Origin of the sequence: Cupriavidus sp. USMAHM13 (genome assembly GCF_001854285.1) — a bacterium.
GTDB classification, from domain to species: Bacteria; Pseudomonadota; Gammaproteobacteria; order Burkholderiales; family Burkholderiaceae; genus Cupriavidus; species Cupriavidus malaysiensis.
On the sequence record NZ_CP017751.1, the window covers coordinates 3,963,981 to 4,079,323 of the forward strand.

Annotated in this window: 96 protein-coding genes, 2 tRNA genes and 3 rRNA genes (2 of these 101 cut by a window edge); 35 read left to right on the forward strand and 66 right to left on the reverse strand. The window is 65.1% G+C overall.

The genetic code is table 11. The annotated features are described in order from the left end of the window. The 16 genes from ftsZ to coq7 form a co-directional block, all read right to left on the reverse strand. Nucleotides 1–134, reverse strand: the 5' end (the start) of a protein-coding gene (ftsZ, locus tag BKK81_RS17550) for a cell division protein FtsZ (protein ID WP_071015585.1). It extends 1,054 nt beyond the left edge of the window; the window shows 134 of its 1,188 coding nt (coding positions 1–134); its start codon is at nt 132–134; the stop codon falls past the left edge of the window. Between the two features lie 136 nt (nt 135–270). Beyond that, nucleotides 271–1,503: a cell division protein FtsA gene (gene ftsA / locus BKK81_RS17555; RefSeq protein ID WP_071015587.1), complete on the reverse strand. Its 1,233-nt coding sequence runs from the start codon at nt 1,501–1,503 to the stop codon at nt 271–273. Further along, on the reverse strand, nt 1,500–2,387 hold the full coding sequence (locus tag BKK81_RS17560; RefSeq protein ID WP_071015588.1) for a cell division protein FtsQ/DivIB: 888 nt from the start codon (nt 2,385–2,387) through the stop codon (nt 1,500–1,502). Before BKK81_RS17560 ends, ftsA begins: the two co-directional genes overlap by 4 nt. Nucleotides 2,388–2,529: 142 nt before the next feature. Then, nucleotides 2,530–3,513 (reverse strand): D-alanine--D-alanine ligase, encoded by a 984-nt coding sequence (locus BKK81_RS17565; protein WP_071015590.1) that lies wholly within the window; start codon nt 3,511–3,513, stop codon nt 2,530–2,532. Further along, nucleotides 3,510–4,931, reverse strand: a complete 1,422-nt coding sequence (murC, locus tag BKK81_RS17570; RefSeq protein WP_071015592.1) for a UDP-N-acetylmuramate--L-alanine ligase — start codon at nt 4,929–4,931, stop codon at nt 3,510–3,512. Before murC ends, BKK81_RS17565 begins: the two co-directional genes overlap by 4 nt. 12 nt (nt 4,932–4,943) lie before the next feature. Continuing rightward, the gene (murG, locus tag BKK81_RS17575) at nt 4,944–6,014 is read right to left on the reverse strand and encodes an undecaprenyldiphospho-muramoylpentapeptide beta-N-acetylglucosaminyltransferase (protein WP_071015594.1); all 1,071 of its coding nucleotides are present in this window, start codon (nt 6,012–6,014) and stop codon (nt 4,944–4,946) included. Between the two features lie 222 nt (nt 6,015–6,236). Continuing rightward, on the reverse strand, nt 6,237–7,478 hold the full coding sequence (gene ftsW, locus BKK81_RS17580; protein ID WP_071015596.1) for a putative lipid II flippase FtsW: 1,242 nt from the start codon (nt 7,476–7,478) through the stop codon (nt 6,237–6,239). Then, nucleotides 7,475–8,983: a UDP-N-acetylmuramoyl-L-alanine--D-glutamate ligase gene (gene murD, locus BKK81_RS17585; RefSeq protein ID WP_071015597.1), complete on the reverse strand. Its 1,509-nt coding sequence runs from the start codon at nt 8,981–8,983 to the stop codon at nt 7,475–7,477. The genes ftsW and murD overlap by 4 nt, the downstream gene beginning before the upstream one ends. A 57-nt stretch (nt 8,984–9,040) precedes the next feature. Next, nucleotides 9,041–10,210, reverse strand: coding sequence for a phospho-N-acetylmuramoyl-pentapeptide-transferase (gene mraY / locus BKK81_RS17590; protein WP_071015599.1), 1,170 nt, complete (start codon nt 10,208–10,210; stop codon nt 9,041–9,043). Nucleotides 10,211–10,255: 45 nt separating this feature from the next. Next, nucleotides 10,256–11,683, reverse strand: a complete 1,428-nt coding sequence (locus BKK81_RS17595; protein ID WP_231907939.1) for a UDP-N-acetylmuramoyl-tripeptide--D-alanyl-D-alanine ligase — start codon at nt 11,681–11,683, stop codon at nt 10,256–10,258. Beyond that, nucleotides 11,680–13,233 carry a UDP-N-acetylmuramoyl-L-alanyl-D-glutamate--2,6-diaminopimelate ligase gene (locus BKK81_RS17600; RefSeq protein WP_071015601.1) on the reverse strand — a complete coding sequence of 518 codons (1,554 nt, stop codon included), beginning with the start codon at nt 13,231–13,233 and terminating at the stop codon, nt 11,680–11,682. Before BKK81_RS17600 ends, BKK81_RS17595 begins: the two co-directional genes overlap by 4 nt. Then, nucleotides 13,230–15,050, reverse strand: coding sequence for a peptidoglycan D,D-transpeptidase FtsI family protein (locus BKK81_RS17605; RefSeq protein WP_071015602.1), 1,821 nt, complete (start codon nt 15,048–15,050; stop codon nt 13,230–13,232). The genes BKK81_RS17600 and BKK81_RS17605 overlap by 4 nt, the downstream gene beginning before the upstream one ends. Next, nucleotides 15,047–15,370 (reverse strand): cell division protein FtsL, encoded by a 324-nt coding sequence (gene ftsL, locus BKK81_RS17610; RefSeq protein WP_071015604.1) that lies wholly within the window; start codon nt 15,368–15,370, stop codon nt 15,047–15,049. Before ftsL ends, BKK81_RS17605 begins: the two co-directional genes overlap by 4 nt. Beyond that, complete coding sequence (gene rsmH, locus BKK81_RS17615; protein ID WP_071015606.1) at nt 15,367–16,350, reverse strand: 16S rRNA (cytosine(1402)-N(4))-methyltransferase RsmH; 984 nt, start codon at nt 16,348–16,350, stop codon at nt 15,367–15,369. The genes ftsL and rsmH overlap by 4 nt, the downstream gene beginning before the upstream one ends. 7 nt (nt 16,351–16,357) lie before the next feature. Then, nucleotides 16,358–16,786, reverse strand: coding sequence for a division/cell wall cluster transcriptional repressor MraZ (gene mraZ, locus BKK81_RS17620; RefSeq protein WP_071015608.1), 429 nt, complete (start codon nt 16,784–16,786; stop codon nt 16,358–16,360). A 428-nt stretch (nt 16,787–17,214) separates the two neighbouring features. After that, nucleotides 17,215–17,838, reverse strand: a complete 624-nt coding sequence (gene coq7 / locus BKK81_RS17625) for a 2-polyprenyl-3-methyl-6-methoxy-1,4-benzoquinone monooxygenase (RefSeq protein ID WP_071015610.1) — start codon at nt 17,836–17,838, stop codon at nt 17,215–17,217. A 337-nt stretch (nt 17,839–18,175) separates the two neighbouring features. Here coq7 and BKK81_RS17630 point away from each other — a divergent pair, with 337 nt between their 5' ends. From BKK81_RS17630 to BKK81_RS17640, 3 genes are all read left to right on the forward strand, one after another. Continuing rightward, complete coding sequence (locus BKK81_RS17630) at nt 18,176–19,300, forward strand: porin (protein WP_071015611.1); 1,125 nt, start codon at nt 18,176–18,178, stop codon at nt 19,298–19,300. 165 nt (nt 19,301–19,465) lie between these two features. Next, a complete protein-coding gene (locus tag BKK81_RS17635; RefSeq protein ID WP_071015613.1) occupies nt 19,466–20,470 on the forward strand; it encodes a Bug family tripartite tricarboxylate transporter substrate binding protein in 1,005 nt (334 codons plus the stop codon). An 89-nt stretch (nt 20,471–20,559) separates the two neighbouring features. Further along, nucleotides 20,560–21,063 carry a MarR family winged helix-turn-helix transcriptional regulator gene (locus BKK81_RS17640; protein ID WP_071016595.1) on the forward strand — a complete coding sequence of 168 codons (504 nt, stop codon included), beginning with the start codon at nt 20,560–20,562 and terminating at the stop codon, nt 21,061–21,063. A 54-nt stretch (nt 21,064–21,117) separates the two neighbouring features. On the opposite strand, the gene BKK81_RS17645 is transcribed toward BKK81_RS17640, so the two are convergent. Continuing rightward, a complete protein-coding gene (locus tag BKK81_RS17645) occupies nt 21,118–22,800 on the reverse strand; it encodes a long-chain fatty acid--CoA ligase (RefSeq protein ID WP_071015615.1) in 1,683 nt (560 codons plus the stop codon). Nucleotides 22,801–23,053: 253 nt separating this feature from the next. Continuing rightward, nucleotides 23,054–23,686, reverse strand: coding sequence for a TetR/AcrR family transcriptional regulator (locus tag BKK81_RS17650; protein WP_418235868.1), 633 nt, complete (start codon nt 23,684–23,686; stop codon nt 23,054–23,056). A gap of 192 nt (nt 23,687–23,878) precedes the next feature. Here BKK81_RS17650 and BKK81_RS17655 point away from each other — a divergent pair, with 192 nt between their 5' ends. The 3 genes from BKK81_RS17655 to BKK81_RS17665 all read left to right on the forward strand — a co-directional run bounded on the left by BKK81_RS17655 (nt 23,879) and on the right by BKK81_RS17665 (nt 30,515). Then, nucleotides 23,879–25,642, forward strand: coding sequence for an AMP-binding protein (locus BKK81_RS17655; RefSeq protein ID WP_071015619.1), 1,764 nt, complete (start codon nt 23,879–23,881; stop codon nt 25,640–25,642). Between the two features lie 121 nt (nt 25,643–25,763). Continuing rightward, entirely contained in the window at nt 25,764–29,096 is a 3,333-nt protein-coding gene (locus BKK81_RS17660) for an acetyl-CoA carboxylase family protein (RefSeq protein ID WP_071015621.1), read from the forward strand. 90 nt (nt 29,097–29,186) lie between these two features. Beyond that, the gene (locus BKK81_RS17665; protein ID WP_231907940.1) at nt 29,187–30,515 is read left to right on the forward strand and encodes a branched-chain amino acid ABC transporter substrate-binding protein; all 1,329 of its coding nucleotides are present in this window, start codon (nt 29,187–29,189) and stop codon (nt 30,513–30,515) included. Nucleotides 30,516–30,561: 46 nt separating this feature from the next. Here the strand turns inward: BKK81_RS17665 and BKK81_RS17670 are convergent, their stop codons facing one another. Together BKK81_RS17670 and BKK81_RS17675 are read right to left on the reverse strand one after the other, a co-directional pair. Further along, entirely contained in the window at nt 30,562–31,800 is a 1,239-nt protein-coding gene (locus tag BKK81_RS17670; RefSeq protein ID WP_071015623.1) for an aminopeptidase, read from the reverse strand. Further along, the gene (locus tag BKK81_RS17675; RefSeq protein ID WP_071015624.1) at nt 31,797–33,926 is read right to left on the reverse strand and encodes a molybdopterin-containing oxidoreductase family protein; all 2,130 of its coding nucleotides are present in this window, start codon (nt 33,924–33,926) and stop codon (nt 31,797–31,799) included. The genes BKK81_RS17670 and BKK81_RS17675 overlap by 4 nt, the downstream gene beginning before the upstream one ends. Nucleotides 33,927–34,338: 412 nt before the next feature. On the opposite strand from BKK81_RS17675, the gene BKK81_RS17680 reads away from it, so the two are divergent. Next, nucleotides 34,339–35,547 carry an ABC transporter substrate-binding protein gene (locus tag BKK81_RS17680; RefSeq protein ID WP_071015626.1) on the forward strand — a complete coding sequence of 403 codons (1,209 nt, stop codon included), beginning with the start codon at nt 34,339–34,341 and terminating at the stop codon, nt 35,545–35,547. Between the two features lie 23 nt (nt 35,548–35,570). Here BKK81_RS17680 and BKK81_RS17685 read toward each other — a convergent pair whose 3' ends face one another. From BKK81_RS17685 to BKK81_RS17705, 5 genes are all read right to left on the reverse strand, one after another. After that, the gene (locus tag BKK81_RS17685; protein ID WP_071015628.1) at nt 35,571–36,629 is read right to left on the reverse strand and encodes an ABC transporter ATP-binding protein; all 1,059 of its coding nucleotides are present in this window, start codon (nt 36,627–36,629) and stop codon (nt 35,571–35,573) included. Continuing rightward, nucleotides 36,626–37,624, reverse strand: a complete 999-nt coding sequence (locus tag BKK81_RS17690; RefSeq protein ID WP_071015630.1) for an ABC transporter ATP-binding protein — start codon at nt 37,622–37,624, stop codon at nt 36,626–36,628. Before BKK81_RS17690 ends, BKK81_RS17685 begins: the two co-directional genes overlap by 4 nt. A gap of 19 nt (nt 37,625–37,643) precedes the next feature. Next, nucleotides 37,644–38,576 carry an ABC transporter permease gene (locus BKK81_RS17695; RefSeq protein ID WP_071015631.1) on the reverse strand — a complete coding sequence of 311 codons (933 nt, stop codon included), beginning with the start codon at nt 38,574–38,576 and terminating at the stop codon, nt 37,644–37,646. Nucleotides 38,577–38,579: 3 nt separating this feature from the next. After that, on the reverse strand, nt 38,580–39,557 hold the full coding sequence (locus tag BKK81_RS17700) for an ABC transporter permease (protein WP_071016599.1): 978 nt from the start codon (nt 39,555–39,557) through the stop codon (nt 38,580–38,582). 142 nt (nt 39,558–39,699) lie between these two features. Then, complete coding sequence (locus BKK81_RS17705) at nt 39,700–41,286, reverse strand: ABC transporter substrate-binding protein (protein ID WP_071015633.1); 1,587 nt, start codon at nt 41,284–41,286, stop codon at nt 39,700–39,702. A 285-nt stretch (nt 41,287–41,571) separates the two neighbouring features. Between BKK81_RS17705 and BKK81_RS17710 the strand changes: the two genes are divergently transcribed. Together BKK81_RS17710 and BKK81_RS17715 are read left to right on the forward strand one after the other, a co-directional pair. Continuing rightward, nucleotides 41,572–42,765, forward strand: coding sequence for a M20 aminoacylase family protein (locus BKK81_RS17710; protein WP_071015635.1), 1,194 nt, complete (start codon nt 41,572–41,574; stop codon nt 42,763–42,765). Nucleotides 42,766–42,815: 50 nt separating this feature from the next. Beyond that, on the forward strand, nt 42,816–43,886 hold the full coding sequence (locus tag BKK81_RS17715; RefSeq protein ID WP_083384242.1) for a DUF2891 domain-containing protein: 1,071 nt from the start codon (nt 42,816–42,818) through the stop codon (nt 43,884–43,886). Nucleotides 43,887–43,907: 21 nt separating this feature from the next. Here BKK81_RS17715 and BKK81_RS17720 read toward each other — a convergent pair whose 3' ends face one another. From BKK81_RS17720 to BKK81_RS17760, 9 genes are all read right to left on the reverse strand, one after another. After that, the gene (locus BKK81_RS17720; protein ID WP_071015638.1) at nt 43,908–44,828 is read right to left on the reverse strand and encodes a DUF3047 domain-containing protein; all 921 of its coding nucleotides are present in this window, start codon (nt 44,826–44,828) and stop codon (nt 43,908–43,910) included. A gap of 343 nt (nt 44,829–45,171) precedes the next feature. Next, a 5S ribosomal RNA gene (rrf, locus tag BKK81_RS17725) occupies nt 45,172–45,285 on the reverse strand. Between the two features lie 122 nt (nt 45,286–45,407). Beyond that, nucleotides 45,408–48,286 (reverse strand): 23S ribosomal RNA (locus BKK81_RS17730). 288 nt (nt 48,287–48,574) lie between these two features. Next, a tRNA-Ala gene (locus BKK81_RS17735) sits at nt 48,575–48,650 on the reverse strand. A gap of 10 nt (nt 48,651–48,660) precedes the next feature. Continuing rightward, nucleotides 48,661–48,737: transfer RNA gene (locus BKK81_RS17740), tRNA-Ile, on the reverse strand. Between the two features lie 61 nt (nt 48,738–48,798). Next, nucleotides 48,799–50,330: ribosomal RNA gene (locus tag BKK81_RS17745) — 16S ribosomal RNA — on the reverse strand. The 16S, 23S and 5S rRNA genes sit together here with 2 tRNA genes alongside, the layout of an rRNA operon. 580 nt (nt 50,331–50,910) lie before the next feature. Further along, on the reverse strand, nt 50,911–51,687 hold the full coding sequence (locus tag BKK81_RS17750; protein WP_071015640.1) for an enoyl-CoA hydratase: 777 nt from the start codon (nt 51,685–51,687) through the stop codon (nt 50,911–50,913). 193 nt (nt 51,688–51,880) lie between these two features. After that, nucleotides 51,881–52,468, reverse strand: a complete 588-nt coding sequence (locus BKK81_RS17755; protein ID WP_071015642.1) for a TetR/AcrR family transcriptional regulator — start codon at nt 52,466–52,468, stop codon at nt 51,881–51,883. A 250-nt stretch (nt 52,469–52,718) separates the two neighbouring features. After that, nucleotides 52,719–53,279 (reverse strand): copper resistance protein CopQ, encoded by a 561-nt coding sequence (locus tag BKK81_RS17760; RefSeq protein ID WP_071015644.1) that lies wholly within the window; start codon nt 53,277–53,279, stop codon nt 52,719–52,721. Nucleotides 53,280–54,583: 1,304 nt separating this feature from the next. Here BKK81_RS17760 and BKK81_RS17765 point away from each other — a divergent pair. From BKK81_RS17765 to BKK81_RS17780, 5 genes are all read left to right on the forward strand, one after another. After that, nucleotides 54,584–55,588, forward strand: coding sequence for an AAA family ATPase (locus BKK81_RS17765; protein WP_071015646.1), 1,005 nt, complete (start codon nt 54,584–54,586; stop codon nt 55,586–55,588). A 55-nt stretch (nt 55,589–55,643) separates the two neighbouring features. Beyond that, nucleotides 55,644–57,950: a S8 family peptidase gene (locus tag BKK81_RS17770; protein WP_083384153.1), complete on the forward strand. Its 2,307-nt coding sequence runs from the start codon at nt 55,644–55,646 to the stop codon at nt 57,948–57,950. 575 nt (nt 57,951–58,525) lie between these two features. Continuing rightward, nucleotides 58,526–58,753: a hypothetical protein gene (locus BKK81_RS17775; RefSeq protein ID WP_071015650.1), complete on the forward strand. Its 228-nt coding sequence runs from the start codon at nt 58,526–58,528 to the stop codon at nt 58,751–58,753. A 43-nt stretch (nt 58,754–58,796) separates the two neighbouring features. Then, complete coding sequence (locus tag BKK81_RS34375; protein WP_197523933.1) at nt 58,797–59,078, forward strand: helix-turn-helix domain-containing protein; 282 nt, start codon at nt 58,797–58,799, stop codon at nt 59,076–59,078. Next, nucleotides 59,075–60,046, forward strand: coding sequence for a reverse transcriptase family protein (locus tag BKK81_RS17780; RefSeq protein WP_071015652.1), 972 nt, complete (start codon nt 59,075–59,077; stop codon nt 60,044–60,046). Before BKK81_RS34375 ends, BKK81_RS17780 begins: the two co-directional genes overlap by 4 nt. A gap of 307 nt (nt 60,047–60,353) precedes the next feature. Here BKK81_RS17780 and BKK81_RS17785 read toward each other — a convergent pair whose 3' ends face one another. Further along, nucleotides 60,354–60,551 (reverse strand): H-NS family nucleoid-associated regulatory protein, encoded by a 198-nt coding sequence (locus BKK81_RS17785; protein WP_231907941.1) that lies wholly within the window; start codon nt 60,549–60,551, stop codon nt 60,354–60,356. Nucleotides 60,552–61,056: 505 nt separating this feature from the next. Between BKK81_RS17785 and BKK81_RS17790 the strand changes: the two genes are divergently transcribed. Further along, nucleotides 61,057–61,362 carry a hypothetical protein gene (locus BKK81_RS17790; RefSeq protein ID WP_071015654.1) on the forward strand — a complete coding sequence of 102 codons (306 nt, stop codon included), beginning with the start codon at nt 61,057–61,059 and terminating at the stop codon, nt 61,360–61,362. Nucleotides 61,363–61,830: 468 nt separating this feature from the next. Here BKK81_RS17790 and BKK81_RS35465 read toward each other — a convergent pair whose 3' ends face one another. The 9 genes from BKK81_RS35465 to BKK81_RS34400 form a co-directional block, all read right to left on the reverse strand. Further along, the gene (locus BKK81_RS35465) at nt 61,831–61,968 is read right to left on the reverse strand and encodes a hypothetical protein (RefSeq protein WP_156811316.1); all 138 of its coding nucleotides are present in this window, start codon (nt 61,966–61,968) and stop codon (nt 61,831–61,833) included. Beyond that, nucleotides 61,965–62,513 (reverse strand): HAD domain-containing protein, encoded by a 549-nt coding sequence (locus tag BKK81_RS17795; protein WP_071015655.1) that lies wholly within the window; start codon nt 62,511–62,513, stop codon nt 61,965–61,967. The genes BKK81_RS35465 and BKK81_RS17795 overlap by 4 nt, the downstream gene beginning before the upstream one ends. Before the next feature lie 48 nt (nt 62,514–62,561). Next, nucleotides 62,562–62,909: a hypothetical protein gene (locus tag BKK81_RS35470; protein ID WP_156811318.1), complete on the reverse strand. Its 348-nt coding sequence runs from the start codon at nt 62,907–62,909 to the stop codon at nt 62,562–62,564. 359 nt (nt 62,910–63,268) lie between these two features. Further along, nucleotides 63,269–64,192 (reverse strand): TniQ family protein, encoded by a 924-nt coding sequence (locus BKK81_RS37030; RefSeq protein WP_083384156.1) that lies wholly within the window; start codon nt 64,190–64,192, stop codon nt 63,269–63,271. A gap of 25 nt (nt 64,193–64,217) precedes the next feature. Then, a complete protein-coding gene (locus tag BKK81_RS37035; protein WP_083384157.1) occupies nt 64,218–65,216 on the reverse strand; it encodes a TniQ family protein in 999 nt (332 codons plus the stop codon). A 6-nt stretch (nt 65,217–65,222) separates the two neighbouring features. Continuing rightward, on the reverse strand, nt 65,223–66,323 hold the full coding sequence (locus tag BKK81_RS34390) for a TniB family NTP-binding protein (RefSeq protein ID WP_083384158.1): 1,101 nt from the start codon (nt 66,321–66,323) through the stop codon (nt 65,223–65,225). Then, nucleotides 66,320–68,344 (reverse strand): DDE-type integrase/transposase/recombinase, encoded by a 2,025-nt coding sequence (locus tag BKK81_RS34395; RefSeq protein ID WP_083384159.1) that lies wholly within the window; start codon nt 68,342–68,344, stop codon nt 66,320–66,322. The genes BKK81_RS34390 and BKK81_RS34395 overlap by 4 nt, the downstream gene beginning before the upstream one ends. 108 nt (nt 68,345–68,452) lie before the next feature. Beyond that, on the reverse strand, nt 68,453–69,187 hold the full coding sequence (locus tag BKK81_RS35475) for a TnsA endonuclease N-terminal domain-containing protein (protein ID WP_197523935.1): 735 nt from the start codon (nt 69,185–69,187) through the stop codon (nt 68,453–68,455). 345 nt (nt 69,188–69,532) lie between these two features. Further along, nucleotides 69,533–70,057, reverse strand: coding sequence for a helix-turn-helix domain-containing protein (locus BKK81_RS34400; RefSeq protein ID WP_083384160.1), 525 nt, complete (start codon nt 70,055–70,057; stop codon nt 69,533–69,535). An 886-nt stretch (nt 70,058–70,943) separates the two neighbouring features. Here BKK81_RS34400 and BKK81_RS17805 point away from each other — a divergent pair. Next, nucleotides 70,944–71,261, forward strand: a complete 318-nt coding sequence (locus BKK81_RS17805; RefSeq protein ID WP_071015659.1) for an ArsR/SmtB family transcription factor — start codon at nt 70,944–70,946, stop codon at nt 71,259–71,261. Between the two features lie 67 nt (nt 71,262–71,328). Here BKK81_RS17805 and BKK81_RS17810 read toward each other — a convergent pair whose 3' ends face one another. The 11 genes from BKK81_RS17810 to arsH form a co-directional block, all read right to left on the reverse strand. Further along, on the reverse strand, nt 71,329–72,537 hold the full coding sequence (locus tag BKK81_RS17810) for an MFS transporter (RefSeq protein WP_071015661.1): 1,209 nt from the start codon (nt 72,535–72,537) through the stop codon (nt 71,329–71,331). 121 nt (nt 72,538–72,658) lie between these two features. Continuing rightward, nucleotides 72,659–73,738, reverse strand: coding sequence for an ACR3 family arsenite efflux transporter (arsB, locus tag BKK81_RS17815; RefSeq protein WP_071015663.1), 1,080 nt, complete (start codon nt 73,736–73,738; stop codon nt 72,659–72,661). A 3-nt stretch (nt 73,739–73,741) separates the two neighbouring features. Continuing rightward, nucleotides 73,742–74,236, reverse strand: coding sequence for an arsenate reductase ArsC (locus BKK81_RS17820; RefSeq protein ID WP_071015664.1), 495 nt, complete (start codon nt 74,234–74,236; stop codon nt 73,742–73,744). A gap of 34 nt (nt 74,237–74,270) precedes the next feature. Then, nucleotides 74,271–74,765: an arsenate reductase ArsC gene (locus tag BKK81_RS17825; RefSeq protein ID WP_071015666.1), complete on the reverse strand. Its 495-nt coding sequence runs from the start codon at nt 74,763–74,765 to the stop codon at nt 74,271–74,273. Nucleotides 74,766–74,775: 10 nt separating this feature from the next. Continuing rightward, complete coding sequence (locus BKK81_RS17830) at nt 74,776–75,267, reverse strand: ArsI/CadI family heavy metal resistance metalloenzyme (RefSeq protein ID WP_071015668.1); 492 nt, start codon at nt 75,265–75,267, stop codon at nt 74,776–74,778. A 12-nt stretch (nt 75,268–75,279) separates the two neighbouring features. Further along, complete coding sequence (locus BKK81_RS17835; RefSeq protein WP_071015670.1) at nt 75,280–75,609, reverse strand: ArsR/SmtB family transcription factor; 330 nt, start codon at nt 75,607–75,609, stop codon at nt 75,280–75,282. A 205-nt stretch (nt 75,610–75,814) separates the two neighbouring features. Beyond that, on the reverse strand, nt 75,815–76,615 hold the full coding sequence (locus tag BKK81_RS17840) for a sulfite exporter TauE/SafE family protein (RefSeq protein WP_083384162.1): 801 nt from the start codon (nt 76,613–76,615) through the stop codon (nt 75,815–75,817). Between the two features lie 70 nt (nt 76,616–76,685). After that, nucleotides 76,686–77,060, reverse strand: coding sequence for a winged helix-turn-helix domain-containing protein (locus tag BKK81_RS17845; protein ID WP_231907942.1), 375 nt, complete (start codon nt 77,058–77,060; stop codon nt 76,686–76,688). Nucleotides 77,061–77,176: 116 nt separating this feature from the next. Then, a complete protein-coding gene (locus BKK81_RS17850; protein WP_071015672.1) occupies nt 77,177–79,663 on the reverse strand; it encodes an arsenate reductase (azurin) large subunit in 2,487 nt (828 codons plus the stop codon). 15 nt (nt 79,664–79,678) lie between these two features. Continuing rightward, nucleotides 79,679–80,200, reverse strand: coding sequence for an arsenate reductase (azurin) small subunit (locus BKK81_RS17855; RefSeq protein WP_071015674.1), 522 nt, complete (start codon nt 80,198–80,200; stop codon nt 79,679–79,681). 261 nt (nt 80,201–80,461) lie between these two features. Continuing rightward, on the reverse strand, nt 80,462–81,181 hold the full coding sequence (gene arsH, locus BKK81_RS17860) for an arsenical resistance protein ArsH (RefSeq protein ID WP_071015676.1): 720 nt from the start codon (nt 81,179–81,181) through the stop codon (nt 80,462–80,464). A 66-nt stretch (nt 81,182–81,247) separates the two neighbouring features. Between arsH and arsN2 the strand changes: the two genes are divergently transcribed. Next, nucleotides 81,248–81,685, forward strand: a complete 438-nt coding sequence (gene arsN2 / locus BKK81_RS17865; protein WP_071015677.1) for an arsenic resistance N-acetyltransferase ArsN2 — start codon at nt 81,248–81,250, stop codon at nt 81,683–81,685. Nucleotides 81,686–81,755: 70 nt separating this feature from the next. Here the strand turns inward: arsN2 and BKK81_RS17870 are convergent, their stop codons facing one another. The 3 genes from BKK81_RS17870 to BKK81_RS17880 are packed head-to-tail and all read right to left on the reverse strand — an operon-like array spanning nt 81,756 to nt 83,644. Then, nucleotides 81,756–82,097 (reverse strand): ArsR/SmtB family transcription factor, encoded by a 342-nt coding sequence (locus BKK81_RS17870; RefSeq protein ID WP_071015679.1) that lies wholly within the window; start codon nt 82,095–82,097, stop codon nt 81,756–81,758. Nucleotides 82,098–82,151: 54 nt separating this feature from the next. Beyond that, entirely contained in the window at nt 82,152–82,574 is a 423-nt protein-coding gene (gene arsC, locus BKK81_RS34410) for an arsenate reductase (glutaredoxin) (RefSeq protein ID WP_083384163.1), read from the reverse strand. Continuing rightward, nucleotides 82,571–83,644: an ArsO family NAD(P)H-dependent flavin-containing monooxygenase gene (locus BKK81_RS17880; RefSeq protein ID WP_442873385.1), complete on the reverse strand. Its 1,074-nt coding sequence runs from the start codon at nt 83,642–83,644 to the stop codon at nt 82,571–82,573. The genes arsC and BKK81_RS17880 overlap by 4 nt, the downstream gene beginning before the upstream one ends. 1,715 nt (nt 83,645–85,359) lie before the next feature. Between BKK81_RS17880 and paaG the strand changes: the two genes are divergently transcribed. The 3 genes from paaG (at nt 85,360) to paaK (ending at nt 88,105) form a co-directional block, all read left to right on the forward strand. Then, entirely contained in the window at nt 85,360–86,172 is an 813-nt protein-coding gene (paaG, locus tag BKK81_RS17885) for a 2-(1,2-epoxy-1,2-dihydrophenyl)acetyl-CoA isomerase PaaG (protein ID WP_083384165.1), read from the forward strand. A 128-nt stretch (nt 86,173–86,300) separates the two neighbouring features. Further along, nucleotides 86,301–86,702, forward strand: coding sequence for a hydroxyphenylacetyl-CoA thioesterase PaaI (gene paaI, locus BKK81_RS17890; protein ID WP_071016607.1), 402 nt, complete (start codon nt 86,301–86,303; stop codon nt 86,700–86,702). Nucleotides 86,703–86,800: 98 nt separating this feature from the next. Beyond that, complete coding sequence (paaK, locus tag BKK81_RS17895) at nt 86,801–88,105, forward strand: phenylacetate--CoA ligase PaaK (RefSeq protein ID WP_071015684.1); 1,305 nt, start codon at nt 86,801–86,803, stop codon at nt 88,103–88,105. 16 nt (nt 88,106–88,121) lie between these two features. On the opposite strand, the gene mltA is transcribed toward paaK, so the two are convergent. Then, nucleotides 88,122–89,270: a murein transglycosylase A gene (gene mltA, locus BKK81_RS17900; protein ID WP_071015686.1), complete on the reverse strand. Its 1,149-nt coding sequence runs from the start codon at nt 89,268–89,270 to the stop codon at nt 88,122–88,124. Nucleotides 89,271–89,373: 103 nt separating this feature from the next. Between mltA and BKK81_RS17905 the strand changes: the two genes are divergently transcribed. Next, nucleotides 89,374–89,574: a hypothetical protein gene (locus tag BKK81_RS17905; protein ID WP_071015688.1), complete on the forward strand. Its 201-nt coding sequence runs from the start codon at nt 89,374–89,376 to the stop codon at nt 89,572–89,574. 58 nt (nt 89,575–89,632) lie between these two features. Here the strand turns inward: BKK81_RS17905 and apaG are convergent, their stop codons facing one another. Beyond that, the gene (gene apaG / locus BKK81_RS17910; protein WP_071015691.1) at nt 89,633–90,007 is read right to left on the reverse strand and encodes a Co2+/Mg2+ efflux protein ApaG; all 375 of its coding nucleotides are present in this window, start codon (nt 90,005–90,007) and stop codon (nt 89,633–89,635) included. 162 nt (nt 90,008–90,169) lie between these two features. Here apaG and rpe point away from each other — a divergent pair, with 162 nt between their 5' ends. The 8 genes from rpe (at nt 90,170) to BKK81_RS17950 (ending at nt 97,735) form a co-directional block, all read left to right on the forward strand. Continuing rightward, nucleotides 90,170–90,883: a ribulose-phosphate 3-epimerase gene (rpe, locus tag BKK81_RS17915; RefSeq protein ID WP_071015693.1), complete on the forward strand. Its 714-nt coding sequence runs from the start codon at nt 90,170–90,172 to the stop codon at nt 90,881–90,883. Next, nucleotides 90,880–91,602 carry a phosphoglycolate phosphatase gene (gene gph, locus BKK81_RS17920; RefSeq protein WP_071015695.1) on the forward strand — a complete coding sequence of 241 codons (723 nt, stop codon included), beginning with the start codon at nt 90,880–90,882 and terminating at the stop codon, nt 91,600–91,602. The genes rpe and gph overlap by 4 nt, the downstream gene beginning before the upstream one ends. Before the next feature lie 486 nt (nt 91,603–92,088). Then, nucleotides 92,089–93,615 (forward strand): anthranilate synthase component I, encoded by a 1,527-nt coding sequence (gene trpE / locus BKK81_RS17925; RefSeq protein WP_071015703.1) that lies wholly within the window; start codon nt 92,089–92,091, stop codon nt 93,613–93,615. 26 nt (nt 93,616–93,641) lie between these two features. Continuing rightward, the gene (locus tag BKK81_RS17930) at nt 93,642–94,226 is read left to right on the forward strand and encodes an aminodeoxychorismate/anthranilate synthase component II (RefSeq protein WP_071015704.1); all 585 of its coding nucleotides are present in this window, start codon (nt 93,642–93,644) and stop codon (nt 94,224–94,226) included. A gap of 74 nt (nt 94,227–94,300) precedes the next feature. After that, nucleotides 94,301–95,338, forward strand: a complete 1,038-nt coding sequence (gene trpD, locus BKK81_RS17935) for an anthranilate phosphoribosyltransferase (RefSeq protein ID WP_071016609.1) — start codon at nt 94,301–94,303, stop codon at nt 95,336–95,338. 51 nt (nt 95,339–95,389) lie between these two features. Next, nucleotides 95,390–96,193 (forward strand): indole-3-glycerol phosphate synthase TrpC, encoded by an 804-nt coding sequence (trpC, locus tag BKK81_RS17940; protein WP_071015706.1) that lies wholly within the window; start codon nt 95,390–95,392, stop codon nt 96,191–96,193. A gap of 10 nt (nt 96,194–96,203) precedes the next feature. After that, entirely contained in the window at nt 96,204–96,833 is a 630-nt protein-coding gene (locus BKK81_RS17945; protein ID WP_071015708.1) for a CYTH domain-containing protein, read from the forward strand. A 125-nt stretch (nt 96,834–96,958) separates the two neighbouring features. Next, complete coding sequence (locus BKK81_RS17950) at nt 96,959–97,735, forward strand: uracil-DNA glycosylase (protein WP_071015709.1); 777 nt, start codon at nt 96,959–96,961, stop codon at nt 97,733–97,735. An 83-nt stretch (nt 97,736–97,818) separates the two neighbouring features. Here the strand turns inward: BKK81_RS17950 and BKK81_RS17955 are convergent, their stop codons facing one another. Next, nucleotides 97,819–98,106, reverse strand: coding sequence for an acylphosphatase (locus tag BKK81_RS17955; RefSeq protein ID WP_071015711.1), 288 nt, complete (start codon nt 98,104–98,106; stop codon nt 97,819–97,821). A 278-nt stretch (nt 98,107–98,384) separates the two neighbouring features. On the opposite strand from BKK81_RS17955, the gene BKK81_RS17960 reads away from it, so the two are divergent. Together BKK81_RS17960 and BKK81_RS17965 are read left to right on the forward strand one after the other, a co-directional pair. Continuing rightward, complete coding sequence (locus BKK81_RS17960; protein ID WP_156811322.1) at nt 98,385–100,154, forward strand: ABC transporter permease; 1,770 nt, start codon at nt 98,385–98,387, stop codon at nt 100,152–100,154. After that, complete coding sequence (locus tag BKK81_RS17965) at nt 100,151–101,524, forward strand: ABC transporter ATP-binding protein (RefSeq protein ID WP_231907943.1); 1,374 nt, start codon at nt 100,151–100,153, stop codon at nt 101,522–101,524. Before BKK81_RS17960 ends, BKK81_RS17965 begins: the two co-directional genes overlap by 4 nt. Before the next feature lie 453 nt (nt 101,525–101,977). On the opposite strand, the gene BKK81_RS17970 is transcribed toward BKK81_RS17965, so the two are convergent. The 5 genes from BKK81_RS17970 to BKK81_RS17990 all read right to left on the reverse strand — a co-directional run bounded on the left by BKK81_RS17970 (nt 101,978) and on the right by BKK81_RS17990 (nt 109,555). After that, nucleotides 101,978–104,332: an FUSC family protein gene (locus BKK81_RS17970; protein WP_071015713.1), complete on the reverse strand. Its 2,355-nt coding sequence runs from the start codon at nt 104,330–104,332 to the stop codon at nt 101,978–101,980. Between the two features lie 90 nt (nt 104,333–104,422). Further along, nucleotides 104,423–106,237: a M61 family metallopeptidase gene (locus tag BKK81_RS17975; protein WP_071015715.1), complete on the reverse strand. Its 1,815-nt coding sequence runs from the start codon at nt 106,235–106,237 to the stop codon at nt 104,423–104,425. Between the two features lie 116 nt (nt 106,238–106,353). Further along, nucleotides 106,354–107,355 carry an acrylyl-CoA reductase (NADPH) gene (gene acuI / locus BKK81_RS17980; protein ID WP_071015717.1) on the reverse strand — a complete coding sequence of 334 codons (1,002 nt, stop codon included), beginning with the start codon at nt 107,353–107,355 and terminating at the stop codon, nt 106,354–106,356. 95 nt (nt 107,356–107,450) lie between these two features. Beyond that, nucleotides 107,451–108,200: a DsbC family protein gene (locus BKK81_RS17985; RefSeq protein ID WP_071015718.1), complete on the reverse strand. Its 750-nt coding sequence runs from the start codon at nt 108,198–108,200 to the stop codon at nt 107,451–107,453. A gap of 74 nt (nt 108,201–108,274) precedes the next feature. Continuing rightward, nucleotides 108,275–109,555 (reverse strand): UbiH/UbiF family hydroxylase, encoded by a 1,281-nt coding sequence (locus BKK81_RS17990; protein WP_071015720.1) that lies wholly within the window; start codon nt 109,553–109,555, stop codon nt 108,275–108,277. Between the two features lie 171 nt (nt 109,556–109,726). Between BKK81_RS17990 and ychF the strand changes: the two genes are divergently transcribed. The 4 genes from ychF to BKK81_RS18010 form a co-directional block, all read left to right on the forward strand. Next, entirely contained in the window at nt 109,727–110,818 is a 1,092-nt protein-coding gene (gene ychF / locus BKK81_RS17995) for a redox-regulated ATPase YchF (RefSeq protein WP_071015722.1), read from the forward strand. Between the two features lie 196 nt (nt 110,819–111,014). After that, nucleotides 111,015–112,226 (forward strand): tyrosine-type recombinase/integrase, encoded by a 1,212-nt coding sequence (locus BKK81_RS18000; RefSeq protein WP_071015724.1) that lies wholly within the window; start codon nt 111,015–111,017, stop codon nt 112,224–112,226. 351 nt (nt 112,227–112,577) lie between these two features. Further along, nucleotides 112,578–113,639, forward strand: coding sequence for a Fic family protein (locus BKK81_RS18005; RefSeq protein WP_071015726.1), 1,062 nt, complete (start codon nt 112,578–112,580; stop codon nt 113,637–113,639). Nucleotides 113,640–113,798: 159 nt separating this feature from the next. Beyond that, nucleotides 113,799–115,343, forward strand: partial view of a type I restriction endonuclease subunit R gene (locus tag BKK81_RS18010; RefSeq protein ID WP_197523936.1) — the 5' portion only. It continues 1,221 nt past the right edge of the window; only the first 1,545 of its 2,766 coding nucleotides appear in the window; it begins with the start codon at nt 113,799–113,801; the stop codon falls past the right edge of the window.

Below are 115,343 nucleotides of genomic sequence, written 5' to 3' on the forward strand. Positions count from 1 at the left end.
ATGCAGATGAACTCCACACCCTGCACGCCGCGGTTGATCATGTGCTGCACGGCGTTGCCGCCCGCGCCGCCCACGCCAACCACCTTGATGATGGTGCCGTCCTGCATTTCCGTTTCGATCATGTCAAAGTCCATCACTGCCTCCAAGAAGAATCAGTCCCCAAACGCTGCGGCCTCCCCGCCGCAGCCCTTGGTTCCTGAACAAGAAACCAAAGATTGAAAAGAAAACTTCTACCTTGCGAACCTGTTGCGTACTGCCGGCCGCGGCAACTCAGAAGTTGCCGACGAACCATTCCTTCATGCGGCCCCATACCTGCTTGACCGAGCCGCTCTGCACGGCGACCTTGCGCCCGCGCATGCGCTGCACGCGCCCTTCGAGCAACAGACCCATCACCGTCGAGTAGCGCGGGCTCTTGACCACCTCGTGCAGGTTGCCGCGATACTCGGGCACACCGACACGCACCGGCTTGAGGAAGATGTCCTCGCCCAGCTCGACCATGCCCGGCATCATCGCCGTGCCACCGGTGATCACCACGCCCGACGACAGCAGTTCTTCATAGCCGGACTCGCGCACCACCTGGTGCACCAGGGAATACAGTTCCTCGATGCGCGGCTCGATCACCGCCGCCAGCGCCTGGCGCGACAGCGTGCGCGTGCCGCGGTCGCCGACGCCCGGCACCTCGATCATGTCGTCCGGATCGGCGATCGCCTGCTTGGCGATGCCGTACTGCATCTTGATGTCCTCGGCATCCGGCGTCGGCGTACGCAGCGCCATCGCGATGTCGTTGGTGATCTGGTCGCCGGCGATGGGAATCACCGCGGTGTGGCGGATCGCCCCTTCGCTGAAGATGGCGATATCGGTGGTGCCGCCGCCGATGTCGACCAGCACCACGCCCAGTTCCTTCTCGTCCTCGGTCAGCACCGCCAGGCTGGAAGCCAGCGGCTGCAGGATCAGGTCGTGCACTTCCAGGCCGCAGCGGCGTACGCACTTGACGATGTTCTGCGCCGCACTGACCGCGCCGGTGACGATGTGCACCTTCACTTCCAGGCGGATGCCGCTCATGCCGATCGGCTCGCGCACATCCTCCTGGCCATCGATGATGAATTCCTGGGTCAGGATGTGCAGGATCTGCTGGTCGGTCGGGATGTTGACCGCCTTGGCCGTCTCGATCACCCGGGCCACGTCCGTCTGCGTGACTTCCTTGTCCTTGATCGCCACCATGCCGCTCGAGTTGAAGCTGCGGATATGGCTGCCGGCGATGCCGGTGAAGACCTCGGAGATCTTGCAGTCGGCCATCAGTTCGGCCTCTTCCAGCGCCCGCTGGATCGACTGCACGGTGGCCTCGATGTTGACCACGACCCCCTTCTTCAGCCCCTTGGACTCGGCCTGGCCCATCCCGATCACTTCGTAGCTGCCGTCGGGGCGCAGTTCCGCGACCACCGCCGCCACCTTCGAGGTGCCGATGTCGAGACCGACCAGGAGGTCCTTGTATTCCTTGCTCATCGCGATTTCTCCGCGTTCTTGCTCTTCAGTCGCGTCGTATTGTTGGGGTTGCTGCTATTGGTAGTGCCCGCCTTCGCCGGCGATGCCTTGGCCTTCGCCGCGGCCGCCACCTGGGCATCGGTCAGGAAGCGGATATTGGCGGCACGGATGGCAAAACCGTTGGGATAGCGCAGGTCGGCGTACTCGACCTGCTTGCCCCACTGCCTGGTGACCTCCGGCCACGCCGCCACGAAACGCTTGACGCGCTGCTCCATGGCGGCGCGATCCTCTTCGTTCTGCTCGCGCCCCAGCTCCACCACCATGCCGTTGGAGAGCTTGGCGCGCCAGGCATAGCGGGCGGACAGCGACACCGCGAGCGGCTCGGCCTGCAGCGGCTTGAACCACTCGCGCATGGTCTCCAGCTTCTCGACCACGTCTTCCTCGCTGTCGGTCGGGCCTTCCAGCGCCAGCAGCTGGGCATCCTCCTCTGCCTCGGCCGTGTTGGCCACGAAGACTTCGCCGTAGGTATTGATCAGCCTGCCGCTGTCGGCGCCGCCCCAGGTACCGAGCGCCTCGTGCTCCTCGACCTCGACCGCCAGGCCGTTGGGCCATTCGCGGCGCACGCTGGCGCGGCGCACCCAGGGCACCGACTCGAACACCTGGCGCGCCGCGTTCAGGTCCAGCGTGAAGAAGTTTCCGTTCAGCTTGCCCAGGGCGTTGGTGCGCACGCTGGGCGCGTTGACGTGGCGCAGCACCGCGCCGTCCAGACCGCTCACGTCGACATGGGTGATGGCGAACACCGGCCGCTGGGCCAGCCACAGCAGGCCGGCCGCGAGCGCCATCAGCGCCACCAGCACATAGAGCGTGGAAGCGATCAGGTTGAGCAGGCGTGCGTTGTGCCACATGTCAGGTGTCGGTCAGATTCGGTCAGATTCGGTCAGGTGTTGGTCGGCTGTCGTTGCTCGGTCCGTTTGCGTCGCGCGGCTTCGGTTCCAGTCATATCGGCTTCGTCTGCGCGCCGCCGTCCGCCGGCCGGCGCCCCCTGCCCTACTCGGGCTTCCAGTGTTCGTTCGGTTGCAGGTCCAGCGTCGCCGCGGCCAGCACCTGCATGACGAAGTCCTCGTAGCTGATGCCCGCGGCACGCGCCGCCATCGGCACCAGCGAATGGCCGGTCATGCCCGGCGAGGTGTTCATCTCCAGCAGGAAGGGCTTGCCGTCGGCGCGCAGCATCACGTCGGCACGCGCCCAGCCGCGGCAACCCAGCACGCGGTAGGCATTGACCGCCAGGTCCTGCACTTCGCGCTCGAGCGCCTCCGGCAGGCCCGACGGGCACAGGTATTGGGTATCGTCAGTAAAGTACTTATTTTGATAGTCGTAGTTGGCGCCGGGCGCGACGATGCGGATGACCGGCAGCGCCGCGGCGTCATCGCCCTCCCCTACCAGCGGGCAGGTCAGCTCCGCGCCATCGATGAAGGTCTCGGCGATGACATCGCGGTCGAGCGCCGCCGCCTTCTCGTAGGCCTCGCGCATCTGCGCCGCGTCGGTCACCTTGGTCAGGCCGATCGACGAACCCTCGCGCGCCGGCTTGACGATCAGCGGCAGCCCCAGCTCGGCCACCACGGCGGTGAAGTCGGAGCCGGCCTGCAGCATGGCGAAGCGCGGCGTCGGCAGGCCGTGGGTCATCCACAGCCGCTTGGTGGCCTGCTTGTCCATCGACAAGGCCGAGGCCAGCACGCCGCTGCCCGTATAGGGAATGCCGAGCTGCTCGAGCAGGCCCTGCATGGTGCCGTCCTCGCCGTAACGGCCGTGCAGCGCGATGAAGACGCGGTCGAATCCCGCCGCGGCCAGCTCGGCCACGCCCTGCACGGCCGGATCGAAGGCATGGGCATCCACGCCGCGCGACTGCAACGCCGCCAGCACGCCGCGGCCGGACATCAGCGATACCTCGCGTTCGGCCGAGCGGCCGCCGAACAGCACGCCGACCTTGCCAAGGGAGCGGGGATCGATCTGGGGATGGGCGACGAAGCTCATGCCTGGCCTCCTGCCGGCTGCTGGCGCGATACCACCTGGCCCGGCACGGCGCCGATCGAACCGGCGCCCATGGTGATCACGACATCGCCGGGACGCGCCGCGCCCAGGATGGCGGCCGGCATCTCCTCGATGTGCTCGACGAAGACTGGCTCGACCTTGGCTGCCACGCGCAGCGCGCGGGTCAGGGCGCGCCCGTCGGCCGCCACCACGGGGGCCTCGCCGGCCGCGTAGACTTCGGCCAGCAGCAGCGCGTCGACGCTGCCCAGCACCTTGACGAAGTCCTCGAAGCAGTCGCGCGTGCGCGTATAGCGGTGGGGCTGGAAGGCCAGCACCAGGCGGCGGCCCGGGAAGGCACCGCGTGCCGCCGCCAGGGTCGCCGCCATCTCGACCGGATGGTGGCCGTAGTCGTCGACCAGCGTGAAGGTGCCGGTGCCGTCGGCCGTGGCCACTTCTCCGTAGCGCTGGAAGCGCCGGCCCACGCCGTGGAACTCGCGCAGCGCCTTCACGATGGCGGCGTCAGGCACCTCCAGCTCGGTGGCGATGGCGATCGCGGCCAGCGCGTTCTGCACGTTGTGCAGGCCCGGCAGGTTCAGCACCACCTCGAGCGGTGGCTCGGCATGGCCGTTGAGCTGGCGCAGCACGGTGAAGTGCATCTGCCCGTCGACCGCGCGCGCGTCGACCGCCCGCACCTGCGCATCCTCGGCGAAGCCGTAGCGCACGATGGGCTTGGAGACGAAGGGCAGGATCTCGCGCACATTGGGATCGTCCACGCACAGCACGGCGATGCCATAGAAGGGCAGCCGTTGCGTGAACTCGATGAAAGCCTGCTTCAGGCGCGCGAAGTCATGGCCGTAGGTGGCCATGTGATCGGCATCGATATTGGTGATGACTTCCATCACCGGGAACAGGTTCAGGAAGGAAGCATCGGACTCGTCGGCCTCGGCGACGATGAAGTCGCCGGTGCCCAGGCGCGCGTTGGCGCCGGCCGAATTCAGACGGCCGCCGATGACGAAGGTGGGATCGAGGCCGCCCTCGGCCAGCACCGAGGCGACCAGGCTGGTGGTGGTGGTCTTGCCGTGCGTGCCGGCGATGGCCACGCCCTGCTTCAGGCGCATCAGCTCGGCCAGCATGACGGCGCGCGGCACCACCGGGATGCGGCGCGCGCGCGCGGCGATCACTTCCGGATTGTCGTCGCCCACGGCGGTGGAGATCACCACCGCATTGACGCCGTCGACATTGGCCGCATCATGGCCGTGCATCACCTTGGCGCCGAGCGAACTCAGGCGCTGCGTGGCAGCGTTGCTGCCCATGTCGGAACCGGAGACCTTGTAGCCCAGGTTCAGCAGGACCTCGGCGATGCCGCTCATGCCGGCGCCGCCGATGCCCACGAAGTGAATGTTCTTGACGATATGCTTCATGAATCCATTGCTTCAATGCCTGGCCATGCCGGCGCAGACCTCGGCCACGCGCCGGGTCGCATCCGGCTTGGCCAGGCCGCGCGCCAGGCGCGCCATGTCTTTCAGTTGCGGCCGCTGCAGGCCGGCGAGCGTGCGCGCCAGCCCCTCGGGGTTCAGGTCTTGCTGCTGGACCAGCAGGGCCGCGCCCTGCCGCGAGAGGAATTCCGCGTTGGTGGTCTGGTGGTCGTCCACGGCATGCGGGAACGGTACGAACAGCGCCGCCACGCCCGCCGCCGCGACTTCCGATACGGTCATTGCGCCCGAGCGGCAGATCACCAGGTCTGCCTCGTCGTAGGCTCGTGCCATGTCGTCGATGAAGGGCACGGTCTCGGCCTCGACGCCTGCCGCCGCGTAATTCGCGCGCAGGGTGTCGATCTGCTTGACGCCGGCCTGGTGCGTCACGCGCGGCCGCTCGGCCGCCGGCAGCAGCGCCAGCGCCTTGGGCACCACCTCGTTGAGGGCGGCCGCGCCCAGGCTGCCGCCCACCACCAGCACGCGCAGCGGACCGGTGCGCTGCGCATAGCGCGCCTCGGGTGCCGGCAGGCCGGCCACCTCCGCGCGTACCGGATTGCCGGTCCACTCGGCCCCGGGCAGTGCCCCGGGGAAAGCGCACAGCACACGGTCCGCCACCTTGGCCAGCACCTTGTTGGCCAGGCCGGCAATCGAATTCTGCTCGTGCAGCACCAGCGGCCGGCCGATCAGCGCCGCCATCATGCCCGCGGGGAAGGTGATATAGCCGCCCATGCCCAGCACCACGTCCGGGCGTACCCGGCGCAGCGCACCCAGGCTCTGCCAGAAGGCGCGCAGCAGGTTCAGCGGCAGCAGCAGCTTGGTCACCAGGCCCTTGCCACGCAGGCCGCCGAACTGCACGAACTCCATCGGGATATCGTGCTTCGGCACCAGCGTCGCCTCCATGCCGGTACGGTTGCCCAGCCAGACCACGCGCCAGCCCTGCTCGCGCAGCGTGCGTGCGACCGCCAGCCCGGGGAAGACGTGCCCCCCGGTGCCGCCGGCCATGACCAGGAGGGTGCGCTGCGCGCTCATACCTTCCCTCCGCGCATCGCAACGAGGTTTTGGTTACGGCCGCTGCGCTTAACTTCCTGCTCACGCAGGAAGTTAGCCTCCACCGAAACCGTGTATTGCTGCGCTCCGGTCATACCTTCCCTCCGCGCATCGCAACGAGGTTTTGGCTACGGCCGCTGCGCTTAACTTCCTGCTCACGCAGGAAGTTAGCCTCCACCGAAACCGTGTATTGCCGCGCTCCGGTCATACCTTCCCTCCGCGCATCAATACACGGTTTTCATAATCAATGCGCAGCAGGATCGCGAGCGCCACGCAGTTCATCAGGATGCCCGAGCCGCCGTAGCTGACCAGCGGCAGCGTCAAGCCCTTGGTCGGCAGCAGGCCGAGGTTCACGCCCATATTGATGAAGGTCTGCCAGCCGACCCACACGCCGATGCCCTTGGCCACCAGGCCGGCAAAGGTGCGGTCGAGCTGCAGCGCGGTGCGGCCGATGCCGAAGGCGCGCCGCACCAGCCAGTAGAACAGCACGATCACCACCAGCACGCCGATGAAACCGAATTCCTCGCCGATGACGGCGAGGATGAAGTCTGTGTGGGCTTCGGGCAGGTAGTGCAGCTTCTCGATGCTGCCGCCCAGTCCGACGCCGGCCCATTCGCCGCGCCCGAAGGCGATCAGCGAGTGGGTGAGCTGGTAGGCCTTGCCCAGCGCGTTGCTCTCTTCCCATGGGTTCAGGTAGGCAAAGATCCGCTCGCGCCGCCAGGGTGAAGCCGTGATCAGCAGCGCGAAGGCGCCGATCGCCACGCCGACCAGGCCGGCGAACAGCTTGCCGTTGATCCCGCCCAGGAAAAGGATGGCCATCGCCACCGCGGCCACCACGAGGAAGGCCCCCATGTCCGGCTCCAGCAGCAGCAGCATGCCCACCACGACCACCGCCACTCCCATCGGCAGGAAGCCCTTGGCGACGGTCTGCATCCACTCCTGTTTGCGCACGGTGTAGTTGGCCGCGTACAGCACCACCGCCAGCTTCATCAGCTCGGAGGGCTGGAAGTTCATCACGCCCAGCGGGATCCAGCGACGCGCGCCATTGACGCCCTTGCCGACGTGGGGGATCAGCACCACCACCAGCAGCAGCAGGGCGAGGATGAAGAGCTTGGGCGCGTAGCGGTCCCACACCTTGACCGGGATCTGGAAGGCGACGAGGCCGCACGACAGGCCGATGAACAGCGCGAAGGCGTGGCGGAGCAGGAAGTGGCCCTCGCCGTAGTTGGCATAGCGCGGCGCATCGGGCAGCGCGATCGAGGCCGAGTAGACCATCACCAGGCCGAAGGCGAGCAGCACGATCGACACCCACAGCAGGGGCTGATCGTATTCCATCATGCGCGAGCGCGTCGGCTTGACGCCGGATACCGCGTCACGCAGGCCACCCCAGGCATTGCCGATGGTGGCGCCGATGAAGCCGCTGCGCTTGACCTGCGAATCGCTCATGGCATGATCCCCCGGGACAGGGCGAGTTCCTCCACCGCAGCGCGGAACACCTCGGCGCGGTGCACGTAGTTGCGGAACATGTCGAGGCTGGCACAGGCGGGCGACAGCAGCACGGCGTCGCCCGGCTGGGCCAGGCGCGCGGCCAGCGTGACCGCCTCTTCCAGCGTGCCGGCGTCGACCAGCTGCGCGCCGCTCTCCTCCAGCGCCGCGCGCAATTCACCGGCGGCGCGCCCGATCAGCACCACCGCACGCGCGTACTGCGCGACCGGCGCCGCCAGCGGCGAGAAATCCTGCCCCTTGCCCTCGCCGCCCGCGATCAGCACCACGCGCTTGTCCAGCCCGGACAAGGCGGCCACGGTGGCGCCGACATTGGTGCCCTTGCTGTCGTCGAAGTACTCGACTTCGTCCAGCGTCATCATGTGCTCGACACGATGCGGTTCGCCCTGGTACTCGCGCAGCCCGTGCAGCAGGGCATTGAGCGGCAGGCCGATGGCGCGGCACAGTGCCAGCGCGGCCATCGCATTGGTGGCATTGTGCAGGCCGCGGATCTGCAGCGCGTCCACGGGCATCAGGCGCTTGTGGCGCACCGGCAGCGCCTCCTCCGGCGCGCCCGCGGCGGACTTGCGGCGACGCGGCCTGGACTCCTCGGCCTCGCTGTCGGCCTCCGCCAGCACCAGCCAGGGCATGCCGCCCTCGCGCAGGATGCCGTAGCTGCCGGCCGTCTCGGGCAGGTCGGTGCCGAAGCTGACCGGCACCGAGCCGGGCCGTGCCATCGCCATGGTCACGCGGTCATTGCGGTTCAGCACCTGCACGCAATGTCCCGAGGTGCCGAAGATGCGGGCCTTGGCGGCGGCATAGGCCTCCATGCTGCCGTGCCAGTCGAGGTGGTCCTGCGTCACGTTGAGCACGGTGGCCGCGTGCGGCGCCAGCGTGTGGGTGGTCTCGAGCTGGAAGCTGGAGAGCTCCAGCACCCAGACTTCGGGCAGCGCCCCGGCGGCGATGCAGGCGGCCAGCTTGTCGAGCGCGGAAGGACTGATATTGCCGGCCACGGCCACGCTCTTGCCGGCGCGCTCGGCCAGACGGCCGGTCAGCGCGGTGGTGGTGGTCTTGCCGTTGGTGCCGGTGATGGCGATCACGCTCGGGGTATAGCCGGTGTCGGCCTGCAACTGCACCAGGGCGCGGGCGAACAGCTCGATCTCGCCCCACACCGGGATGCCGCGCGCGCGCGCCGCCGCCAGCAGAGCGGCCGTGCCGGCCTCGTTCGGCGACAGGCCGGGGCTGATCGCCACCAGGCCGATGCCGTCGAGCAGCGTCTCGCCGAAAGCGCCACCGACGAACTCGGCGCCGGTCAGCTCGGCTTGCAGGAAGACAAGGTTGGCGGGCGCCTCGCGCGTGTCGGCCACGCGCACGGCGCAGCCGTGGCGGCCGCACCAGCGCGCCATCGCCAGGCCCGATTCGCCCAGGCCCAGTACCAGCACATGAGGTTGTTGCAACTCGCCGAACACTTTGTTTCCCTGCCTTCGTTCCTGTTGACTACCTGAATTTCCGTCCCGCTGCGCCGCTCAGCGCAGCTTCAGCGAGGACAGCCCGATCAGCACCAGCAGCATGGTGATGATCCAGAAGCGCACGACGACCTGCGTCTCCTTCCAGCCGCTCAGCTCGAAGTGGTGATGCAGCGGTGCCATGCGGAACAAGCGCCGTCCTTCGCCGTAGCGCCGCTTGGTGATCTTGAACCAGGTCACCTGCAGCATCACCGACAGCGTTTCCACCACGAAGATGCCGCCCATCACGAACAGCACGATTTCCTGGCGCACGATCACCGCCACCGTGCCGAGCGCGCCGCCCAGCGCCAGCGCGCCCACGTCGCCCATGAAGACCTGGGCCGGATGGGCGTTGAACCAGAGGAAGGCCAGCCCCGCGCCTGCCATCGCCGAACAGAAGATCAGCAGTTCGCCGGCGCCGGGGATGTGCGGGAACAACAGGTACTTGCTGTACACCGCGCTGCCCATCACGTAGGCGAACACACCCAGCGCGCCGCCGACCAGCACCACCGGCATGATGACCAGCCCGTCGAGGCCGTCGGTCAGGTTGACCGCGTTGCTCGAGCCGACGATCACCAGGTAGGTCAGCACGATGAAGCCGGCCACGCCCAGCGGGTAGCTCACCTCCTTGAAGAAGGGCACGATCAGGTTGGACTTGTACGGCATGTCCAGCGACATCCCACCCTCGACCCAGCCGAGGAACAGGTGCCAGACCTTCACGTTGCTGCTTTCCGAGACCGAGAAGGCCAGGTAGACCGCCGCCACCAGGCCGATCAGGGTCTGCCAGAAGAACTTCTCGCGGCTCGACATGCCACGCGGATCGCGATAGACCACCTTGCGGTAGTCATCGACCCAGCCGATCGCGCCATAGCCCAGCGTGACCAGCATCACTACCCAGATGAAGCGGTTGCCCCAGTCGCACCACAGCAGCGTGGAGATGGCGATCGACAGCAGCACCAGCACGCCGCCCATGGTGGGCGTGCCGGCCTTGACCAGGTGGGTCTGCGGGCCGATCGTGCGCACCGCCTGGCCGATCTTCAGGTCGGTCAGCTTGCGGATCACCCACGGGCCGAGCGCGAGCCCGATCACCAGCGCGGTGAGGTTGGCCATCACCGCGCGGAAGGTCAGATAGTTGAAGACCCGCAGGAAGCCGTAGTCGTCTTGCAGCCACTGGGCCAGAGCCAATAACATCGTGTTTCCGTATTCCTTTCGCCAGCCGCCGGTGGATCCGGCGTCTCACTGTGCGATGGGGGATCCGACCAGCGCATCCACCATCCGTTCCATGCGCATGAAGCGCGATCCTTTCACCAGCACCGCGGCTGCCCGCGTCACCACCCCTTCCTCATCCGCCGCCAGCGCCTGCAGCAGGTCTTCCGCGCGGGCGAAATGGCGTCCACCCGGCCCGAAGGCCTGCACCGCATGGGTCGCCAGTTCGCCCGTCGCCCACAGCGCGCCGATGCCGCGCTCACGCGCAAAGGCGCCGACCTCCGCGTGGAACGGCACGCCCTGGTCGCCGACCTCGCCCATGTCCCCCAGCACCAGCAGGCGCGGGGTGGCGAAGCCGGCCAGCACGTCGATCGCCGCCCGCACCGAGTCCGGATTGGCGTTGTAGCTGTCGTCGATCACCAGTTCGCCGCGCCGGCCATGCTTGACCTGCAGGCGTCCCTTGACCGCGCTGAAGCCGGCCAGGCCACGCTGGATCGCCGCCACTTCAACGCCGGCGGCCAGCGCGCACGCGATCGCGCCAAGCGCGTTGCGGGCGTTGTGCGCGCCGAGCAGCGGCAGGCGCACCTCGAATGCGCCGGCCGGCGAGCGTACCTGCAGGCATTGCACGCCGTCCTCGAGCCGGATCTCCGCGCCGACGTCGGCGCCGGTCGCCAGGCCGAAGCTCAGCACGCGGCGCGCGCCGGCAGCTTCGCGCCAGATCGGCGCATGCGCGCTGCCGCCTTCCGCGTCGTGCGGGATCACGGCGACACCGTCGGCCGGCAGCGCGGCGATGGCTGCGGCATGCTCGCGCGCCACCGCCTCGACGCTGACCATGAATTCCTGGTGCTCGCGCTGGGCGTTGGTGATCACCGCCACCGTGGCCTGGGCGATGCCGGCCAGGTAGACCGTCTCGCCCGGATGGTTCATGCCCAGTTCGAGCACGGCCAGCCGGTGCTGCGCACGCAGGCGCAGCACGGTCAGCGGCAGGCCGATATCGTTGTTCAGGTTGCCGCCGGTAGCCAGGCGCTGCTCGGCGCCGACCGCGGCGGCGAAGATCGCCGCGATCATCTCCTTGACCGTGGTCTTGCCGTTGCTGCCGGTCACCGCCACGGTCGGCAGGTGGAAGCGGCGGCGCCAGCCCGCGGCGAGCGCACCCAGCGCCAGCCGCGTGTCGGGCGCCACGATGGCCGGCACGTCCAGGCCGGGCTCGCGCGCGACCAGCACCGCGGCCACGCCGCGCGCCACCACCTCGGGCAGGAAATCGTGCGCATCGAAACGCTCGCCCTTGAGCGCGACGAAGAGGTCGCCGGGCGCCGCGGTGCGGCTGTCGGTATGGACGCGGGTGAAGGCGCGCGCGGCATCGCCGCGCACGCTGGCGCCGTCGATCCAGGCAGTGGCCTGGGCCAGCGAGCACATCGCTTCGCTGTGTTCGGTACGTTCGGTGTTCATGCTGCTCATGCCGAGACTCCGCGCGCGCCCAGGGTCAGGCGCACATGCTCGCGGTCGGAGAAAGGCCGCTTGCGGCCATTCACTTCCTGGGTGGCCTCATGGCCCTTGCCGGCCACCAGCACCACGTCGGCGGCGCCGGCATGGCGGATGGCGTGGAGGATGGCGGCGGCGCGGTCCTCGATCAGGCGCGCGCGCGCGCGCTCCCGCATGCCGTCGGCAATGGCCTCCAGGATGTCCTGCGGGTCTTCGCTGCGCGGGTTGTCGCTGGTGAGGACCACTTCGTCGGCCAGCCGTTCGGCCACGGCGCCCATCAGCGGACGCTTGATCGGATCGCGGTCGCCACCGCAACCGAACACGCACCAGAGCCGTCCACCGCGTGCCTGCGCCACCGGCCGCAGCGCGGCCAGCGTCTGCTCCAGCGCGTCCGGCGTATGTGCGTAGTCGACCACGGCGAGCGGCCCGTCGTGGCCGCCGAACAGCTCCATGCGCCCCTCGACCGGGGTCAGCCCGCGCAGCGCCGCCAGCGCGGCGTCCCAGGGCACGCCGTTGGCGAGCGCGGCACCCAGCACGGCCAGCAGGTTGCTGACATTGAAGGCGCCGATCATCGACGTCACCACCTCGGCGCTGCCGAAGCTGCCGTCGATGTGGAAACTGGTGCCGCCGGTGGTGGCCTGCACGGCGCTGGCGCGCAGCCATTGGCCGCGCGGGCCGGCAAGGCTGGCGCCGGCCGGGCCGTCGATGCCGTACTCGATCACCTGCGGGGCCGACAGCTTGGCGCCGCCGCCGGCCAGCAGGCGGCGCCCCATGGCGTCGTCGCGGTTGACCACTGCGGTGCGCAGGCCGGGCCACTGGAACAGCAGCGCCTTCGCCGCCTCGTACTCGGCCATGGTGCCGTGGTAGTCGAGATGGTCCTGGGTCAGGTTGGTCAACACCGCCACATCGAAGCAGGTCCCGGCCACGCGCCCCTGCTCGAGGCCGTGCGACGACACTTCCATGGCGACGGCGCGCGCACCGGCTGTGCGCAGCTCGGCCAGGCTGGCCTGCAGTTGCACCGCATCGGGCGTGGTGAAGCCGGTCATCTTCAGGGCACCGGGGAAACCGGTGCCGAGCGTGCCGATTGCCGCGCAGGGGGTGCCGGCCGCCTGCAGCAGCCGGGCCAGCCACTGGCTGCACGAGGTCTTGCCATTGGTGCCGGTGATGCCGGTCACCGCCAGCGGCTGCGCCAGGTTGCCGTACCAGCCGGCGGCAACCGGGCCGGCCAGGCGGTGCAGGCCGTCGACGCCGAGATGGGCGACCGCCTGACCGTGCTGCCAGGCGAAGCCGTCGGCCTCGTAGATCACCGCCGAGGCGCCGGCGGCAATGGCCTGGGCGATATGCGGCCGGCCGTCGGTGGACAGGCGCTGGTTGCCGAGCACGTAGGCGAAGAACACATCGCCCGGCGCCAGGCGGCGCGTGTCGCCGGTCAACCTGGCCGTGGCGGGCGCATGTGCGCGCAGCCAGGCCAGCGCGTTGTCGGCCTCGGCCGCCAGTTCGATGGGAAGCATGGCCTTGCCGCTCATTGGGATCCGCTCCAGGGTTCGCTTTCCTGCACCCCGTCGGTCACCACCAGCTGGCGGATCGGCGAGTCCGGCTGCACGTTCAGCGCGCGCAGCGCGCCGCTGGTCAGCGCGGCGAAGACCGGGCCGGCGACGGCGCCGCCGTAGTGGCTGCCGGCGGACGGCTCGTCCACGCTGACCGCAACGATCACGCGCGGGTTGGACATCGGCGCCAGGCCGGCGAAGGATGCGCGGTACTTGCTGCGGTCATAGCCGCGACCGACGTGCTTGTAGGCCGTGCCGGTCTTGCCGCCGACGCGGTAGCCCATCACCTGCGCCTGCGGCGCGGTGCCGCCCGGCGCCGTCACGGTTTCCAGCATGGCGCGCACCTGGCGCGCCACCTCCGGCGACAGCACGCGCTCGCCGCCCACCGGACCGCTGGTGCGGAAGATCGACAGCGGGATCAGCTCGCCGTCATGGGCAAAGATGGTGTAGGCATGGGCCATCTGCAACAGGGAGACCGACAGGCCGTAGCCGTAGGACATGGTCGCCTGCTCGATCGGGCGCCAGCTCTTCCACGGCCGCACGCGCCCGGCCACCGCGCCGGGGAAGCCGATCTTGGGCGCCTGGCCGAGGCCGACGCTGGTGAACATGTCCCACATCTCCTGCGGCTTGAGCTGCATCGCGATCTTCATCGTGCCGATGTTGCTCGACTTCTGGATCACGCCGGCCACGGTCAGGGCGCCGTAGTTATGGGTGTCGGAGATGGTCGCGCCTTCGTAGGTGAACTTGCCGCTGGTCTGGATCACGGTCGACGGCGTCACGCGGCCGAGCTGCAGGGCCAGGCCGACGGTGATCGGCTTCATCATCGAGCCCGGCTCGAAGGTGTCGGTCAACACGCGGTTGCGCAACTGTTCGCCCGACAGGCGGGTGCGGTCGTTCGGGTTATAGGTAGGCCAGTTGGCCAGCGCCAGGATCTCGCCGGTCTGCGCGTCGAGCACCACGGCGCTGGCGGCCTTGGCCTTGTTGCGCTCGACCACCGCCTTGACCTCGTTGAAGGCCAGGTACTGGATCTTGGCGTCGATGGAGAGCTGCAGGTCGGCGCCGTCGCGCGGCGTCTTCAGGACGCCGACGTCCTCGACCACCCGGCCGAGCCGGTCCTTGATCACCTGGCGCGCGCCGGGCTTGCCCGCCAGCACGGACTCCTGCGACAGCTCGACGCCCTCCTGCCCCTTGTCCTCGACATTGGTGAAGCCGACCACGTGGGCCATCGCCTCGCCCTCGGGATAGAAGCGCTTGTACTCGCGCATCTGGTGGATGCCGTCGATCTTCAGTTCGGCGATCTTGTCCGCCACGTCGGGCTCCACCTGGCGCTTCAGGTAGACGAAGCTCTTGTCCTCGGACAGCTTCTTGCTCAATTCCTTCTCGGACATGCCGAGCAGCTTGGCCAGGCGCTGGATCTTGTCCAGCTCGACCTGCTCCGGCACGTCCTCCGGCACCGCCCAGATGGCCCGCACCGGCAGGCTGGTGGCCAGCACCAGGCCGTTGCGGTCGAGGATCTTGCCGCGCGTGGCCGGCAGCTCGAGCGTGCGCTGGAAACGCTTCTTGCCTTGCGCCTCGTAGAACTGGTTGCCAGGCCCCTGGATCCACAGCGCGCGCGCGGCCAGCGCCACGAAGGCGGCAAACATCAGGAACACGACGAACTTGGAACGCCACATCGGCAGCCTCAGGCCGAGCACCGGACTGGCCGAGAACTGGCCGCTGCGCGGACGCGCGCGGCCGTTGGCACCGTCGGCGCGCGCACGCGCGCCGACGCCCTGGCCGGAACGGGCGATGGTCATGGCCGGCCCTCCGCGCTGCTGGCCGGCGCCGCCGCAACGCCGCTGGCGGGCGCCAGCACGATGCCGGACAGGTACTGGGTACGCCCGGGGGTGACCGGGGACATCTGCAGCTGGCTGCGCGCCGCATCGGCAATGCGCGCGCTCTTGCTGAGCGCGCTCTGCTGGTATTGCAGGCGCGACCAGTCGACGTCGAGCTGCTTCTCCTCGCTCTGCGCCCGCTCGAGTGCAACGAACAGCGTGCGAGCCTGGTGCTGCGCGCCGACCAGGGACAGCGCGCACAGCATCAGGGCCACGAGCAGGAAGAAGGCCAGGCGGTTCACGCGCGCACTCCCGCCGGCGGTAGTTTCTCCGCCACGCGCATCACCGCCGAGCGCGCGCGCGGGTTGTCCGCGACCTCGGCCTCGCTGGGCTTGTAGCGGCCGAGCAGCTTGAGCGTGGGCTGGGGCAGGTCGGCGGCGCGCAGCGGCGCGCGCCGCAGGGCCGGATCGGCGTCCTGCTGGGGGCGGGCGTGCGCCTGCATGAACCGCTTGACGATGCGATCCTCCAGCGAGTGAAAGCTGATCACCACCAGGCGCCCTCCGACCTCCAGCAACTCGTACGCCGCGCTCAGGCCTCTTTCGAGGTCCGCAAGCTCTTGATTGACGTGAATCCGTAGAGCTTGAAAGGTGCGGGTCGCAGGGTCCTGACCCTTCTCGCGAGTCTTGACGGCTTTCGCCACGAGCGCGGCAAGGTCGGATGTAGTGGCAATGGGTCCGCCATCGCCGGGTTCGCTCCGGCGAGCAACAATCGCCTTTGCAATCTGTACAGCAAACCGTTCTTCCCCATAGTCCCGTATCACCCTCGCGATGTCTTTCTCATCCGCCTGCGCCAGCCACTCGGCGGCGGTGATGCCGCGCGTGGTGTCCATGCGCATGTCCAGCGGCCCCTCGAAACGAAAGGAGAATCCCCGTGACGCCTCGTCGATCTGCGGCGAGCTGATGCCGAGGTCGAGCAGCACGCCCGCCACCGGTGCGCGGCCGGACAGGCACGCGCCCATCTCCGCGAAGCTCGCATGCTCAATGGAGAAGCGGGCATCCTGGATGGTGCCCGCTTCTGCGATTGCTGCCGGATCCTTGTCGAAGGCGACCAGGGCGCCGGCTGGTCCGAGCCGGGCCAGCACGGCCCGGCTATGCCCCCCGCGCCCGAAGGTACCGTCCACATAGACGCCATCCGAGCGCCAGAGCAAAGCCTCGACGGCTTCGTCCAGCATCACGGTGCGATGGCGCAGGGCGGTGGTTCCCGGCGTTGCGGTTGGGCTCATGACCTAATCAGAAAGAGAAATTCTTCAATGCTTCCGGCATGCCCTGCGCCATCGCCTGCTGTTCCTTGGCGGCGTATGTCGCGGCATCCCAGACTTCGAAGTGGCTGCCCATGCCGAGCAGCATCACTTCCTTGTCGAGCATGGCGGCACTGCGCAGTTCCGGTGCGATCAGCACGCGGCCTGCGCCGTCCATGTCCACGTCGGCGGCGTTGCCCAGAAAGATGCGCTTCCACCAGTGCGCATCCATCGGCAGCGCCGCAATCCGGCTACGGAAGGTTTCCCATTCGGGACGAGGAAAGAGCAGCAGGCAGCCATCCGGGTGCTTGGTCAGCGTCACCCGGCCCTCGGCCTGTTGTTGCAGCGCCTCGCGATGCCTCGCCGGAATCGACATCCGGCCCTTGGCATCCAGCGACAGCGCCGAAGCTCCCTGAAACAATTTCGCCCCCGAATGTTACCGGCGCCCTTTTCGCCGGCTACCGCCCAAGCTCTCCGGGTTCAGCTTGCAGGAAATGATCCCACAAACCCCTCGATCCCTCACACAAAAATACACTTCCTCACACTATTTCCCACTTTAGAGGAAGCGTTTTGGCGGGTCAAGGCTCGCCGTGCCGCAGCAAACACGGATTTTCTGAATCAGAACAATGACTTAGCGCGCACACTTCACGCACCTTGATGGTGAATTCCTAATGAAATGAAGGTCTTAGGGAGGAATGCGGAGAAACCACCTGAGAACTGCCGAGGGAGAAACTGCGGCTGGCCGGCGGAATCCGGGTCCGCGGGCCGATTGGAAGGATACAACGTTTTGCAATTCACCCCGGCGGGCGTCCTGGCCGGCACGCCCGCAGGGACACCGGCCGGGCGCCGTCAGAGACGGTAGGCGGCCGTGGTCATCACGCGCGAGGCCAGGCGCATGACGGCCCGCACGGGGTCGGGCAGCGGCATGCCGCCCGCCTCCCTGGCGGCGTCGCCATGGCGCACCTCGTCGTCGCGCATCTGTTCGAGGATGGCCCGCGAGCGCGAGTCGGCCGCGGGCAGGCGCTCGAGGTGGCCGCTCAGGTGCTGCTCGACCTGGCGCTCGGTCTCGGCGACGAAGCCGAGGCTGACCCGGTCGCCGGCACGGCCGGCCGCCCAGCCGATGGCGAAGGCGCCCGCATACCAGAGCGGATTCAGCAGGCTGGGCCGCGAACCGAGCTCGCGCAGGCGATCGGCGCACCAGGCGAGGTGGTCTTCCTCTTCGCGCGCCGCGGTATCCATCTGCGTGCGCACCGCCGGCGTGCGCGCGGTCAGCTTCTGCGCCTGGTAGAGGGCCTGGGCACAGACCTCGCCGACATGGTTGATGCGCATCAGGCCGGCCACATGGCGGCGCTCGTCCTCGGACAGGGCCGCGTCGTCCGGCGCCAGGGTATCGGCGGGGTTCGGGCGCGCGGCCCGCGTCACGCCGGCGATCGCTCGCAGCGCGACGTCGAATTCTCGAATCAGGGTGTCCATTGTCGTTGTGCTTGCCGCGGGACCGCCCCACCAGCGTGGGGGATCCAGGCCGTCGTGAGGGCCCGGTCATTCCTCGGGATTACCCGTATTGTAGCGCGTCGCCAGCGCGCGCCGCCTGGCGCGCAGCCCGCACCGGGCCGAGCCCTGTCCCGCCCGGTGCTCCAAAACCCTGAGTTGTGAAAAGCAGACAAGGGAGGGGAGCCTCTACTGGTGAATCAGGGGTTGTTTGTTACATTACTTGGCAACTTCTTACGAAGTTTGTCGTGCCGGCGAGTGGAGAGGAAACAGGAGGTCTCGCCGTATGACACCAATAATTCTTAAATGGAGATCATCGAGCATGAAGAAATCGCTTATCGCGGCAGCGGCGCTGTGCGCATGTGCCGGTGCGGCTCAAGCGCAATCCAGCGTGACCCTGTACGGCGTGGTGGATGCGCCGATCGAGTACGTCAGCAACATGCCGAAGGCCGGCGGCGGCTCGGCGAACCTGTTCCGCATGGCCAGCGGCGGCGGCCTGTCCGGTTCGCGTTGGGGCCTGCGCGGCACGGAAGACCTGGGCGGCGGCAACCAGGCACTGTTCGTGCTGGAAAGCGGTTTCGGCATTGACAACGGCACCAGCCAGCAGGGCAACCGCCTGTTTGGTCGCCAAGCTTTCGTCGGCCTGAACAACAACCAGTTCGGCAAGATCACCCTGGGCCGCCAGTACACCACGATCTTCGACGTGCTCGCCAACTTCTCGCCGACCGGCTACGCCACGATGTGGGAACCGGTGGTGCAGCAACTGGGCCTGAACTTCCGCTCGGACAACACCGCCAAGTACACCGGCACCTTCGGTCCGGTCACGGCCGAGGGCCACTGGTCGTTCGGCAATGGCGCGCTGGGCGCCGGCGAAGCGCCGGGCCAGTTCCGCCGTGACAGCGGCTACGGTCTCGGTGCCTCCTACATCGCCGGCCCGCTCGGCGTCGGCGTGGCCTACGACCAGTACAGCCCGTCGCTCAACGGCGCCGGCGGCGCCACCGGCACGATCCGCAAGGCAGCCGTGGCCGCCAGCTACTCCTTCGGCAGCGCCATCAAGGTCATGGCCGGCTACCGCTGGGGCCAGGCCCAGGCACCCGCTGGCCTGGCATCGGCCCTCTCGCAGTACCGCGACGACTACTACTGGGCTGGTATCAACTACCAGGCAACCGCCGCGCTGGGCCTGACGCTGGGCTACTCTTACGACAACTTCAAGAGCATGGCCACCAGTGCCACCACCTCGGTCAATCCGCCCAATCCCTGGCAAGTGCAGCTGGTTGCGGACTACAACCTGTCCAAGCGCACCGACGTCTACGTGATGGGCGCCTATGCCAAGAACGCCGGCCTGGGCCTGGACAACCTGTCGATCAACTTCGCCAACGGCTATACACCCGCCACGGGCAAGGACAGCATGGTCGGCGTCGCCGTCGGCCTGCGCCACAAGTTCTAACAAGAACCATCGCTTCATCCTGCAAGGCACCTTCGGGTGCCTTTTTTCATGGCGCGGCCGGCAAGGCCACCTAGGGCATCACCGCATCCGCGCCGTGCGCCGGGCTGCCTACAATGCTGTGCATCCACAACCCGGTCCGAAGAGACCGATTCCGGAGACAGACCTATGCGCAGCAGTCGCAGAACCATCCTGGCGGTGATGCTCGGCGCCGTCGCCAGCCTCGCCGGGGTGTCGGGCCCGGCGGCGGCGGCCGACGCCTATCCGAGCAAGCCGATCCGGCTGGTGGTGCCCTTCCCTGCGGGCGGGACCACCGACATCCTGGCGCGCGCGGTGGCGGCCGAGTTGTCCAAGCTGCCAGGCTGGAACGTCGTGGTCGACAACCGCCCCGGCGCGGGCGGCAATATCGGCGCCGACCTGGTGGCCAAGGCACCGCCCGACGGCTACACGCTGCTGATGGGCACCGTCGGCACGCACGGCATCAACCAGTCGCTCTACGGCAAGCTGCCCTTCGACCCGGTCAAGGATTTCGCGCCGATCACCGAGGTGGCCGCCGTACCCAATGTGCTGGTCGTGAACCCGGCTTTCGCGCAGCAGAACCAGATCAACACGGTCAACGACCTGATCGCCTACGCGCGCGCCCATCCCGGCAAGCTGAATATGGCCTCGAGCGGCAACGGTACCTCGATCCACCTGGCCGGCGAGTTGTTCAAGACGCAGACCCATACCTATATGGTGCACTTCCCCTACAAGGGCAGCGGACCGGCGCTGACCGACCTGGCCGGAGGCACCATGCAGCTGATGTTCGACAACCTGCCCTCCTCGATCGCCTTGATCAAGGCGGGCAAGCTCAAGGCGCTGGCGGTGACCAGCGCCAAGCCCTCGGCCGCGCTCCCGGGCGTGGGCACGATCGCGGAGCTGGCCAAGCTGCCGAACTACGAAGCCAGTTCCTGGTTCGGCCTGCTGGCACCGGCAGGCACGCCTCATGAGGTCGTGGTGCGCATCCAGCAGGAGGTGGCCAGGTCGCTGGCCACGCAGGCGATGCGCGACAAGCTGCAGGCCCAGGGCGCCGATCCGGTCGGCAACACGCCCGAGCAGTTCGCCGCCTTCATCCGCGCCGAGCTGGCCAAGTGGTCCAAGGTGGTGAAGGACTCCGGCGCGAAGGTGGATTGACGCGCCTGCGCCGTCGGCGCATATATACTTGAGGCATCAAATAAGCACGCGGCCGCCTGGCGGCCGGCGGTGCCCTCTTGCCGTACAAGATGCCCAATCCTCCCGATATCGAGACAAGCGCCGAACCGGCGCTGGACCTCGAAACCCGTGCCGACGACAGTGGCCATGAGGCGCTGCGCCTGTGGCTGCGCCTGCTGACCTGCACCAACCTGCTGGAAGGGGATATCCGCTCCCGCCTGCGCCAGGAGTTCGCCTGCACGCTGCCGCGCTTCGACCTGATGGCCCAGCTGGACCGCCACCCCGAAGGCTTGAAAATGGGAGAGCTGTCGCGCCGTCTGATGGTGACCGGCGGCAACGTGACCGGCATCACGGACCAGTTGCAGCAGGAGGGGCTGGTCTCGCGCGAAGCGCTGCCCAGCGACCGCCGTGCCTACCTGATCCGGCTGACCCCGGCCGGCCGCACGGCATTCTCGGGCATGGCGCGTGCCCACGAGCAGTGGGTCGAGGAATTGTTCGGCGGGCTGGGCGAATCCGACCGCCGCGCGCTGTTCAAGCTGCTCGGCCGCCTGAAGGCCAGCCTGGCCGCGCCCTGACCCGAGGCCGCGGCTGCAGGCAGCGCCGGCGCGATGCCGGCGCCGACGTACCGGTCAGGCCGCCTGGCGGTTGTCGCGCAACTCGCGGCGCAGGATCTTGCCCACATTGGTCTTGGGCAGCTCGCTGCGGAACTCGACATACTTCGGCCGCTTGTAGCCGGTCAGGCGTTCCTTGCAGAAGGCGATCACGTCCGCTTCGGTCAGCGCCGGATCCTTCTTCACCACGAACAGCTTGACCACCTCGCCGGAGTGCTGGTCCGGCACGCCGACCGCCGCCACTTCCAGCACCCCCGGGCATTCCGCCACCACGCCCTCGACCTCGTTCGGATAGACGTTGAAGCCCGACACCAGGATCATGTCCTTCTTGCGGTCGACGATCTTGGTGTAGCCGCGCTCGTCCATCACGCCGATGTCGCCGGTCTTGAAGAAGCCATCCGGCGTCATGACCTTGGCGGTCTCGTCCGGACGGTTCCAGTAGCCGGCCATCACCTGCGGCCCGCGGATGCAGATCTCGCCGGGCTGGCCCAACGGCAGGTCGCGGCCGTCGTCGTCGCGGATGGCGATATCGGTGGAAGGCAGCGGCAGGCCGATGGTGCCGGAGAAGGCATCGGTGTCGGTCGGGTTGCAGGTGGCCGAGGGCGACGTCTCCGACAGGCCGTAGCCCTCGATGATCGGGCAGCCGGTCTTGGCCAGCCATTGCTTGGCGACCGCCTCCTGCACCGCCATGCCGCCGCCGTTGGCGACGCGCAGGTTGGAGAAGTCGACCTTGCCGATGTCCGGGCTGTTGAGCAGCGCGTTGTACAGCGTGTTGACCGCCGGGAACATGTGGAAGCGGTACTTCTGCAGTTCCTTGACGAAGCCCGGGATGTCGCGCGGATTCGGGATCAGCACGCTCATGCCGCCGCTGCGCATGCCCAGCAGGCAGCAGACCGTCAGCGCGAAGATGTGGTAGAGCGGCAGCGCGGTGATGGTGATCACCTGGTCGATCTGGCCGCCCTTGTTCAGCGCCGGCTGCATCCAGGCCTCCGACTGCAGCACGTTGGAAACGATGTTCCGGTGCAGCAGCGTCGCTCCCTTCGACACGCCGGTGGTCCCCCCCGTGTATTGCAGGAAGGCGACATCGTCCGGGCCGGTCGAGACCGGCTTGCGCTGCATGCGGCTGCCTTCGCGCAGCACGTCGTTGAAGCGGACGCAGTTGGGCAGCTCCCAGGCCGGCACCATCTTCTTGACGTTGCGCACGACGAAATTGACGATGGCGCCCTTGAGGCCGCCGAGCAGGTCGCCCATGCTGGCCACGACGACATGCTTGACCGGCGTGCTGGCCAGCACCTGCTGCAGCGTGGTGGCGAAATTCTCCAGGATGACGATGGCCTCGGCGCCGCTGTCCTTGAGCTGGTGCTCCAGCTCGCGCGGGGTGTACAGCGGATTGACGTTGACCACGACGAAACCTGCGCGCAGCACCGCGGCGAGCACCACGGGGTACTGCAGCACGTTCGGCATCATGATGGCGACGCGCGCGCCGGCGCGCAGGCCGCGCGCCTGCAGCCAGGCGGCGAACTGCGCCGACATCCGGTCCAGTTCGCCATAGGTGATGGCCTTGTCCATGCAGACGAAAGCCTTGCGGTCCGCATAGGCGCGGAAAGACTCTTCCAGCAGCTCGCCGAGCGAGCGGAACTGGCTGGCATCGATCTCGGCGGGCACGCCCGCCGGGTACTGCTTCAGCCAAAACCTTTCCATAGCCACCGTCTCCTGATTTCTGGATTTCTGAATGATCGTTCGATTTTCGGCATGCTAAACGCGCCGCCGGGCTTTAGACAACCAATTAGATGAAGTCCTCTGGAAACGAGGCCCAGCATAGCGTGATTCCCGTGCCATGGGACGCACACTGACTGGGGAATACCCTGATGCGCGCTTGCAATCGGAAGAGGGCCAGCCGTCTTCGCGAAGGCTCCCAGGAAAACGCAGCCTCATCCGGCCCGCGGCACGCGCCTCAGTCGCCGGCCGGCAATACCAGCTTCATCATATTGGTGGCCAGCTCACGCGCCAGCGCCTCGCCGTCGAGGCGGTCCGGATCGTGCCAGGTGTACATGAAGCCGACCACGCTGCCGATGGCGTGCGCGGCCACGCGCGCATCGCCGTAAGCGAACACGCCGGCGCCCTTGCCCTCCTCCAGCAAGGCATAGAGATCCCGGTAGAAGGCGCGCGCCATCTCGCCGAGCCAGGCCACGGTGTCGGGACGCAGGTACTGGTGGTCGCGGAAGCTCAGCGTGGCCGGCACATGGCTGGCGATGCAGCGCCGCGCCATCTCCAGCAGGCAGGCCTCGAGACGCTCGCGCACGGGCAGCGCAGGATCGGCGGTTTCGCGGATCACCGGCAGGCAGGTCTGCGCCGACTCGCGGCAGAGGATGTCGAAGATCTCGTACTTGTCGGTGAAGTAGTAATAGACCGCGGGCTTGGTCACGCCCAGCGCCCGGCACAGGTCGTTCATGGTCATGCCCGGATAGCCCTTGGTGTAGAAGAGCTGGGCCGCGGTATCGAGGATCTGGCGGCGCCGCGCTTCCTGGCGCTCGGCGATGTGCGAACGGGCGGGAGTGGCTTCGGCGAGGGCGGAGGGCTGTGGCATGGACATGTCGGAATTCTCGCACGGCGGCACTCTGCCACCGCGCTGCCGCCGCTCGCCGGCAGCGCCGCGCCCGGCTCCCGCTTGACGACTGGCGGCGATCTCCCTAGCATCTTACCAAGAGGTAAATAAATATACCAAAAGGTAGATGCGCTGCATCGCCGGCGCGTCGCACTCGCGAGGAGACCCGCACCGATGGACCATACCGCCCAGGGGCCGGCCGCGGCCGCCGACGAAGCCGCCTATCTCGACGACCTGCACCAGCGCTGGCAGCGCGCATGGCCTGCCGGCACGCCACGCGAGCCGGTCTACCCGCTGGGGCGCCAGCCGCTCAGCGAGATGCTGCGCCACTGGGGCCGCACGCGGCCCGGACAGCCCGCCGTGCTCTTCTACGGGCACCAGACCACCTACGGCGAACTGGATGCGCTGAGCGACCGCTGTGCCGCGCTGCTGGCCGCGCACGGCATCGGCGCCGGCGACCGCGTGGCGGTGCTGCTGCCGAACTGCCCGCAATTCCACGTGGTCTTCTTCGGCATCCTGAAGCTGGGCGCGGTCTACGTGCCGGTCAGCCCGCTCTCCCAGCGCGCCGAGCTGCTGCACGCCCTGCGCGACAGCACGCCGCGCGCGCTGGTCGCGCTGGACCAGTTGCTGCCGCTGGTGCGCGATGCGCGCGGCGCGCTGGGCGCGGAGGATCCCCTCGCCAGCCTGTTCTACACCAGCTTCGCCGACGTGGTGCCGGCCGCACCGACGCTGCCCCTGCCGCCGATGGCCCAGGCGCCGCGCTGCCCGGCCGAACCGCAGGACCATGCCATCGACCTGCTGCCAGCGCTGGCCGCCTGCCAGGCGCCCGCGCCACAGGCCGCGCCCGCGCTCGACGCCGTGGCCGCGCTTAACTACACCGGCGGCACCACCGGCCTGCCCAAGGGCTGCATCCACACCCAGGGCGACATGGTCGACATGGCGGCAGCCTTCGGCGCGGTCTCGCTGCCGCTCGACGAACAGGCCGTGATGCTCGGCTTCTTTCCCGAGTTCTGGATCGCCGGCGAAAACCTGTGCCTGATCTTCCCGGTCTTCTACGGCACGCCGCTGGTCCTGCTGGCACGCTGGGATGCCGAGACCTTCATGGCCGCGGTCGAACGCTACCGCGTCACCAATGCCTCCATGCTGGTCGACAGCGTGGTGGAGGTGATGGACCACCCGCGCGTATCGCAGTATTCGCTGCGCTCCCTGCGGCACGTGGGCGTGTCGTCCTTCGTCAAGAAGCTCAACCTGGACTACCGGCGCCGCTGGCAGGCACTGACCGGCTCGACCATCGCCGAAACCGCCTGGGGCATGACCGAGACCCAGACCTGCAACACCTTCACGCTGGGCATGCAGGGGGACGATCTCGACCTGCGCTCCCAGCCCATCTTCGTCGGCCTGCCGGTCCCGGGCACCGAGTTCAAGATCTGCGACTTCGACAGCGGCGCACTGCTGCCGCCGGGCACGGAGGGCGAACTGTGCGTGCGCACGCCAACGCTGCTCAAGGGCTACTGGAACAAGCCAGAGGCCACGCGCGAGTCGCTGCGCGGCGGCTGGTTCCACACCGGCGACATCGGCGTGATCGACACGCAGGGCTACCTGCACTACCTGGGCCGGCGCAAGGAGATGCTCAAGGTCAACGGCATGAGCGTGTTCCCGGCCGAGATCGAGGCCCTGCTCGGCCAGCACCCGGCGGTGCTCGGCTCCGCCGTGCTGGGGCGCCCGGACGAAGACCGCGGCCAGCTGCCGATAGCCTTCGTGATGCTCAAGCCCGAAGCCGCCGGCACGCTCGACGAAGCCGCGCTGACCGCCTGGTGCCGCGCCAACATGGCTGTCTACAAGGTGCCGCTGCTGCGCATCGTCGACGCCCTGCCGCTGACCGCCACCGGCAAGGTGCGCAAGCAGGACCTGGCCGACCTCGCGGCCGCGGTGCGCTGACGCCCCGCGGGTCCGAGCCGCGCCGCCGGCCAGGGCACCGGCTACGGCGCACCAACCATCGCCCCCGGGGCCGGCTTCCACCGGCCGCCCACGGGCTCCCGACTCCTCCGACCTCTGCATCATGACCACCCCGAAGCTGCTGATCGCCAACCGCGGCGAGATCGCCATCCGCATCGCCCGCGCCGCGGCCGCGCTGGACATCCCCACCGTCGCCCTCTACAGCGAGGATGACCGCGACGCGCTGCACGTGCGCAAGGCCGACCAGGCCGTGGCCTTGCCGGGCAGCGGCCCGCGCGCCTACCTCGATATTGCCCAGGTGGTGGCCGCGGCGCGCGCCGCCGGCTGCACCCTGGTCCATCCGGGTTACGGCTTCCTGTCGGAGAACGCCGACTTCGCCCAGGCCTGCCTGGATGCCGGGCTCGGCTTCGTCGGCCCCGCGCCGGACGTGCTGCGGCTGTTCGGCGACAAGGCACGCGCCCGCGCGCTGGCCCGCGAGCACGACGTACCGGTGGTGGCAGGAACCACCGGCCCCACCACGCTGGACGGCGCCCGCGCCTTCTTCGCCACGCTGCAGGCCGAGTCGCCCGGCGCCGGCATGATGATCAAGGCGCTCGCCGGGGGCGGCGGGCGTGGCATGCGGGCCGTGCATGACGCGGCGCAGATCGACGAGGCTTACGCGCGCTGCGTCTCGGAAGCCACCGCGGCCTTCGGCAATGGCGCGGTCTACGTCGAGCGCATCGTCGAGGCACCGCGCCACATCGAGGTCCAGGTGGCGGCTGACGCCACCGGTAACGCGATCGCGCTGGGCGAGCGCGAATGCAGCCTGCAGCGGCGCCACCAGAAGCTGGTCGAGATCGCGCCCAGCCCGTCGCTCGATGCGCGCACGCGCGCACGCGTGGCGCAGGCCGCGCTGACGCTGGCGCGCGCGGCGGCCTACCGCGGCATCGGCACCTTCGAGTTCCTGGTGGAGGCGCCGCGCCAGGGACGGCACGAGGCTGCGCTGTGGTTCATGGAGGCCAATCCACGCCTGCAGGTCGAGCACACCGTCACCGAGATGGTCACCGGCGTGGACCTGGTGCAGCTCCAGCTCGCCCTGGCTGGCGATGCCACCCTGGCGCGCCTCGGCCTGGCCACGGCGCCGGCGCCGCGCGGCGTGGCGGTGCAATTGCGCCTGAACGCCGAACAGGTCGACGGCAACGGACAGCTGCGTCCTGCCGCTGGCATGCTGAGCGCCTACGAGCCGCCCAGCGGCCCGGGCGTGCGCGTCGATGGCGCCGGCTTTGCCGGCATGGTGGTCAATCCGCGCTTCGACTCCCTGCTCGCCAAGCTGATCGTGCACGAGCCGGGCGGCGACTATGGCCGCGCGCTCGCCCTCGCCTACCGCGCCCTGTGCGAGTTCCGCATCGAGGGCATCGCCACCAACCGGCGCCTGCTGCAGGAACTGCTGCAGCAGGACGCGGTGCGGGCCAACGCCGTCCACACCCAGTACCTCGACGAGGCCCTGCCCGCGCTGGCCGCCAGGGCCGCGGCGGACGATCCGCATCCCGCCCTGCATGCCCGTGCCGCCGGCGGCATGTACGACACGGCGGCCGCCACCGCCGCCGAACCGCTGCCCGACCATGCCGTCGCCGTGGCCGCGCCGATGGACGGCGCCCTCGCCGCACTGCAGGTCGCCGTCGGCGAGCGCGTGCGGCGCGGGCAATCGCTCGCCGTGATCGAGGCCATGAAGATGGAGCACACGCTCGACGCACCGGCGTCGGGCACCGTGCTGCGCGTGCTCGCGGCGCCCGGCGGCACGGTCCGCGCCGGCGCCCCGGTGCTGTGGCTCGAAGCCGATGGCGACGATGAGACCGGGCACCAGTCGACGCAGCACGAAGCCGCGCCCGACCACATCCGCGCCGACCTGCGCGATGCCCTCGAGCGCATCGCCTTCGGCCTGGACGCGGCGCGGCCGGACGCCGTCGCCAAGCGTCACCGGCAAGGCGGGCGCACCGCGCGCGAGAACATCGAGCAGCTGTGCGACCCGGACTCCTTCATCGAATACGGCGCGCTGGCCATCGCGGCCCAGCGCCAGCGCCGCAGCGTCGACGACCTGGTGCGCGCCACGCCGGCGGACGGCATCGTCACCGGCATCGGCACCGTCAACGCCGGCGCCACCAGTGCAGCCGACACGCGCTGCATGGTACTGGCCTACGACTACACCGTGCTGGCCGGCACCCAGGGCTTCTACGGCCACAAGAAACTGGATCGCATGCTGGCGCTGGCGCGCCAGTGGCGCGTGCCGGTGGTGCTGTTCGCCGAAGGCGGCGGCGGCCGGCCCGGCGACACCGACATGCCGGTGGTGGCCGGCCTCGACTGCACCTCATTCATCCAGTTCGCGCGCTTGTCGGGCCAGGTACCGCTGGTCGGCATCGTGCACGGGCGCTGCTTCGCCGGCAACGCCGCGCTGCTGGGCTGCGCCGACGTCATCATCGCCACGCGCAGCGCCACCATCGGCATGGGCGGTCCCGCCATGATCGAAGGCGGTGGCCTGGGCGTGTACGCACCCGAGGAAGTCGGCCCGGTCGGCGTGCAGGCGCCCAACGGCGTGATCGACGTGCTGGTCGAGGACGAGCGGCAGGCCGTGGAAGCCGCGCGCCGCTACCTGTCCTATTTCCAGGGCGACGCCACGCATTGGGAGGCCGGCGACGCGCGCCGGCTGCGCCATGTGATCCCGGAGAACCGGCTGCGCAGCTACGACATGCGCGCCGTGATCGAGGCGCTGGCCGACACCGGCTCGGTGCTCGAACTGCGCCCCGCCTTCGGCAGCGGCATCCTGACCGCGCTGATCCGCATCGAAGGGCGCGCCTTCGGCTGCATCGCCAACAACCCGCGCCACCTGGGCGGCGCCATCGACGCGGCCGCCGCCGACAAGGCCGCGCGCTTCATGCAGCTGTGCGACGCGCACGGGCTGCCGCTGCTGTCGCTGTGCGACACGCCGGGCTTCATGGTCGGTCCCGAGGCCGAGAAGACCGCCACCGTGCGCCACGTGTCGCGCCTGTTCGTCACCGCGGGCGCGCTGCGCGTGCCGTTCTTCACCGTGGTGCTGCGCAAGGGCTACGGGCTGGGCGCGCAGGCCATGGCCGGCGGCAGCTTCTCCGCGCCGTTCTTCACGGTGGCCTGGCCCAGTGGCGAGTTCGGCGCGATGGGCATCGAAGGCTCGATCCGGCTCGGCTTCCGCAAGGAGCTGGAAGCGGTGGCCGACCCCGATGAGCGCGAGGCACTGTTCGCGCGCATGGTCGATGCGGCCTACCAGCGCGGGCGGGCGCTGAACATGGCCAGCCATCTCGAGATCGACGCGGTGATCGATCCGGCCGACACGCGCCGCTGGCTGCTGCGCGGCCTGGCCTCGGTGCCGGCCGATGCGCTCGGCGCGCGCGCGCCCGAAGCGCGCCGCTTCATCGACACCTGGTAGGCGCGGTTGCCCTCGCCGGGCGCGCGCAACCGCCATGTGACGACAACGAGAAATAACAAGAGACACAACAAGAGAAAGAGGAGACAAGCCATGCGAAACGCAGCGATGCCGGGCCCCGGCGCGCACCACCGGCAAGGCGCGCTACGACGTCCGGCCGGCCTTGCCCGTGCCGCCAGGGCGGCTGCCCTGGCGCTGGTCGCCGCCGCCCCCCTGCCGGCGCTGGCCGACGATGCCGGCGGCGCGCCGATCAAGGTAGCCTTCATCGACCAGCTGTCGGGGCCGCTGGCCAATGTCGGCGAGCTGTTCCAGGCCAACCTGAAGTTCGCGCTCGACGACGCCAACGCCGGCGGCGGCGTGCTCGGCCGCAAGTACGAGCTGCTCAGCTACGACGACAAGCTCTCGGCCCAGGATGCCCTCACCGCCCTGCAGAGCGCGATCGACGCCGGCGCGCGCGCGGTGTTCACCGGCGGCTCCGGCTCCGCCGTGGTGAGCGCCCTGGTGGAGGCCGCCGGCAAGCACAACGAGCGCAATCCGGAGCACCGGATCCTGATCATCAACTATGCGTCGATCGACCCCGACCTGACCGGCGCGCGCTGCAGCTTCTGGCACTTCGCCACCGAGGCCAACACCGCCATGAAGATGCGCGCGCTGGCCGACTTCACGCGCGGCCAGAAGGACATCCACAAGGTCTACCTGATCAACCAGGACTACGCGCACGGACGCATGTGGGCGGCGCTCGGCCAGCAGATGATCGCCACCGCCCGGCCGGACGTGCAGTTCGTCGGCGCGACGCTGCACCCGCTCGGCAAGGTCAAGGACTTCGCTCCCTATGCGGGCAAGGCCAAGGCCAGCGGCGCCGACACCGTCGTCACCGGCAACTGGGGCCAGGACCTGAACCTGCTGATCAAGGCCGCCGGAGAGATCGGCTACGATGCGCGCTACCTGAACCACAGCGGCGGCGGTGCGCCAGGCACCGTGCAAGCGATCGCCCAGGCAAGAATGGGACGCCTGACCTGGGTCGCGGAAGCCTTGCCCAACAGCGACGATCCCGTGCTGGCGCCGCTGGCCGCGCGCGTGCGGCAAACCCCGGCCGGCGAGTATTTCGCGCCGCGCGTGCTGGTCTCCGTGCAATTGCTGAGCGAAGCCATCCGCCGTGCCGGCAGCGACGATCCGACCAAGGTCGCGTTCGCGCTGGAGGGACTGCGCTACGCCTCGCCGCTGGGCGAAGTGATGATGCGCAAGAGCGACCACCAGTTGCTGCTGCCGCAGGTGGTGTCCACGGTGGTACCGGTCGACGGCAAGACTGTGAAAGTGGGCGCGGAGGGCACCCAGTACGGCTTCCGCCAGGACAGCGTGACACCGGCGCGCGCGCTGGACCTGCCCTCGGCCTGCCGCATGAGGCGCCCGGCCGCCGGCTGAGCACAAAGCCGCGCTGCACCGAGTCCTGGCTGGCCGCGCAAGGCCGTCAGCGCGGTTCGGCCGCGGCGCCGTGCATCTCGCCCTTGGCGCTCCCGGCGACCCCGGCAGAAGCAGCGGCCGCACCGCGCGACTCTCCTCCGCCCGGGACCGCCACGTCGGTCCAGCCGGCATCCTCGGCCGCCGGCGGCGCCAGCGCACGCAGCGCGGCCTGCCGCTCGGGCGGCGGCAGGTCGCCGATGCGCCGGGCCTCGGCATAGAAGCGCTCCCAGTCGCCGCCGCAGCGCGCCAGCAGGGCCAGGAAGGCCGGCACCCACTGCTGGTAGGTCGCGACCGCGGCGAACTGCGGGTTGACCAGCGGCCCGGCGAACCAGCGGTCGTAACCGGCATAGCCGCCCCAGCCCGCCTTCAGGCCGGCGTACTGCCGGCGCAGCTCGGCGAGCAGTTCGGCCTTGCGCCGTCGTTTCTCCGCGTCGCTCAGCGGCGAGCGGTAGAGCGCGTCGAGCCGGTTGCGCGCGGCCAGCACCAGCGCCCGGAACTGCTGGCGGCGCTGGTCGAACTGCCGGTAGCTGGCGCGCTGCTCCGGCGTGGCTTCCTGCGCCATCCAGCGTGCCACGCCGGCGGTCTCGACGGCGGTGGCGAAGGACTCGTTGAAGGCCGTGTCGTTGCGCACGTAGACCACCTGGTGGCCGAGTTCGTGGAAGATCAGGCGCGCCAGCTCGCCGGCTGGCTGGTGGACGAAGGTATTGAGCAGCGGGTCGTCGAAGTAGCCCAGCGTGGAGTAGGCGGGAATGCCGGCCACATAGGCTTCCAGGCCCTCGCTGCGCAGTTGCGCCGCGTAGCGCTCGGCATCGGCCTGGTCGTAGTAGCCGCGGTAGGAGATGCAGCCGACCACGGGGAAGCACCAGGTCTTCAGCGTCATCGACAGCTCGGGCGTGGCGAACACGCTCCACACCACGAAGGAACGGTGCAGGTCGGCGTAGCGCCGGTAGCTGCCGTTGTCGGGCAGCTTGAGTTCGCGCGAGGCATAGGCACGGATCTCGCCGGCCAGCGCCAGCCGCTGGGCCAGCCGTACGTCGTTGGCGGCGCGCGCGTCGGCGATGGCGTCGTCCAGCGGCCTGGCCTGCGCCATCACGCTCAGGTGGCCGTTGACCGATTGCGCGTAGTAGCGGACCGTGTCGCAGCCGGACAGTAGCAGCACAGCCACCAGCGCGCCGGCCAGCGCCACACGCGTGGCCACCTTCGGCACCGAGGCTGCGGCAAGCCCGCGTGCCGGCCGTCCCCTCATGGCGCCGCGGCCATCTCCGCCGCCGGGGCGGACACCACGCCATCGGCGCGCTCCACCTCCACCAGGCAGTCATAGAAGACCGGCGCGCGGCCCAGGTCGGTCAGCCGCTGGCTGGTCAGCTCGTTGGCGTTCTTGCCGTCCGCGGCCAGCTTCTTCCACCAGATCGACAGGCCCACCACCAGGCCCCGGCGCGCGCGATCGGTGACGCGGGCGCGCGCCAGCAGGCTGCCGCGATCGTTGAAGGCGCGCACCATCGTGCCGGCCTCGATGCCGCGCGCCGCCGCGTCTTCCGGGTGGATGTCCAGGTGCGGCTCGCCTTCGGTCGCACGCAGGCTGTCGACGTTGACGAAGGTGCTGTTGAGGAAGTTCCGGGCCGGCGGCGAGATCATCGCCAGCGGGTAGCGCGAGGCCAGCTCCGGTGCGGTGGCGGGTGCCTCGTAGGGCGGCACGTAGGCTGGCAGCGGATCGAGGCCGTCGCGTCGCATCGCCTCCGAGTAGAACTCACACTTGCCGGACGCGGTCGGGAAGCCACCGTCGGCGAACGGTGCCGCTGGCAGGTTCAACTTCTGCCAGCCACGTGCTTTCAGGGTCTCCCAGCTGATGCCTTGGGCACGCGGATCGTCGCGCAGGATGGCCTGCGCGGCGATGTCTTCGTCGCTGTCGGTGAAGCAGGCATCGGCGAAGCCCATGCGCTGCGCCAGCCGGCGGAAGATCTCGGTGTTCGGCAGCGCCTCGCCCAGCGGCGCGACTGCGGCATTGTTGGCAAGGAAGTAGGTATGACCGTAGGCCTTGTGCACGTCGACGTGCTCGAGTTGCGTGGTGGCGGGCAGCAGCACGTCGGCATAGTCGGCAGTATCGGTGCGGAAGTGTTCGAGCACCACCGTGAACAGGTCCTCGCGCGCGAAGCCGGCCGCGACCTTGGCCGACTCGGGCGCCACCGCCACCGGATTGCTGTTGTAGACCACCAGCGCCTCGATCTTCGGCCCGCCCGCGCCGTTACCGGTATCCAGCAGTGCGTCGCCGATGGTGGACATATTGACCGTGCGCGGCAGCGCCGGCCAGCCGGGCAGCAGATCCGGGCGCTGCAGCGCCTGGCCGTCGACCGGGAAGAAGCCCGAGGTCGACAGCTGCAGGCCGCCGGCCGGCTGGCGCCAGGCGCCCACCAGAGACGGCAGGCAGGCCACCGCGCGCACCGCCTGGCCGCCGCCGTGGGCGCGCTGCATGCCGTAGTTCAGGCGGATCGCCACCGGCAGGTGCTCGCGCACGGCGAGGCGGCCGTACAGGCCGGCCAGCCATTCGATGTCATCGGCAGCGATGCCGCAGATCTGCGCCGCGCGCGCGGGGGTAAAGGCTTGCGCGCGCTCGCGCAACGCCTCGAAGCCGACGGTGTGGCGTGCGATGTAGTCGTGGTCGAGCAGGTCGTCGCGGATCAGCACATGGATCAGCGCCAGCGCCAGCGCGCCGTCGGTACCCGGCATCGGCGCGATATGGCGGTGGCACTTCTCCGCACTCAGCGAACGGTAGGGATCGATCGCCACCAGCGTAGCGCCGCGCCGCTTGGCTTCCTGCACGCGCGTCCAGAAATGCAGGTTGGAGGCAATCGGATTGCCGCCCCAGATCACGATCAGCTTGGCCTCGGTCACATGCTCGACGTCCATGCCGACGCTGGCGCCATAGGTATAGCGCAGCGCCGTGGCGCCGGCGCTGGCGCAGATGGTGCGGTCCAGCAGCGAGGCGCCCAGCTTGTGGAAGAAACGCGCAGCCATGCTCTCGCCCTGCACCAGGCCCATGGTGCCGGCGTAGCTGTAGGGCAGGATGGCCTGCGCATCGCGCGCGGCGATCTGGCCCAGCCGCGTGGCGATGAGGTCGAGTGCCTCGTCCCAGCCGATCGGCGCGAACTTGCCTTCGCCCTTGCGGCCCACGCGCTTCATCGGCGTCAGCAGCCGGTCCGGGTGGTAGGTGCGCTCGGTGTAGCGCGATACCTTGGTGCACAGCACCCCCTGCGTACCCGGGTGGTCGGGATCGCCCGCCACCTTGACCGCGCGGCCGTCCTCGACGGTGACGAGCAGGGCGCAGGTATCGGGGCAGTCGTGCGGGCAGGCGGCACGGATGATGCGAGTGGCCATGTGATCTCCGGGGCGATGGCGGCACCGTGCGGCGCGTCGCGGCGCCGTCCTTCGGCGTTCGGGTTGTGGGGGAAGTCCGAGCGGCTTCGGCGGGCGGCGCCGGTGGCTGGCGCGGAGCGCGCAGGCGGCGCGGCGGACCAGGGCAGCGGGCGGCGGGTGGAACACGCTCGCGGGAGGCCCGGCCGGGCCTGGCGGACGCCCGCCCGACCGTTCCGGCGCGGGTGCAGCGGCCTGCCCCTGTTGTACGCCGGCGTCGCCGGCCGGCATGCCGCCCGGGGAAGTTTCTCGGCTTCGATTGTATTCGATTATGATGTGCCGGCGCGCCGCGCCCGCCCGGGTGCGGCAGGCTGGGCCAGCACCGGCGCAGAGCGGGCGGCCATGGGTAAAACATCACCGCTTCGACGGGAATACCATGCAATTGCAGATCGGGGTCAAACGCTGGCGCATTGCCGGCCTGCTGGTGGCATGCGCCATCGGCTCGATCGGCGCCGGCGGCTCCTACGCCGCCACCGCCGCCGCCAACCGTAGCAGTGCCGGCAGGGCCGAGGCCGCCGGCGGCGACACCATCTTGCTCGGCCAGTCGGCCGCCCTCAGCGGCCCGACCGCGATGCTGGGCAAGGAGCTGGGCGCGGGGGCCCGCCTCTACTTCGACTACGTCAACCAGCAGGGCGGCATCTACGGCCGCAGGATCGAGCTCAAGTCGCTCGATGACTACAACGAACCCGACACGGCGGCCAAGAACACGCGCGAACTGATCGAGCAGGACCGCGTGCTGGCCCTGTTCGGCTACGTCGATACCGAGCCCAGCCAGGCCGCCTTGCCGCTGGCGACGGAAGCCAAGGTGCCGTTCTTCGCCCCCTTCACCGGGTCGCAGTCCCTGCGCGAGCCCTTCAACCGCTACGCCTTCCACGTGCGCGCCGGCTACAACGAGGAGACCGCGGCCATCGTGCGCCAGATCGAGACCACCGGCCTCAAGCGCGTGGCGGTGGTCTACAACGACGATGCCTACGGCAAGGCCGGCCTGGCCGGCCTGGAACGCGCGCTGAAGACGGCATCGGGGAGCGGCGTGCAGATCGTGGCGCGCGAAGGCGTGGTGCGCAATACCGCCGAGATCGGCGATGCCATGCAGGGCAGCATGAAGGCCAAGCCGGATGCGGTGGTGATGATCAGCGCGTACCGGACCGCCGGCGCCTTCGTCAAGGAAGCGCTGCGGCGCGGCTACAACGGGCAGTTCTACAACGTGTCCTTCGTCGGCACCCAGGCCCTGGCGCAGCAGGTGGGCGCGCAGGGCAGCGGCGTGATCATCTCGCAGGTGATGCCGCACCCGGGCAATGCCACGCTGCCGGTGGTGCGCGAGTACCTGCGGCTGCTGAAGGCGGCAGGCAAGTCGAACGACTACGACTACGCCAGCATCGAGGGCTTCATCGCCGCCAAGGCCATGGTGGAAGGCCTGCGCCGCGCCGGCCGGGAGCCCTCGCGCGAGAAGCTGGTCAGCGCGCTGGAGACCATGCGCAACGTCGACCTCGGCGGCTACATCATCAACTTCACGCAGGACAACCACGTGGGTTCCAAGTTCGTGGAGATGACCATCATCAACTCGCGCGGCCAGGTGATCCGCTGAGCGGTGCCGCACCGGCGGGCGCTCTATGCCTGGTCGTTCAGGTGGCAGGCCGAGAAGCGCAGCGGCGCGATTTCCCGCAGCGCCGGCACTTCTTCGCGGCAACGCGGCATCGCGTACGGGCAGCGCGGGTGGAAATGGCAGCCGCGCGGCGGATTCAGCGGCGACGGGATCTCGCCCTGGATCGCCACAAAGGTCTTCTTGCCCACCTCCAGCCGGGGCGCCTCGGCCAGCAAGGCCTGCGTATAGGGATGGTTGGGCGCGGCGAAGACCGCTTCGGTGGGCGCCGACTCGACCACCCGCCCCAGGTACATGATCACCACGCGGTCGCTGATGTGCTTGACCACGCCGAGGTCATGGCTGATGAACAGGTAGGTCAGGTTCAGTTCCTCGCGCAGGCGCATGAACAGGTTCAGCACCTGTGCCTGGATCGACACGTCCAGCGCGGCCACCGACTCGTCGCACACCAGGAATTCCGGCCGCACCGCCAGGGCGCGCGCGATGCCGATGCGGGCGCGCTGCCCGCCTGAGAACTGGTGCGGGAAACGGCGCAGCACGGTCGGGTCCATGCCCACCCGCACCAGCATGTCCTCCACGTAGGCGCGCTGCCCGCCCCGCTCCACCAGGCCGTGCACCACCGGCGCCTCGCCGATGATGTCGACCACGCGCAGGCGCGGGTTCAGCGAGGCATAGGGATCCTGGAAGATCATCTGGATGGCGAGCTGCTTCTCGCGCCGGCGCTCGGGCGGCAGGCGATCCAGGTCGACGCCCTTCCACAGGCGTTCGCCTTCGCTCAGTGTGTGCAGGCCGACCGCCATGCGTCCGAGCGTCGACTTGCCGCAGCCGGACTCGCCCACCAGGCCCACCACCTCCCCGGGCTGGATGGCCAGGTCGACACGGTCCACCGCGTGCACGATCTCTTCGCGCGCGTGCGCACCGAGCAGGTTGGCTACCTTAGCGGCCACGTCGAGCGACTTGACGAAGCGCTTGGAGACGCCGCGCATCTCCAGCAGGGGTGCGCCCGGCGTGGCGGTAAGAACAGCGGCCGTAGCCGGCGCCGGCCGTGGTGCGGCAGCTGTGCTCATGCGGCCTCCGGTTGCACGACGATGGGGTGGAAGCAGCGCAGGCGGCGGCCGTCGGCCCCCGTCTCCAGCGGCGGTGGCTGCAGGCAGGCCTCGGTGGCAAAGCTGCAGCGGGCGCGGAAGGCGCAGCCCGCCGGCAGGTTCAGCAGCGAAGGCGTCATGCCCGGGATCTGGCGCAGCGGCACGCCGCGCGGATTGCGCGACGGCGCCGAGGCGATCAGCCCGTGCGTGTACGGATGGGCCGGCCGCTCCAGCACCTGGTGCACATCGCCCGCCTCGACGATCTTGCCGGCATACATCACGCAGACCGAGTCGGCCAGCCCGGCCACCACCGACAGGTCATGGGTGATCCAGATCAGCGCCGTGCCCGATTCGCTGCACAGCTTCTGCATCTCATAGAGGATCTGTCCCTGGATGGTGACATCGAGGGCGGTGGTGGGCTCGTCGGCGATGATCAGGTCGGGCTTGTTCAGCAGCGCGATGGCGATCGCCACGCGCTGGCGCATGCCGCCGGAGAACTGGTGCGGATAGGCCAGCAGCCGCTCGTCCGGCGAAGGGATGCCGACCCGCGCCAGCGCATCGCGGGCACGTTCGCGCGCCGCCGCCTTGCCGACCTTCTCGTGTGCCAGCACCGCCTCGATCATCTGGGTATCGATGCGCAGCACCGGGTTGAGCGTCATCATCGGGTCCTGGAAGATCATCGCGATGCGGTTGCCGCGCACGTTGCGCATCTGCTCGGGCGTGAGCTGGCGCAGGTCACGCGTGACGCCGTCGCGGCTGCTCAGTTCGATGCGTCCGCCCACCACGCGTCCGGGCGCGTCGATCAGGCCCATGATCGAGTATCCCGTCATCGACTTGCCCGACCCGGATTCGCCCACCAGGCCCATGATCTCGCCGCGGCCGACCGAGAACGAGACGTCGTCGACCGCGCGCGCCACGCCGGCACGGGTGAAGAACTGCGTTTCGAGGTGCTCGACCAGCAGGGTCGGTTTGTTCATGGACACTCCGGGATCGTCCTCATTGGGTCTGCAGGCGCGGATTGAGCACGTCGCGCAACTGGTCGGCCACCAGGTTCATCGAGACGATGGTGACCAGCAGCGCAATGCCGGGAAAGAAGCTGATCCAGTACTTGCCGGACAGCATGTACTGCTGCCCGTTCGAGATCAGCGAGCCGAGCGAGGGCTGGGTGATGGGCACGCCCAGGCCGAGGAAGGACAGCGTCGCCTCCAGCGTGATGGCGGACGCCACCTGCAGCGCGGCGATCACGATCAGCGGCGGCAGGCAGTTGGGCAGCAGGTGGCGGAACATGATGCGGGCAGGCGACAGGCCCAGGCAGGTGGCAGCCTCGATGTACTCCTTGCGCCGCTCGACCAGCGCCGCGCTGCGCGTGGTGCGGGCGTAGTAGGCCCATTGCACCGCCACCAGCGCGATCACGATGTTGCCGATACCGGGACGCAGGAAGGCCAGCAGGATCAGCGCCAGCAGGATGGGCGGGAACGACAGCTGCAGGTCGGCCACGCGCATGATGAAAGCTTCTGTGCGCCCGCCCAGGAAGCCTGCCAGCAGGCCCAGCGTGGCGCCCAGCAGCAGGGCGATCACCGTGCTGACCAGGCCCACGCCGATGCTGATGCGCAGCCCGTACATCACCGCCGACAGGATATCGCGGCCCTGCTCGTCCGAGCCGAGCAGGAACACCATGCCGTTGCCGGCATGCTCGCCTGGGGCCAGGCGCGCGTCCAGCACATCGAGTGCCGCCAGGTCGTAGGGATCCTGCGGCGCCAGCCACGGCGCCAGCAGCGCCACCAGCACGATCAGGACCAGCACCACCAGGCCGCCCACCGCCAGCTTGCTGGCGAGGAACTGCGCGGCGAAGCGGCGCAGCGGCGTCTGCTCGCGCAGCGCGGCCGGCTGCGGGTCGGGCTTGTCAGCCTGCAGGCTTGCATCGGTCATGGCTCAGCCCTTGTTGTCGGCGATACGCACGCGCGGATCGAGCATGCTGTAGGCGATGTCGACCACCAGGTTGATCAGGATGAACAACGTGACAATCACCATCAGGTAGGCCACGATCACCGGCCGGTCGAGCAGCTGGATGGAATCGATGATCAGCTTGCCCATGCCGGGCCAGGCGAAGATGGATTCGGTCACGATGGCGAAGGCGATGATGGAGCCGAACTGCAGCGCGATCACGGTGACGATGGGAATCAGGATGTTCTTGAGCACATGCACGCCGACGATGCGCGTATTGGACAGTCCCTTGGCGCGCGCGAACTTGACGTAGTCCTGCAGCATGGCCTCCTGCGTGCCGGCGCGCGTCAGCCGGATCACCATGGCGACGTTGAGCAGCGCCAGCGTGACCGCCGGCAGCACCAGGTGACGCAGGCCGTCCACGGTCAGGAAGCTGACCGGCACGCCCAGCAGCGGCACGGTCTCGCCACGGCCGTTGGAGGGCAGCCAGCCGAGCTGCACCGCGAACACCATGATCAGCATCAGCCCCACCCAGAAGGTCGGCAGCGAGAAGCCGAGGATGGACACCGTCATGATGGACTTGCTGGCCAGCCCGTGCGGCCGCAGTCCCGCCCACAGGCCGAGCGGGATGCCGAGCACGATCGCCATCAGGATGGCGGCCACTGCCAGCTCCATGGTGGCCGGCATGCGCTCGAAGATCAGCTTGAGCGCCGGCGTGCCGTGCGCGAACGAGATCCCCAGGTTGCCGTGCAGCGCGTTCTGCAGGAACACCAGGTACTGCTCCCACAGCGGCTTGTCCAGGCCGAGCGCGGCGATGGTGCGCTTGATGTCCTCCTGGTCGGCCTGCGGGTTGATCAGGATGTCGACAGGATTGCCGATGGCAAAGACGCCGAGGAAGACAAGCAGCGACATGACGAAGAGCACGACCACGCTCTGCATCAGGCGGCGGATGATGAAGACCAGCATGATCGGATCGTTCCCCTTGCCCGTGGGCGTCAGTCGCAAGCCGCCCGCGGCGGTCCGGAACACGCTTGCGCGCGCGCCGGCGCCGCCGCGGCCGCTTCTGCGGCGCTAGGCGCCGGCCTGCGGGCCGACCCGGCGCCGGACCTCAAAGCGGGCGGAAGTTGTGCGCATAGGTCCGCTCATCGGTGCGGGGCACGTAGGTGATGCCCTTCTGCGTGGCCCAGGTGGTCACCTGGTGGTGGATGGGGATGATGCCGCCGTCATCGATGGCGATCGCCGTGGCTTCCTGCAGCAGCCTGGAACGCTCCTTGTCGTCCACGGTCGCCAGCGCCTTCTCCAGCACGACGTCCATCTTCGGGTTGCAGTATTCGCCCCAGTTGGTGGTGCCGAAGCCCTTCTTGGAGTCTTCGCAGGCCAGCAGCGCGCGCAGCGGCGAGCTGACTTCACCGGTCTGCGCACCCCAGCCGAGCAGGCCGAAGGAGAACTCATGCTTGATGCCCTTGGCCGAGTAGGTGGCCATCGGCATGGCCTCGACCTTGGTGACGATGCCGACGCGCGTCAGGTTCTGCGCGATGGTCTGCGCGATCTTCTCGTCGTTGACATAGCGGTTGTTGGGCGTATGCAGCGTCACGCCGAAGCCGTTCGGATAGCCGGCCTCGGCCAGCAGCTTCCTGGCGCCTTCCGGATCGTACTTGACCGTCTTGAGATTGGGGTTGTAGCCGAACAGCGTGGGTGGCACCAGGTTGTTGGTCGGCTCCGCCAGGCCCTCCATCAACCGGTCCTTGATGCCTTCACGGTTGATTGCCATGCTGATGGCGCGGCGCACGCGCGCGTCCTTCAGCGGGTTCTTGTCCATCGGCTGCCCGTCCCTTGTGGTGACGTAGGGCGACTTGTCGCGCTTGGCATCGAAGTACAGATAGATCACGCGGTGCGAGATCTTGGAGAAGAACGACAGCTTGGGATCGCTGCGCACCTTGGGCAGGTCGGGCGTGGGCACGTTCTCGATCGCCTGCACATCGCCCGACAGCAGCGCCGCCAGGCGCGTGGCGGGGTTGGGGATGAAGCGCAGCGTGACCTTGTCCCAGGCCGGCCGGGTTCCCCAGTAGTCGGGATTGCGCACCAGCTCGACGCGGTCGTCGCGCGCATAGCTGACGAACTTGAACGGCCCGGTGCCGATCATGCCCTTGCCCTGGGCGAAGTCGTCGGAACTCAGGCCCTGCGTGGCCTTCTTCTGCTCGATGAAGATGGACGTCAGGTCGTTCAGCATCAGCGGATACGGCTGTGCGGTGCGGAGCTGGATGGTGTATTTGTCGATGACTTTCTTGCCGACGATGGCCTTGGTATAGACATCGAACTTGCCGGGACTGTTCTGGATCGTGGCCGGCCGGTCCAGCGACCACACCACGTCCTCGGTGGTCAGCTCGGCGCCGTCGTGGAACTTGACGCCCTTGCGCAGCTTGAATTCCCAGGTATGGTCGTCGACCAGCTTCCACGATTCGGCCAGGCCGGGGATGACACGGCTGTCCGGATCGAGCTTCACCAGGCTGTCGAAGATGTGCTCCGAGACGTTGATGTTGGAGAACAGGTTATAGAAATGCGGATCCATCGAAGTCGGCGGCGAACTCATCGCGAGCTTCAGGTCCGCGGCCTGCGCCGGCGCGGCGCTGCCCAGGCTCATGGCCCAGGCCAGCATCGCTGCGCCGAATACCTTCTTGACGTTGCGAAGGGACATCGTGCGTTCTCCCTGTGGGAAGCCAAGCAGTCTTGGAATGGAGCGTCGCGCGCGCATTGCCGCATTGCCGCAAGCTGGTGCAGGGCGATGGCCCTGCCATGCCGGTGCGACGCTGTCCGGGTACGTCAAGCATTAACTGTTCCAGCTTGCCGCATCGTCCGGCAATGCGGGGAAACCCCCGCGCGGCGCGGCGGCGCGAGCTGCCTGCTTTGGCACTTTCGGAGCCAGCGTCGTATGATCGGGGTATTCCATCGCCTTATCGCTTATCGCCTAAGTACCGGCACCATGAAGCTCATCCCCGAAATCCAGCAGGCCCAGGCCGACATCCGCGCCATCCGGCGCGACATCCACGCGCACCCCGAACTCTGCTTCGAGGAGCAGCGCACGGCCGACGTGGTCGCCCAGCAACTCGCCGCCTGGGGCATCGAGGTACACCGCGGGCTCGGCACCACCGGGCTGGTCGGCGTGATCCGCAACGGCAACAGCCCGCGCACCATCGGCCTGCGCGCCGACATGGATGCGCTGCCGCTGCAGGAGGCCAATGCCTTCGCCCACCGCTCGCAGCACGAAGGCAAGATGCACGCCTGCGGCCACGATGGCCATACCGCCATGCTGCTGGGCGCAGCGCACTACCTGGCGCAGCACCGCAACTTCGACGGTACCGTGCACCTGATCTTCCAGCCTGCCGAGGAAGGCGGCGGCGGCGCGCGCGAAATGATCAAGGACGGCCTGTTCGAGCGCTTCCCCTGCGACGCCGTGTTCGGCATGCACAACTGGCCGGGCATGCCGGCCGGCAGCTTCGGCACGCGCGCAGGCCCGTTGATGGCCTCCAGCAACGAGTTCCGCATCGTCGTCCGCGGCAAGGGCGCGCACGCGGCAATGCCCCACAACGGCAATGACCCGGTCTTCACCGCGGCACAGATCGTCTCGGCGCTGCAAGGCATCATCACGCGCAACAAGCGGCCGATCGACACCGCGGTGATCTCCGTCACGCAGTTCCACGCAGGCGACGCCACCAACATCGTGCCGAACGAGGCCTGGATCGGCGGCACCGTGCGCACCTTCACCGTGCCCGTGCTCGACCTGATCGAGCGCCGCATGCGTGAAGTTTCGGAAGCCGTGGCCGCCGCCTTCGACTGCACCATCGAGTACACCTTCCATCGCAACTACCCGCCCACCATCAACAGTGCGGCGGAGGCGACCTTCGCCATCGAAGTAGCGCGCGAACTGGTCGGGCCCGAGCTGGTCGATGGCGACGTCGAGCCGACCATGGGCGCGGAGGACTTCTCCTTCATGCTCGAGGCCAGGCCCGGCTGCTATCTGTTCATCGGCAATGGCGACGGGGCGCACCGTGAGCATGGCCACGGCATCGGCCCCTGCATGCTGCACAACCCGAGCTACGACTTCAACGACGAGTTGCTGCCGATCGGTTCGACCTTCTTCGTGCGGCTGGTGGAGAAGTGGCTGACTCCGGCCTGAACGCCGCCGATACGCAGGCGGCCGGCGCGGTGCCGGCGCTCGACCACGCCATGGCGGCCCGCTTCGCGCGGGTCGCGCTGGAAAACATCCAGCGGCCCTATCCCTGCAAGGTCGATCACCTGATGACCTCGGCGGACGACCTGGCCCCGCCCGCTGTCCACCACCCGGTGTTCCACGGCAGCTACGACTGGCATTCGAGCGTGCACATGCACTGGCTGCTGGTACGCCTGCTTGCCCTGTTCCCGGACCTGGAGGGCGCCGAATCGATCCGCGAGGCCCTTGACCGTCACCTGCGCCCGGAAGCGCTCGCGGCCGAGCGCGACTACTTCGCACGGCCCTCGGCCGCCACCTTCGAGCGCCCCTATGGCTGGGCCTGGCTGCTGCGCCTGCAGGCGGAGTCGATCGATCTGGCGCAGCGGGACGCCCGCGCGGTGCCCTGGAGCGCCGCATGCGCGCCGCTGGCCGACCTGCTGGCGATGCGACTGATCGATTACATGGCCATCGCCGACTTCCCGGTCCGTACCGGCACGCACTTCAACAGCGCCTTCGCCCTGGTGATGGCACTGGACTACGCCCATGCACTGCCGCACCCTGCCTTGCGCCAGGCCGTGGTTGCACGGGCCCACGGGTGGTTCGGCCGCGACCGGCGCTATCCGGCGCGCTACGAACCCGGCGGTGACGAGTTCCTGTCGGGAGGGCTGGTCGAAGCCGTCCTGATGCGGCAGGTCCTTGACGGATGTGGCTTTGCAGAATGGTGGGAGCAGTTCGCGCCGCCTGCACGCGAACTCGGCCAGTGGCTGATGCCGGTCGCGGTCAGTGATCGCAGCGACCCCAAGCTCAGCCACCTAGACGGGCTGAACCTGTCGCGTGCCTGGTGCTGGGGACGCCTGGAATCCTCGCTGCCGGCCGATCTGGTGCCGCTGGCGCGGCAGGCACGCCTTGACCATCTGGCCGCCGGACTGCCGCACGCAGCGGCCGGCGACTATGCCGGCACGCACTGGCTGGCCTCCTTCGCCACGCTGGCGATGAGCGAGGGCAGCCAGGCCGCAGCTACGTCAGCTACGTCAGCTACGTCAGCTACGTCAGCTACGTCAGCTACGTCAGCTACGTCAGCTACGTAAGCAGCGCAAGCGGCAGCCGGCTCAATCCAGCAGGATGTCGCCATACCAGGACTCGGCTCGTGTCCTGGTGTTGTCCGTGTCGGTCATGATGCCGACCGCGATCACCCGCCCAGGCTCCTGGCCGAAGGCCTTGCGGTAATCGGCACGCAGGTCGCGCTCGTGGCAGCGCCACTCTCCCGTGTGGGCAAGCCCTGAATCGGCTACGATCATGCGCACACGGTCGGTATGCGGATTTGGCAGGATCGAGCCCGCCGGGCGACGGCCGGCCCAGATATACATCAGGGTCGCATACGGCATCTCGCGCCCGGTGGTCAGCCGCGCCATTTCATACATCAACTGGTCCTTCAACGACAGGTTGCCCTTGTCGCCATCGAACGCGACGAAGACGCGCAGCGGTGCATCCTCGCGAGAACCCAGCGTATTGTCGGCAGTGCGGATCACGTCGCGGGTGCGCCAGGCCCAGCGCAGCATGCCCGCGTCACGCGCGGTCAGCGGCACGTAGAGGCCGGACGCCGAGGCATCGGCCTGCGCGTGCATCACGACCTGGTCCCGTTGGGCAACGAGCCCGTAGCGAGTCGGTGTCTTGTTGCGATTGATGCGCCAGGGGTGCCAGCCGGACGGATAAGGCTGGCCCACGGGGGCAGTGGAGAACAGCGGAAGATCCGCGCGTGGAGCCGGCTCGGCCTCGCCAGATTCCTCATCGGCATCGGCGCCGGCCGCCCCTTCGTCCGCCGCGGCAGCCACCTGGGGCGACGCGGTCACCTTCTGCTGATGCTGCGCATGCGTCGCCACGCGCGTGGCAAACGTACTGCATTCCATCGGCGCTACCGAGACCATCCTGTCCGGATCCTGCGGCTGCATAGGGGCCATGCTGGAGCACCCGGTCAGTCCTGCTGCACTCACGATGCCACTCAGCGCCAGCAGGCACCACTTCGACTCCATCTCAACTCCCTGAACAAGCCTTGATGCACACGCGGCAGGTGCCGAGCGCCAGTCGCGTACGGCGCGCATGCGCCGGCCCCGATCCGGCAGCCAAGGTAGCAGAAGCCCGAAGGCGTCGGAATCCTCGCACACCCTGAGAAACGGACCGTGGAAGCGGATGCGGGTTCCTGATGCGATGCATGGATGAGTCAAAAACTACGTGCTCGCAACGAGTTGTCTACGGCGGGGCAGGGCCCGGTCAGGAAATCGGAAGATGGCGTAGTTGGCGACATGTGCGCCGCGAGCGCCGCAAAGACAAAACCCCTCGCAGCGTTTGCTGTCGAGGGGTTTTGCGGGAGGGAGAGCCTGGCGATGACCTACTTTCACACGGGTAGTCCGCACTATCATCGGCGCAAAGTCGTTTCACGGTCCTGTTCGGGATGGGAAGGGGTGGTTCCGACTCGCTATGGTCACCAGGCATAAGGGGTTGCTGCGCCGGGGTTGAGCCGTCGCAGCGAATAGGGATGTAGTCTTGGTTGTGAGGTATCGGCACCGTCCTGGGCACACGCGATACGTCAGCCAGTGAAACACACTGGTTATAGGATCAAGCCTTACGGGCAATTAGTACTGGTTAGCTTAACGCATTACTGCGCTTCCACACCCAGCCTATCAACGTCCTGGTCTCGAACGACCCTTCAAGGAGGTCAAGCCTCCAGGGAATCCTCATCTTCAGGCGAGTTTCCCGCTTAGATGCTTTCAGCGGTTATCTCTTCCGTACATAGCTACCCTGCGATGCCTCTGGCGAGACAACAGGTACACCAGCGGTACGTCCACTCCGGTCCTCTCGTACTAGGAGCAGCCCCCGTCAAGATTCCAACGCCCACGGCAGATAGGGACCAAACTGTCTCACGACGTTTTAAACCCAGCTCACGTACCTCTTTAAATGGCGAACAGCCATACCCTTGGGACCGGCTACAGCCCCAGGATGAGATGAGCCGACATCGAGGTGCCAAACACCGCCGTCGATATGAACTCTTGGGCGGTATCAGCCTGTTATCCCCAGAGTACCTTTTATCCGTTGAGCGATGGCCCTTCCATACAGAACCACCGGATCACTATGTCCTGCTTTCGCACCTGCTCGACTTGTCGGTCTCGCAGTTAAGCACGCTTTTGCCATTGCACTTTAGGTACGATGTCCGACCGTACCAAGCGTACCTTCGAACTCCTCCGTTACACTTTGGGAGGAGACCGCCCCAGTCAAACTGCCTACCATGCACTGTCCCCGACCCGGATTCACGGGCCAAGGTTAGAACCTCAAACAAACCAGGGTGGTATTTCAAGGACGGCTCCACCGGAACTAGCGTCCCGGTTTCAAAGCCTCCCACCTATCCTACACAGATCGGTTCAAAGTCCAATGCAAAGCTACAGTAAAGGTTCATGGGGTCTTTCCGTCTAGCCGCGGGGAGATTGCATCATCACAAACACTTCAACTTCGCTGAGTCTCGGGAGGAGACAGTGTGGCCATCGTTACGCCATTCGTGCAGGTCGGAACTTACCCGACAAGGAATTTCGCTACCTTAGGACCGTTATAGTTACGGCCGCCGTTTACCGGGACTTCAATCAAGAGCTTGCACCCCATCATTTAATCTTCCGGCACCGGGCAGGCGTCACACCCTATACGTCCACTTTCGTGTTTGCAGAGTGCTGTGTTTTTATTAAACAGTCGCAGCCACCAGTTTATTGCAACCCCTTCACCCTTCTGGCGCAGGCCAGTCAAGCTACCAGGGCGTACCTTATCCCGAAGTTACGGTACCAATTTGCCGAGTTCCTTCTCCCGAGTTCTCTCAAGCGCCTTAGAATACTCATCTCGCCCACCTGTGTCGGTTTGCGGTACGGTCTCGTATGACTGAAGCTTAGAGGCTTTTCTTGGAACCACTTCCGATTGCTTCGCGACACATGGTCGCTCGCCCCACAGCCTTGAATCCCGCGCCCGGATTTGCCTAAGCGCCTTCTCCACTGCAGGGACCGGGACTTCCAACACCCGGACAACCTTCCGCGATCCGTCCCCCCATCGCATCATACGACGGTGCAGGAATATTAACCTGCTTCCCATCAGCTACGCATCTCTGCCTCGCCTTAGGGGCCGACTCACCCTACGCCGATGAACGTTGCGTAGGAAACCTTGGGCTTACGGCGAGGGGGCCTTTCACCCCCTTTATCGCTACTCATGTCAGCATTCGCACTTCTGATACCTCCAGCATCCTTTACAAGACACCTTCACAGGCTTACAGAACGCTCTCCTACCACGCACTTGCGTGCGTCCGCAGCTTCGGTGACTGGCTTAGCCCCGTTACATCTTCCGCGCAGGACGACTCGATCAGTGAGCTATTACGCTTTCTTTAAAGGGTGGCTGCTTCTAAGCCAACCTCCTGACTGTTTTAGCCTTCCCACTTCGTTTCCCACTTAGCCAATCTTTGGGACCTTAGCTGGCGGTCTGGGTTGTTTCCCTCTTGACACCGGACGTTAGCACCCGATGTCTGTCTCCCGTGATTGCACTCTTCGGTATTCGGAGTTTGCTATGGCGGGGTAATCAGCAATAGACCCCCCAACCATGACAGTGCTCTACCCCCGAAGGTGAGACACGAGGCACTACCTAAATAGTTTTCGGAGAGAACCAGCTATTTCCAGATTTGTTTAGCCTTTCACCCCTATCCACAGCTCATCCCCTAGTTTTTCAACACTAGTGGGTTCGGTCCTCCAGTACGTGTTACCGCACCTTCAACCTGGCCATGGATAGATCATCTGGTTTCGGGTCTACACCCAGCGACTGAACGCCCTGTTCGGACTCGCTTTCGCTACGCCTGCCCTAATCGGTTAAGCTTGCCACTGAATGTAAGTCGCTGACCCATTATACAAAAGGTACGCCGTCACCCGTTTCCAGGCTCCGACTGTTTGTATGCATGCGGTTTCAGGATCTATTTCACTCCCCTCCCGGGGTTCTTTTCGCCTTTCCCTCACGGTACTGGTTCACTATCGGTCGATCACGAGTATTTAGCCTTGGAGGATGGTCCCCCCATCTTCAGACAGGATTTCACGTGTCCCGCCCTACTTGTCGTACACCTAGTTCCACAACGCTGTTTTCGCATACAGGGCTATCACCTGCTATGGCCGGGCTTTCCATCCCGTTCTGCTAACAATGCTGCTAAAGAGTACAAGGCTGTTCCCATTTCGTTCGCCACTACTCTGGGAATCTCGGTTGATTTCTGTTCCTGCAGCTACTTAGATGTTTCAGTTCGCCGCGTTCGCTTCCCTTGCCTATGTATTCAGCAAGGGATGACCCATACGGGCCGGGTTTCCCCATTCGGACATCTCCGGATCAAAGCTCGTTTGCCAGCTCCCCGAAGCTTTTCGCAGGCTACCGCGTCCTTCATCGCCTGTGATCGCCAAGGCATCCACCACATGCACTTGTTCGCTTGACCCTATAACGAGTGTGTCTCAAGCTCGCGCTTGAAACGCTTCATTACAGGTTGAGTTCTCGCATTTGTGCCGTATTCCAAGTCATCTTTCGATCACTTAAATACTTTGGTTGATACAATCACAACCCGGTATCGTGTTGGTTACTTCAGCCTCTCATCAAGGCTTCACGACACCTTTACTACATCCCATATTGTTAAAGAACAGCCGATGCTTTCACATCGCTTGGCCAACGCCAAATGCAAGCGCTCAACGCTAAGCGCTTGCATTTGGCTTGTCCAACCCAAGGTCGATGGTGGAGGATGACGGGATCGAACCGACGACCCCCTGCTTGCAAAGCAGGTGCTCTCCCAGCTGAGCTAATCCCCCTCGGATAACTTGGTGGGTCTGGTAGGACTTGAACCTACGACCCCCGCCTTATCAAGACGGTGCTCTAACCACCTGAGCTACAGACCCTTGGCTGTAACAGCAAACAGACCGATAAGTGTGAACGCTTCACTTGGGAAGCACGCTCTGGAAAGGAGGTGATCCAGCCGCACCTTCCGGTACGGCTACCTTGTTACGACTTCACCCCAGTCATGAACCCTGCCGTGGTAATCGCCCTCCTTGCGGTTAGGCTAACTACTTCTGGCAAAACCCACTCCCATGGTGTGACGGGCGGTGTGTACAAGACCCGGGAACGTATTCACCGCGGCATGCTGATCCGCGATTACTAGCGATTCCAGCTTCACGTAGTCGAGTTGCAGACTACGATCCGGACTACGATGCGTTTTCTGGGATTAGCTCCCCCTCGCGGGTTGGCAACCCTCTGTACGCACCATTGTATGACGTGTGAAGCCCTACCCATAAGGGCCATGAGGACTTGACGTCATCCCCACCTTCCTCCGGTTTGTCACCGGCAGTCTCTCTAGAGTGCCCTTTCGTAGCAACTAGAGACAAGGGTTGCGCTCGTTGCGGGACTTAACCCAACATCTCACGACACGAGCTGACGACAGCCATGCAGCACCTGTGTCCACTTTCCCTTTCGGGCACCTGATGCATCTCTGCTTCGTTAGTGGCATGTCAAGGGTAGGTAAGGTTTTTCGCGTTGCATCGAATTAATCCACATCATCCACCGCTTGTGCGGGTCCCCGTCAATTCCTTTGAGTTTTAATCTTGCGACCGTACTCCCCAGGCGGTCAACTTCACGCGTTAGCTTCGTTACTGAAGAAATGAATCCCCAACAACTAGTTGACATCGTTTAGGGCGTGGACTACCAGGGTATCTAATCCTGTTTGCTCCCCACGCTTTCGTGCATGAGCGTCAGTCACGTCCCAGGGGGCTGCCTTCGCCATCGGTATTCCTCCACATCTCTACGCATTTCACTGCTACACGTGGAATTCTACCCCCCTCTGACGCACTCTAGCCTTGCAGTCACAAGCGCCATTCCCAGGTTGAGCCCGGGGATTTCACGCCTGTCTTACAAAACCGCCTGCGCACGCTTTACGCCCAGTAATTCCGATTAACGCTCGCACCCTACGTATTACCGCGGCTGCTGGCACGTAGTTAGCCGGTGCTTATTCTTCCGGTACCGTCATCCCTCCGGGGTATTAGCCCAAAGGATTTCTTTCCGGACAAAAGTGCTTTACAACCCGAAGGCCTTCTTCACACACGCGGCATTGCTGGATCAGGGTTGCCCCCATTGTCCAAAATTCCCCACTGCTGCCTCCCGTAGGAGTCTGGGCCGTGTCTCAGTCCCAGTGTGGCTGATCGTCCTCTCAGACCAGCTACTGATCGTCGCCTTGGTGAGCCTTTACCTCACCAACTAGCTAATCAGACATCGGCCGCTCCTATTGCGCGAGGCCTTGCGGTCCCCCGCTTTCACCCTCAGGTCGTATGCGGTATTAGCTAATCTTTCGACTAGTTATCCCCCACAACAGGGCACGTTCCGATGTATTACTCACCCGTTCGCCACTCGCCGCCAGACCGAAGTCCGCGCTGCCGTTCGACTTGCATGTGTAAGGCATGCCGCCAGCGTTCAATCTGAGCCAGGATCAAACTCTTCAGTTCAATCTCTGTGTGGTTCCGCGCAGTTGCCTGCTGAAACCTCGCTCTTTCGAGCGGTCGCTCACTCTCAGAAAACTGACTGGCTCCGTCCGAAGACGAAACCAAACATGTTTACTGTGCGAGCACTGATAACTTGTAAGCTAGAAGACCGAGGTCTTCCGCTTCCCGCATCAAGCGCCCACACTTATCGGCTGTTTGTTTGTTAAAGAACTCACGCGATTTGCTTTGCTTACCGCGTCGCTGCGTTGTCAGCAGCAGAGAAACGAGATTATGAACAACTTTCTGCGTTTCGTCAACAGGTTCGAAGCATCTTTTTCGCTTCGGTCGGTCGCGCTTTGCAGCACCACCCACCATCCTGCCAACCCCGCAACCCGCGTCGCTGCTGGCTTTGCCGCTGCGCTTCGTGTTGCGAGGGGGCGAATAGTAGGCCGGATCCCGCAGCTTGGCAACACATTTGTCATGAAGTCATGGCAGCCCCTCTCGAGGAAACAGCCAAGCCATTGAATCCATTGAAAAATATTTCTCCGGCGAGGATTGGAAAGGAATACCCGAGTGATGATCTCGGGTATTCCCCTATCAAGTTTTAGCGATGCTTGAAGTTCGGGCTGCGCTTTTCCAGGAAGGCTGCCATACCTTCCTTCTGGTCTTCCGTGGCGAAAGTGGAGTGAAAGACGCGCCGCTCGAAATGCACGCCCTCGGCGAGGGTGGTTTCATAGGCGGTGTTGATCGACTCCTTGATCATCATGACCACCGGAAGCGAATAGCTGGCGATGGCCTCAGCAGCGCCGATCGCTTCGTCAAGCAGTTTGTCGGCAGCAACCACGCGCGACACCAGGCCGGCGCGCTCGGCCTCGGCCGCATCCATCATGCGGGCGCTCAGGCACAGGTCCATGGCCTTGGCCTTGGAAACGGCACGCGGCAGGCGCTGGGTGCCGCCCGCACCGGGCATGGTGCCGAGCTTGACTTCGGGTTGGCCGAACCGTGCGGTATCCGCCGCGATGATGATGTCGCACATCATCGCCAGCTCGCAGCCGCCGCCCAGCGCATAGCCGGCCACGGCCGCGATCACGGGCTTGCGGATGCGGCGGATGGTTTCCCAATTGCGCGTGATGTACTCGCCCTTGTACACATCCATATAGGTGTACTGGGCCATCATGCCGATATCGGCCCCCGCAGCAAAGGCGCGCTCACTACCGGTGATGACGATGCAGCCGACCCCTTCATCGGCATCGAAGGCGCTCAGCGCCGCGCCGAGCTCGTCCATCAGCGCATCGTTGAGCGCGTTGAGCGCCTTGGGCCGGTTCAGGGTGACCAGGCCTACGCGGCCACGCGTCTCGACCAGGATGTTTTCATACGACATGCCATCTCCTCTGGGATTGAATGATGCAGGAACCCGGCGCCACATCGAAGCAACGCTCGGGTGTTGCCCCGGCAGTCTGCCACTTCGAGAGCATTTTTCAAGATGCGTGCAGCATGCGGGCGAGTCCGGCAGGCATGCAAAAAGGCCGGTCGAGATCGACCGGCCCTTGGAAATGCGGCGCCACGCAGAGAAGTCAGGCGGCGCGCGCCATCGGCGCAGACACGTAGTCCATCAACAATTGACCGACCGCATCCAGGCGTTCAGCCGAGCCGAACAGGCGATTCGACACCAGCGCGTTCTGCAGCGCAGCGTAGATCACCTGGGCCAGTTCATGCGGCGCGGCCGGCAACGGCCGCGCATGTTCACGCACAGCCTGCTCCAGCATTTGCGCCAGCCTTTCCTCATGCAGGCGGAAGAAATCGCGCACCACCGCCTGGGTCGCCGGAGACAGGCTCAGGACCTCCGTCGACAGCATCCCGACCAGGCAGATCTGGTCACCATGGCAGGCGGCAGCCCGGAGATTCTGCAGGTAGGCGCGCGCCTGGTCCTGCGCGGTAGGCAGACGATCCAGCTCGCGCAGGCGCTCCATCACCCGTGCGCTGTATTCCGTGACCGCCTCCAGCACCAGGTCGTCCTTGGAGGGAAAGTAATAGTGGATGCTCGAGGTCTTGACCCCGACCAGTTCGGCCAGGTCTCGATAGCTGAAACCGTTCACGCCGCGGCGGCGGATCAGCACCAGCGTGTGCTCGAGCAGTTGTTCTCTTACAGATTGGGTTTTCATGGCGTGATCCTCCGCGTCGCGACGGCACTTCAGGCTGGTTGCTGCAACGCTCTGGCCAGATCCTCGCCTGCTCTCGCTCATGCCGGCAGCACTTGCGCTGCCAGGGTCACCAGCGAGCCGCTGGCCAGGCACAGGAACACCCAGCCGGCCAGGATCAGAACGCTATCCCGCAGTCTCATGATCGCTTCTCCACTCACCTGCTAACGCGGGGCGGCTCCGGTCACGGGCCGCCACCACCCCGCCATCCACATCAGGCCAGCGCGCCGTCGGTGTACGGGTCGAACTTACCGACCTTGGCACCATCCGTGTACGGGTCGAACTTGCGGGCCGGTTCCGACGACACGCCGCTGCGGTCCAGGCCTGCCACGATGCGGGCACCATCGGTGTACGGGTCGAACTTGCCGACCTTGGCACCATCCGTGTACGGGTCGAACTTGCGGGCCGGTTCCGACGACACGCCGCTGCGGTCCAGGCCCGCCACGATGCGGGCACCATCGGTGTACGGGTCGAACTTGCCGACCTTGGCACCATCCGTGTACGGATCGAACTTACGAGCCGGTTCCGACGACACGCCGCTGCGGTCCAGGCCCGCCACGATGCGGGCACCGTCGGTGTACGGGTCGAACTTGCCGACCTTGGCCCCGTCCGTGTAGACGCTGCGCGCGTCATTGCCGCGGAACACGTAGCCGTAGCGGTCGCCCGAGATGCCGCTGTCCTTCGGGCCCGAGGCGTAGGCCTGGCCGCCCAGCACGGCGGCAGCCAGCACGGCGGCGGTGATCAGGGTCTTGGTGAAGGTCTTGTTGGTGCTCATGATGCTCTCCTTGTCTAGCAAGAATCCACGCGATCGGGATCCGGTTGGTCTGCGGCGCGGCGCTTGGTGCCGGGCCGGTTAGGTATCCACTTGCATCTACTTGTAGATAGAGAACCGGTCCTGAAAAAACGGGGAAATCCCCGATGTCGCGCTGGATCCTCTTTTTCTTTCCTGCCGCCGGTGGCGGAGGGGAAGCAGCGATCCATGAACACATGGTATCTACTGATAGATAGATAGTCAAGGGGTTTTTTGCATTGCCGCAGCCAGGGACGTCCCGACGATCCCGCGCCCTCCCCGGGAGCCAGCCCCGCCCCCCCCTCCTGCCGGATATCGCAGCGCGGGTGAATCCCGCCCTGTCCGCATGCGTCACGCTCCTCATGTCGCGCGCCATTTGTCACGAGATAAGGAACACCAAGAAATCAAGCCCTTAAAGCGATTGGCTTCAGAGCCTTATGTGCACAAGGCGTCAATATCAATCAGAGTTACGGCAAATGACGCCACCGCCAACAAGAGGCACAAAACATCACTTTCAATGCATCGGTCGCTTCAGAGGAACTGGCTGATCCCCCCAACCTGCACACGTGCCGAACTGTGCAGGTGTCCCATCTCACAGTTGTTGGGCATCAGAAGCCCATTAAATCAATGCACTACGGCACCGTGTCTCAGACCAAATGAGCCAGATTCCCAAAGATGGTGGGTGGATGCGCCCACCTGTCTCACTGTTCATGGGTATCAGCAAGATGCCCCCCCCTACGAGATGACCTCTCGGATACTTCTCAGTCGGTTAGTCGACGGCCGTATCCGACCCTCCTGAGACATTCAGTGCGGTGAGCTAGAACGACCGGTCAGACCTGAGGAGCCGTCGTTCAGCCCAATGCAACGATGGCCGCGCCTCGATTGCGAGGTCACTTGCTCAATTGGGTCGGCTAACCGAAACCGACCAACGTCGGATACCACTTTCCCAGCACTCGCCCGCTGGGTCGACGCCCCTCGTCAGTAGAGGTTCTCGTACCCAGAACTTGTACCGGGAGTCTAGAACAAGCCATCGTAAGCGCCGCGACACTGGCTGGCAGCTTCCGCATTCCCGAGAATGACATCGGCGCGTCCTAGTCCGTCATTGGGAGTGGACGGGATCGCCCCATGCCGCGGGAAGTTTCGTGCGACCGCCGAGAAAGTTCGAAGTGCGAACGATTTATCGTTTCAGGAAAGGTGGTAAGGTATCGCGCCGCGGGCATTGGCGGGCCGGCCCAACGTTCATATACTGTATAAATATACATACCATCCGCAGTGCGGATCGACAAACCATGGCAAACGGAAAATTGTTGCGACAGCTTGTGCGAGCCGGGGTCGAAGGTGACCAGGACGCATTCCGTCGCGCCTCCGAAGCCGTCATTGCCGAGGAGCGGGGGAAACAGCACCACCTGCTGGCCAACGACCTGGAGAAGGTGTTGTACGGCCGTCCCGGTCCGACTGCCTCGCTCTCGGTTGTGCAATTCTCGAAGAGTGTGCCGGCCGACAAGGATCGCGGCGTAGATCTCATTACGGTAAGGCAGCCTACGCGCGAACTTGGGGATCTCGTCGTGTCGTCAGACATCCGCGAGGCACTTGACCAGATCCTGCTGGAACATAATCGGCAGGATGCTCTTCAGACTTACGGACTTGAGCCGGCGAGGAAGCTGCTGTTCTATGGTCCTCCAGGCTGCGGTAAGACGTTGGCGGCGGAAGTCGTCGCGATGGAGTTGAACCTACCCTTAGCGATTGTGCGGCTTGATGCGGTCATCTCGTCCTACCTGGGGGAGACAGCAGCGAACCTGCGCAAGGTGTTCGATTTCTTGGCCGCCCAACCGGTCGTGGCGCTTTTCGACGAGTTCGACGCCCTCGCCAAGGAGCGCTCCGATGGAGGCGAACATGGAGAATTGCGGCGCGTGGTCAATGCCGTGCTGCAAATGATCGATGAATACCGGGGCAAGAGCCTGTTGATCGCCGCCACCAACCATGATGGCCTGCTCGATTCGGCGATCTGGCGTCGTTTTGACGAGACAGTCAAATTCTCGCACCCTGACGTGGCACAGGTTCGTCGCCTGCTGCAGAGCAAATTGCGGGGAGTGCGGCGTAACTTTGAGCCTGCAGACACTGCGATTGTGTCGCGGTTCCGGCGGATGTCGCATGCTGACATCGAGCGCGTTCTGCGTCGTGCCATCAAGGACATGGTGTTGCAAGGGCGAGAGTTTCTCGAACTGGATCATCTGGAGCACGCGCTCAGTCGAGAGAATAGGCGTGTCAATACTGGTAAAAGTTGCGCAAAGTGAATTTTTTACGCATCCTAGCGCGGATCGGGCTTAATGGTCCGCCGCGGAGGTCTGCATGCCTTATGAGCATTTGCGCGTAATACGTGATGAGCCGGTAAATCGACGAAAAAAACCTCGGTTCCCGGGCTTCCCGAAGCCTGCAGACACGCGGCAGCATGGGCGGGCATTGCAGGCAAGTCTCGCCAGGGTTGTGGCGGCGACTGAGGAGCCCGAGCCCGGCTTCGACGAACGGCGGCTCCTCAGGATCAACGTGGTCGAAGGGTTTCGTCCGGAGGATTTAGAGGCGATTCCCGGCTTGACGGTGGTCAGCCAGGAAGGTCGCGACGTGGCGCTACTGTTCAGCTCCGAGGCGGCGCTGGCGCTCGTCGACCAGCGTCTTAGCACGCTAGCCAGGGATGGCACCGTGACGCGCGGGGATCTGTTGCTAGCCATTCGCGGGTTCGATTCCTGGCGCGCGGAGGATCGGATGGGAACCGCTTTGGTCCAACTGGGGCTTTCCGAGCCCCACGAGTCCATTGTCGACGTCGAATTGTGGCCGCTAGATTCGAGTCGCGAGCGAGTTGCCATGCTCGTTGCATTCGAGGCCTTCCTGACACTGCAACGGATGCCGATCCTGGATCGGCTGAATCAGCCGAGTTTGCTGATGTTCAAATTGCGCGTGTCGGCGCAGCAGCTTACTGCCTTGCTGAACTATCGAGATGTTCGGCTTGTCGATCTGCCGGCGCAGTTTGGTTTTGGCATAGATGTATTCCAGGTCGACGTCAACGAACTGCCCGCCGTGCAGCCTGTTCCGGAGGGCGCCCCGGGCATTTGCGTGCTGGATACGGGCCTCGCGGCAGCGCATCCCTTGCTCGGTCCTGCCGTTGGCGACACAGCCAACTTTGTCGAACGTGGGGAGGCTACCGTGGACACTGACGGGCATGGGACGCGGGTCGCGGGCCTTGCTCTCTATGGCAGCATAACGGAGTGCATGCGCGACGGATTTCAGCCGACGTTGCGCCTCTTTGCCGGCAAGGTATTCGGCAATGATGGCCGGGACCAAACGCGCTTTGTCGAAAAGGCGGTCGATGAGGCGGTGCGCTATTTCCACGAGACATACCGGTGCAAGGTCTTTTGCCTGGCGTATGGAGATCGAAACAAGATCTATGACGGCCGGCACATCCGAGGACTCGCCTATACGCTGGACCGGTTGTCTCGCGACCTAGACGTTCTTTTCGTTGTGCCGACAGGGAATCTGCTCGACCATGACCTTCCCGATGACGCGCTGGAAGACTATCCCGGCTATTTGATGCAGGCTGCCTATCGGTTGCTGGACCCTGCCACGGCGGTCAATGCCATTACCGTTGGGGGATTGGCTGAGTTCGAGCAGGACCATGACGCACAGCGCTATCCCGAGCGACTGGAAACCAGTCCGCTGGCACGTCGCAACCAGCCCAGTCCGTTCACGCGCGTCGGCCCGAGTATCGCGGGCGCCATCAAGCCGGAATTCGTCGCCTATGGGGGCAACATGGCTCACCATCATTTGCGACGCCGGCGGACGACCCAGCGGTTGGGGGTCATCTCCACGTCTAGCCGTTTTGCGGAAGGGCGACTCTTCGACGATGCGCCCGGAACGAGCTTTGCGGCCCCCCAGGTCGCTAACCTGGCGGCTACAGTACTACGATATTTGCCGCATGCCTCGGCCAACACCATCCGTGCGGTGCTCGGTGCGCACTCACGCATGCCTGGAGAGGCAGATACACTGCTGGGCGAGAACGACGCAGCCAAACTGGCGTTGTGTGGCTACGGGCGAATCGATTCGCGACATCTTTTCGAGTCCGCGGACGGCGCCGTCACGCTGCTCGGCGAAGACGCCATCGCAACGGATCACCATCACTTTTACGAACTGCTGCTGCCGGATGATTTCTGGCATGGGCGCAGACGGACACGGGAGGTTTCCGTGGCGCTCGCCTACTGCCCGGACGTCAAGACAACGCGCATCGGATATCGAGCCGTCAAACTGAGTTTCAATATGGTAGAAGCGGACAACCTTGAACAGGTGACCGGCTGGTTCAACAGTAACCGCGTCGAGGCGGCGCGCAAGCTTCAGGAAGCTTCTACGCGTGTCACCGTCACCGCTACCGCTCGATCCAAGGGAACGCTGCAGTGCGCCACGTGGACCTTCAAGGCGTCTGGGACACGACGCTTGTTCATTGTCGTCACGCGCAAGGATGAGATTTGGTACTTGCACCCCGAAGTACCCGAGCCTTACGCGCTCGCCGTGACGTTCCGGGACCTTGAGAACCTCGAGGCCAACCTCTATGTGCAGGTACGCCAACGTGTTCAACAGCGGGAGCAAGCCCGCATTCGCGCACGAGGCTAGCGTTCCCGCAGCCGCTGGCGAGGCCGACTTAGCGTGTTGCCGGCGGCGGGGGAGCCTCTGGCAGGCCGCCGGTCAAGCAAGCTCGCTTGCAACCCTCTACTGCGCGTCGCCCGAATCACGGACCATTCGTCACAGGTTCTGATCGGCCATCGATGCGGTGGGTGCTTGCCTCTCTTATTTTGCCCAATTGGCAAATTATTTGCCAATTTTCGGGCGCTGTGATCTAATGCTTTCAGGGCGAGCGTTCCGCTCGTGTGCTCTTTAAGGAATTCTCCAAATCGTCTGGGATCGGACCGTTTTTCGCTGGCGCAAGCCAGCGCTGGATGGACCAACATCTGGCTTACGTGTGGGACGGGGGACCGTGACCACGCGGCGAAGTGACGAACCTTCCGCGTCGCGCGACAGCGGGTAGCGACCTTGAGCTCTTCAGAGCGCCGGGTACGCACCGGTTGTCTGGGCATGCGAAAAGGGGCGGCTAAATCGTGTTTCTGTCGGTGGTGGGTCTTGAGGTGTTGAGCGACTCCTTTCCGGTCATTGCTTCTGGGCGGCGGGCATGTGCCTGAATGGGAGAACGTATGGAATCCTTTAAGAAACAGATCCAGGAACTCGACGAGCTCTTTGATCTGACCTGCAGTCAGCTCAACACCGAAGTGCGAGCAACCATGAAGGACAAGATCGCGCAGCTCAAAAGGCAGGCTGATCGAGCGGACGCTGCCAGCCGGCAGCAATTGGCGTCAGAAGCATTGCGGCTGATGGCCTCACTGCTCAGCGTGGTCACCAATGTGATGACGCTGTGGAAGTAAATGGATGCAATGCACACAAGGCCCACACTTTTGTATTGCTGTCATGAACATTGGAAAAGCTCTCAGGCTCTGTCGTTCAGCGAAGGATCTATCGCTGGAGACCCTTGCTGAGCGCGCAGGCATCTCCACGTCTTACCTGTCACGCTTGGAGAACGACAAGCGCGAACCGACGTTGGCACTAGTGAGCAAACTGGCCGAATCGCTCGAGGTGCCCCTGCCGGTCATCATCTTCCTCGCATCTGACGAGAATGAGCTCAGCAGGATGGACAAGGATATTGGCCAGCGGTTTGCCGAACTAGCACTCAATCTGATCCGTCAGAAATGAACGAGGCCAAGTATCTGCGACGGCGAGTGCGATCCATCGAAGCATTGCGGCACCCCCTGGGCATGGGCCCGCGCGACCTCCAACGACTGGCCCTGCGCGCTTCGAGCCTGTATTTCGTGGCGACGACCATGCCAAAGGCCGATGGAACGCTCCGTGTTCTGTACGATACGCGCAAGCCGCTGAAGTCAGTGCTCCAACGAATCAATGAACACTTCCTTCGCAAAGTCGTCTACCCCCCCTACTTGACGGGCGGCGTGCCGGGGAAGGACTATACGGACAGTGTCAAGATTCACGCCGGGGCTAAGACAGTCATCACGGAGGACATTTCCAAGTTCTATCCGAGTGTCGGCCTTGAGGTCGTGCGAAACATCTGGTCCGGCCTTTTCGGATTCTCGGATGAAGTGGCCGATCTGCTGGCAGCCCTGACCACGAGAGATGGTCACTTGGAGCAGGGCGCTCCCACCAGCGGTTACTTGGCGAACCTGGCTCTGTGGGACGTCGAACCCGCATTGATTAACAGGCTGACGGCCATGGGTGTGTCTCGATATTCGCGCCACGTCGACGACATCACTCTTTCCAGCCTGGAGCCTCTGGGGACCTCCCGGGTCGATTGGGTGGTCAGGACAGTGACCCGGACGCTGGCCAGCAAAGGGCTCCAGATCCATCCGGGCAAGCATCAGGTCATGGATGCCGGAGAGCAGATCAAAGTGCTCAAGCTTGTCGGCAACATCAAGGCATCGCTCACGCCCGAGGAACGTTCGCGAGTCCGGGCACTGGTTCACAACTACTGCAAGCGCGTCGAATCGGGGGATGGACTGGAAGAGTTGAGAGCCCTTCTGCCGAGCATTCGGGGCCAGGCTCATAAGGTCAAGCGGTTCCACCCGCGCGTTGGAGCGCGCCTGGTTGCTGAAGTCGAGCAAGCCGCGCAACAACTCCAGCACCGGATGGTGACCTGGATAAAATCCTGACGCCTGAGCATGGCAAACCGACACCACGTCTGGCGCCCATCGGCATCCCCAGTAAATCCGTCAGCGATGGCCTGCGGGTGTTTTATCGCTGAGGAGTGCATGGTGCAGCCACGTGCGTGGACGGTTCATGTCCGGACCGCCCTAATGCGCACGCCACCTCTATCCTGCTGCACCATGAAGATCTGCCTAGAGCGACCGAAGAATTCGCCGTTGACTGCTCACGAGCCAAAAGCGGTTGTCCGGGCGGCATGGCTCAATGTCGCGTCGTGGCCGGCAGGCGCCGGTCACCGCCACCGTATGATCCCCGTTATCCGAGCCGGAAATGCTCCATCGACTGCCCTGCGTTGACCGCCCGTTGCAACCAGTCGGGCAGCGCACCCTCCCCATCCCAGCTCTGTCCATCCGCACTCCGATAGCGGGCGGCCGACTTCGGCGCCCGCGCGGCGGGGCCTGGAAAGCAGCCGCCGGCAACCAGGTCATCGAACGTCAGCGAGAACTTCGCCATCTGGGTCCGAACCCACAGGATGGCATCTGCGCGCCGGCGCAACTGCTCAGTGAGACTAGCCGCGGCGAAGGGCGGTACCGAAGGATAGTGGGGCGAACTATGCATGTTGACATCTTGCCTTGGCGCGGCATCTATGTGCAAGACGACGTGCAACGTCAATCCGGCTGTCTACACGATCCGTGGACACCGCGTTCTGGCACCCACATCCGTATGGCCAAGGTCCAGGGTAAGCCGCTGCCCGGCAAAACGGCCGTCTGCGCAGTTGCCCGTCAACAGTTTGATCGCCTTTTACCCACTAACTTTGAGATTCTGACCCATTACTGTGAGACAAAGCACACTAACTGTGGGACGTGACAGCAGGACACTGTGAGGCTCGATCCACAGTGGTGGCAGGACGTCAGCGGACAGAGCCGCACGACGGCCTTTGCCCTGCAGGCGAACCGCGTGTCATGGCGCGTGCTGTGAGACTATCTGGAAAGCATGGCTTCAGGCCGGAGCACCGCGAATGACCGAATTCAAGAAGCGCAGCATCGCCCCCCTCGCGAAAGGACCGCGCTCAGGAGCGGCGCGCGAGGACACGACCACGTCGACCGCCAAGTTGGGCCGTCGGGTCGCGGCCAAAGGCGCCGAGCAGACCGCCGTGGCGGCAACACCGACAGCCAAGGCGTTGACCGTTAGCGGCAAAATGGTGCTGCACGCCAACCAGCTCAAGCCCTTCCGTGGCTTTACCCAGACACCCGAAGAAGGGCAACAACTGGCGCGCACTAGCTTCACCGACACCCCACTGCTGCGACGGATTGTCAAGAAGTAACGCCGCAGGTACCCCCGATCAAAGCGCCCGACGGTCGCACTGATCATGGCACGGCACAGCGGAAAAGTCGGCCCGTCGCCAGCACACAGTCGGCGCCGGTTTACGCAGAGGCACGCCGTCAAGTGATGGATCAAACGGCTGCAAGTTTTCGCCCGCACAAAGCAGAAGACCCGCCAAATGGCGGGTCTCAGTAAGGTAACAAGGCACCGAGCCTGTTTCCAATCAAGCGAAGTGCTGGATGGAATCCAAGATGTTTTTATATAGACGAGTCGTGTCAGCGTCACCTCGTTCGGTGCGGCTATTACGAAACTGTTTCAGGCACACGACACTTGCCTTCATGCGGGCCTCATTCTGAACCGCACAGACCGAGGAGGACTTTCCGGCTTTCTCTACGATCTTGCGTCAAAAGTTCCGAGTCAAATCTGGAAGGATGATGGCCATCTACCATCGATCGTTCACAACATACCCTCACAAGCTCATTGAGAGCACACAGATCGTTCGTAGAGGATGGGGGATCACCCCTCCCACATCCTCGTCAGCCAGCGCGATGCTGATCAGTTCGCAAGCAATAGAGTTGCTGAACTCGCAGTCGACGTAGAGCTTCATTGCAAACGATCCATACCAAGGTCAGGCTCGCCGCGATCCATAGCTTCCAAAAGTTGCCGCAGCAACTTTTGGGCGGCCAGATCAGAGAGGCCAGTGTCCCCATCTGTCGGAACAAGTCGATGCGCAACGCTTGGATCCCACCCCACGATGTTGTCGTCGATTGCAACCCAAGGATCCGTAGGTTTCTTCGTATGAATGTAGTTTGCGATCTGCTGATACCGCGTCAATTCGCTCCACCGATCAGGAACACTGTGCGAGCCTTCCTTGTGCTGTGCCATCTTTGAGTGCCAAGTGCCCCCAATGACTCGGCTTTGCAGCCATGGCGACAAAAATCCTTTTGCCTTCGAGAAGCCAAGCTCTCGGACCCAGGAAGTCGATAGCACAATCTTCACATCGCTGTATGGGCCCAGGATTCCCTCCAGAATCGGCATCCACATGAACAGCGCACCCTCGGCGCGAAGCTCAATATAGGAGCCCTTCCTGCGCTGCACATAGTAAGCAGCATCAGGATGAAGCACACCATCGTAGTCAAGGAACAGGATCATCTCAGTGCGAATAGCGCTCCAGCGCTTCCCTCGGTGGTTACATCGACGTTATAGCTCCTCTCGGCTATGAACCACTCCATACGGATCGGGGAAACTGTGCATCGTCCGTTTCAATGGCACCAATAGACTGAGCGCCGCGCCGACAAGCTGTGCCGGCCGAAGGATATCCTGTTCCAGGCCATGTATCGACGCCGCCGTGCGAAACCTGCTGCTGTCTTGGTCGGTTCTGCCCCAGTGATACTCGGTCAGTACCGCTTCGTAGTTACCGGCATTCACTGTGGGGTGGCCTGTGTTCGATATCGTCAACTCTCCTAGCACCAGTGTTCGCTCTTCATCGCCGTTCGGCACTAGCTCAATTGTTACCTTTAACATCTTGATACCCTCCAGTTCAAACATATGGCTTGCTCGCTAAGGCGTAGTGAGCAGATAGCTCAAGTCAGGAGTCTCTCCTATCCCATGCAATTCACACTATCGTGATCAGACATAGGATCTATTTCCGTCAAGGCGCAACGGACCGACAACACGACACCGTCTCCCAGTCATTGCATAGTCAGCCACCATTTCAGCATCGAGGCGCAGGACCGCCGAGCTAACCCTTCCGCCGCCATTGCCTTGACGGCCAACAAAGTATCCCTCCTTGCCGGGAATCTCTCGGAAAACCAACTCGAACAATATACTCTCCGGCAAATCAACGACCAGTGTCGTTTTGCGTAGCTCGATTTCTATCTTCATCGGACAAGACCAATTGACGGTCTCTAGATGCTGAATTCTCGCTGGCCATCGAACAGCTCGACGTCTCGAATCGCTTCCCATCTCCTGCCGAATATGATGTCGTAGCGAAGCCCCAGCATACGTGGCCTTATCGACTTTGTTACTTTTACCATAGGGTATAGGTAGCCATGCAACACCGGTAAGGAGTTTCTTGTGCGCAGATGCTCTGGACCAAAGGTCGAACTGACAATGCGACTTGCGATCGCTGAGTTCAGCGCTCGTGCAGTCTCCAAATCTCGGGCATCGATCTCCCTGCTTTGCTGTTCGCGAAGATCGGCATCGCACGTCATACACATCGTGATTGGCTTTGGTATAGATCGCCGATGGCTTTTCGTACCTGATAGCGATAGATCGATCAGCGCTCCGCAATGTGAGCATCGGTCTTTGAGCCAAACAGCGTGCTTCTCACAGTAGAGACTGAACTCAAAGCGCCATCCGTATCGGAAGTACGGCATCTCATCCTCCAGTAAGCAGTGGGGGCACCACCTGAACACTGGGTGAGCGCGATGAAACTGGAATGTGAGGAAGACATAGAGCTGGTTGTTTAGATGCGAATGCTCAGGGTAGCTAAGCGGTAAGACACGAGCCGGCTCGGTCTGCAGGAGTACCGCCAGCCGAGCCGACACCACATCTCTGTCCCACCCGAAATCAAGTGCCGAGCTAGGTCCGTCGTAGCCAATGGCCCGCACAAGGTCCGAGGGATGTACGCAGAAGCATCCGCTCGCACGATACAGCCAGCTACTAATCGATTCACCTAGATTCGGAACCGGCCCGCCATGCAGACGCGGCATTCTTCTCAGGTCTACTATTTCATACCCGTGACGGCGACGAAGGTGAACCAGGCTTCTTTGGCGCGTTCGTGTGGTATCCAGAGGGTCGCTTTCCGAAAGCGTATGCGAAAATTCCATTTTTCGGTCCCTCGACAGGTGCAGTTCAGTTGAGATCCAATTCAAGCTGCTTCGAGTACCCTCGAACAGCTCCGTCAAGCTTGAGGTTCCGAGTAATACGCCGGGCGCAGTAGTGAAACAGATCGAGCAATCCGAGTGGATCGGATTGCTCTGTCGCAGCGCTAGCTGAGTCCCGAACAACCCTCAACAATCGAGCCGCATCGAGCTTGGATGACGTTGCTCTACTAGAAGCTGCGTGTTCTAGTTGCGCCATGAACCCCTCCGGCCAGGAGTTAAGCAAACGTTCCACCCTCTCAGCGAGCCTCGCGCTTTCAAGCACCCCGAAGTGGGTGAGCCCCTGCCTGCACCTTAGATCCGCCGAGGGATCCAGAGGGACCAATGCAAGGAATTTGATGGTTCGGATGGATGCCGCGCGATCCGTACGCAACAGGCGCAACGTAGCGGCACTAAGGCAATCCAAGTTCGGAAGAGGACCGACATCTCCACTGGTTCCGACTAGCGCCGCCACTGTCCTTGACGCGGTGGGTGCCTGATGAGAAGGGACCCTACGGAAATCCGTGCCGCACAAACAGCTCGCAATCGAACGTCTTGACGCACCGATGGGTCGCCGACAGTTTGGGCAGGTATCCATCAACACAACGCCATGCCGGCGGCACGCCGGCACTAAACTCAGCTCCCACTCGTACCGAAGAATAGCGGCCTCAGCAAGGCAAGCTGGGCACAAAGAGCACCGCGTACGAGGCATGACTACCTGCTGATCGATCCAACTTCCGCTGAGACGAAGTTCGCCGCGTCTGGTGCGCCCGGCACGCCAATACCCGTCCAGGGAAGCCACCTCCAATGCTGCACTACGAAACTTCACGGCCAGAGATGCAGCGTCTCGAATTGGGAAGCTAGCCGTGTTCCCAAATACCTCTCTCGTGACAATCGAGGCAGGCACCCTGTTTGCTGCCGAACCACGGAGAATGTAGCTTCGAACGCTTTCCATGGGATGTGGCGGGACGGAAAAGAACAGTTGCTGCATCCTTGATCACCTCGCGCGTTTCATCAGCTCGGGCAGTGTTCTTGCCTTCGCTCCATTCGCCTTGGTAAGCGGCTCGATCCTGACCTCTGCAGAAGTGGGCAGTGGCACGAGCGCCAACTGCTCTACCGCTTGTTCCAGTATGGCCATCCCTACGGATTTCTTAGAAGCCACCAATGCGATTCGGATCATTTCACTGAGAAGATTCTTCAGTACACGAAAGTTCCCACCCGTCATTCTGTGCATGTGCGCAGCTATCGATGGCGAATATAGGTCGAAATCGAAGCGATACCCCAGTACCCCATCCACTGCCTGACTTAGCCCTTTAAGAACCCCCATCCACTCGTTGGAATTGTCGAACTGCGGCAGGGTAATGGCCCCGGGCCAGCGAGTTCCAAGTTGGCTATCGTTTCGAAACACCGCATCAAAACTTGGCAGGCCCGTCCACACTATCGCTACGCCGCTCAGGTCATACAGAATCTTGACGGTCTCCGCGACATTACCGGCGAGCCTCTCCCTGTTCCGTCGAGGCCCGGAAGCAGGGAATAGGTTCTGCGCTTCATCGACCAAGATGAGCAACACCCCGCAATGCCTAAGCGATTCAGCAACGCGCTCCTCGGGGGTGCGCCTGTCGCTACTTCTGTGAGGCAGGGTGTCACCGATTGCTTTCAATATCGCGCTAATGATCCAGGCTGGAGAGGGGGACTTCTCCAGCCGTATGTAGATGACCGGGCAGTGGAGCTGAAATCCATTGTCAACGGCCCGATACTTCTTGAGGATCCGATGCAGGATGAACGTCTTTCCCGTTCCGCCTTCTCCTGACAGACGAATACCACCGGGCAGCTTGGTGGTCTTCGCACGATCAATCAAACAGTCAATAGCCTTCATCGCCCGCGCGGCGGTCTGCGTTTCGATCCAGAGCCTCATGACGTCATCGACCTCGGATTTGGATGGACCATTTAAGCTTGCCAGTGCCACCGCGTTGTTCAGCCAATCTGGTTCACTGATCTCACTTCTCTGCGACGACTCGCCCCCAAAGAGACTCTGTGTAGCGAAATCGGAGGGAGTCTCACCAATGGTCAGGCGAGAATTGAGGATGGCTGTTGTCATTCCCGACTCCAGCTATAGCTCGGCACCGAATGCGCATCCTCCGAGTCCTGGGCATCCGGCGACGCTCCAGTGTGATTCGGAGCATCCTGCAAAGAATCTCCACTGGATAACAAAGGTACATTTGTGCAACTAAGGATCGTGGCTGCTTTTCCTTCGTAGACCGATGCGCTATTGATATCAGCCATACGAGCGAGGGTTGTGAGGTCGCGTATTCCCATGCGATCCAAATGCTGTATATCCTTCGAAACCGCCTCGCGCAGTTCATGATGCACTTCGATGAAGTCTGCGATCGCGTACCTTTCCGCGCTGCGCATACGTGCATATTTCTTGAGGAGCTTGTGCTGGAACAAGCTAAGTCCGTTCGCATAGTCGAGCCGAGTACACGGGATACGCACGTATGCCTTCTTTTCGGGGTGTATGAGGTGAACATGCCCGATGTCCTCGGGGGGTACGATGTAGTCCACCTTAAGACCTTTGCCGTGGGTATTGAACAACGTCTCGGTCTCGGCCGACGCGTACTGCAATGATTCGAAGGCTATCCCCCTCCTGGTCAGTGGAGCCGTTTTGTGGTGCCCGAATACAGCGTCCAGCTTATGTGTATCGGCTATCCCCACCCGGTCCACTGAATCGATTTCTGCATTCCAAATGTCAAGCGGTGAACGCAGCTTGCGCGAATGCGGCTGAACGTGGACATAGTCTGCGATCCACTTGTGCATCAAATAGATGAGCGTGCTGAACCGGACGACAGCTGTCTGCCTTGGGTCATACTCGCCGCGCTCCCAGAAATTGCGGAAGGTGCGCCCCGGGAGGTCGTCCAGAAGTGTTAGCTCCAGGGTACCGAAGAACCGTTCGATTGATCCTTTTGCCCATGGGTGCCGAGCGGGAGCGTACACATATCTCGCTCCCAGTTCGACCATGGCAATCCGCGCGCTCTCCGACAGAAGGTCTCCACCTCGGTCAACGCGATACGACGCGCAGCTTCCCCAGGTCGACCAAGGGTTTCGTATCCCTGGGAAGCACCCTCTGACGTCCGGGTGCGGTTGCAGTGAATTCTTGATCGCCCCGAAAAGACTCCGAAGACTTGGCGCGTTGAACGTTATGTAGAAGCCGAGCACTACCCCCGATCTCACATCTCGAACTACCGTTATCCATGGTCGGCCCAGTGGAACGAGCAATCGATCATCGATTACCATCAAATTAAGGATGGTATGATCAATCTCGGCACAGTCAAAGATCATTGAAGCGTTCGCGACGGACTTGATGTGTTTGAATTTTGCGCGCGCGGATTCCGCTCCGTATCTAGCCTCATGAACGTCGTAAGCTGGTCGATCCTTTATCCTTCGCTCGAACGTCCGCTTAGAGATGGGCCGTCGGGCAGGAGCCCCCCTTGTGAGCTCATTTGAGTTATGTACCTCTAGAGACTTTCGATAGCGGCCATACGCCGTCTTAATAGTCGGACGATGCAGTTTGCAGTAGCCCTCCGTGATCGCTTCTTGCACGAGCGCTTCGTGTACACCGTCCGTGGCATGCCGAGACCGCGCAACCGATTCCGGTGCCAAAGACACAGGCTCATCGCCGGCATCCTCGAACGTCTTCATCCAAGCCGAAATCGTCGACGTTCCAGGGACCTTGGCATCTCCAATGGTCCCGGCAATCCTTTTTGCAGCGTCCGCTATTTGAGTTAGCTTTCCGCGTGAGATTCCAAGCTCTCTTAGCCCGAAAATGTAGGCGAGCTTTCTGAGAACACTCCGCTGAACCTTCTTACTAAAATGAACCAAAGAGAGCGAAGCGTCTTTCGCTGGACCTCCGTCGAATCTCAGCTCCTTGTCCGTTGCGACTGCCTTCTTTACAGTGATGCTACCCGTTGCAACAGCCTCCCAGAAGTTCGCCTCTGTGATATCCAGCACCTGATCGTGGATGGGACTTCGAAAATAGAGCGTGGAGTCACATCTTGAAACGTATTCGAACAGGTCTCCGTCCTTCTGGATTAGAAGTCCCTTTCCAATGATGAATCGGTGCATAGCCACCCCTTCAGTGTTCTTTCAATGGAATTGATCGTCTCTCTGGGCATGGTTTCGAAACGTAGTGATTCCGACTCTGACACTACGCTCGCCCCACCGCTCCGTACATCAGCCAATATTTCCGAAGGGGTCACGTATCTTAATGATCGATCGCGGAGCCGTCGCACGGTATAGCCGTCGTTGATTTTTCGGCACACGACCCAGAGTGAGTTCCGCCAAAAGATCACCGAATTCACCCGCATTTAGCAACTCCGCAGTAGTGAGCAATCTAAACTCATAGCCGGGTAGCGACACATTACTTTCTGGCGTGATGTCTTTCGTCCAATCAAATGCCAGTCGCTTGTGCGCGAGCATGTTGAGGATGCAACCAATTGGTTGATCCAACGCCAGCATCAGGTCCATGATGCTCAAGCTCTCGTTCTTGAGAAGCCTGTGAGTCAGCTCCACGTAGGCGTCGTTTGCCTGCAAACGAAGGGGCCGCTGGAGTCGCAGAAGGTTTCTCGCCAGAGCCCCACCGCAACCCTTTAGTACATCATCGGTGATGAAACAGAGTCGACCACCGATCTGACGTACAGCATCAGCCCGCGCTGCGTGCTTCTCGATATCTTCCGGCCTCAGCAACGTGTGAAGCTCCTTGACCTCCACCAGTACTGCTTCACTGTCAGTCCGAAGATAGATATCCGGCGTGTACCGCCTTTTGTTTCCTTCGAACTCATAGCTCAATCGCATCGGCTGTGCGGCTATCAGCTGAACGTCGGCCGCCAGGGCAAACGCATGGAGTGCAAGCATTTCCAGGTGGGACTCGTCGATCGCGTGGTAGGGAGTTCGATCGCCGAAGCTCACGCCTCCGACTGTTCTTCCAGGGTGTAACTTCGAAATGGGCCGGACTGGCTCGACGGGATCCAGCAACTGCGTGCTGTGGAGCAAACCGTCATCCGATTTGTAAGTGACGTAGGGGAGACCCTGAGTCACCGGAAGCGGGGACTGTCGAATAGACATGTGTGGCACCTTTTGGGACGCAAGCGTCCACTCCGGACACCTGCGGCAACTCCGAAGAAAAAGGAGTCCCTTGACGCGAGCCACACAGAAAGACCATACTGAAGACTCCCTCAAGTCCTGCTCAGTAAGATCCGTCTTTCTGGGAAGGCACGCGGCGAGGTACTCGAAAGGGTGTCTCGCCGTTTCTGTTTACATCGGCATCTCCTGAAGCACTTTGTTATCTAGGGCAACCACTAGCGTGTCAACGATTTGCTGAGCGGTGCTGGGAAGTCGAGCCAAACGGCTGACGGTGCGAAGCCTGGCCTCCGGCCATTTGGCAATCTCTATGAGCAATGCCACTCGATCATCTGGAAGGTCATATACGTGTGTGAGAAGGCGGCTTCCCTTCCCGTCCTTCCGTACGAGTTGGAAAAGTAATTCCTTCAGGGATTCGACTTCCTCTTCCGGCAGTAATCCACAGAGGTCCTCATTGCAGCGTGTACAGAAGGCCGCGTGAATAATTCTCGCGCGCTCCGTCTTGGTTGCGCGAATAGCATCCAGAATTCGGTGGAGCGCGGCCAGGCCAGGCGGTGACCTCCGGCCATTCTCAAGCGCTGCGAGATAAGACCGATCCATACCACTCGCAGATGCGGCGTCTTTCTGCGTAACTCCCGAACGTCGGCGGGCAAAGTGGAGCATGTCTGCAAAGGAAGTTTGTGTGACAACGTCGTCCATTTCTCGATCCTTCCGACCCAATCCTCATACCCTAGTCGACACCGGACTACAGGGCAAGAAGAATACTTCTCCTTCTTTGGTTTCCTCTTCACCTACCCATACTCTTTCCACGGCCAGAAGAAGCATGCAAATAAATCACACACTTCTTCACTTAATGCCCGAATTTTTTGGTATTGGACACCACCTAGAATATAAGAAAAATACTAATTTCTTATTCTTTCCGATTTGGCATAGCCCAGCCCCCGTATATCGGAATTCGCGCTACTCTGTCGGCATCGATTCAAATAGGCAGTCAGGAGGAACTGATTTGGAAGATGGGATCGATCTATCATCGGCGACGCAACAAGATCTTCTGCGCTACGCTATGAGTGTCCTAGGCTTCACACGCAAGCAGTTTGCTGATCGAATTGGTACAACAAAGCGCGCGCTCGATAACTGGCTCACGCCCAGCACATCGACAGAGAACCGGGAGATGCCAGAAATGGCGCGACGATTCATTCTTGAACTGCTACCCCGAGAGGTCGCTCTTCCGACGACATGTCCAAACTGCGGCTGGACAGAGGGGTTGGTGGGCCTTTGCCCAGACGCCATAGGACAACGCTCGACTAAGATAGACGTTGGCTCCCCGAGCAGCACAGAGCAAGAGCGTTGAACAATAGGACCATCGCGCAGCTGGCGATGACTTGGACTCGGATGTACCGACAGATGAAGCTGCGGCCAACTGCCGCCAGTCCGATATGACTCGGAGCGTCATACATGGCGCCATGCATGCAGGGCATTGCGGCATCGTCTCGGACCACCCACTAGCTAGGCCATTGCTAGTCACGACCGATTGATCAATACACAGGTACCCTCGCCTCTGCAAACACGTAGCGACTACCACCCAATGAAAAGTGACGCCGCCGTCAATTCCCTGGCCGCGCTGGCACAGCCCTCGCGCCTGGCCAATTTCCGCCTGTTGGTCCGCGCCGGCCTCACCGGCCTCTACGCCGGACGGATTGGGGAGGCGCTTGGCCTGCCGCCGGCCACCCTCTCATTCCATTTCAAGGCACTCTCGCACGCCGGACTCATCGCGAGCCACCAGGAGGAACGAAATGTCCTCTATCGGGTGCAGTTCCCGCCGATGAAGGAGTTGATCGACTTCCTGATGGAACACTGCTGCCAGGGTGACGCTAAAGGCCGCGTCGCACCGGGAGTCGTATAGACTCCCCGCGGCAAAACAAGGACGCCTGGTGGGCGGAGCCGCTAGCGCCTACCTGCCGGCTGCAGCCTCAGGCCTCCGCCTGGCGCGCGGTGTTTGCCACCACGCGTTTCGTCGAACGAGACTGCGTAGCCCAAATCAGGAGGCCGAGCGAGAGTAGCGCGAGGCACAGCAGGAGCAGTACGCGCCCGGTGAACGCCATCCCGCTCGATGCCACCGCGGCGAAGCCAACTGGCGCCAGCGCCATGGACAATTGCGTCGGCCGCGCCAACTTGCCCAGCAACGAGCCAACCGGGACCTGAGGAAACAACTCGGCTGGAAGCAGCCCCCGGACGATGGTCAGCAAGCCATTGCTCAGGCCGTAGCAGCAGGCGAAGACGATGCCCAGCCAGATGGTGCCTTGGCTACAAGCCAGCAAGGTGAGTGCCACGGCTAGCAAGCCCACCGAGATCCAACCGACCTTGGCAGCCGAAAGCCGCTTCGCAAAAGCCAGTTCCAAAACACGCCCAGTCACCTGCATCGGGCCGATGAGGCTAGCGACCATCACCGCCTGCCCAACACTCAAGCCACCCGCTTGGAGCAACGTCAGCAGGTGAACAGAAAGCGCACCAAACACCATCATGGCGGCGGCAAACGCGCAAGCGAGGAGGTAGAAAGGCTTGCGCGCAATCTCAAGCGAGACGCCAGGAGCGGAAGCGCCGGCCGCCGCCTTGGTCGCCGAGCGCCCGGCCATGCGAGGCAAGACGAATGTGTGAAGGGGCAGGCAGATGGCCAGTTGCATCACCGCATACACCATCAGGGTGTGCCGCCAACCTAGCTCACCGCTGAGGAAGGTCGTCAGCGGCCAGAAAACGGTACTGGCAAAGCCACCGAACAAGGTCAGCGTGGAAACGCTGCGGCGGTAACGCGCGGCGTCGATCTGATGGAGTGTGGCGAAGGCGGGATCGTAGAGCGCCATCGGCATGGCCAGCCCCGCCAGCGCCCAGGCCAGGTAGACCGTCCACAGGTTGCCTACGCCAGCCATGGCGAGCAATGCCGCCGCCGCGGCAATCGAGCCCATGCAAAGCACGCGCTTCCCGCCAAAGCGGTCGATCGCCTTGCCAACCCGTGGTGCCGTCAGCGACGAGGTGAGCATCGCCAATGTGAAGGCGCCGAAGATCTCTGGCTGGCTGAGGTGCAATTCCGCCTGGATCGGCTTGGACAGCACGGCAAAGGAGTAGTACAGGCTTCCCCAGGAGGCGATCTGCGCGAAGCCCAAGGCAGGAATCACGTAGATCATCTGACCCGGTCGTCCGGTAGCAATGGGTGTCGTCGCCCTGTCGTTCGTCATGGCTGTCTACGGAAATGAAGCGCCCGGCAATAGCCGGGCGCGCAAGCATGGAAGGGGACGGCCCTAGCGATCAGGCCCGGGCACCTCGCTCATACCATTGCTGAGAGCGATTGACGATGCTGACGACCAGCAACATCACCGGCACTTCGATCAAGACGCCCACCACCGTTGCCAGTGCTGCGCCCGACTTGAAGCCGAACAGGCTGATCGCCGTGGCCACCGCCAGCTCGAAGAAGTTGCTGGCGCCGATGAGGCTGGACGGACCCGCCACGCAGTGGGCCACACCCATCTTCCGGTTCAGCAGGTAGGCCAGGCCGGAGTTGAAGAAGACCTGGATCAGGATGGGCACCGCCAGCAGCGCGATGACCAGCGGCTGATCGATGATCGCCTTGCCCTGGAACGCGAAGAGAAGAACCAGCGTCAACAGCAGCGCAGCGATGGAGTATGGCCCCAGGTGTTGCACCACGCGCTGGAAGTGCGCAACGCCTTTGGCGAGCAACATCTTGCGGATCACCTGCGAGATGATGACCGGCACCACGATGTACAGGGCGACCGAGGTCAGCAGCGTATCCCAAGGCACGGTAATCGATGACAGGCCGAGCAGCATTGCCACCACCGGCGCAAAGGCGACCACCATGATGGCGTCGTTCAGCGCCACCTGCGACAGCGTGAAATACGGATCGCCCTTGCAGAGTTGGCTCCAGACGAAGACCATCGCCGTGCAGGGCGCCGCCGCCAGCAGGATGAGGCCTGCCACGTAGCTGTCGAGCTGCTCCGCCGGCAACATCGGTGCAAACACATGGCGGATGAAGAGCCAGCCCAGCAATGCCATGGAGAACGGCTTGACTGCCCAGTTGATGAACAGCGTCACCCCGATCCCACGCCAATGGGATTTGACCTGACCCAGCGCGCCGAAGTCGATCTTGACCAGCATCGGAATGATCATGACCCAGATCAGGATCCCCACGGGAAGGTTCACCTGGGCGTACTCCATCTTGCCGATCGCTTGAAACAGGGCTGGCAATGCCTGTCCGAGCGCGATCCCGGCCACGATGCAAAGGGCGACCCAGACGGTCAGGTACCGCTCGAAGAAGCCGATGGCCGGCTTCGTGGAGACCTGGGCGGAAGAGGTGGCGTTTTGCGTGGTCATGGCTCAGCTCTGCGAAATGCGCTGCAGCGCGTCTTGCAGCTCAGCATCGCTCATCTCTTCGAGCGGCAGCAGCAGCAATTGCAGCATGCGATATGCGATGGCCTGGCGCGTCAGCTCGAAGGCGACCCGCTTGCCATCGTCGCCGCCTTGCGCGTTCGACGGATCGGCATAGCCCCAATGCACTTTCACCGGGCTTCCCGGCCAATAGGGGCATTGCTCCGCCGCCGCGCTGTCGCAGACGGTGATGACGACCCGCATGCGCGGGGCGTCGTCCGCCACGAACTCATCCCAGCTCTTGCTGCGATAGCTGGCCGTGTCAACGTCAGCATTTTCCAATGCCTCGATCGCAAACGGGTTGATGCGCCCGCTCGGCGCGCTGCCGGCGCTGTACGCGCGGACATCGCGGCCGAGCCGCTTCGCCAGATGATTGAGCATGCCCTCGCTCAGCACGCTGCGTGCCGAGTTGTGGGTGCAGAGAATCAGGACGTTCGTAGTCATGGAAAAGTACAGATAAAAATCGAATGGGGACGCGTCAGCTTTTGCCGATGTCGCGCACGGCCTTCTGCAAGGCGACCGTATCAAGCTTGGGAATCGGCAGCGACAGGAACAACTCGATGCGCCGCTTCAGCGTGATGGCGACCTCGTTGATCAGCGCATGCTTCTCGGCGTCGGTGCCTTCGCAGGCGGCCGGGTCCGGCACGCCCCAGTGCGCCGTCATCGGCTGGCCTGGCCACACCGGGCACACTTCGCCGGCGGCCTTGTCGCACACGGTGAAGACGAAATCGAGTTCCGGCGCGCCGTCCTGGGAGAACTCGTCCCAGCTCTTGCTGCGGAATCCCGTCGACGGCAACCCCAGGTGCTCCAGGGTCGACAGGGCGAGCGGATTGACGACGCCGGTCGGGTGGCTGCCCGCAGAGTAGGCCCGGAAGCGCCCCCTACCCAGATGGTTCATCAAGCCCTCGGCCAGGATCGACCTGGCCGAGTTTCCGGTGCAGATGAACAGCACGTTATAGGTCTTGTTGTCCATGCTTACCTCCTCAGCAGCAGGACGATTTGGCCGTCACGGCGACGCCGATGGGCTTGCCCTGAGGCGCGCGCGGCGCGCAGCAAGCCGATTCGGCAGCCGAGGCAGCGGGCGCTTCGGCAGGCCGGCTTACGCCGAAGACCGGCACGTTGCCCAGCGTGTGGAACTGCTCCCAGGCGATGCCCTGCGGGTCGGTGATCCAGTGCTTCTCGCTGCGTGCGTAGCAGCAGGTGGTCTCTCCCTCGTCCAGCAGCGCCATATCGGCCGCCTCCGCACGCGCCTTCAGCTCGGCGAGTTCGGCCGCATCGTCGGTCTGGAAGCCAAGGTGGTCCAGGCCCGCCTGGGTGCCGCGCGTCGAGATCGCGAAGTTCACCCGCGGATCCTCGAGCATCCACTTCGCGTAGTCTGATTCGATCCGCGTCGGCTCTGCCGCGAACAGCTTGGAGTAGAAGGCGATGCTTTTGCCGAGGTCATCGACGTGGACATGGACGTGAAAGCGCTTCATTTGATCCCTCCCTTAACACTCGCAGACACCGCCGACAGCGGTGGTTTCCAGGTGAGGCTCGCCCTGGCAGCAGTTCGCCGTCAGGAAGCCCAGTAGTGCGTTCATATGCTCGTACGCCGCCCGATAGATCAGGTGGCGACCGTCGCGCTCCTGCAGGACCAGGCCCGCGTGCATCAATTCCTTCAGGTGAAAGGACAAGGTTGCGCCGGGCACCCCCAGGTGCGCCGCAATTGCTCCGGGTGTCAGGCCTGTGTGGCCGGCCACCACCAGCAGGCGGTAGACCTCGAGGCGCAGCCCGTGGGCTAGCGCGGCAAGTGAGCGGATGGCGTCTCGTTCTTCCATGATTCGATATTAGTGGAACCATGGAATCTTTGCAAGTTCCAATACGGCACTCGTTGACCGTCACGGTAAGGGTGCGTGATGACAATACCGTGACAGCACCACACAAAACAGGAGACTACGCTATTGCCACACTCCTGGCCCTCTGGACCAATTTCTCGCCCGCGGCCCTATGCAGGGGAAGGCAGCCACTGGGGCATCGATTCATTCAGGCATGGCGCCAGACCTTGAGCGCCGACAGCACGAGAATAGCTGCCAGCAATGGGAGTAGGAGCGCCGTCGACACGACCCCAAGCAGCAGCCCACCAAGGTAGGCGCCACCAATCGACCCCGCTGCCATGAAAACGACAAACGCGCGATTTCGCATCAGCACACTGAAACTCTGATCGCGGCTATAGCGTGAGAACGCCGACAACATCGTTGGCAGACTGATCGCAAGACTGAGACTTCCTGCCAGCTTCAAATCCAGGCCAAAAAGAAGTGTCAGCGTGGGGATCAGGAGTTCGCCGCCCGCGACGCCCATGATCGCTGCGACAACACCAATCCCAAAGCCTGCGGCGACGCCAGAGATCACCTGCAAGGTGCCAGGCTTGAAGAGCGCTTCGTGCTGCCCCGCATGATGGCTCAGCAAAAGAACCGCTGCCATCGCCAACAGCAGGATGGCAATGACCTTATAGAGCATCTCCGAGCGCATCCGTGTCGCCCAGCTCGCGCCGCACCAAGCCCCGAGAATGCTCCCCGCCAGCAGGTTCGCGATCACGGGCCAGTGGTCTACGACCGATGCCATCGGCACCGCTTGGGTCCGAAACGGCAGAGCGAATGCAACGACGACCAGGCTCATCGCCTTATTCAGGATCACCGCCTCGAGTGGAGGGAATCTGAAAGCCCCGATCAACAAGGGAAGTCGAAACTCTGCGCCACCTAGCCCAATCAGGCCACCCAGCGCTCCGACGGCAGCTCCGGCTCCCGTCGCTGCGGCGCGACCTCGCGCCTGGATATTGGTATCCATTGGATCTCATTGTGGAAGTCGTTATGCCAATTCTGGCATAACGACTCTCGCGCTTCAATGCCTACCAGGCCTAGCTCACGAGAGCCCGGATGATGTCGAGTCCTGGATGCGCGGCAGCTTTGCAGGCGGCCTCGATCTCGTCGTACGCGCGAATCAAGGCGGCGCCTGCATCGGTCACCTTTGCGCCACCACCGCCCTTGCCGCCCGCAATGCTTTCCAAGACAGGATTGGGGAGATTGCGATTCAATGCATCGACCAAAGCCCAGGCACGGCGATAGCCCATGCCAAGCGACCGGGCTGCCGCGGAAATGGAACCGTGTGCCTCGATCGCACGAAGCAAGTCAATTTTCCCCGGACCGATGATGAAGTCATCGGTGACGGCAATGCGCGGTCGAATGATTGTGGGCATGATCTCGGTGCGGGCGGAGAAGGGCATGAAGATCATAGCAACCGCCTGCCCCGGACCTTTCGCGCGACGCGCGCCCACGCGTACGTGATGACCGGTCGGGGACCTACCGGCCCCCGACCGTCGATACCACCTGAGCGCAACAACTCACCGACCTAGGCGCTATCGAATCGCCGTCGCTTGAAGCTAACGCTGTCCTTGTACTCCTGGCTGCTGCCCACCCGGCGCAGATCCGCCCAGGTGCCCTTGTAGTAAGGCACGACATTGCGGTCGGTCCAGGGCGTGGTCACGTTGCCGACGATGCCGTTGTAGTGGGCAAACTGCATGAAGGCCTGGTTGTGCTTGATGTCGGGCTCCAGGTAGGCCAGTGCATAGGTCGTGCCGTAGTCGTTGAACACCTCGACCACGTCGCCCGAAGCAATGCCGAGTGGACGCGCGTCCTCGGGGTTCAGCTCCAGGTAGGCCATCGGCACCCGCGCCCGCACGAACTCGTTGTACTGATCGTGGTACATCGTCTGCCAGACCTCGTTGACACGGCCGTTGTTGATCCAGAAGTGGTACTTGGCCTTCTGCGCCTCGACCGGCTTCGGCAAGCCGGGCCAGGTCGCCGGCTTGAACTCGGCCTTGCCGTCGGCCGTATCGAACTTGCCCTCGGTGTAGAGCATTTCCGTGCCGACCAGCTTGCCGTCTTGATAGGCCTTGGCCGGCAGCTGCACGCCGTTGTTGCCCATGGCACGCAAGCGTTCGTAGGTCACCAGGTTGCCGGTGCCGCCGCCTTGGCTGTCGATGGGGCTCGCGCCGGGCTGCCCGGCCTGGCGGAAGCCGTCGTTGAAGGCATCTTCCTCGCTGCGCCAGTCGAAGCCGTCGAAGCGGGCGGCCATGTCCTGCTTGCCCTCGGCCTGGTAGAGCCGCTTCAGCGCATTGGCGATATCGGCGGCGATCAGGCAATCCGGGCGGGCCGTCCCCGGCGGATCCATGAAGCGCTGCGACAGGCGCATGCGGCGCTCGCCGTTCATCGACGTCAGGTTCATCTCGCCGGGGTGCGCGGCCGGCAGCATCAGGTGGGCGCCGTCGGCCAGCATGGTCGGGTAGAGGTTGATGTTGACCAGGAACAGCCCACCCTTGCTCTTCACGGCGTCGTAGACCGCGTCGGCCATCTGCGGTACCGAGGCGCCGCGCAGGCGCCCCATCGCCTCCCGCACGATCGCCGTGCGGCGCAGAATCACGGCGCGGTGCTCCTGCGCATTGAGCGTGGTCTGGAACGGATTGGCGCCCCAGGCCGTGTACATCATGCCCTTGCCGTGGATGATCTCCTGGTCCACATAGATCTTGGTCTTGCCGGGATAAGGCGGCCGCGCGTATCCCTCCTGGTGGCCGCCCATGCGGACCACGCCCGTCCCGCGCCGGCCCACGTTGCGGGTTGCCAGCACCAGGTCGACCAGCGCCGACTGGATCAGGTAGTTGTCGTTGCCCCAGATGATGCCTTTCTCGTAGGCGTGCATGGTGTGCGGCCGGTGGCCGGACGCCTTGGGCTTGTAGGCCCATTCGGCCGCGCGCCGCAGGCGCCCGACGGGCACGCCGGTGATCCGGCTGGTGTCCTCCAGTGACAGGTGGTTCGCACGCAGGGCCGCGTCGAATCCCTTGGTGTAAGCGTCGATGAACTCCTTGTCGTGCCAGCCCTGGTCGACCACGTAGGTCAGCAACCCGTCGAACAAGGCAATGTCGGTACCCGGTTCGATGTCGAGGTGCAGCACGTTGTCCTTGCCGGCCGCCTGCTCGGCCACGGCGATGGTCGTCGTGCGCCGCGGATCGACGAAGATCACCTTGGCCGGCGCGATGCTCTCGCCGGGGAAGCGCTGCTTGCGCTTGTCGACGGTCTGGCCCTGCAGGTTGGGCAGCCAGTGCGCCAGGAAGTAGTTGGTCTGCGTCTCGTAGGAGTTGCAGCCGATGGCGACGATCACGTCCGCCAGTTCGGCGTCCTCGTAGCTGTTGTTGAGCTCACCGATGCCCATCTCGCGCGTCGCGTGGCATTCCGAGTTGTACGCGGGACGATTGTGGATCCGTACCAGCGGCGTGCGCAGTGCCGTGAACATCAGCTTGCCGGTTCCCCAGGTATTCTCGAAGCCGCCGCCGGCGCCGCCATGGTCGAAGCAGTCGAAGGCGAGTTCGCCCGGGCCATCGCGATCGAGAATCCGCTTCGTAACCCCCGCGTAGAGCGCCAGCGCATCGTCCCAGCCCGTATCGACCCACTGATCGGCCAGGTAGAGACGCGGGCCGCGCAAGCGGGCGCGGCCGACGCCATCGGGGTTGAACATCACCTTGGCGAGCTGCCCGCCACGCGTCGACGACAGCCCCTTGTTCACGCTGCACTGCTTGTCGGGCACGATCAGGATATTGTGCCGGCTGCCATCGCGATCGGTGACCGTGTTCTGCATGTTCGGCGTCATGATCACGGCCAGCGGCGGCAACTGCTTGCGAAAGTCCAGCCCCAGGGCGTTCTGGCCCGGCGCCCGCCCTCCCTCGCTGTTCTCCGGCCATTTGTAGACGTGGTAGCCGCAGCCGACGATGCAGAAGTGGCAGGTCAGATCCGTCCGCTGCGCGTTCACCGGGGGCAGCGCAACCCGGTCCTTGTTGGTAGCCATGACGGTACGCTCCCCTTACAACAGGTTGGCTTGCCGACCGTAGATCAGCCCCTCGACGCCGACGGCCCGGAAGGTGCCGTCGCTGGCGTTGTACTCGAGCTGCACCCGCGGGAGGTTCTCGGTCGCCTGGCCCGACACCATCTGCCCGGACTTCTCCGGATCGAAGATGCTGAAGTGGCACGGGCACTTGAAGGTGCGCGCCTTGGCGTCATAGGCGACAGGACAACCCATGTGGGTGCACAGCGTGCTGTAGGCGACCACGTCATGGTCCGGTCCTGCGCCACCCGGCACCGGCACGCCCATCTTGATCACCGCACAGGGCGACGAGGCATCCGGATAGGAAAAGGCGACCGGCGTGTTTACCTGGAGTTTCGCCAAGCGCGCGACCGCGCGGGTCGGGAACGGCAAGGCCGTGCGTCCAAGGTCGGCGGCTGGGGGCGATGCTGCTTGCGCCGAACCCGGTACATTACCAGCGACGCTGAGGCCGGCCGCTGCGCCGCCGGTGGCCTTGAGGAACTGCCTGCGTGAAATCGACATGGTTGCCCCCTCCAGACAGAACGAAACCCCGGCCATCGGCGACGCAGATCACCGACGTGCCGTGGTCGTTGGCATGGGGGCGGCGCTTGCCGAGCGACCGCGGCCCATCTCGGGCCGCGCGGCGTTGATAGCCGATATTTTCAGAAATATAGAAATTATCTAGCCCAACGGGACGGCAAATGCACGCTGCGATGCGGCATTCTCGCCGCTCAGCGTTGACGCGATTGGCCGAGGGCACGGCCAATCGCCACAAGGTGCTGTTCAGGACGTCTGCGATGCCTTCGCCAAGTCACGGGCTTGCTGCTTTTGCGCCGCGTCCCTTCGTTCGCTATAGCGATCGGTCAGGTAGTCCGACTTGTCACGCAGCAGAAGCGTGAACTTGACCAGTTCTTCCATCACGTCGACGACGCGGTCGTAGTAGGAGGACGGCTTCATCCGACCCGCGTCATCGAATTCCTCGAAGGCCTTGGCGACGGACGACTGGTTGGGGATGGTGAACATACGCATCCAGCGACCGAGGACACGCAGCGCGTTCACCGAGTTGAAGGACTGGGAACCGCCCGACACCTGCATGACGGCGAGCGTGCGGCCTTGCGTCGGCCGAATGCCTGCGCTCTCCAACGGCAGCCAGTCAATCTGCGTCTTGATAATGCCGGTGATCGTGCCGTGCCGTTCCGGGCTGCACCAGACCTGGCCTTCCGACCAGTTCGAAAGCTCGCGCAACTCGACTACCTTCGGATGGTCTGCCGTGGCGGTATCCGGCAATGGCAGGCCCCGTGGGTCGAAGATGCGCGTTTCGGCACCGAGCGCGCGCAGGATACGGGCGGCCTCTTCCACCAACAGGCGGCTATAGGAGCGTTCACGCAGGGAGCCGTACAGCAGCAGGATCCTCGGCGGGTGCGTCGAGAGCGGCTGGGACAGCGCGGCAGGTTGAATGGGGTGGAACTGCTCCACATCGACGTTCGGCATAGTGTTGTCCATTGGCATCTCCTTTGATTCGATTATAATAGAAATATCGAATCGATACCGAGACCGGGAGAGTACGCAGTGTCTGTTATCTATCGAAAGGCCACTCATGCCGACCTGTCGGCGATCACCACCCTTCTCAACACGGCAAAGTTGCCCCTCGAAGGGGTCGTGGATCACATCGGTGACTTTCGCGTCGCGGTCACAGCAGATGGTGTATTGGTCGGCTGCGCGGGGATGGAACGCTACGGCACCATCGCGTTGCTGCGGTCGGTTGCCTGCGCCCCTGCCTATCGGAATGCCGGCCTAGCGGGCGCCCTGATCGGCGAGATCCTTGGCGATGCGAAACAAAGTGGCGCGATCGAGGTGTACCTGCTAACTACGACAGCGCCTCGGTACTTCGATCGTTTGGGCTTCGAGGAGATTTCCCGGGAGAAGCTACCCGTCGCATTGTCGCCCTCCCGCGAACTCCAAGGGGCGTGCCCCGCTCAGGCGATTGCGATGCGGCTGGCTCTTTGAAAGCGTCAGCCGCAATCCAGCGCTAAGGTGTGCGGCGGTTAGTGCCGTAGGTAATGCAAGTCGGAAATGCTCAGGCGGCGACCGTCTTGCATTTGGCCTTCGTGGCGGGCTGACACGCTGCCGTATCTGCACCTTGGCAGCAGTTTTCGGTCAGGAAGTCGATCAGCGAGTTCATGTGCTTGATCTCAGGCACGTAGTAGACGAAACGCCCCTCCTGACGGGAAGACACCAGCCCCGCGTGCGCCAGTTCCTTCAGGTGAAAGGACAACGTGGCACTCGCCAGGTCAAGTGCCTCCTGAATGACACCAACGCTCAGGCCTTCCGGGCCCGCGATCACTAGGCGGCGGAAAATGCTTAGGCGTGTGGACTGGGCCAGCGCCGACAGGGCTTTAATGGCGTCTTTTTCCTTCATGGGACGGCAGGACAATCAGGTCGGAGCGACGATTCTAACGTCTTTGAGATAACACTACCTCACGCGATGGCCTTGCGCGTCAAGCACTACCTCTCCATCCTCCTTCGTGAACGCTCCTTGCTGCGGCTGCGGCAGTATTTCCAGCACGACTTCCGATGGGCGACACAGCCGCACGCCCAGCGGGGTTACCACGAACGGGCGGTTGATGAGGATCGGGCGTGCAAGCATCGCATCGAGCAAAGCATCGTCGGTGAGCTCGGGGTTGCCTAAGCCCAGTTCCGCGTGGGGGGTACCTTTTTCGCGCAGGGCTGCGCGCACGCTGAGTCCCGCGCGCTCAATGAGCGAGATCAGCTCATCGCGCGAAGGCGGTGTCACGAGGTATTCGATGACGGTGGGTTCAATGCCCGCGTTGCGGACCATGGCGAGGGTGTTGCGGGACGTCCCGCACGCCGGGTTGTGGTAGATGGTGACGCTCACGCTCTTGCTCCGATTTGCAAGTTGGAAAGATAAGTCTGGATTTCACTCGCCGTGTCACGCGCGCTGCGCATTACCCCGATCAGCGTGGCGGAGGCAAAGCCGGTCCACTCGCCATAGCCGACCAACCATAGTCGAGGCTCACGCACACTGCGCGAGCCCTTGGTTTCGATGGTACCGTCTGGACGGGCCAGGCCGAGTGCATCGAGATGGCCAAGCGCGGGCCGGAAGCCCGTACACCACACGATCGCATCGATACTCTCGTGATCACCATTAGCCCAGACGACGCCCTGTGCCGTGAGTCGGGCGAAGGGCCGGACACTATGCAGCACGCCACGGTCGCGCGCCTCTTTGACCGGCGGCACCATCACGACGTCCCCTAAGCCGCCCACGGGAAACGGGTCTGGCTGGCCCTCCATCCGCGCGCGCCAACGCGCGGTAGCACGCTCAAACAAGACTCGTCCGTCAACGTCGTCGGGCAGGCAGAGCGGTTCGGTCAGCGTCACCCAGGTCGTCTCCGCGACGCGGGAGACCTCCGCCAGAATCTGCGCCCCTGAGTTGCCGCCACCCACGACCAGTACGCGTTTTCCCCGCAGCACGTCTGGGTTGCGATAGTGGGCCGAATGGATCTGTAAACCCTCGAACAACTCCCTACCGGGATAGGTCGGAATGTAGGGGCGACTCCAAGTGCCGGTTGCGCTTACGACCACTTGGGCTAGCCACGTGCCGCGATCGGTCGACACCTCCAATCCGTGAGCAAGCCGGCTGACCGACTTAACCTTGACTGGACGATGGATGGTGAGTTGGTAGCGCCGCTCGTACTCGGCGAGGTAGTGAACAACGTGCTCGCGGGAAGGATATGGCTCCGGGGACGGAGGCATCAGCCAGCCAGGCAACGAACTCCACTGCGCGGGCGAGAACAGGTGCAGCGAATCCCAGCCATGCTGCCATGCTCCGCCCGGTGCAGGCTGGTCATCAAGTATCTCGAAGGAGATTCCCGCTCGGCGCAGGAAATAGGCGGTAGCCAGCGCTGATTGCCCGCCGCCCACCAACACGACATCGACTCGGTTCACCGGCAAATTCTCCTTCGGATGAGATCACGCCCTTGCGATACCCCGCGCGAGCGCGATCATTATCCATGACGGGCGTGATGATCACGAGATGGCGCATCGCCAGATAATTCAGGCTGCTTCGAAATGACAGCAACCGGAACTGCCAGACGCGTCGAGTCCACTATCTGCTGACGCGGGTAGTTTGATCTGAGGTAAGGAGTCGCACGCTGTAGCTCTATCTGCATCCGTCGGCAAAGCCATGCACTGCGGGCAGTACGGTGCCCGGTGGCGACGAATGGAGGGCGCTGCTGCGGATTCGCTCCTATCGTGTGGTGGTACCCACGATACAAGACGCTGGACGCAGCCATGCGGGCCGGAAGAGGCGGGAGGCGAAGGCACTGCGCAGTGAAGTCGAGACCTTCGTGCGGAGCGCCTCCCGGGCAGCGCGCTTACCGTGCGCTGTCGATAATTGCGCCACCGTCAGGCGTAAGGCTGTATGAGATCACTCAGAAGGCACGTGGGCTGGGGCCGGCGATGGAGGCGCTCACGGCTTGGTGGAACGAATATGGACGGAGCGTGCCAGTGAAGACCACGTCGCGTGGGCGCAAAGCCAAAGTGGCCAAGGCAAAGGCGGGATGACAATGGCGCCAGTCGTGCCGCCAAATGGCGGGGGCGACCCCGCTGAGTTGCTCCAAAGCGTTCGCAAATGCGTTGGACGTTTGCTGTTTGTCGGTCGCGTGTTCGTAGGGCGGTAGCTGCAGAGCATCCGCTTGAGGCTGTCTGAAACAGTCATCGGATGGCGGCCACGCTAACGCCTTGTTCAGTTCCAGAACGTTGCCCGTAGCCACTTCGGGCTTGTTCCGAGGTAGGGCGCACTTCGTTGCGCCGCAGAGTGCATACAAAATCACTCTGAGCGGCTACCCAACTTCGGATGAGTTTGCTTCGCAGAAAGGTCCACATCTCTTTCATCGCCCGCCCCCCCCGCCATGTCAGATCCGCTAACTCATTGTGGAAAAAGGGATTCTTGGAGACGAGATCGGGAGGGATTCCTGCGGAGTCCAGAGTTAAGTGGACCAAGTTCTGAGTTGAGTAAATCTCGACAACGGAGTTTCAGCTTCCGCGATGTCCAATGTGCGCATAGTGCAGTCCGCACTTCATCGCTACAGCAACAATCAGGAGTCGGCCGGGATGCGAAACCGGGCTTTCGCTCACCATTCGGACCGTATCTTCTCTGCATACAACATCGAGTCTAGCGGTTGAGATACCCAGAGCCCAAACGCGTCTACTGTTCCGGACACAGCACTAGGACGTGGCTCATAGGCTTGGATTGCATCAATGACTACTTTTTCGCATGTAGTCCGCTCTGCCTGAGCCAGGTCGGCAACACGTACGTACTGAGATTCAGTTAGGTCGATCAGCAATCTTTTCATAGATACTCTTCACGCCTCTAAGCCACCAGTGATCTTCCTAGGCTAGTCAAAGTTAGACGTCTCTGCCCAACACTAGGGTAAACGCTCAGAATTTGGTGCGAAGGCTGCCTAAAACTCTGAAAACCGTGACGTTCCTCTCGCGTGAAATGGCGCACGACACCTCAGCCAGGAAAAATAGTGCTACCATTTTCCGACCGACTGGTCGGTTAATTTATCAACCGCCGACACCTGCCTACAATCGAGTTGGCAGGACGGGGCGCACGGCCGCGCCCCGGCAAATAGAACAGAACACCGGCAGGAGACGCCATGCGAGACACGCCCCCGCAGACCACGCTCAATGATGGTCCCGTGCTATTGCGCTGGCACGGCCAGGTTGCCGTGCTGACGTTGAATCGCCCGGACAAGCTCAACAGCTTTACCCGCCAGATGCACGCCGCGCTGCAGTCCGCGCTCGACCTCGCCGAGGCCGGCGGCGCCCGCGCCCTGCTGCTGACGGGGTCCGGACGGGGCTTCTGCGCCGGGCAGGACCTGGCCGATCTCGACTTCACCCCCGGGCACATGAGCGATCTGGGGGAATTGATCGATTCCTGCTTCAATCCACTGATCCGCCGGCTGCAGGCGCTGCCGCTGCCGGTCATCGCCGCGGTCAACGGCACCGCCGCCGGCGCGGGCGCGAACCTGGCGCTGGCCTGCGACATCGTACTGGCGGCTCGCTCGGCCAGCTTCCTGCAGGCCTTCGTCAAGATCGGGCTGGTGCCGGATTCGGGCGGTACCTGGTTCCTGCCTCAGCGGGTCGGCATGGCCCGCGCGCTCGGGCTGGCCCTGACCGGCGACAAGTTGTCGGCCGAGGATGCCGAGCGCTGGGGCCTGATCTGGGAGGTGATGGACGACACCCTGCTGGCCGAACAAGCCCTGGCCCTGGCCACGCAGCTGGCGGCCCAGCCGACCCGCGCCCTGGCCGCCATCAAGCAGGCCATGCGCGCCGGCGCGACGCAGACGCTCGACGCCCAGCTCGACCTGGAGCGCGACCTGCAGCGCGAACTGGGCGCATCCCACGACTACGCCGAGGGCGTCAACGCCTTCCTGGCCAGGCGCACACCGCGCTTCACCGGCGCCTAGCCGCCGGCCTCGCGCAGCACCGGCGTCTGCGCTGCGCACCTCGATCCGCCCATCCACCGCTCCAAGGAGATCGCTTGACCTCATCCACAGAAGCCGCCCAGGCACTCGCCGAAGCCGCGGCCGCCAGCATGTACGAGGCCGATGCCTGCAGCCGCTGGCTCGGCATCGTGGTCGAGGCGGTCCGCCCCGGCTACGCCCGCCTGTCGATGCCCGTACGTCCAGAGTTCCTCAACGGCCACGGTATCTGCCACGGCGGCCTGATGTTCACGCTGGCCGACTCGACCTTTGCCTTCGCCTGCAACAGCCACAATATCAACACCGTAGCGGCCGGCTGCAGCATCGAGTTCCTCAAGCCTGTGCACGGTGGTGACGTGCTGTGCGCCGAGGCGGTCGAGCAGACGCTGTCCGGCCGACACGGCATCTACGATGTCCGTCTCAGCAATCGCGCCGGCGAGACGGTGGCAATGTTCCGCGGCAAGTCCGCGCAGATCAAGGGCCACGTGGTGCCGCCGCCCGCCGAGGCCGGCTGAAATCGGCTGAAATCGGCTGAAATCGACAGAAGCCGGCGGAAGCCCCCGCGCCACCCCCCCCTCCTTACGATAACCCGCACCGAAGCGCAGGAGACACCATGAGCACGCGCCTGACCGATCTGCCCCTGGAGCCGATCGAGACCGCCAGCCGCGACGCATTGCAGGACTTGCAGTTGCAGCGCCTGAAATGGTCGCTCGATCACGCCTACCGCAACTCGCCGGTGTACCGGCGCAAGTTCGACGAAGCCGGCGTGCACCCCGATGACCTGCGCTCGCTGGCCGACCTGGCGCGCTTTCCCTTCACCACCAAGCAGGACCTGCGCGACAACTATCCCTTCGGCATGTTCGCCGTGCCGCAGGACCGGGTGGCCCGCATCCATGCCTCCTCCGGCACCACCGGCAAACCCACGGTGGTCGGCTACACGCTGCAGGACATCGATACCTGGGCCACGGTGATGGCGCGCTCGATCCGTGCCGCCGGCGCGCGCCGTGGCGACAAGGTCCACGTCAGCTACGGCTACGGGCTGTTTACCGGCGGCCTGGGCGCGCACTACGGCGTGGAAAAGGCCGGCCTCACCGCCATCCCCTTCGGCGGCGGCCAGACCGAGCGCCAGGTGCAGTTGATCCAGGATTTCAAGCCCGAGGTGATCATGGTCACGCCCAGCTACATGCTGGCGCTGGCCGACGAATTCGAGCGCCAAGGCATCGACCCGGCTTCCACTTCGCTCAAGGTGGGTATCTTCGGCGCCGAGCCCTGGACGCCCGAGATGCGGCTGGCACTGGAAAAGCGCATGGGCATCTCGGCGGTGGACATCTACGGCCTGTCCGAGGTGATGGGGCCGGGCGTGGCCAACGAGTGCGCCGAAACCAAGGATGGCCCGACCATCTGGGAAGACCATTTCTATCCGGAGGTGATCGACCCGATCACCGGCGAGGTGCTGCCGGATGGTGCGTTCGGCGAGCTGGTCTTCACCACGCTGAGCAAGGAAGCGCTGCCGGTGGTGCGTTACCGCACGCGCGACCTGACCCGGCTGCTGCCCGGTACCGCGCGCCCGGCGTTCCGCCGCATGGAGAAGATCACCGGCCGCTCTGACGACATGATGATCATCCGCGGCGTCAACGTCTTCCCCTCACAGATCGAGGAACTGATCCTCAAGCATCCCGAACTGGCGCCCCACTACCAGTGCGTGCTGGGCAAGGAAGGTCCGCTCGACACCCTGACCGTGCGCGTCGAGTGCGCGCACGGCGCGGTCCCTGCCAACACCGGCGAGGCCCGCGCCAGGCTGGCCCACGACATCAAGGCCTTCATCGGCGTGACGGCGAGCGTGGACGTGCTGCCCGAAGGCGGTGTCGAGCGCTCAGTGGGCAAGGCCCGCCGCATCGTCGACCAGCGTCCGCGCTGAGCGTTGCGCGCCGCGCTCAACTGCGTGGCATCAGCACCCACATGCGCCCGGCCTGCTTCATGCGGCCGGCGGTCTCCCCGGCGGCATCGCCCGCCCCCCAGAAGAAGTCGGCGCGCACCCCGCCCTTGATGGCGGTGCCGGTGTCCTGGGCGAACATGAGCCGCTGGATCGGCTCGCTCGACAGCGGCCGCGTGGTCGACAGGAAGACCGGCACGCCCAGCGGGATGGTGGCCGGATCGACCGCGATCGAGCGCTCCGCCGTCAACGGTACTCCCAGCGCGCCCACCGGCCCCTCGTTGGTCGGCGCCAGCTCGCGGAAGAAGACGAAGCGCGGATTGACGTTGAGCATCTCGTCGACCCGGCCCGGATTGGCACGCGCCCAGGCCTTGATGCCCTGCATGGTGGCCTGGGCCGGCGTGATTTCGCCGCGGTCCAGCAGCCATTTGCCGAAGGATCGGAACGGATGGTCGTTGGTGCCGCCGTAACCGACCCGCATCAGCGTGCCGTCGGCCAGGCGGATGCGGCCCGAACCCTGGATCTGCAGGAAGGCAGCCTCGACCGGGTCGTCCACCCAGGCCAGCTCCTGGCCGCGCAGCCCCGGGTTCTGCAGCAGTTCGGCGCGCGCCGGCAGCGCGCGGCCGTTCCATTGCGGCGGCTTGCGGTACAGCGCGACCTGGTAGGGCCCCTGGCGCGTGCGCGAACCATGGAGGATGGGCTCGTAGTAGCCGGTGATCAGGCCGGAGTCGGAGCCATCGCCGTTGACCACACGGTAGGGCTGGAAATAGGTCTCGAAATAGCTGCGCATCGCGCCCAGGTCGCCGGCGTCGACCATCAGGCCGGCCGAGCAGGCGCGGTTCCAGTCCGCGCGCTTCTTCAGTACCTGGCAGCTTTCCTGCAGCGCCGGCCAGGCGGCGCGCACGTCGTCCTGCTGCCAGCCGGCGACATCGTTCCAGTCGACCGCTTGCAGCCGGCCCTTCTGCGACGACGCGGCCGGCGGCTGGCCGGGCGTGCCGGGTCCCTCGACGCGGGGCGGCGGACCGCTCATGCAGCCGGCCAGCAAGGCCGCGCCGGCGGCCAGGGCCAGCCAGGCTCGCGTGCGCGCTGATGGCAGCACTGGACGCTGCCAGGAGAAACGGGGAAAGGAAGAAAAATCCGGAGTTGCCATCTTGCTCTGTTCAATCGCCGGCCCGCGCGATCCGATGCGCCACCGATGTCCTACAATGCCCAGCGTCCTGTCATCCAACCACGCCCCCGGCACGGATCACGCCATGAGTGCATTCCTCGAAGCCCATCCCATGCTGCTGTTCGCCCTGGAAGCCGGCGTGGCATTGTTCCTGCTGATCTTCATCGTGGTCTGGACCATGGGCACCGCCAAGAAGCATCCCCGCCCGACCCGCGCACCGGCCGATCACCCTTCGCGCAGCGGCCAGCCCGCGCAGCCTGGAGAGGACAACGGCGGCGCCCGATAGGTTCCGCGCGCCGCGCCGGCGGCATCGTGCGCGCGGCGCGGAATCCGCGCCGGCCGACTCAATGCAGCATGCGCGGCAGCACCAGCGCGAACTCGGGAATCGGCACCTCGAAGCGGTGGCCGTCCTCGGCCACGCAGAAGTAGTCGCCCTTCATCGAGCCCACCGGGGTGGAGATGGTGGCCCAGCTGGTGTATTCGAAATGCTCGCCCGGCTTGAGCAGCGGCTGGTGCCCGACCACGCCGAGGCCGGACACTTCCTGCGTGCCGTTGTCGCTGTCGGTGATGATCCAGTGGCGCGAGATCAACTGCGCGGCCACCTCGCCGGTATTGTGGATGGTGATGGTGTAAGCGAAGGCATGGCGCCCGCGCTCGGGATCGGACTGCTCGGGCAGGTACTGGGTGCGTACCGCCACGGAAAACGCGTACTCGCTCATCGTCTGGGGCGTCGGGCCGAGGAAATGGGTAGCCGCATTGTGCGGCAAGGCACCCGGGGCGGCAAGCGCGGCGCCGGACGGGCATGGCCGGCGCCCGCGGCGCCGGCAGCGTAAAATGGCGGCGGTTCCCTCGTTTTATCGCCAATTCCCCACGCCGCCGCCATGAGCACGCCCACGTACCGCATCGCCCCGTCCATCCTGTCCGCCGACTTCGCCCGCCTGGGCGAGGAAGTCCGCCGCGTGACCGAGGCCGGCGCCGACTGGATCCACTTCGACGTGATGGACAATCACTACGTGCCGAACCTGACGGTCGGCCCGATGGTGTGCGAAGCCATCCGCCCGCACGTGACGGCACCGATCGACGTGCACCTGATGGTGCGTCCGGTCGACCGCATCATTCCCGACTTCGCGCGCGCCGGGGCCAACATCATCACCTTCCACCCCGAGGCCAGCGACCACGTCGACCGCTCGCTGGCACTGATCCGCGACCAGGGCTGCCAGGCCGGCCTGGTGTTCAACCCGGCCACGCCGCTGCACCATCTGGACCATGTGATGGACCGCCTCGACGTGATCCTGCTGATGTCGGTCAACCCCGGCTTCGGCGGCCAGTCCTTCATCCCCGAGACGCTCAACAAGCTGCGCGCCGTGCGCGCCCGCATCGACGCCTATGCCGAGCGCACCGGCCGCACCATCCTGCTGGAAGTCGACGGCGGCGTGAAGGTCGATAACATCGCCGAGATCGCGGCAGCCGGCGCCGACACCTTCGTGGCCGGCTCGGCGGTGTTCGGCAAGCCCGACGCCGACGGTGGCTACCGCGGCGTGCTGTCGGCCCTGCGCGCCGAACTGGCCAAGGTCCCCGCGCAGGCAGCCCGATGAGCGCCGCACAGCCGGCGCGCCGCGACTGGAGCGGCATCCGCGGCGTGATCGTCGACCTCGACGGCACCATGGTCGATACCGCAGGTGACTTCCACGCCGCCGTCAATGCCATGCTGGGCGCGCTCGCGCGCCTGCACCCGCACCTGCCGGCGCCGGCGCCGCTGACGCGCGAAGCCATCGTCAGCTTCGTCGGCAAGGGCTCGGAGAACCTGATCCGGCGCGTGCTCGACGCCCGCTTCACGCCGGCCCACGCCAACGGCCTGTTCGCCGACGCGCTGGCGCTGTACGACCGCGAGTACCTGCGCATCAACGGCCAGTTCTCGCAGGTCTACGCGGGTGTGGCCGAAGGCCTGGCGCGCCTCAAGGCCGCCGGGCTGCGCCTGGCCTGCGTGACCAACAAGCCCTACAGCTTCACCGAGCCGCTGCTGGCCAAGACCGGGCTGGTCCGGTATTTCGAGCTGGTCTACGGTGGCGACGCCTTCCCGCTGCGCAAGCCGGACCCGCTGCCCCTGCTCAAGGTGGCCGAGGCCTTCCGCCTGGAGCCGGCGCAGATGGCAGCCATCGGGGACTCCGAGAACGACGCCCAGGCGGCCCGCGCGGCCGGCATGGGAGTGCTGCTGGTGCCCTATGGCTACAACCACGGCAACCCTGTACAAGGCGTCGACGCCGATGGTATAGTCGGCACCATTGCCCAGGCGGCGTCCCTGTTGACGGCGTAGTGGGCATGACCGAAGCCGGTCCCGGCGCATGGCACACGTATTGCACGGATTGCAGTGCGCGGCAGACCGGCCTTCGCTTACCTCCGTCGCAGAACACGACACATGTTTCTGAATCGCAAACGCATCTCTTCTGGCAGTGATCGGCAGGCCTGGCCCTGGCGTCGCTGGCGCGCCTCCCAACAGGCGTAAAGTGCGTTCGCGAGTCTCCTGAGAAGCTTCCCTACACGCGGAAGGTTTCGCCAGGCCGGCAGCAGCCGGGCAATCCCAGCCATACCCCTCTCGCCAGCCGCCCGTAGCCAACGCCGCAGCAATCGGCTACGTTTGGTCCACGAACGCACCGCACGCCCCACCAGGCCGTGTGCGGTCTTGTTCGCAAGTCTTCCGCACCACGGCAAGCCACCGGGGCCGGCGACCGTATCGCCTGCCCCTCCCGCCGTACCATGGCGCCGCCGCCCGGCAGCGGGCGCGCCGCCCACGAGGATGGACATGACCGAGCTCGAATTCAAATCGCTGGCCGACCAGGGCTACAACCGCATCCCGCTGATCGCCGAGGCCTTCGCCGACCTGGAGACGCCCCTCTCGCTCTACCTGAAGCTGGCCCAGTCGCAGACCCGCGGCATCAACACCTTCTTGCTGGAATCGGTAGTCGGCGGAGAACGCTTCGGCCGCTATTCCTTCATCGGCCTGCACGCCCGCACGCTGCTGCGCGCCTACGGCGAGCGCACCGAGGTGGTGACCGACGGCCGAGTGGTGGAGACGCATGAAGGCAACCCGCTGGACTTCATCGCCGACTTCGAAAAGCGCTTCAAGGTGGCGCTGCGCCCCGGCCTGCCGCGCTTCTGCGGCGGCCTGGCCGGCTATTTCGGCTACGACGCGGTGCGCTATATCGAGAAGAAGCTCGCCGCCACGCAGAAGGCCGACGACCTCGGCCTGCCCGACATCCAGTTGCTGCTGTGCGAAGAGCTGGCGGTGATCGACAACCTGTCGGGCAAGCTCTACCTGATCGTCTACGCCGACCCGAACACACCCGAGGCCTATCCGCGCGCCCGCGCCCGCCTGCGCGACCTGCGCATGAAGCTGCGCCAGCCGGTGGACCTGCCGGTCACCAGCCCGTCGGTGCAGACCGAGGTCTTCCGCGAATTCGACAAGGCCGACTATCTGGCCGCCGTCCACCGCGCCAAGGAGTACATCATGGCCGGCGACATGATGCAGGTGCAGATCGGCCAGCGCCTGACCAAGCCCTACCGCGACGCGCCGCTGTCGCTGTACCGCGCGCTGCGCTCGCTGAACCCCTCGCCGTACATGTACTTCTACAACTTCGGCGACTTCCAGATCGTCGGTGCCTCGCCCGAGATCCTGGTGCGCCAGGAGACCCGCCGCACCGGCACCGCGAACAACGGCGGCGAAGTGCGCGAGGAGCGCGTCATCACCATCCGCCCGCTGGCCGGCACCCGCCCGCGCGGCAATACGCCGGAGAAGGACGCCCAGCTCGCCACCGAACTGCTCAACGACCCCAAGGAAATCGCCGAGCACGTGATGCTGATCGACCTGGCGCGCAACGACATCGGCCGCATCGCCGAGACCGGCAGCGTCAAGGTCACCGACAAGATGGTGATCGAGAAGTACTCGCACGTGCAGCACATCGTCAGCTCGGTCGAAGGCCGCCTCAAGGACGGCATGACCAATCTCGACGTGCTGCGCGCCAGCTTCCCGGCCGGCACGCTGTCGGGCGCACCCAAGGTGCGCGCGATGGAGATCATCGACGAGCTGGAGCCGCGCAAGCGCGGCATCTACGGCGGCGCGGTGGGCTACCTGTCCTTCGGCGGTGAAATGGACCTCGCCATCGCCATCCGCACCGGCATCATCAAGGACGGCAACCTCTACGTGCAGGCGGCCGCCGGCATCGTCGCCGATTCGGACCCCGAAGCCGAATGGCGCGAGACCGAAGCCAAGGCGCGCGCGGTGATCCGCGCCGCCGAGCAGGTCCAGGATGGCCTGGACTCCGACATCTGACCCGGAACAGGACAGGAGAAACGGCCATGCTGCTGATGATCGACAACTACGATTCCTTCACCTACAACCTCGTGCAGTATTTCGGCGAACTCGGCGCCGACGTGCGCACCTTCCGCAACGACGAGATCACGCTGGACGAGATCGAGGCCCTCGGGCCCGACCATATCTGCGTCTCGCCCGGCCCCTGCAGCCCCAGGGAAGCCGGCATCTCGGTGGCCGTGCTGCAGCACTTCGCCGGCAAGGTGCCGCTGCTGGGCGTGTGCCTGGGCCACCAGGCCATCGGCGAGGCCTTCGGCGGCAAGGTGATCCGCGCCAAACAGGTCATGCACGGCAAGGTCAGCACCATCGAGACGACCCAGCAGGGCGTGTTCGCCGGGCTGCCCAGGCACTTCGACGTCACGCGCTATCATTCGCTGGCAATCGAGCGCGAGACCCTGCCCGACTGCCTGGAAGTGACGGCCTGGACGCCGGATGGCGAGATCATGGGCGTGCGCCACAAGACCCTTGCGGTCGAAGGCGTGCAATTCCACCCCGAATCCATCCTGTCCGAGCACGGACACGCGCTGCTGGCGAACTTCCTCAAGGCGGGCTCGGGCGAGGTACGGCGATGAAGCTGACCGATCCCGCCGCCGGCGCCGGCCCGCTCGCGCAACTGGAACCTGCCAACCATCCGAACGAGAGCCCCATGTCCATCACCCCGCAGGAAGCGCTGACGCGCTGCATCGAACATCGCGAGATCTTCCACGACGAGATGCTGCACCTGATGCGGCAGATCATGCAGGCGCAGGTCTCGCCGGTGATGGCCGCCGCCATCCTGACCGGGCTGCGCGTGAAGAAGGAAACCATCGGCGAGATCTCCGCCGCGGCCCAGGTGATGCGCGAGTTCGCCAACAAGGTGCCGCTGCCCGCCGACGTGGCGCGCGGCAACTTCGTCGACATCGTCGGCACCGGCGGCGACGGCTCGCACACCTTCAATATCTCCACCGCCTCGATGTTCGTCGTGGCCGCGGCCGGCGCGCGCATCGCCAAGCACGGCAATCGCGGCGTCAGCTCCAAGTCGGGCAGCGCCGACGTGCTGGAGGCGCTCGGCGTCAACATCCTGCTGACGCCGGAACAGGTCGGCGAGTGCATCGAGCAGACCGGCATCGGCTTCATGTTCGCGCCGACCCACCACCCGGCGATGAAGAACGTGGCGGCGATCCGCAAGGAGATGGGCGTGCGCACCATCTTCAATATTCTCGGCCCGCTGACCAATCCGGCCGGCGCGCCTAATATCCTGATGGGCGTGTTCCACCCGGACCTGGTAGGCATCCAGGTGCGCGTGATGCAGCGCCTGGGCGCCGAGCACGCGCTGGTGGTGTACGGCAAGGACGGCATGGACGAGGTCTCGCTGGGCGCCGCCACCATGGTCGGCGAACTGAAGGACGGCCAGGTGCGCGAGTACGAGATCCACCCCGAGGACTTCGGCCTGAACATGATCTCCAACCGCGGCCTGAAGGTGGCCGACGCGCTGGAGTCCAAGGCCATGCTGATGGAAGCGCTGGGCAACGTGGCGGGCACGCCGCGCGAGATCGTCTCGCTGAATGCCGGCACCGCGCTGTACGCCGCCAACGTGGCCAGCTCGATCGAGGACGGCATCGCGCGGGCGCGCGAGGCCATCGCCAGCGGCGCGGCGCGCGAGAAGCTCGACCAGTTCGTGCGCGCCACCCAGCAGTTCCAGTAAAACACGCGCGCCGCCCCCGCCCGCGCGGGAGCGGCGGCAGAGAGTCAAGCCATGTCCGATATCCTGCAGAAGATCCTGGCCGTCAAGGCCGATGAAGTCGCCGCCGCGCGCAAGCAACGCGACCTCCACAGCCTGCGGGGCGAGGCCGAAAGCCTGCGCCACGAGGCAGGCCTGGCGCCGCGCGGCTTCGAGCGCGCGCTGCGCGCCAGGATCGGCGCCGGCCAGGCCGGCGTGATCGCCGAGGTCAAGAAGGCCTCGCCGTCCAAGGGCGTGCTGCGCGAGCACTTCGTGCCCGAGGCCATCGCCGAGAGCTATGCCGGCCACGGCGCGGCCTGCCTGTCGGTGCTGACCGACGTCAACTTCTTCCAGGGCCACGCCGACTACCTCAAGCGCGCCCGCGCCGCCTGCGAACTGCCGGCGCTGCGCAAGGACTTCATGGTCGACCTGTACCAGGTCTACGAAGCGCGCACCTGGGGGGCGGACTGCATCCTGCTGATCGTGGCGGCACTCGACCCGGGCCTGATGGCCGAGCTGGAAGCCTGCGCCCACGAACTGGGCATGGACGTGCTGGTGGAAGTGCATGGCGAGGACGAGCTGGAGCGCGCGCTGCGCCTGAAGACGCCGCTGCTGGGCATCAATAACCGCAACCTGCGCACCTTCGAGGTCTCACTGGACAACACCATCGGCCTGCTGCCGCACATCCCGGGCGAGCGCCTGGTGGTGACCGAATCCGGCATCCTCGGCCAGGCCGACGTGCAGCGCATGCGCGATGCCGGCGTGCACGCCTTCCTGGTCGGCGAGGCATTCATGCGCGCCAAGGATCCGGGCGCCGAGCTGGCACGGCTGTTCGCCTGATCAGCGCGCCATGGCCCAGGAAATCGAACTGAAGCTTGCCGTGCCGGACGGTGCGCTGGATGCGCTGGCCGCCTGGCTGGATGCCCATGGCGAAGCGCGCGGCCGCTGGCTGCTGCGCAATGTCTACCTCGACACCCCGGCGCGCGAGCTGGCCGGCGCGCGTGCCGCGCTGCGCCTGCGCAGCCAGGGCGAGCGCTGGCTGCAGACGCTGAAGACCGCCGGCAGCAGCGCGGGCGGCCTGGCCACACGCCACGAGTGGGAAACCGATGTCGCCGGCGAAGCGCTGGAACCGGCGCGCCTGCCGGCCGAGGCGCAGTCCCTGCTGGCGCCGCTGGCGCAGCGGCTGGCGCCGGTCTTCCGCACCGACTTCGAGCGCCGCGCCTGGCTGGTGCGCCAGGACGGCGCCGAGATCGAGGCCGCGCTCGACGTCGGCACCGTCAGCGCGCCCGGCACCAAGGAGGTTGAGCGCATCCAGGAACTCGAACTCGAATTCCTGGCCGGCGATGCCACTCAGGCCGCCCAGGCACTGCGCGCCCTGGCCGCGCGCCTGCAGGCGGTGGCAGCCCTGGTGCCCTCCGACCTGAGCAAGGCCGCGCGCGGCTATCGCCTGGCCGGCACGCGCCAGGACGAGGCGCCCTGAGCCCCCGGGCGCGGCAGCGCCCGCCCGCTCCACCCCGGGGGCCCGGCCCGCCTCAGGCCCGGCCCACCTTGAACCCGGCGCCGGCAAGCCGGCAGGCCGCCCACCCGTTTCCCCTACCCGACCCGATGCAATCCGATCTCTTCGCTGCGGACACGCCCGCCCGATCCACCGCCCAGGCCCCCGCCGCCGCGCTGCAGGCCCAGGCCGACGCCCTGCCGCCGGCCTGGCGCACGCTGCTGGCCCCCTGCCTGTCCGGCGCCGGCTGGCGCGAACTGGCCGCCTTCGTCGACGGCGAGCACGCCAGCGGCAAGCGCGTGTTCCCGCACGACGTGTTCCACGTGCTGCACCTGACGCCGCCCGACTCGGTCAAGGTCGTGATCCTCGGCCAGGATCCCTACCACGGCGTCGAGACCGTGGCCGGCGCCGAGGTGCCGCAGGCCCACGGACTGGCCTTCTCGGTGCCGGACGGCGTGCGGGTGCCGCCCAGCCTGCGCAATATCTTCAAGGAAATCGCCGCGGAGTACGGCGAGGCGCCCGCGCGCGGCGCCTCGGGCAACCTCGAGGGCTGGGCCCGCCAGGGCGTGCTGCTGCTCAACACGGTGCTGACCGTCGAGCAGGGCCGCGCGGCCAGCCACGCCAAGCGCGGCTGGGAAGCGGTGACCGACTGCCTGATCCAGGCGCTGGCCGGCAGCCGCCAGAAGCTCGTGTTCCTGCTGTGGGGCAGCCATGCCCAGGCGAAGAAGCCGCTGCTGGGGGCGGGCCACTGCGTGCTGGAGGCGCCGCATCCGTCGCCGCTGTCGGCGCACCGAGGCTTCCTTGGCTGCGGCCACTTCCGCCAGGCCAATGACTGGCTGACGGCCCAGGGGCTGGCAGCGGTCGACTGGCAGGCGCACCGCGCCTGAGCCGGAGTATCCAGTCGATCCAGTCGATCCGGTCGATCCGGTCGATCCGGTCGATCCGGTCGATCCGGCTTATGGCGGCCGCATCACACGGTGGGGCGCCAGATGAAGCCCTGGAATTCCCCCTCCGACAAGGCCACCGCCAGGTCGAGCACCTGTGCCGCCGGCGGTCCGATGCGCATCCAGTCGCACAGGGCCCGCAGTTGCCCCGGGCTGCCGCGCGCCATGACCTCGACCGTGCCGTCGCTGCGGTTGCGCACCCAGCCGCGCAGCGCCAGTTCGCTGGCCCGCGCCGCGCAGGCAGCGCGGTAGCCTACGCCCTGCACGCGCCCGCTGGCCACGATGTGCCAGGTTTCCAGTTGCCGGGTTTCCATCGCCAAAGTCTCTCCTGCAGGATTGGACTGCCTGTCTGCTATCGCTGACAACTGTTGCAGCAGCGAGACGATCTATGCTGAAACGGCGCCGACATGCACACACGGTAAACTAGGCGGCCGCTCTGAGCGTTAGCAAGTAGGGCTTTGCACCGGACGTGATGCGTGCGGCACCGGGCGACCCGAAAGGGCTGCCGGCAGCCGACGCCAGCCACGCCGTTCCAGCGGGCGCCACCCGTAGTCCCAGGCCGACCGAGCCGGCCCCCGATCCGTCTTTCACCATGATGCAGCCCGCCCAATCCGCCGACAGCGACCAGGCCAAGCCGGCCCCTTCCCTCGGCTACGTCAGCCAATTGCTGACGGCTCCGCCCAACCGCTTCGACCTCGCCCTGCTGCCCATCATCCTGGCGGCCATCGTGCTGGTGGCGTTCGCCGCCAAGCAGATGAACGTGCCCTACCAGCCGGGCGAGCCGCTGGATCTCAGCCTCGACGTCGCCTACCTGCCCTACTACCTGATGCGCACCAGCATCCGCATGCTGACGGCACTGGGCGCCTCGCTGCTGTTCTCCTTCGCCTTCGCCGCCATCGCCTCCAAGAGCCGCACGGCGGAAAAGGTCATGGTGCCGGCCCTCGACATCCTGCAGTCGATCCCGGTACTGGGCTTCCTGTCGATCACCGTGACCGGCTTCATCGCGCTGTTCCCCGGCAACCTGATCGGGGTGGAATGCGCGGCGATCTTCGCCATCTTCACTTCGCAGGCCTGGAACATGGCCTTCAGCCTGTACCAGTCCTTCCGCACCATCCCCAGCGACCTGCTGGAGGCGGCCGCCATGTTCCGCCTGTCGTCGTGGCAGCGCTTCTGGCGGCTCGAAGTGCCGTTCGCCATGCCGGGCCTGCTGTGGAACATGATGATGTCGATGTCGGGCGGCTGGTTCTTTGTGGTGGCCTCGGAAGCGATCTCCGTGTCGGGCAATGACATCAAGCTGCCCGGCATCGGCTCCTACATTTCGCTGGCCATCCAGCAGCAGAACCTGCCGGCCATCGGCTGGGCCATCGTGGCCATGCTGATCGGCATCCTGTTCTACGACCAGTTGCTGTTCCGCCCGCTGATCGCCTGGGCCGACCGCTTCCGCTTCGAGACCCTGGCGCAGGAGAAGGAGCCGCAGTCCTGGCTGCTCGACCTGCTGCGCCGCTCGGAATGGGTGCGCGTGCTGCTGTCGTGGACCGCCGGCCTGGCCGGCCGCACGCTGTCCTGGGGTGCCCGGCGCGGCACGCTGGCACCGGCCTCGGCAGGCGCCAGCGGCCGCCGCCAGTGGATCGAGCGGGCCTGCAACGTGCTGATCATCGTGGCCGCCCTGCTGGCGCTCTACCGCATCCTGCACTTCGTGCGCTCCGAGGTGGGCTGGAGCGAGTTCGGCCACGTGCTGTGGCTGGGCACGCTGACCATGGTGCGGGTGATCGTGCTGATCGCGCTGGCCGCGCTGGTGTGGGTGCCGATCGGCATCCGCATCGGCATGAATCCGGCCGTGGCGCGTGTCGCCCAGCCGGTCGCGCAGTTCCTGGCCGCCTTCCCGGCCAACCTGATGTTCCCGCTGGCGGTGGTGGTGATCGCGCGCTTCGGCCTGAACCCTGAGATCTGGCTCAGCCCGCTGATGATCTTCGGCACGCAGTGGTACATCCTCTTCAACGTGGTGGCGGGTGCCTCGGGCATTCCCACGGAGCTGCGGCTGGCGGCGCGAAATTTCGGCCTGCGCGGCTGGCTGATGTGGAAGCGCTTCCTGATCCCCGCCGTCTTCCCCAGCCTGCTGACCGGACTGGTGACCGCCGCCGGCGGCTCGTGGAACGCCAGCATCGTGTCCGAGTACGTGACCTGGGGCAACCACACCCTGGTGGCTACCGGGCTGGGCAGCTACATTGCCGAGATGACGTCCAAGGGCGACTTCCCCCGCATCGCACTGGGCATCTGCGTGATGGCCCTGTTCGTGGTCGGCTTCAACCGCCTGCTGTGGAACCGCCTGTATCAATTGGCGCAGGAGCGCACCCGTCTATGACGATCGAACGAAAGGACGCCATGTCCAGCAGCACCGCACCAACCGCCGCGCCCGCCGTGATCGAGCTGCGCGGCGTCTCGAAGATCTTCCGCACCGCCGACCACACCGACCGCGCCGTGCTCGAAGGCGTGGACCTGACGCTGCGCCAGGGAGAGATCGTCGCCATGCTGGGCAAGTCCGGCTCGGGCAAGTCCACCCTGCTGCGCATCATGGCCGGCCTGGTCGGCACCGACCGCGGCGAAGTGCGCTTCCGCGGCGAGCGCCTGGCGGGCACGGCGGAAGGCATCGCCATGGTGTTCCAGTCGTTCGCGCTATTCCCCTGGCTCACCGTGCAGCAGAACGTGGAACTGGGCCTGGAGGCCCAGGGTGTCGACAAGGAGGAGCGCACCCGCCGCGCCGAAGCGGCGATCGACATGATCGGCCTGTCCGGCTTCAACAGCGCGCTGCCGCGCGAGCTGTCCGGCGGCATGCGCCAGCGCGTCGGCATCGCCCGCGCCATGGTGACCGAGCCCGACCTGCTGCTGATGGACGAAGCCTTCTCGGCGCTGGACGTGCTGACCGGCGAGACCCTGCGCGACGAGATGCTCGACCTGTGGGAAGACGGCCGCACCAACATCAAGTGCATCCTGATCGTCTCGCACAATATCGAGGAAGCGGTGATGATGGCCGACCGCATCGTCATCCTGTCGAGCGACCCGGGCCGCATCCGCGCCGAGGTGCGCGTGCCCTTCGCGCGCCCGCGCAACCGCGACTCGACCCAGGTGCGCGCGCTGATCGACGAGGTCTACGCGCTGATGACCTCGCCCGCGGCACTGGGTCCACGCGTGCCCGCGCTGGCGGCCGCCTCGCAGATCGGCTACCGCCTGCCGGATGCCGACATCAGCCAGATGGAGGCCATTCTCGACCTGCTGTGCGAGTCGCCCTTCTTCGGCCGCGCCGACCTGCCCCACCTGGCCGACGAAGCAGGCCTCACCGACGACGAACTGCTGCCCGCCTGCGAAGCGCTGCAACTGGTGCAGTTGGCCACCATCGAGCGCGGCGACATCATCGCCACCCCGCTCGGGCGCACCTACTACGAGACCGAGCCGCCCGAGCGCAAGGTGCTGTTCGGCAAGCAGCTGCTGGAACACGTGGCGCTGGCCGCGCACATCCGCCGCGAGCTGGAGGAAACCGAGGACGGCGAGATCGGCGAAGAGCACGTGCTGCGCGAGCTGGAGGCCTACCTGAAGCCCGACGAAGCCGAGCGCGTGCTGACCCTCGCCATCGAATGGGGCCGCTACGGCGAGATCTACGAATACAGCTACAACAGCGGCATGCTGACGCTGCCGCGCGAAGAACAGGCCGAGGGCACGGCAGGCGGGGAAGGCTAGTCCACTGAATCATTGAAATGGGAGGGGAAAGACATGGCAGGCACCGACCGATTTCAGCGATTCAGTGGACTAGCGGCCGACCGGCGCCGCGCACGGAGCATGCGTCGCGCGCTCACGCCGGGGCGTGCATAGCCTGGTGTGAATTTGACAGCCCGCGCTCCCGGCGAGCGCCTGCCCTCTCCCCCGGCCCCTCTCCCGCAAGCGGGAGAGGGGAGCGAACCGGCGCGGTACGAATCCTGTCGTGCGGAACGAAGCCACCAGGATGCGCCAACACCAATCGCCAAGCATAGTGTCCTGGCTCCCTCTCCCCGCATGGGGAGAGGGCGGGGGTGAGGGGTGGTCTAGCAAGGCGCCACATCCAGCGAAGCCCTCGGTGCGATCCAGCACGCCGCCGCCCACACAAGGCCAACGGTGTGATCCCGCCCGCCAGGCCGGCAACAAGCCAGCCCCCCCTCACTCCTCCACCCGCACCGCCCTCCCGATCGCCCCGGTACGCAGCGCGATCTTGGCGGCGTCCTCGCGCAGCGCGCGCAGGCGGCGCTCCAGCTGGGCGTTGGTACTGCGTCCGCCGGCGCCGTTCGCGGCAATGCTGGCCGCCGCCAGCTCGCCGGACGCGGCGGCCTGCACCAGCACGTCGGCGCGGCGGCGGTCGGCCGAGTCGGCCACGCGTGCGCGGCGCGCGCTGGCGTCTTCCTCGCCGGACTGCGTTTCGGCCACGGCCGCCGCGGGAGCCGGCATGGTGGCGCCGCCGGCCTGGGCGGCCGCCTCGGGCAGGCCCGTCGGTGGCGGACGCAGGAAGCCGACCCCGCGTCCGCCGGCGCGCTCGCCCGCCAGCAGGCGCTCGCGGGCAAGGTCCAGGCTGCGCACGGCCGCGTCAGTGGCCTGTTCGATGGCAGCCTCGGCCGCCGGCAGTTCCAGCTCCTGGTAGTGCTGGCGCACCTGGATGCGCACCGCGGCGACGTGCGCGGCCACCAGGTAGTTCTGCACGATGAAGCGGTTCAGGTTGTCGACCGCGCGATGCCGGCTCTTGGGCTCGTCCTGCATGCGCTGGAAGGCGGAGATCAGTCCCGACAGGCTGTCCATGAACTGCTTTCGCTGCACGCGGTAGGCGAAGTCGTCCTTGGCGCGCCGCAACAGCAGGTCGCGCGTGGCGAGGATGTAGCGCCGGTTGGCCTGCAGCACGTTTTCCACCAGCTTGGGAATGGCGCGGTACTCCCAGCTCGGCAGGACAAAGGAGAAGGCCGAGGCGATCAGCCCGCCGATCACCGTGTCGATCAACCGCTCGCCCGCCACCGTGGGACTGTCGGGCAGCAACAGCTTGAACTGGATCAGCACCTGCACGCAGGCGGCGATCGCCGTGTAGCGGTACTTGATGGTGGAAAAGGCGGCACTGGCCACCAGCGCGGCGAACAGTACCGCCAGCAACAGCAGCGGCTGGTGCACCACCTTGAGTATGCCCAGCGAAATCACGCAGCCGATCAGCGTACCGATCACGCGATCGTTGTAGCGCTGCTTGGTCAGGCTGAAGTTGGGCTTCAGGATGACGATGATGGTCAGCAGGATCCAGTAGCTGTGCGAGGCATAGGGCACGTGGTCCGCCACCCATAGCCCGACCGCCACGGCCAGCGAGATACGCACCGCATAGCGGAAGCCGGGCGAGCGCCAGCGCAGGTTGTCGACCAGCACGCCCAGCTCATACCTCTGCCGGGTCAGGAAAGGTGTCATGTCGGGCCCGGGCAGCACCTTGCTCGGCTCCACCGGCGTGCGCGAGGCCTCGTGCAGCTGCTCCACCAGGGCGATGGCGCCGCGGATCATCTCCAGCGTATCGGCCAGCGCGGTCAATGCGGCCGGCTTGATATGGTGGTGGCGCAGCTGGGCGATCTCCTCCTCCACCGAGCGCAGCACCTGGCGGTATTCCACCGTGGCGTAGGACGGCCGGCCGCGCGTGACCTCGTAGGCGATGCCCGCCAGGTCCTCGCTCATCAGCAGCACCAGGCGGCGCAGGTGGTCCAGCACCGGTGTGCCGCCGAAGGTGTGGCGCAGCAGCGGATAGTCGGTATTGGTCGACAGCATGTACTCGTACAGGTCGAGCATGCGCAGGTGCACCTGCACCAGCAGGCCGTCGTAGGGCGTGCGATTGCCGCGCAGCACCAGGTCGCGCGCGGCCTGCTGGCGCTCGGCCACTACGATCTGCTGCCGCACCAGCTGGCTGAAGCAGGCCTCGTAATCGGTGCCGGCATCGTAGAAGGCCGCCTTGAGTTCGAGATAGGACGCCATCTCGTAGAGCGACTCGGCCAGGATCTGCTGCTTGGTCCGCCGCGCCATGGCCCAGCTCACCGCCATCGAGTACGCCGTGTAGGCCAGCCCGCCCAGGCCGAACAGGCCGGCGTGCTCCAGCGCGCGCCGCACCACGAAGTCCTCGTTGATGGTCATTGTCATGACGAACAGCGCCGAGAACTGCAGCGGCATGGTCTTGTTGCCGTACACCGTCATCATGCCGGCCAGGAAGGTGACCAGCACCAGCACGAAGGGCATCACGCGCGGGAACGGCGTGGCCAGCGCGACCACCAGCGTCACCGCGGTGCACAGCAGCACGCTGGCGATCATCTCGTTGAACTTGTGGTTCAACGGACTGGGCAGGTCCATCAGGCTGGTGCACAGCGCGCCGATCGACACCACCATCGCAGTCGGCATGTCGGTGAACTGCAACGCGACCAGGGTGGCCCCGATCACCCCCGTGGCAGAACGCAGGCCGCGATAGACATAGTGCGAATAGATGAAGGTACGGGTGTCGTGCGCGTATTGCATAGGCCTGCATCAATCCGATCCGGTCGGCGCGACCGCGAGGACGCCGCCGCCATACTGCCGGCGCCGCCGCGCGGCGGCACCGAGTCTCCCTTATTGTCCCAGCCAGCGCGCGCGTGCGGCCTGCTTGCCCGCGGCCAGCGACAGCCGGTACTGCGTGGCCGGTTCGCGCGCGAACGCCAGCGGCAGGCACATCAGCTCGTCGCGGCGGAACACGTGCAGTTCGGCGCGGTCGCCGGGGCGGTAGCGGCCCAGCAGCTTGTCGAGCTGGCCGGGCGCGACACGCAGGCCGTCCACCGCCGCCAGCAGGTCACCGGCCGACAGGCCGGCCGCCTGCCCGGCCCCGCCGTCCAGCACCTGGGTCACGCGCACCCAGCCGTCTTCGCTCTTGCTCTTGATGCCCAGCGCCGCGCCGGCCTCGGGCTTCTGCGCCTGCACGCCCACGCCGATGGCCTTCAGCAGCGGCGCCAGCGGCAGCTCGGCGGTGCCCTCGGTGAAGCTGCGCAGCGGCGCGCCCAGGCGCAGGCCGGTGACCTCGTCGAACAAGGCATGGACCTCGGCCTCGGTGACGCCTCGCTGCGTCGTGCCGGCCGCGTAGAAGTCGCGGCCGTAGCGCTGCCACAGCGCGCGCATCACATCGTCGAGCGAGCGCCGCCCGCGCGTGCGCTGGCGGATGGTGAGATCGAGCGCCAGCGCCACCAGCGAGCCCTTGGTGTAGTAGCTGACGATGGCGTTGGGCGCGTTCTCGTCCTGGCGGTAGTACTTGGTCCAGGCATCGAAGGAGCTCTCGGCCACGCTCTGCTTGGTGCGGCCGCTGCCGCGCAGCACGCCGTTCCAGGTCTTGCCCAGCATCTCCACGTACTGCGCCTCGGTGACGCAGCCCGAGCGCACCAGCATCAGGTCGTCGTAGTAGCTGGTGAAACCCTCGAACAGCCACAGCAGCGGCGTGTAGCTCTCCTCGCGCAGCCGGTACGGCACGAAGGCGGCCGGTTTGATGCGCTTGACGTTCCAGGTATGGAAGTACTCGTGGCTGCACAGTCCCAGGAAGGTGCGGTAGCCTTCGCCGGCATCCGCCTTGCCGAGCGACGGCAGGTCCGCGCGCGCGCACATCAGCGCGGTGCTGGCGCGATGCTCCAGGCCGCCGTAGCCGTCGGTGGTCACCATGGTCATGAAGACATAGCGACGGTTGCTGTCGAGGAAGGGCGCACGCTGTGTCTTCGGCTCGAACAGGCGGATCTGCGCCTCGCAGATGCGCTTGAGGTCGCGGCACACGCGTTCCAGGTCGAGCTGGGGCACGCGCCCGGTGAAGACCACGTCATGCTGGGCGCCGCAGGCCTTGAAGCTGCCCAGCGCGAAGGTGCCCATCTCGACCGGGTGGTCGATCAGCTCGTCGTAGTCGGCAGCTTCGTAGCGGCCGAAGCCGTAGCGCTTGGCGCCCTCGCGGCCGCGGGCCTCGCGCAGCGCGGTGGCCACGCGCCAGCCGCCATAGGCCTCACCCTCGGGCGGGAAGATGTCGACCGTGCAGGGTCTCTCGGCCTGGCCCTCGACGCACAGGAAGACCGAGCTGCCGTTGAAGAAGCCGTGCGTCTGGTCGAGGTGGGCGGCACGCACCGACAGGTCCCAGGCATAGACCTCGTAGCGCAGCGTCAGCGGGCCGGCGCCGGCCTCGAGCGGCGCGGCCTGCCAGGTCTGCTTGTCCAGCTTGTGCAGGATCACGGCACGGCCGCCGCACTCGGCGCGGACGCGGCCGATGTTGCGGGCGAACTCGCGGATCATGTAGCTGCCCGGGATCCAGGCCGGCAGGAAGAAGCGCTGGCCGGCGGGATCGGGGGCATCGACCGTGACGGTCACGGCGAACAGGTGCGCGTGCGGCGCGAGCGGGGCGATGGCGTAGCGGATGGGCGTCATGGCGAAGATTGTAGCGCCGGGCGCGGCGTGGCCAGCGCAGGGAGCCGGCACCGGGCGCCGGCACGCAGGAAGGCACGCAGCGCAGCCCGTACCGGGCGGCTGCGCCGCAGCCGGGCTCAGGCGTTGACGTCGACCACCACGCGGCCGCGCATGCCGCCTTCGACGATGCGGCGGCCGGCCTCGATCGCCTCGTCCAGCCGGATCTCGCGCGTGATGGCGCGCAGCCGGTCCGGTGCCAGGTCCTGTGCCAGCCGTGCCCACGCGCGCTCGCGCAACGCCATCGGCGCCATCACGCTGTCGACACCGGCCAGCGTCACGCCGCGCAGGATGAAGGGGGCCACGCTGGCGGGGAAGTCCATGCCCTGCGCCAGCCCGCAGGCCGTGACCACGCCGCCGTAGCGCACCTGGGCGCAGGCGTTGGCCAGCGTGTGCGAACCGACCGCATCGACCACCGCGGCCCAGCGCTCCTTCTGCAGCGGCTTGCCGAGCGCGCCCAGCTCGGCGCGGTCGATCACCTCGGCGGCGCCGAGGCCCTTCAGGAAGTCCGCCTCGGCCGCCTTGCCGGTGGAGGCCGTCACGCGGTAGCCGAGCTGCGCCAGGATGGCGATGGCCACCGAGCCGACGCCGCCCGAGGCGCCGGTCACCAGCACGTCGCCGTCGCCCGGCCGCACCGGCCCGTTCATGCCGCCGCGCTCCAGCGCCAGTACCGACAGCATGGCGGTATAGCCGGCCGTGCCGATGGCCATGGCCTGGCTGGCGCTGAAGGCCTGCGGCAGGCGCACCAGCCAGTCGCCCTTCAGGCGCGCCCGCTGCGCCAGGCAGCCCCAGTGCGCCTCGCCCACGCCGAAGCCGTTGAGGATCACCTTGTCGCCGGCGCGCCAGCGCGGATGGCTGGATTCGAGCACGGTGCCGGCACCGTCGATGCCGGCCACCATCGGCCACTTGCGTACCACCGGCGCGCGTCCGGTGATGGCCAGGCCGTCCTTGTAGTTGATAGTGGAATAGTCGACGGCAACCAGCACATCGCCGTCGGCGGGAAGCTGTGCCGTCTCCAGCTCGGCGATCTCGGCACGGGTGGCGCCATCGGCCTGGGTCAGCAGCAGGGCTCGGAAGGTCATGGTGTCTCCTCTTCGGGATTGTAGTGAGCGAGCGGCGCGGCCACGGGCGATGCCCGTGCCGCGCGCTCCGGCCGGGACACCGCCGGCGGCCGGGCCTATTTCTTCAGGCTGGCGAGCTTGCGCTCCAGCGTGGCGGCATCGGCCGCGCCGGGGATGCGGGTACCGTCGGTGAAGAACACCGCCGGCGTGCCGTTGATGTTGAGGCTGCGACCCAGGGCCAGGTTGTCCTCGACCGGCGTCTTGCAGCTGCCGTTGCCGGTCAGCGCCACCTTGTTCAGCATCCAGTCGCGCCAGGCCTTGGTGCGGTCGGCCGAACACCAGACCTGCCTGGCCTTGGCCTCCGAATCCGGCGACAGCACCGGGAAGAGGAAGGTGTAGACGGTGATGTTGTCCATCTGCTGGAAGGTCTGCTCGATGCGCTTGCAGTAGCCGCAGTTCGGGTCGGAGAAGACCACCACCTGGCGGCTGCCGTTGCCCTTGGTCCACTTGATGGCACGGTCCAGCGGCAGGTCCGCCCACTTGATGCGGTTGAGCTCGGCCAGGCGCTCCTCGGTCAGGTTGGCGCCGGTCTTGGTGTCGACCAGCTCGCCGTTGAGCACATAGCGGCCGCTGGCATCGGTGTAGACGACCTGTCCGCCGATATTGACCTCGAACAGGCCCGGCACCGGCGTCTTGCCGACAGAGCGCACCTCGGCGCGGCCGCCCAAGGCCTTCTGCAGCGTGTCCTTGATGCGGTCGGTGCCCGGCTCGCCCGCAGCCATGGCATGCAGGGCGAAGCCCGCCGCGGCCAGGCCGCTGGCGATGGCGGCAAACCAGTAAGGGCGGCGGCGCAGGGATGACAACATAGAAGGCTCCAGGTAAGGGGTGGGTCGGGGCGCGCGGGTCCGGGGCATCGGTCCGGGGCGATGTGGCGCCCGGCTCAGCCGAGCGCGCGCCCGATCAGGAAGCGTTTGAGCAGGGGCTGGCTGCCCACCGCCCGCATGCCGGCATTGCGCACCAGGGCGGGCAGGCTGCCGGGCAGCGAGAACAGCCGGTGCAGGCCGTCGGTGGCCACCGTCAGCGACAGCAGGTCGGTGGCGCGGGCGCGCTCGTAGCGGCGCAGCAGGCGCAGGTCGCCTTCGCCACGGAATGTCTCTTTGTCCGCCATCACGCGCCCGAGTTCCACCACGTCGCGCAGCCCCAGGTTCACGCCCTGGCCGGCCAGCGGGTGGACCACGTGCGCCGCGTCGCCCACCAGGGCCATGTGCGGCTGCACGAACTGCTCGGCGCGCTGCAGCACCAGCGGGAAGCCCTGGGCCGGCGTGACACAGCGCAGCGCGCCGAAGCGGCGCCCGACCGCGCCGCCGGCGGCCTCGGCCACGGCGGCGCACAGCGCCTCGGGCGGCAACGCCAGCAGCTCGCGCGCATGGGCCTCGTCGGCCGACCACACCATCGAAAGATAGGGCCCGGGCAGCGGCAGCATGGCAAGGATCTCGCCGTTGGCCGGCTCCTCGTCGGCCATCAGCTTGGGCAGCGGCCCGAGGAACCATTGCGACGCGGTGTCGTGGTGCGGCTGCTCGCAGTGGAAATTGGCGACCACGCCGAGCTGGCGGTAGCGCCGCGTGCTGACCGGGATATGGCACTGCCCGCGCAGCCAGGAACGCGCGCCGTCGGCGCCGACCACGCAGGCGGCCCGCAGGCGGGTACCGCCGGCCAGCGTCAGGGTGGCGCCGTCGTCGTCGCGGTCGAAGGCGGAGGCGCTGTCATCGAACCAGTGCAGCTGGGGCTGGAAGCGCAGCGCGGTGTCGAGCACGCGCTCCACATGGTCGGATTCGATGATCCAGGCCAGTTGCGGCACCGCTGCGGCGTAGGCCGAGAAATGCAGGTCGCCATCGATGCCGGCAGCCGCGTCGGCCGCGCTGGCATCGCCGAACACGCGCATGTCGCGCACCGGCTGGATGCGCGCCGGATCCAGCGCCTCCCACACGCGCAGGCGCTCGAACAGAGCCTGCGAGCTGGCCGAGAAGGCATAGATGCGGCTGCCCCACTCGCCCTCGCCCGGCGCCGCCGCCGCCCCCGGCGGACGCGGCGCCACCAGGGCGACCTGCATGCCCTGCTGGGCCAGCAGCAGGGCACAGGCCTTGCCGACGATGCCGCCGCCGACGACGGCGATCTGGAACTGGGAGGAATTGGGCCGCGCAGGCGCGTGGGATCGGATCATGGTGGCTCGATTATAGCGACCCGGGACGACAGCCCGGGCCGGGCCGGGTGACGCCGCCTGCGCGCCGCGCGGCGCCGGGCAGCCGCAGGGCGGCGATGGGGGGCAGCCACGGGGCCGGCCGGCTGCGGCCATCCGCTAGAATAGAGGTTTTGCCATTCTCCGCCTGACACCATGAGCCTCAAATGCGGCATCGTCGGCCTGCCCAACGTCGGCAAGTCCACGCTGTTCAACGCCCTGACCAAGGCCGGCATCGCCGCCGAGAACTATCCGTTCTGCACCATCGAGCCCAATGTCGGCGTGGTGGAAGTGCCGGATCCGAGGCTTGCCAAGCTGTCCGAGATCGTCAAGCCGGAGCGCGTGCTGCCGGCCACCGTCGAATTCGTCGATATCGCCGGCCTGGTGGCGGGCGCCTCCAAGGGTGAAGGCCTCGGCAACCAGTTCCTGGCCAATATCCGCGAGACTGACGCCATCACCCACGTGGTGCGCTGCTTCGAGGATCCCAACGTGATCCACGTGGCCGGCAAGGTCGATCCGCTGTCGGACATCGAGGTCATCAACACCGAACTGGCGCTGGCCGACCTGGCCACCGTCGAAAAAGCCCTGGCCCGCTACATCAAGCCGGCCCGCGCGGGGGACAAGGAAGCGCAGCGCCTGGTGGCGGTGCTGGAAAAGGCACAGACCGTGCTCGACCAGGCCAAGGCCGTGCGCACGCTGGACCTGGCGCCCGAAGAGTGGGACGCACTGCGCCCGTTCTGCCTGATCACCGCCAAGCCGACCATGTATGTAGCCAACGTGCGTGAGGACGGCTTCGAGAACAACCCGCACCTGGACGCCGTGCGCGGCTATGCCGAGCAGACCAAGTCGCCGGTGGTTGCCGTGTGCGCCGCCATCGAGGCCGAGATCGCCGACCTGGACGATGCCGACAAGGCCGAGTTCCTGGCCGACCTGGGCATGGAAGAGCCGGGCCTGGACCGCGTGATCCGCGCCGGCTTCAAGTTGCTCGGCCTGCAGACCTACTTCACCGCCGGCGTCAAGGAAGTGCGCGCCTGGACCATCCACGTGGGCGACACGGCGCCCAAGGCGGCCGGCGTGATCCACACCGACTTCGAGCGCGGCTTCATCCGTGCCCAGACCATCGCCTACGAGGACTACATCAATTTCAAGGGCGAACAGGGAGCCAAGGAAGCGGGCAAGATGCGCGCCGAAGGCAAGGAATACGTGGTGCACGACGGCGACGTGATGAACTTCCTGTTCAACGTTTGACGATTTTTGCTGGATCTCGGTGGTGCTCAGTAGCGCTTGGTAGATTGGTTGACCCATTTCAAATCAATGGGTTGTGTAAACAATACGGTCTGCTGAGCGTTCCTATTGTTCATCGAGGTCCAGAAAATTCGGGGGTAGCGTTGGGGGTACTCGTGTTCAACCGTGGGGGTACATCTCCCCGCAGTGGAGTCCAACGATGCCCGAAAATCTACTCACCGACCTCAAGGTCAGGTCGGCCAAATCGACTGATCGAGACTGGAAACTTTCAGACGGCGGGGGCTTGTTCCTGCTGGTCAAGCCCACCGGCGGCAAGCTCTGGCGGTGGAAGTACCGCCTGCAAGGCAAGGAGAACCTCTTTGCCATTGGCGGCTTTCCTCAAGTAGGCCTTGCGGAGGCGCGCGCGGTCCGAGAGAAAGCGCGTGCCTTGGTTAAGCAAGGCATCCATCCTGCTCATGAGCGGCAGCAGGTCAAGCGGCGCAACCTCGAAGTGCTGGAGGAGCGCAAGCGCGCCAAGGAAAGCTCGTTCGCCAAGGTGGCACAGGCGTACCTGGCCGAGATCAAGCCAGTCTTTGCGCTCAGTTCCTACCGGACGAAAGAATCCCGCATCAGGAAGTACCTGTCGCCCAAGTTTGATGGGATGCCGATGAGCGACATTGGCGTGAAGCAGATTCGCCCGTTACTGGAGGAATGCAAGGCTCATGGCGCGTGGGCGGCCATCCATGTCAAAGGTGATCTTTCGGCGATCTTTGAGTTCGCGGTGGTGCGGGGGCTGGTCGAGGCAAATCCAATTCCCAGTCTGCGCGGGCTGCTGCGCGTGCCGGTCAGCGAGAGCAAGGCGGCGATGACGCGAGAGCAAATCCAGAAGTTCTATCAGGAGTTGCGTGGCTACCGGGGCTATCCGGAGACTTCGCTGTGCCTGCGGTTGATTGCGCTGACCGCCTGCCGTCCAGGGGAAGCGGCGGATGCCGAGTGGGACGAGTTCGACTTTGAGGATGCCTTGTGGCGTCGGCCTGCGGCGAAGATGAAAGCGCGACGTGACCATGTCAGCCCGTTGTCTGTGCAGGCCATTGCCGTGCTGAAGGATTTGCAGTGCATTACGGGCGGCCGCCGCTATCTGTTCCCACATCGGAGCGGCAAGGGCTTCACTACGCCCAACCGACTCACCTACGCCATGCGTGACATGAACCTGGGCCGGGGCACGACGCCGCATTGCTGGCGGACGACCTTTTCGACCTGGGCCAACGAGAATGGATACCGGCCTGATGCGATTGAGCGGCAGCTTGCCCACGTTGAAAGCAACAAGGTGCGGGCGACGTACAACAAGGCGCTGCTGCTGGATCAGAGAAGGACGCTGTTGCAAGACTGGGCGGACTATCTGAAGGCAGCGGAAGACAGTGGCACGGCGTAGGGACGATTTGGCCGTGGCCGGATGTTGCAGAACGAATAGACAGGGGCGGCCTTTTCCTTTTCTGGATAGGGCCGTTGTCCCTTGAGGGCCGTTCTCTTGCCATTTGCCTTTGCCAAGGCTGGGCGCTGGAAATGGGGTAAACAATGAAGTAAATGGGGTAGTTTCGGATTGATTGCCCTTTTTTGATTCATGTCGTTCATTTCCTTCTTGGTCGGCCATGCCAGCCCTTCACGACCGGTCCAATGTTTAGGAAATGGGGTATTCAAACACCATTAATGAGGCATTTTTAGAGACAGTACCCCATTTAACGGCTATGATTACCCCATTTAGACAGCCTGGTCTTACATTTTCATGCACTCGCTCACACCCGAGTACCTTGCCGCACTTCGCTTCGATGGCACTCAGGCAGCCACGTTGCGCACACTGGGCGAGTACCAAGGTAAGCAGCAACTCTATGTCGCGCAGTCGCCCGAAGCCCTCAAGGGCCTGCGCCAGATCGCGGTGGTGAAGTCCACCGAGTCATCCAACCGGCTGGAAGGCGTTGTCGTCGCACCCTCGCGGTTGAAGTCTCTGGTCATCCGCAACGCAACGCCAAAGAGCCGCTCCGAACAAGAGATCGCTGGCTACCGCGACGCCTTGGCGTTGATCCACGAGTCCGCTACACACATGCCTTTCAGCGAGGGCGTGGTGCTGCAACTGCACACCCTGCTGTATCGCTATATGCCGCAGGCGGGCGGACGCTGGAAGGCCACCAACAACGACATCATCGAGCGTCGCCCAGACGGCACGTCGCGACTGCGCTTCCAGCCGGTCGCTGCACATCTGACGCCGATGGCCATGGCCGATCTGACCCAGTACTACGCGACCGCACTGGATCAGCATCTGGCCGACCCCCTGGTACTGGTGCCGCTGGCGATGCTCGACTTCCTGTGCATCCACCCCTTCCCGGACGGCAACGGCCGCATGTCGCGCTTGCTGACTTTGTTGCTGCTCTACCACTTCGACTATGCCGTGGGTCGCTACATCAGCCTGGAACGCATCTTCGAGGAAACCAAGGAAGGCTATTACGAGACGCTGGAAGCCAGCTCGCAGGGCTGGCACCAGGGGCAGCATGACGTCAAACCCTGGCTCGATTACTTCTGGGGTGCCTTGCTACGGGCCTACCGCGAGTTCGAGGAACGTGTCGGCACCATCGAGCGTGGCCGCGGCAGCAAGGGCGACCGGGTACGTGCGGAAATCCTGGGGCGTAGTCTTCCGTTCTCGATTTCCGAGATTGAAGAGGCCTGCCCGGGCGTGAGCCGGGACATGGTACGGCTGGTATTGAGGGCGATGAAGTCAGAGGGACTGATCGAATCGACCGGCAAGGGGCGTGGAGCAAAGTGGCTTCGCATCAATCAAGGCGGTGAGAAATGAAGACTAGAAAAAGTATTTTCAGCCCCGACATTCGCGACGATCACGCATGCGGTAACGTGTCCGCGTTCCAGACCGAGGAAATGATCGCGGGTAACCAAGGCTTCATCATCGCCAGGGAGGCTCGGCATGTCTAAATCCGAGGCACAGACACGAGCCGACTTGATCGACCAGCAACTCGCGTTATCAGGCTGGAACGTCAAAGACCCGACTCAGGTCGTCGAGGAATTTGACATTCTCACTGCCTTGCCAGTGGGCGTGGCCGAGCCGCGCTCCCCCTACGAGGGCCACCAGTTCAGCGACTACGTCCTGCTCGGCAAAGACCGCAAACCCCTGGCAGTGATCGAGGCCAAGAAGACCAGCCGCGATGCCGCCATTGGCCGCGAGCAGGCCAAGCAATACTGCTACAACATCCAGGCCCAGCTGGGTGGTGAGCTGCCATTCTGCTTCTACACCAACGGCCACGAGCTCTATTTCTGGGATCTGGAGAACGCGCCGCCGCGCAAGGTGGTTGGCTTTCCCACCCGCGACGATCTCGAACGCTTCGCCTACATCCGTCGCAATCGCAAGCCGCTGACGCAGGAATTCATCAACACTTCGATTGCCGGACGTGATTACCAGATTCGTGCGATACGCTCGGTGCTCGAAGGCATCGAACAGAAGAAGCGCGATTTCCTGCTGGTGATGGCCACCGGCACCGGCAAGACCCGCACCTGCATCGCCATGGTCGATGCCTTGATGCGGGCTGGCCATGCAGAAAAAGTGCTGTTCCTCGTGGACCGTATAGCGTTGCGTGAACAGGCACTGGCCGCCTTCAAGGAGCACATGCCCAACGAGCCGCGCTGGCCCAATGTGGGTGAGAAGCTGATCGCGACGGATCGTCGTGTGTATGTCGCCACCTACCCGACAATGCTCAACATTATCCGGGACGAGGCACAGCACCTGTCGCCGCACTTCTTCGATTTCATCGTCGTCGATGAAAGCCATCGCTCCATCTACAACACCTTTGGCGAAGTGCTGGACTACTTCAAGACCATCACGCTGGGCCTCACGGCCACGCCAACCGACATCATCGACCACAACACCTTCCAGCTTTTTCATTGCGAAGATGGCATTCCCACGTTTGCCTACACCTATGAAGAGGCCGTGAACAACGTGCCGCCCTACCTCTGCAACTTCCAGGTCATGAAGATTCAGACCAAGTTCCAGATGGAGGGCATAAGCAAGCGCACCATTTCGCTGGAAGACCAGAAGAAGCTGATCCTCCAAGGCAAGGAAGTTGAAGACATCAACTTCGAGGGCACTCAGCTTGAAAAGCAGGTGATCAACAAGGGCACCAACACCCTGATCGTCCGCGAATTCATGGAGGAGGCCATCAAGGACGCCAACGGCGTGCTGCCAGGCAAGACCATCTTCTTTTGCGCCACCAAGGCCCATGCCCGGCGCATGGAAGAAATCTTCGACAAGCTCTACCCGCAGTACCACGGTGAGCTTGCAAAGGTGCTTGTGTCGGATGACCCACGCGTCTACGGCAAAGGTGGGCTGCTCGATCAATTCACCAACAACGACATGCCTCGAATCGCCATCAGCGTGGACATGCTCGACACCGGCATCGATGTGCGCGAAATCGTCAACCTCGTGTTCGCCAAGCCGGTCTACTCGTACACCAAGTTCTGGCAGATGGTCGGGCGCGGCACACGCCTGCTG

Coding starts and splice junctions, on each gene's coding strand:
- BKK81_RS17820 (WP_071015664.1), bottom strand. CDS start 74,236: ATGACTACGAACGTCCTGATTCTCTGCACCCACAACTCGGCACGCAGC.
- BKK81_RS17710 (WP_071015635.1), top strand. CDS start 41,572: ATGAAGCTCATCCCCGAAATCCAGCAGGCCCAGGCCGACATCCGCGCC.
- BKK81_RS18000 (WP_071015724.1), top strand. CDS start 111,015: ATGCCCGAAAATCTACTCACCGACCTCAAGGTCAGGTCGGCCAAATCG.
- BKK81_RS17600 (WP_071015601.1), bottom strand. CDS start 13,233: ATGAGCGGCAAGGCCATGCTTCCCATCGAACTGGCGGCCGAGGCCGAC.
- trpE (WP_071015703.1), top strand. CDS start 92,089: ATGACCGAGCTCGAATTCAAATCGCTGGCCGACCAGGGCTACAACCGC.
- BKK81_RS17960 (WP_156811322.1), top strand. CDS start 98,385: ATGATGCAGCCCGCCCAATCCGCCGACAGCGACCAGGCCAAGCCGGCC.
- arsH (WP_071015676.1), bottom strand. CDS start 81,181: ATGGACAACACTATGCCGAACGTCGATGTGGAGCAGTTCCACCCCATT.
- BKK81_RS17760 (WP_071015644.1), bottom strand. CDS start 53,279: ATGAGCACCAACAAGACCTTCACCAAGACCCTGATCACCGCCGCCGTG.
- murG (WP_071015594.1), bottom strand. CDS start 6,014: ATGAGCGCGCAGCGCACCCTCCTGGTCATGGCCGGCGGCACCGGGGGG.
- murC (WP_071015592.1), bottom strand. CDS start 4,931: ATGAAGCATATCGTCAAGAACATTCACTTCGTGGGCATCGGCGGCGCC.
- BKK81_RS17785 (WP_231907941.1), bottom strand. CDS start 60,551: ATGGCGAAGTTCTCGCTGACGTTCGATGACCTGGTTGCCGGCGGCTGC.
- rpe (WP_071015693.1), top strand. CDS start 90,170: ATGAGCACGCCCACGTACCGCATCGCCCCGTCCATCCTGTCCGCCGAC.
- BKK81_RS17975 (WP_071015715.1), bottom strand. CDS start 106,237: ATGACGCCCATCCGCTACGCCATCGCCCCGCTCGCGCCGCACGCGCAC.
- BKK81_RS35465 (WP_156811316.1), bottom strand. CDS start 61,968: ATGAAGCTCTACGTCGACTGCGAGTTCAGCAACTCTATTGCTTGCGAA.
- BKK81_RS17990 (WP_071015720.1), bottom strand. CDS start 109,555: ATGATCCGATCCCACGCGCCTGCGCGGCCCAATTCCTCCCAGTTCCAG.
- paaI (WP_071016607.1), top strand. CDS start 86,301: ATGTACGAGGCCGATGCCTGCAGCCGCTGGCTCGGCATCGTGGTCGAG.
- BKK81_RS17595 (WP_231907939.1), bottom strand. CDS start 11,683: ATGAGCAGCATGAACACCGAACGTACCGAACACAGCGAAGCGATGTGC.
- BKK81_RS17660 (WP_071015621.1), top strand. CDS start 25,764: ATGACCACCCCGAAGCTGCTGATCGCCAACCGCGGCGAGATCGCCATC.
- mltA (WP_071015686.1), bottom strand. CDS start 89,270: ATGGCAACTCCGGATTTTTCTTCCTTTCCCCGTTTCTCCTGGCAGCGT.
- coq7 (WP_071015610.1), bottom strand. CDS start 17,838: ATGGACACCCTGATTCGAGAATTCGACGTCGCGCTGCGAGCGATCGCC.
- BKK81_RS17770 (WP_083384153.1), top strand. CDS start 55,644: ATGCCTTATGAGCATTTGCGCGTAATACGTGATGAGCCGGTAAATCGA.
- BKK81_RS17930 (WP_071015704.1), top strand. CDS start 93,642: ATGCTGCTGATGATCGACAACTACGATTCCTTCACCTACAACCTCGTG.
- paaK (WP_071015684.1), top strand. CDS start 86,801: ATGAGCACGCGCCTGACCGATCTGCCCCTGGAGCCGATCGAGACCGCC.
- BKK81_RS17765 (WP_071015646.1), top strand. CDS start 54,584: ATGGCAAACGGAAAATTGTTGCGACAGCTTGTGCGAGCCGGGGTCGAA.
- BKK81_RS17755 (WP_071015642.1), bottom strand. CDS start 52,468: ATGAAAACCCAATCTGTAAGAGAACAACTGCTCGAGCACACGCTGGTG.
- BKK81_RS17965 (WP_231907943.1), top strand. CDS start 100,151: ATGACGATCGAACGAAAGGACGCCATGTCCAGCAGCACCGCACCAACC.
- BKK81_RS17810 (WP_071015661.1), bottom strand. CDS start 72,537: ATGATCTACGTGATTCCTGCCTTGGGCTTCGCGCAGATCGCCTCCTGG.
- BKK81_RS17825 (WP_071015666.1), bottom strand. CDS start 74,765: ATGGACAACAAGACCTATAACGTGCTGTTCATCTGCACCGGAAACTCG.
- BKK81_RS17565 (WP_071015590.1), bottom strand. CDS start 3,513: ATGAGCTTCGTCGCCCATCCCCAGATCGATCCCCGCTCCCTTGGCAAG.
- BKK81_RS17680 (WP_071015626.1), top strand. CDS start 34,339: ATGCAATTGCAGATCGGGGTCAAACGCTGGCGCATTGCCGGCCTGCTG.
- BKK81_RS37035 (WP_083384157.1), bottom strand. CDS start 65,216: ATGCAGCAACTGTTCTTTTCCGTCCCGCCACATCCCATGGAAAGCGTT.
- BKK81_RS17985 (WP_071015718.1), bottom strand. CDS start 108,200: ATGTTGTCATCCCTGCGCCGCCGCCCTTACTGGTTTGCCGCCATCGCC.
- BKK81_RS17955 (WP_071015711.1), bottom strand. CDS start 98,106: ATGGAAACCCGGCAACTGGAAACCTGGCACATCGTGGCCAGCGGGCGC.
- BKK81_RS17905 (WP_071015688.1), top strand. CDS start 89,374: ATGAGTGCATTCCTCGAAGCCCATCCCATGCTGCTGTTCGCCCTGGAA.
- BKK81_RS17855 (WP_071015674.1), bottom strand. CDS start 80,200: ATGTCGATTTCACGCAGGCAGTTCCTCAAGGCCACCGGCGGCGCAGCG.
- BKK81_RS17685 (WP_071015628.1), bottom strand. CDS start 36,629: ATGAGCACAGCTGCCGCACCACGGCCGGCGCCGGCTACGGCCGCTGTT.
- BKK81_RS17675 (WP_071015624.1), bottom strand. CDS start 33,926: ATGGCCACTCGCATCATCCGTGCCGCCTGCCCGCACGACTGCCCCGAT.
- BKK81_RS17605 (WP_071015602.1), bottom strand. CDS start 15,050: ATGACCATCGCCCGTTCCGGCCAGGGCGTCGGCGCGCGTGCGCGCGCC.
- ftsA (WP_071015587.1), bottom strand. CDS start 1,503: ATGAGCAAGGAATACAAGGACCTCCTGGTCGGTCTCGACATCGGCACC.
- BKK81_RS17720 (WP_071015638.1), bottom strand. CDS start 44,828: ATGGAGTCGAAGTGGTGCCTGCTGGCGCTGAGTGGCATCGTGAGTGCA.
- BKK81_RS18005 (WP_071015726.1), top strand. CDS start 112,578: ATGCACTCGCTCACACCCGAGTACCTTGCCGCACTTCGCTTCGATGGC.
- BKK81_RS17870 (WP_071015679.1), bottom strand. CDS start 82,097: ATGAAGGAAAAAGACGCCATTAAAGCCCTGTCGGCGCTGGCCCAGTCC.
- acuI (WP_071015717.1), bottom strand. CDS start 107,355: ATGACCTTCCGAGCCCTGCTGCTGACCCAGGCCGATGGCGCCACCCGT.
- BKK81_RS17560 (WP_071015588.1), bottom strand. CDS start 2,387: ATGTGGCACAACGCACGCCTGCTCAACCTGATCGCTTCCACGCTCTAT.
- BKK81_RS17635 (WP_071015613.1), top strand. CDS start 19,466: ATGCGCAGCAGTCGCAGAACCATCCTGGCGGTGATGCTCGGCGCCGTC.
- BKK81_RS17780 (WP_071015652.1), top strand. CDS start 59,075: ATGAACGAGGCCAAGTATCTGCGACGGCGAGTGCGATCCATCGAAGCA.
- BKK81_RS35470 (WP_156811318.1), bottom strand. CDS start 62,909: ATGTTTGAACTGGAGGGTATCAAGATGTTAAAGGTAACAATTGAGCTA.
- BKK81_RS34390 (WP_083384158.1), bottom strand. CDS start 66,323: ATGACAACAGCCATCCTCAATTCTCGCCTGACCATTGGTGAGACTCCC.
- BKK81_RS17950 (WP_071015709.1), top strand. CDS start 96,959: ATGCAATCCGATCTCTTCGCTGCGGACACGCCCGCCCGATCCACCGCC.
- BKK81_RS17690 (WP_071015630.1), bottom strand. CDS start 37,624: ATGAACAAACCGACCCTGCTGGTCGAGCACCTCGAAACGCAGTTCTTC.
- BKK81_RS37030 (WP_083384156.1), bottom strand. CDS start 64,192: ATGGAATTTTCGCATACGCTTTCGGAAAGCGACCCTCTGGATACCACA.
- BKK81_RS17650 (WP_418235868.1), bottom strand. CDS start 23,686: ATGCCACAGCCCTCCGCCCTCGCCGAAGCCACTCCCGCCCGTTCGCAC.
- BKK81_RS17790 (WP_071015654.1), top strand. CDS start 61,057: ATGACCGAATTCAAGAAGCGCAGCATCGCCCCCCTCGCGAAAGGACCG.
- BKK81_RS17775 (WP_071015650.1), top strand. CDS start 58,526: ATGGAATCCTTTAAGAAACAGATCCAGGAACTCGACGAGCTCTTTGAT.
- BKK81_RS17705 (WP_071015633.1), bottom strand. CDS start 41,286: ATGTCCCTTCGCAACGTCAAGAAGGTATTCGGCGCAGCGATGCTGGCC.
- BKK81_RS17795 (WP_071015655.1), bottom strand. CDS start 62,513: ATGATCCTGTTCCTTGACTACGATGGTGTGCTTCATCCTGATGCTGCT.
- mraY (WP_071015599.1), bottom strand. CDS start 10,210: ATGTTATTGGCTCTGGCCCAGTGGCTGCAAGACGACTACGGCTTCCTG.
- BKK81_RS17845 (WP_231907942.1), bottom strand. CDS start 77,060: ATGATCTTCATGCCCTTCTCCGCCCGCACCGAGATCATGCCCACAATC.
- BKK81_RS17700 (WP_071016599.1), bottom strand. CDS start 39,557: ATGCTGGTCTTCATCATCCGCCGCCTGATGCAGAGCGTGGTCGTGCTC.
- paaG (WP_083384165.1), top strand. CDS start 85,360: ATGCGAGACACGCCCCCGCAGACCACGCTCAATGATGGTCCCGTGCTA.
- BKK81_RS17670 (WP_071015623.1), bottom strand. CDS start 31,800: ATGAGGGGACGGCCGGCACGCGGGCTTGCCGCAGCCTCGGTGCCGAAG.
- BKK81_RS17840 (WP_083384162.1), bottom strand. CDS start 76,615: ATGGATACCAATATCCAGGCGCGAGGTCGCGCCGCAGCGACGGGAGCC.
- BKK81_RS17970 (WP_071015713.1), bottom strand. CDS start 104,332: ATGCAATACGCGCACGACACCCGTACCTTCATCTATTCGCACTATGTC.
- BKK81_RS17850 (WP_071015672.1), bottom strand. CDS start 79,663: ATGGCTACCAACAAGGACCGGGTTGCGCTGCCCCCGGTGAACGCGCAG.
- apaG (WP_071015691.1), bottom strand. CDS start 90,007: ATGAGCGAGTACGCGTTTTCCGTGGCGGTACGCACCCAGTACCTGCCC.
- BKK81_RS34400 (WP_083384160.1), bottom strand. CDS start 70,057: ATGGACGACGTTGTCACACAAACTTCCTTTGCAGACATGCTCCACTTT.
- BKK81_RS17830 (WP_071015668.1), bottom strand. CDS start 75,267: ATGAAGCGCTTTCACGTCCATGTCCACGTCGATGACCTCGGCAAAAGC.
- arsB (WP_071015663.1), bottom strand. CDS start 73,738: ATGACCACGCAAAACGCCACCTCTTCCGCCCAGGTCTCCACGAAGCCG.
- BKK81_RS17665 (WP_231907940.1), top strand. CDS start 29,187: ATGCGAAACGCAGCGATGCCGGGCCCCGGCGCGCACCACCGGCAAGGC.
- BKK81_RS34395 (WP_083384159.1), bottom strand. CDS start 68,344: ATGCACCGATTCATCATTGGAAAGGGACTTCTAATCCAGAAGGACGGA.
- BKK81_RS17640 (WP_071016595.1), top strand. CDS start 20,560: ATGCCCAATCCTCCCGATATCGAGACAAGCGCCGAACCGGCGCTGGAC.
- rsmH (WP_071015606.1), bottom strand. CDS start 16,350: ATGAGCCCAACCGCAACGCCGGGAACCACCGCCCTGCGCCATCGCACC.
- BKK81_RS17715 (WP_083384242.1), top strand. CDS start 42,816: ATGGCGGCCCGCTTCGCGCGGGTCGCGCTGGAAAACATCCAGCGGCCC.
- ftsW (WP_071015596.1), bottom strand. CDS start 7,478: ATGAGCGATTCGCAGGTCAAGCGCAGCGGCTTCATCGGCGCCACCATC.
- ychF (WP_071015722.1), top strand. CDS start 109,727: ATGAGCCTCAAATGCGGCATCGTCGGCCTGCCCAACGTCGGCAAGTCC.
- BKK81_RS17695 (WP_071015631.1), bottom strand. CDS start 38,576: ATGACCGATGCAAGCCTGCAGGCTGACAAGCCCGACCCGCAGCCGGCC.
- BKK81_RS17945 (WP_071015708.1), top strand. CDS start 96,204: ATGGCCCAGGAAATCGAACTGAAGCTTGCCGTGCCGGACGGTGCGCTG.
- trpD (WP_071016609.1), top strand. CDS start 94,301: ATGTCCATCACCCCGCAGGAAGCGCTGACGCGCTGCATCGAACATCGC.
- BKK81_RS17655 (WP_071015619.1), top strand. CDS start 23,879: ATGGACCATACCGCCCAGGGGCCGGCCGCGGCCGCCGACGAAGCCGCC.
- BKK81_RS17630 (WP_071015611.1), top strand. CDS start 18,176: ATGAAGAAATCGCTTATCGCGGCAGCGGCGCTGTGCGCATGTGCCGGT.
- BKK81_RS34375 (WP_197523933.1), top strand. CDS start 58,797: ATGAACATTGGAAAAGCTCTCAGGCTCTGTCGTTCAGCGAAGGATCTA.
- BKK81_RS17750 (WP_071015640.1), bottom strand. CDS start 51,687: ATGTCGTATGAAAACATCCTGGTCGAGACGCGTGGCCGCGTAGGCCTG.
- BKK81_RS17835 (WP_071015670.1), bottom strand. CDS start 75,609: ATGGAAGAACGAGACGCCATCCGCTCACTTGCCGCGCTAGCCCACGGG.
- BKK81_RS17805 (WP_071015659.1), top strand. CDS start 70,944: ATGAAAAGTGACGCCGCCGTCAATTCCCTGGCCGCGCTGGCACAGCCC.
- gph (WP_071015695.1), top strand. CDS start 90,880: ATGAGCGCCGCACAGCCGGCGCGCCGCGACTGGAGCGGCATCCGCGGC.
- trpC (WP_071015706.1), top strand. CDS start 95,390: ATGTCCGATATCCTGCAGAAGATCCTGGCCGTCAAGGCCGATGAAGTC.
- BKK81_RS17645 (WP_071015615.1), bottom strand. CDS start 22,800: ATGGAAAGGTTTTGGCTGAAGCAGTACCCGGCGGGCGTGCCCGCCGAG.